The sequence below is a fragment of the Streptosporangium sp. NPDC002607 genome, from assembly GCF_053592655.1.
This window is the reverse complement of the sequence record NZ_JBSFWD010000032.1, coordinates 1-110328: the sequence shown is the minus strand read 5'-3', so window position 1 is coordinate 110328 and position 110328 is coordinate 1. Positions and strand designations below refer to the sequence as shown.

The window sequence follows — 110328 nt, the reverse complement described above, 5'->3', positions numbered from 1 at the left end:
GTCGGGCAGGTAGAGGTCGAGCAGGATCAGATCGACCGGGTGGCGCCGCAGGAAGCGCAACGCCTCCCCGCCGGACCTGGCCACCCCCGCCACCCGGAAGCCGGGCACCCGCTCCACGAAGACCCGGTTCGCCTCGGCGGTGATCTCCTCGTCCTCGACCACCAGTACCGAGATCATCACGTTTCCTTTCCATGCGGCGGCAGCCGTACGGTGAACACCGCGCCCGTCTCGCTCTCCGGGACGGTATGGGCCGTCCCCGTCGCATGGGGTGCCCGCACCGGGTGACCAGCCTCGACGGTCCCGCCGACCTCGATCGTTCCGCCCAGGCGGCGGACCGCCTGGCCGACCATGGCCAGCCCGAGGCCGCGGCCGTCGCCCTTGGTGGTCCATCCCCTGCGGAAGGCCTCGCCCGCCGTCGCGGGGTCGAGCCCCGGGCCGCTGTCGGCCACGCTGATCACGAAGGCCGTCTCGTCGGCGCGCAACCGCACCTCCACCCGGGCGGGCGGGGTTCCCGCCATGGCCGCTTCGACCGCGTTGTCTATCAGGTTGCCGACGATCGTCACCAGATCGCGGGTGTCCAGGCCGAGGTCGTCGAGCTCGCTGTCCGCGGCGATCGCCAGCTCCACCCCCCGTTCCCCGGCCTCGGCGCTCTTGCCCAGCAGCAGCGCGGCGAGCACGGGTTCGCGTACGGCGCCCACCACCCGGTCGGTGAGCTGCTGTGCGGCCCTGATCTCCGCGGTCGCGAACGCCACGGCCTGCTCGGCGCGGCCCAGCTCGACGAGGGTGATGACCGTGTGAAGCCGGTTGGCCGACTCGTGCGCGGCGGCCCGCAGGGAGTCGGCGAAGCCGCGCTCGGCGTCCAGCTGCCCGGCCAGGGACTGCAGCTCGGTGTGGTCGCGGAGGGTGACCACGGTGCCGAGCGAGCGGTTGCCGGAGCGGACCACGGCCGCGTTCACCACCAGCGTCCGCTCCCCGGTCATATGGATCTCGTCGGTGCGGTTCTCGGCAGTCGAGAGCCGCTCGCCCAGTGCGGAGGGAAGGCCCAGCTCGGTGACGTGCCGTCCGTTCACCTCGCCCGCGAGGCCCAGGAGCTCCCTGGCACCGTCGTTGCAGAGCGTCACCCTGCCCGCGTCGTCGACGAGCAGCAGTCCCTCCCGTACGGCGTGCAGGATCGCGTCGTGGTACTCGTACATCCGGCTCAGCTCGGTGGGGCCCATGCCGTGGGTCTGGCGGCGTAGCCGGGCCCCGACCAGGTAGGTGCCCGCCCCGCCGAGGGACAGGCCGAGCAGGCCGATCAGCGCGGAGCCGGCGATCTGGCCGCGGAGCCTGACGCTGATCTTGTTGATCGTGATGCCCGCGCTGACCAGGGCCCTCACCCGGCCGCGGTCGTCGCGGACCGGGGCGACGGCGCGGACCGAGGGACCGAGCGTGCCGGTGTAGGTCTCGGTGAAGGTCTGCCCGGCCAGGGCGGGTGCGGTGTTACCGAGGAAGCGGTGGCCGATCTGGGCCGGGTTGGGATGCGTGTAGCGCACGCCGTCCAGACTCATGATCGTGATGAAGTCGACCCCGGTCTCTCGCCTCACCCGTTCCGCGTACGGCTGCAGGACCGCCGAATCGCCCAGGGAGGCGAGGACGGAGGGGGAGTCGGCCACGCTGATCGTCACCGCCCTGGCGGTGCCGACGGCCTCCTCGACGAGCAGGTCGCGCATCTGCAGGAAGGCGAGCAGCGCGCCACCGGTCACGGTGACGCCCACGACGACGATCTGCAGAGCCAGCATCTGCCTGGCCAGACTCCAGCCGCGCACCTGTTTGGAAAGCTCCCGCAAGTTCACGAACGAAATGTACGCAATGGTGACTTAGATCACAGCGTCGGCGGATAGTCGCTCGACCGGATTTTTCTTCTACCACGGTGGAGACACGCATGAGCGCGGCCCGAGACAGAACACACTACCTGTACATAGCCGTGATCGCCGCAGTGATCGCCGGCGTCACGGTCGGGCTCGTCGCTCCCGATATCGGCAAGGAGCTGAAGCCACTCGGCACCGCCTTCGTCGCCCTGATCAAGATGATGATCAGCCCGATCATCTTCTGCACCATCGTGCTCGGCGTCGGATCCGTCACCAAGGCCGCCAAGGTCGGCAAGGTCGGCGGTCTCGCACTCGGCTACTTCCTCGCCATGTCGACGGTCGCGCTGGGCATCGGCCTGATCGTGGGCAACCTGATCGACCCCGGGCAGGGCCTCGCGCTCACCGACGAGCTCCGCAAGGCCGCCGAGGCCGAGGCGGCCAAGGGCGGCGAGAGCGACACGGTGACGTTCCTGCTCGGGATCATCCCCACCACGCTGGTGTCGGCGTTCACCGAGGGTGAGGTGCTGCAGACCCTGCTCGTCGCGTTGCTCGCCGGGTTCGCCCTGCAGGCGATGGGCGAGCGCGCCAGGCCCGTGCTGAACGGCATCGCGCACATCCAGCGGCTCGTCTTCCGGATCCTCGCCATGATCATGTGGGCCGCCCCCGTCGGTGCCTTCGGCGCGATGGCCGCGGTCGTCGGCGCCACCGGCGTGGACGCGCTCAAGAGCCTCGGCGTCATCATGCTCGCCTTCTACGTGACCTGCCTGCTCTTCGTGTTCGTCATCCTCGGTCCGATGCTCTGGCTGGTGGCGCGGATCGGGCTGCTCTCGCTCCTGCGCTACCTGGGCAGGGAGTTCCTGCTGATCCTGTCGACCTCGTCGTCGGAGTCGGCACTGCCGCGGCTGATCGCCAAGATGGAGCACCTCGGCGTGAGCAGGCCGGTCGCCGGGATCACCGTGCCGACCGGTTACTCCTTCAACCTGGACGGCACCGCCATCTACCTCACCATGGCCACGCTGTTCGTCGCGAGCGCCACCGGCGCGCCGCTCTCCTTCGGCGAGCAGGTCTCCCTGCTGGTCTTCATGATGATCGCGTCGAAGGGCGCCGCCGGGGTCACCGGCGCCGGCCTGGCCACCCTCGCCGGGGGCCTGCAGTCCCACCGCCCCGACCTGGTCGACGGCGTCGGTCTCATCGTCGGCATCGACCGCTTCATGTCCGAGGCACGGGCGCTGACCAACTTCGCGGGCAACGCGGTCGCCACGGTCCTGGTCGGCACCTGGACCGGCGAGTTCGATCGGGAGCGCGCGGCCGAGGTGCTGGCGGGGAGGGTCCCGTTCGACGAGACGACCCTCCTGGACGACGACGATGACGGCGGCGACACCCCGCCGCCCGCCGCGCGCTCGGACGACCCGGTGATGTCACCGGCATAGCGGGAAACCGGGCGGCGGGCGTACGGGCCGGTGCCGGACACTTGTCTCGGGGGAGCGAGTGTCCGGCACCGGCCCGTATCAGTTCGTCTCGCCGCCCAACGAGATCACCGCTGGGCTCGACGCGGGCGGGTTCGCCTGCTACTTCCCCGACCCGGACGAGATCACCCTGGAGTTCGTACAGCCACCGCCACCCTGACGAACTCCCAGGATCCAGCGGCGTTGACACCCCCGTTGGAGCGTCCTAGTTTGTGCAAACTCAAACGATTGATCGAAAAGGAGCGGTGGATGGTCGTCATCGATGCCCACCAGCACTTCTGGAACCTGGAGACGGGTTCCTACTCCTGGTTGACGCCGGAGGCGGGGCCGATCCACCGCACCTTCGCCCCCGAAGAGCTCCTCGGGCAGCTCGCCGCCGCAGGTGTGGAGCGGACCGTGCTGGTCCAGGCCGCCGACACCTACGCCGACACCGACGCGATGCTGGCGCAGGCGGACGCCCACGACTTCATCGCCGCCGTGGTGGGCTGGGTTCCGCTGAACCGGCCGGACGAGGCCGCCGAGGCGCTGGAGCGCTATGGGCGGCACCCGAGGTTCGCCGGGGTCAGGCATCTCATCCACGACGATCCCGACCCCGACTGGGTGATCCAGGACTCGGTGGTCGAGGGGCTGGGCCTCCTCGCGGCGGCGGGGCTGCCGTTCGACGTGGTCGCGGTGCTGCCCAGGCACCTGGAGCACGTGCCGGTCCTCGCCGAGCGTGTCCCCGGGCTGCGGCTGGTCATCGACCACCTGGCCAAGCCGCCGATCAGGGAGAAGGGCTGGGAGCCGTGGGCGTCGCTGATCGCCCGAGCCGCCGAGCATCCCAATGTGCACGCCAAGGTGTCCGGCCTCAACACCGCCGCCGACGCCGAGACCTGGACCGCCGAGGACCTCCGCCCCTACGTCGACCACGCGATCGAGGTGTTCGGCCCCGACCGGCTGATGTTCGGCAGTGACTGGCCGGTGGCCATCCTCGCCGGAGACTACGCCAAGGTGTGGCGGGAGACGGGCGTGCTGCTCGCGGGCCTTGGCGAGAACGACCGCGCGGCCGTACTCGGAGGTACGGCCGCGCGCCTCTACGGGATCGAGGTCTGACCGTGCCGGACCCGCTCAGGCCGACCGGTGCAGGAAGCCGATGCTCGCGGCGAGAGCGCGGAGGTCGACGCCGAGGCGGTGCAGGATGGAGACCGAGGCGTTCGAGCCGTCGGCCAGCAGGCCCTTGAGCAGGTCCTCCCCGGTCACCCCGGGGTGGCCGCCGGTGCTGACGGCGACCTCGACGACCTTCCTCGCCCTCGCGGTGAGGGGCAGGTCTCCGGCCGGGCCGCTGAGCACCACGTTCAGCGGGCGCAGCCGGGAGCGCGACAGCCGCCACGCCAGGGGGTCGTCCCGCCGGGCGGGCAGGCGCCGCCTGATCTCGTCCAGGTCGACGCCGATGGCGGCCAGCAGCTCGCGGTCGTCCGCCAGGCCCCGTGCCGCCTCGCGCTCCCCGATCTTCGCGCGAACCGCCTCCGGGCTGACACCGAAACCCGCCGCCGGCCACGACTCCGCCAGGGCGAGCAGGAGCATGTCCTCGTCGAGCGTGGTGCGGCCGTGGTCGAGTGCCAGCAGCCCGGCCCGGACCGTGGTCCGCCGGGCCTCGGGGGTGAACCTCGCGAACATTGTCAGCTCCCGCCGTCGATGATCCGGTGTGCGTGCTTGCGGTGCGCCGTCTGCCGCCTGACGCCGAGCGCCGCGGCGATGGCCTCCCAGGACGAGCCCCGGGTCCTGGCCTCGATGACGTGCGCCGCCTCCAGCTCCTCCAGGAGCCTGCGCAGTGCCGCCACGGCCGCCAGCGCCGCCACCGGGTCCTCGCCGTCGACGGCCTCGGAGAACTCGCTCAGCGATCCCATGTTGTCAGCATAAGCTGACGGATTCACTTTTGTCAGCTTATGCTGACAACATTCCCGGCCCCCTGCACGCTTCGGGCAGGGACACGCTAGCGTGCAGGGGTGGATGGGACCTTCACCGTCGAGGAGGCGCGGGCGCTCATGCCCGCGCTGCTGGAGCGGGCCGCCGCGTTCGTGACGATGCGGGGAGAACTGGCCGAGCTCGCGTACGAGCTCCGCAGCACCGGCACCTCGGAAGCCGGCGGACTGGCCGAGGCGAAGGCGTACGAGGCCAGGCTGGAGGAGATCCTCGGCTGGTTCGAGGAGCGGGGCGTCGAGGTCAAGGGCGTCGCGCCCTTGCTCGTCGACTTCCCCTCGGTGCTCGACGGGGTTTCGGTTCGGTTGTGCTGGCTCGAAGGAGACCGCGACCTGGCCTGGTACCACCGCGACGAGCTGGGCTTCGCCGGTCGCCGGCCGCTTCCCTGATCGCGGGTCTCCTCCGGGGCGCGATTACTCGATCACCAGGTTGACCGGGATGTTGCCACGGGTCGCGTTGGAGTAGGGGCAGACCTGGTGGGCGGCCTCCACGAGGGCGGTGCCGGTCTCGCCGTGCAGCTCGTCGGGCAGCTCGACGCGCAGCGTCACCCCGAGTGCGAAGCCCTTGCCCTCCGGGTGGAGGCTCACCTCGGCGGTCACCGACGCCTCGGAGACGTCGGCCTTCTCCCTCCGGCCGACCAGCTGGAGCGCGCTGGCGAAGCAGGCGGCGTAACCGGCCGCGAACAGCTGCTCGGGATTGGTGCCCTCGCCGGAGCCGCCCATCTCCCGTGGCGGCGCGAGGGTCACGTCGAGGCGCTTGTCGGACGAGACCGCCCGGCCTTCCCTGCCGTTGGCGGTGGCGATGGCGGTGTAGAGCGTACTCATCGGGATCCCCTTCTCGATTTTGGACAACTTAATTGTGTGCAATTTAATTGGTAGCAGTCAAGTTCGGTATAATCGGGATCGTGAAGATCTCCGTCGAGAACCTCGTCTGTTTCGACGTGCACGCGGCCTCGCGGGCGCTGGACGCGGTCTACCGCAGGGTGCTGCGCGAGCTGGGCCTCACCTACCCGCAGTACCTGGTGATGACGGTGCTCTGGGAGCGCGGGCCGGTGACGGTCAAGGAGCTCGGTCTCACGCTGCGGCTCGACTCGGGCACCCTGTCGCCGCTGCTGAAGAGGCTGGAGGCGGCGGGCCTGGTGGGCCGCGAGCGCAGCGCCTCCGACGAGCGCTCCGTGCTGGTACGGCCCACGCCTGAGGGCGTCGAGCTGGGGGAGCGGGCGTGCGACGTCCCCGGCCGGATCTTCGAGGCCGCCGGGCTCGCGCCCTCGGAGGTCCTCGACCTGCAGCGGACCCTGCGCCGGGTCATCGCCTCCCTCGACGAGTCGTCACGATGATCACGGCCGACGACGTGCGCCGCGTCGCCATGGCGTTGCCCAGGACCGAGGAGAGGCTCGTCAGGGACCGGGTGACGTTCCGGGTGGGCCGGATCGTCTACGCCGCGATCTCGCCCGACGAGACCTCGATGGGATTCGCCTTCCCCAAGGAGGAGCGGGCCGCGCTGATCGCGTCCGCGCCGGAGACGTTCCACATGCCCCGGCCCTCCGACGAGCGTTACAACTGGGTGCGGGTCCGGCTCGCGGCGATCGACGCGACCGAGCTGCGCGAGCTGGTCGAGGACGCCTGGCGGATGGTCGTGCCCAAGCGGGTCGCGGCCGCCCACTTCGGGGAGCCGGTGGTCAGGAGGTCCCGCTGAGATGGACCTCCCGGGCCAGCTTCGTCGTCTGGCCGGTGGAGCGCTGCCAGGTGGCCCCGGCCGGGTGGGCGGTCAGCAGGACCATGATCCAGCGCTCCCCGGGGCCGACCAGGCCGGTGCTGTGCAGTACGGGACGGCCCAGATCGGGCACGGGGCCGGCCCCGGCGGGTGCCGTCGTGGTGACCCCGCTCGGTGCGGTGGCGCCCAGGGCCACCGGAGCCGGAGAGGCGGAGGTGAAGGCGGCGGGGGCGGTGCGGGCGGCGGGAGAGGTCGCCGGGCGGCAGCGGACCGGGGGGGTGGAGCCATACCCCGACCAGCCCTGCTTGACCGCCCACGGCCCGCGCACCCCGCGGGGGATGCCGAAGTACTGGTCGAAGCCGTCGGAGCCGCACTGTCCGGCCCTGCGCAGGTGGCCCAGGATCAGAGCGCTGACCTTGGGGTCGGCCCGGTCGAGCAGGTAGCGGTAGGTCTTGACGACGTCCATCGCGCTGAGCGAGGTGTAGCCCCAGAAGCCTGGTTTGTCGGCCGGTGGGGGAGTGGTGTCGGTGAGTTGTAGCTTGCGTGCCATCCGCTGGATGATTCTTCCCTGACCGCCTCTGCTCCAGAAGGAGGTCGCGGCGGCGTCGTCGCTGACCCGCAGCATGACCTTGAGCAGCGCCAGGTCCTTCTTGGAGACGCCGCTGTGCGACTCCAGATGGTCGATCGCGATGAGGATCTTCACCACCGACGCCGACCGGAACCTCCGATGCGCGTTGCGGTACTCGGTCACCTTCGCGGTCTGCCGGTCGAAGACCACGTAACCGGCGGTCACCCCGGCCGGGACATGCGGCTTGCCGCGGGCGGTGGCCGAGGCCGGAGTGGGGGCCGCCAGGAGGGGGAGGGCGGTCGCGAGGACCGTCAGCAAACGCATCACGGGACAAATGCCTACCAGATCCCGGCATCGGCGGCAGGAGGACGGCCTCTGGGAGGGATCGCTCCGGGGCGTTCCGTGATGGTCCGTGCCATGGAGATTCCGCCGGAACCCGCTCCTGGAGATCTACTCCGAGCCGCGGCTCCCGGAAGCGTGCCTCGGGGCACGTCGGGCCTGTCGGTCGATCTCTCACGATATAACCAACTAAACATGTAGAGATTACGGGTTTTAATGTTACTGTCGTTGTATGTCGGCAGTTCCCCTGCATCTCGCCGTCGCTCTCGACGGCGCCGGATGGCACCCCGCGGCCTGGCGCGATCCCGCCGCCTCCCCGAAAGCCCTGTTCACCGCCGCCTACTGGGCCCAACTGGTGGCCGAAGCCGAGCACGGCCTGCTCGACTTCGTCACCATCGAGGACTCCCTCGCCCTGCAGACCACTCTTCTGGACGGCCACGACGGCCGTGTCGACCAGGTGCGCGGCCGGTTCGACGCCGTCCTGGTGGCCTCCAGGATCGCCCCCCTGACCAGCCGGATCGGGCTGGTGCCCACGGCGACCACCACGCACACCGAGCCCTTCCACGTCGCGAGCTCCATCGCCACCCTCGACTACGTCAGCACCGGGCGGGCCGGATGGCGCGCCCAGATCTCCGGGCGCCACACCGAGGCGGCCCACTTCGGCCGCCGGGAGGTTCCCGAGCTCCGCCCCGAGAACCTCGGCGACCTCGACAAGGCGGGCGTCGTGCGGGAGCTGTTCGCCGACGCCGCCGACACCGTCGAGGCCGTGCGGCGCCTCTGGGACAGCTGGGAGGACGACGCGGTCATCCGCGACGTGGCCACCGGCCGGTTCGTCGACCGGGACAGACTCCACTACGTCGACTTCGAGGGGACGAGCTTCACGGTCAAGGGGCCCTCCATCGTGCCGAGGCCGCCCCAGGGGCAGCCGCTGGTCACCGCGCTGGCCCACTCCCGGCTCCCGTACGAGTTCGCCGCGCGCGGCGCCGACGTCGTCTACGTCACGCCACACGACAGTGAGCAGGCGCGGGCCATCGTGCGCGAGGTACGTGAGATCTCCGGGCAGGTGCGCGATCCGGCCGCGGAGGAGCTGAGGATATTCGCGGACCTCGTCGTCCTCCTCGACGACGACGCGAAGGGCGCCCGCGAACGCAGGGCACGGCTCGACGAGCTCGACGGCGCCACGTACACCTCCGACGCCGCGATCTTCACGGGTACCCCGGGAGAGCTCGCCGACCTGCTCCTGGAGTGGCGCGCGGCCGGGCTGCAAGGGTTCCGGCTCCGGCCCGCCGTGCTGCCGACCGACCTGACCGCGATCACCCGCGGCCTGGTGCCCGAGCTGCGCGGACGCGGCGCCTTCCGCCACGCGTACGAGGCCGGCACGCTCCGCGGCCACCTCCACCTGCCCCGACCCGCCAGCCGCTACGCAGGGAGCCGACGATGAAGCAGGTCATCCTCGCCGCCCACTTCCCGGGCGTGAACAACCACACGGTCTGGAGCGATCCGGCCTCGGGCAGCCAGATCGACTTCGCCTCCTTCGTCCACCTGGCGCGGACCGCCGAGCGTGGCAGGTTCGACTTCTTCTTCCTGGCCGACGGGCAGCGGCTGCGCGAGCAGCGCGGCAGGATCCACGACCTCGACGTGGTCGGCCGCCCCGACTCGCTCACCGTGCTCTCGGCGCTGGCCGCGGTCACCGACCACCTGGGCCTGGCCGGGACCATCAACGCCACCTTCAACGAGCCGTACGAGCTCGCCCGCAAGCTCGCCACCCTCGACCACCTGTCCGGCGGCCGGGCCGGGTGGAACGTCGTCACCTCCTCCGACGCGTTCACCGGCGAGAACTTCCGCAGGGGCGGCTTCCTGGAGCACTCGCAACGCTACGAGCGGGCCGAGGAGTTCGTCCGGACGGTCCGCGAGCTCTGGGACTCCTGGGCCGCCGGCGACCTCGTCGCGGACCCGGCGACGGCCACGTTCGCCAGGCGGGAGGCCGGGGAGTTCGCCCACCGGGGCACCCACTTCGACATCGGCGGCCACTTCACCGTGCCGCGCGGACCGCAGGGCCGCCCGCTGACCATCCAGGCCGGAGACTCCGAGGGCGGCAGGGCCTTCGCGGCGGCCACCGCCGACGCCGTCTTCTCCCGGCACAGCAGGCTCGAAGAGGGGCAGGCCTTCTACCGCGACATCAAGTCGAGGCTGGCCGCGCACGGCAGGTCCCCCGACTCGCTGAAGATCCTCCCCGGTGTCACGTTCGCGCTCGGTGACACCGACGCCGAGGCCCAGGAGAACGCCGACCACATCCGCCGCCAGCAGGTCAGCCCGCAGACCGCGATCCTGCTGCTCGAGCAGCTGTGGAACCGCGACCTGTCGGCCTACGACCCCGAGGGCCCGCTGCCCGAGATCGACCCGGACGTCTCGGAAGACTCGATCATCAAGGGCCGGACCCGGATGTCCAGGGACCCGCTCGCCACGGCGGCGGAGTGGCGGGCCCTGGCCGAGTCCAAACGGCTCGGCATCCGCGACCTGGTCATCGAGGTGACCGGCAGGCAGTCCTTCATCGGCTCGCCCTCGCGCGTCGCCGAGGAGATCAACGAGTTCGTGCAGAGCGACGCCGCCGACGGCTTCATCCTGGTGCCGCACCTCACCCCCGGCGGCCTGGACGACTTCGTCGACAAGGTCGTCCCGCTGCTGCAGGAGCGCGGAGTCCTCCGCGCGGAGTATGAGACCACCACGCTACGCGGCCACCTGGGGCTGGAGGAGCACCGTTGAAATTCCTCGCCATCACCCTCATCGTCCACGGCCCCAACCCCGTCACCGGTGAGCTCAAGTCGACCAACGCGCGCCTGCGCGAGGTGGTCGAGAACGCCGTGCTGGCCGAGGAGCTCGGTTTTGACGGCTTCGGCGTCGGGGAGCGGCACGAGCGCCCGTTCATCTCCTCCTCCCCGCCGGTCGTGCTCAGCCACATCGCGGCGAAGACGTCGACGATCAAACTGTTCACCGCGGTCACCACGCTGAGCCTGCTGGATCCGGTACGGGCCTACGAGGACTACGCCACCCTCGACCACCTCTCCGACGGCCGCCTGGAGCTCATCATCGGCAAGGGCAACGGAGCCGCGCAGGCCCAGCTCTTCCACGTGACCGGCGAGGACCAGTGGGAGCGCAACCGGGAGGGCTACGAGCTGTTCCGCCGCCTGTGGCGGGAGGACAGGGTGACCTGGTCCGGTAAGTTCAGGCCGTCCCTGACCGACGCCGAGACCTGGCCGCGCCCGCTGCAGCGGCCCATCCGCGTCTGGCACGGCAGCGCCACCAGCAAGGAGTCGGTGGACCTCGCCGCCCAGTACGGAGACCCGCTGTTCTCCGCCAACGTCAGCAACCCGGTCGAGCCGTACGCCGAGCTGATCCGTTACTACCGGGAACGCTGGGAGTTCCACGGTCACGACCCCGCCGACGCCCTGGTGGGAGCGGGCACCGCCGGGTACTACGCGGCCAGGAACTCCCAGGACGCGATCGAGGCCTACCGGCCGATCTTCAACGCCAGGCTGGAGCTGTTCAAGAAGGTCGGAGTGGATCCGGTCTTCCACACCCTGGAGGACGCGATCGAGCGCAGCTCGATCCTGGTCGGCAGCCCGCAGCAGATCATCGACAAGGTGCACCGCTACCACGAGCGGCTCGGGCACGAGGTCATGCACCTGCACGCGGACGCGGACGGCCTCACCGACAAGCAGCACCGGACGGCACTGGAGCTCTTCCAGAGCGACATCGCCCCGGTGCTGCGCGCGGAGATCCCCAGCAGACCGTTCCCCCGGTACGAGAGCGCGCGGGACGGGGGGCGCTCATGACCTCCCTGTCCGTCCTCGACCTGGCCCCCGTCCCGTCCGGTGGCACGCCGGGCGACGCGCTGCGCAACACCCTGGACCTGGCCAGGCGGGCCGAGGAGTTCGGCTACCTCCGCTACTGGGTGGCCGAGCACCACTTCGCGTCCGGCGTCGCCAGCGCAGCCCCGGCCGTGCTCATCGCCCTGGTGGCCGCCGCGACCAGCACGATCAGGGTCGGCTCGGGAGCCGTACAGCTCGGGCACCAGACCGCGCTGTCGGTGGTCGAGCAGTTCGGTCTCATCGACGCGCTCCACCCCGGCCGGGTCGACCTCGGCCTGGGCCGGTCGGGCCAGCGCAAGGCCGAGTTCGCCGAGCTGGCGAAGAAGGCCCCGCCCGCGCCGAGGCCCGCCAGGGTCGTGGACGGCCTGCTCATCCCCGAACCCTTCTCCTTCACCGCGCTCGCGAGGTCGCCGCTGCTCTCCCTGTACGGCTCGCTGCTCCAGCAGCCCGGCGCGGAAAGCCCTGACTTCGCCGACCAGGTGGACGACATCGCGGCGCTGATCGCCGGCACCTACCGCTCCCCGGAGGGGGTGGCCGCGCACGCGGTGCCCGGCGAGGGCGCGGACCTGCGGCTGTGGATCCTGGGCAGCAGCGGCGGGCAGAGCGCGCAGGTGGCGGGGGAGCGGGGGCTGCCGTTCGCGGCGAACTACCACGTCAGCCCGTCCGGCGTGCTGGAGGCCGCGGAGGCGTACCGGGAGGCGTTCAAGCCCTCGGAGACCCTGGCGGAACCCCACCTGATCGTCTCGGCGGACGTCGTGGTGGCCGAGGACGACGAGAGGGCCCGCGAGCTCGCCTCCCCGTACGGGCTCTGGGTCCGCAGCATCCGCAGCGGTGCCGGGGCGATCCCGTTCCCGACACCGGCGGAGGCCGCGGCCCACGAGTGGAGCCAGGAGGACCGCGCGCTGGTCGCCGACCGGCTGGACACCCAGTTCGTCGGCTCCCCGCGTACCGTCGCCGAGAGGCTGCGCGTCCTGCGTGACGTCACCGGCGCCCACGAACTGCTCGTCACCACCATCACCCACGACCACGCCGACCGGGTCCGCTCCTACGAGCTGCTCGCCGAGGAGTGGTCGAGGCTCGTCGCCTGAGCCCGAGACGGCCTGCCGGGCGGACACCGTCCCGGCGCGCCCAAGGCCGGGGAGGCCGCCCGTACTCGGCCTCCCCGGCTTCCTGCACCCGGTGGCGGCCGAAGATATTTCCGGCGTGATGTCGAGAACGCGTCGTCGACTCCGACGTCCCAGGTGAGACGCCCCCGACGAGGGCGTCCTGAGATTCGCCGCCGAAAGAGAACCGCCCCGTGCCGGGTGCGGGAAAGGACAAGACATGAAGAGCTCTGCCCTCGGCAGCATCCTGCTCGGCAGCGTCGACCCCGTCAGGCTCCACGCCTGGTACCTCGCCGCGCTGGCACCCGAGCACTTCGGAGACGGCTTCATCGACTTCGGCGGTGTCCGGGTCCTCTTCGAAAACCGCACCGACATCGCTCCGGCGACCGCCGAGCCCGGTCGGGTGATCTTCAATTTCCATGTGGAGGACGCCCGTGCCACAGCCGCGCACCTCGACGGCCTGGGGGCGACCTGGCTGGTCGAGGTCGAGCGGCGGGACGCCGGGCTGTTCGGCACGCTGGTGGACCCGGACGGCAACTACATCCAGATCATCGAGCTCAGCGAGGAGTATCTCGCCGCGGCGGGGCGATGACCTGTCCGGCGGGCGGACGACATCGACGCCGCCGTTGACGAACTGGCCGGACGGGGTGTGACCTTCGAGCGCTACGACGGCTTCACGCAGGACGACAGGGGCGTCATGCGGGAAGGCGGCCCCTGCATCGCGTGGTTCAGGGACCCCGCCGGCAACGTCCTGTCCGTGCTCCAGGACAGGTAGGAGTGCCCGTGGGCCCGGCCGCGTCCGTCGCCGCGGCCGGGCCCACGTATCAGGTCGGGCGCGTCAGGCGCGTTTGGCGATGGCGGTGATGAAGGGCTGCATGATCCGGGCGGCCAGCGGGCCGAACGCGGCGAGGATGAGCACGTAGGCGGCGGCCAGCGGGCCCAGGTCGGGATGGACCCCGGCGGCCACCGCGAGACCGGCGATCACGATGTTGAACTCGCCCCGGGGGATGAGCGCGATTCCGGCCCGAGCCTGTCCGGCTCTGGCGATACCCGCCCGGTGGGCGGCGTAGGCGCCGGTGAGCAGCTTCGTGATCATGCTGATCACGGCGAGGAGCACGGCCAGCCCGGCAACCGGGAGAATCTTGGTCGGATCGGTCTGAAGGCCGAAGAAGACGAAGAACACCGCGGCGAACAGGTCGCGGATCGGGGTGAGCAGTTCCTGGGCGTCCTCGGCCAGCTCGCCGGAGAGGGCGATGCCGACCAGGAAGGCGCCGACCGCGGCCGAGACCTGGAGCTGCTGGGCCACCCCGGCGACCAGCAGCGCGAGACCGATGACCTTCAGCAGCAGCACCTCGGAGTTGGGGCTGGAGACGAACGCCTCGATGAACCTGCCGTAGCGGAGCGCGACCAGCAGCACGACGCTGACCGTGCCCAGTGCGATCGCCACGGCGATCGCACCGCTGGCGAAGCTCAGCCCGGCCAGCACCGCGGTGAGGATCGGCAGGTAGACGGCCATCGTCAGGTCCTCGAAGACCAGCAGCGACAGCACCACCGGTGTCTCGCGGTTACCGATCCACCCCAGGTCGGACAGGACCTTGGCGGTGATGCCGGAGGAGGTGGCGTAGGTGACACCGGCCATGGCGATGGCGGCCACCGGCCCCCAGCCCAGCAGCAGTGCGGTGATCGCGCCCGGCGCGGCGTTGAGCACCAGGTCGACCACGCCCGCGCGGGCGTTGCCCTTCAGGCTCGTCACCAGCTCGGAGGCGTTGTACTCCAGGCCGAGGGTGAGCAGCAGCAGGATGACGCCGAGCTCGGCGCCGACGGAGGTGAACTCCTCGCTGGTGGCCAGGGGCAGGATGCCGCCGGTGCCGAAGGCCAGTCCGGCGATGAGGTACAGGGGGATGGGCGAGATGCCGACTTTAAGGGCCAGTGCGCCGAGGATGCCGAGCCCGAGAAGGACAGCACCGAGCTCAAGAAAAAGAATAGCCGTGTGCACCAGGTTTCCTACCCGCCGGACAGGATGTCGGAGACGGCGGAGGTGCTCTCCGGGCTGCCCACCACGACCACCACGTCGTTTCCGAGCAGCCCGAAATCAGGGGCGGGGCTGGCGAACACCTGGCCCTCGCGAACCACGGCCACGATGGAGGCGCCGGTGCGGGTGCGGACGCGCGCGTCACCCATCGGCCGGCCGGCGTACGGCGAACCGGGCACGATCGGCAGTTGCAGGCTGACGAGCCCCTCGACCTCGCTGTGCAGGGCGTTGAGGCGCTGCACGATGCGCGGGGCGCCGAGCAGTTCGGCGAGCGCGTCGGCCTCCTCGTCGTTCAGTTTTATGGTCTCGCATGCGCGGTCGGGATCATCCGGGTCGTACAGCACCAGGTCACGACGGCCCGTGCGGTGAGAGACGATTCCTATTCGCCTGCCTGACCGCGTTGTGAACTCGTGCCGCAGCCCTATACCTGGCAGTGCCGTCTGCTCGACCTCCACCGTGCCAGCTCCTTGCGTGTGTATGACTGATTCTCTTGCCAGGAGAACCTACCAACTCGGGCTTTGTCGAGTGATGCCGAGCATAACCGGTATTACCGATTGACTTTGTGGGTTATTTGGCCGACGATGGGCGGGAACCGAGCCCCCAGCCACGAATGAGGTCTTCCGTGCCGGCTCCCGTCGTCGACGTGGGGGCGCCGCAGCGGGCCGCGCGAACGCGGTCACGTGCGCCCCTGCCCTCCGCCGCCGTCTGGCAGCGCCTTGTCAGCCCCCTGGTCATCGTCGTCGTCTGGCAGGTCGCCAGCGCCGCCGGACTTCTCCCGGGACAACTCCTCGCCTCGCCCGTCAAGGTCCTCACCACCGCCGCCGGGCTCGTCGGAGAGGGAGTCCTGCCCGAGGCGATCGCCGTCTCGCTCCGGCGGGCCGCGATCGGCTTCACCCTCGGCGCGGTCGCCGGGATCGGCCTGGCCCTCGTGGCGGGGCTCAGCCGCATCGGCGAGAACGCCGTCGACCCGCCGCTGCAGATGCTGCGGGCGCTTCCGCTGTTCGGCCTGATCCCGCTGTTCATCCTCTGGTTCGGGATCGGCGAGACGCCCAAGGTGGCGCTGGTCGCCCTCGGTGTGGCCTTCCCGCTCTACCTCAACACCTTCTCCGGGATCCGCGGCGTCGACGGCAGGCTCGCCGAGGTGGCCCGGGTGCTGCGGCTGAGCCGTACGGAGACCATCACCCACATCGTCCTGCCCGGCGCGCTGGCGCAGACCCTCGTCGGCCTGCGGCAGAGCCTGGGCGTGGCCTGGCTGGCGCTGATCGTGGCCGAGCAGATCAACGCGGACGCCGGCCTGGGACACATGATCAACGATGCCCGGGAGTTCCTGCGCACCGACGTGATCGTCGTCGGCCTGATCGTCTACGCGGTCCTCGGCCTGCTGACCGACGCGCTGGTACGCCTGCTGGAGAGGAGGGCCCTGTCATGGCGGCAGAGCTTCCTGTCACGTTGACCTCGTCGCGTGCGGTGCTCTCGCTCCCCGCGGCGGCCCCGCCCCGTGCGGCGGCCCCGGTGGCCGCGGTCAGGGGACTCACCCGGGCCTTCGGGGAGCGGCGGGTTCTCGACGGGGTCGACCTGGAGATCGGCCGTGGCGAGTTCGTCGCCCTGCTCGGCCGGAGCGGCTCGGGCAAGTCCACGCTGCTGAGGGTGCTCGCGGGACTCGACCCCGGTGCCGAGGGCGAGGTCGAGGTCTGCGGCACCGCCGCCGTGGCCTTCCAGGAGCCCCGGCTCGTGCCGTGGAAACGGGTCCTGGCCAACGTCGCGCTCGGGCTGCGCGCCCCCGACCCGCGCGCCGCCGCGCTGGCCGCGCTGGAGGAGGTCGGTCTCGGCGCCCTGCGCGACGCCTGGCCGCTCACCCTGTCCGGCGGCGAGGCACAGCGGGCCTCCCTGGCCAGGGCGCTGGTCCGCGAGCCCGGCCTGCTCCTGCTCGACGAGCCGTTCAGCGCCCTGGACGCGTTGACCCGCATCACCATCCACCGGCTCGTGCTCGACCTGTGGGCGCGGCACCGCCCCGGCATCCTGCTCGTCACCCACGACGTGGACGAGGCCATGCTGCTGGCCGACCGCGTCCTGGTGCTCGACGGGGGCGCCATCGCCCACGAGTCCGGGATCGAACTGCCCCGCCCCCGCCACCGCGACCACCCCGATCTCATCGCACTGCGCTCCACCCTGCTCAACCGGCTGGGCGTCACCCCGGAGGGAACCGTATGAAACGTCGTGTCACCGCGGCGATCGCCGTGGCTCTGCTGCTGTCCTTCACCGCGGCCTGCGGAGCCGGGGAGGAACAGGGCGTCCGTGCGGACGGCTCGGTCGACCTGTCACAGGTGACGCTCCGCGTCGGCGACCAGAAGGGCACGGGCCTGCAGGCGCTGTTGACCGCGGCCGGCCAGCTCGACGACGTCAAGTACAAGGTCACCTGGTCACAGTTCACCTCGGGGCCACCGATCCTGGAGGCCATCAACGCCGGTTCGGTGGACTTCGGCGCGGTCGGCAACGCGCCGCCGGTCTTCGCGGCCGCCGCCGGGGCGAAGATCTCCGTCATCGCGGTCGCCGAGAAGGGCCTCGGCGGTCAGGCGGTCGTCGTTCCCGCGGACTCGCCCATCAAGACCCCGGCGGACCTGCGCGGCAAGCGCGTCGCCGTGGCCAAGGGCAGCTCCGCCAACTTCCACCTGCTGGCGGTACTGAAGAAGGAGGGACTGGGCTTCACCGACATCCAGCCCCAGTACCTCCAGCCGCCGGACGCCCTGGCCGCGCTCTCCTCCGGCAGGATCGACGCCTGGGCCATCTGGGATCCCTACACCGCCCAGGCCGAGTCCCAGACCGGGGCGCGCGTCCTGGTCGACGGCGAGGGCTACGCCAACGGCTTCGAGTTCCAGATCGCCGGGAAGGAGGCCCTCGCCGACCCGGCCCGCACGGCCGCGCTGAGCGACTGGGTGGCGCGCATCCGCAAGGCACATCAGTGGGCCAACGACCACCAGGACGAGTGGTCCAAGGTCTTCTCCGAGCTCACCGGGCTGGACCAGGCGATCATCAGTACGGCGGTCAGGCGCAGCTCGTACCGGGACCTCAAGCTCGCCGGCGATGTCGTCGACCGCGAGCAGCTCGTCGCCGACGCGTTCAGCGAGGCCAAGCTCATCCCCTCCCCCGTCACGTTCGCGGACTTCGTCGACACCAGGTTCGACGCCACCCTGGACAACCCCTCGTGACGCCCGCCCCGAGGTCCGTGCCCGGGAGATCCACGCCTGGAGGCATCCGATGAAGTTCCACTGGTTCCTGCCCACCGCCGGTGACAGCCGGGTCCTCACCGGGGGCGGCCACGGCCTCAGCAGGGGGCACGGCCGCTCCGAGGCGGCCACGTTCCGCCCGCCGGACATCGAGTACCTGGCGCAGGTCGCCCGCTCCGCCGAGCAGCTCGGCTTCGAGGCGGTCCTGACCCCGACCGGCACCTGGTGCGAGGACGCCTGGCTGGTCACCGCCGCGCTGACCCGCGAGACCGAGCGGCTGAAGTTCCTCGTCGCCTTCCGGCCAGGCTTCATGTCACCGACGCTGGCCGCGCAGATGGCCGCCACCTACCAGCGGCTCTCGCGAGGCAGGCTCCTGCTCAACGTGGTGACCGGCGGGGAGAGCGCCGAGCAGGCCAGGTTCGGCGACCATCTGTCCAAGGACGAACGCTACGCGCGCACCGACGAGTTCCTGTCGGTCGTGCGCGGCGCCTGGAGCGGTACCCCCTACGACTTCGACGGCGGCCACTACCGCGTCGAGGGCGCGATGGTCGCCGAGACGCCCGATCCCGTCCCGGAGATCTACTTCGGCGGCTCCTCGCGGGCTGCCGGACCGGTCGCGGCCAGGCACGTGGACGTCTACCTCACCTGGGGCGAGCCCCCCGAGCAGGTGGCGAAGAAGATCGAGTGGATCCGGGAGCTGGCGGAGGAGCAGGGCCGTAAGCTCCGCTTCGGCATCCGGCTACACGTGATCACCCGCGACAGCGAGCGCGACGCCTGGGCGGAGGCCGAGCGGCTGCTGGCCGCCATCGACCCGGCCGACATCGTCTCGGCCAGGAAGCTGCTCGGCCGTAGCGAGTCGGTCGGCCAGCGGCGCATGCTGGAGCTGCACGAGGGCTTCACCGGGGGCACCGCCCGCGACCTGGAGATCCATCCGAACCTCTGGGCCGGGGTCGGCCTCGTGCGGGGCGGTGCGGGCACCGCGCTGGTCGGCAGCCACTCCCAGGTCGCCGAGCGGATCGAGGAGTACGCCTCGCTCGGCGTCGAGGAGTTCGTCCTGTCCGGCTATCCCCACCTGGAGGAGGCGTACTGGTTCGGCGAGAACGTGCTTCCCCGCGTCGCCGCGCCCGTCCAGGGGTGATCACGGCCACATCCGGCGAGCCCGTCTTGCGCGTGATCTCCGCGGGGAGGAATCTCGGTGCATGCCTGACGACCGCCCGTACGACATCGTGCTGTTCGGCGCCACCGGGTTCACCGGGGCGCTCACCGCGGAATACCTCGCGCGCAACGCCGGTCCCGCCCTCCGCTGGGCACTGGCCGGGCGCAACCGGGCCAAGCTCGAAGCGGTCAGGGACCGGATCGGCCTGCCCGAGCTGCCGCTGCTGCACGCCGACGTGACCGACCCGGCCTCCCTGGTGGAGATCGCCAGGCAGGCCAGGGTCGTGGCGACCACCGTGGGCCCCTACGTCTCCTACGGCGAGCCGCTGGTGGCCGCCTGCGCCGACGCGGGCACCCACTACGCCGACATCACCGGCGAGCCCGAGTTCGTCGACCGCATGTTCATCCGCCATCACGAGCGGGCCAGGAAGACCGGGGCCAAGCTCGTGCACGCCTGCGGGTTCGACTCCGTCCCGCACGACCTCGGCGCCTACTTCACGGTCAGGCGGCTGCCCGAGGGAGTGCCGCTGGAGGTCAGCGGCTTCGTCCGGGCCTCCGGTGCCGCCTCCGGCGGCACCGCGCACTCCGCCGTCATGGCGATCTCCCGCTTCCGGCAGACGGCCGAGGCCGCGCACGTCCGGCGCGAGCTGGAAATCGTGCCCGGGGCCGCCGCGGCCTCCAGGACCAGGAAGACGCGTGGCATGCCCGGCCCGGTCCGCCACGTCGGAGGGTGGGCACTGCCGTTGCCCACGCTCGACCCGCAGATCGTCGCCCGCTCGGCCCGCGCGCTGGACCGCTACGGCCCCGACTTCACCTACCGCCACCACTTCGCGGTCAGGCGACTGCCCGTCGCGCTCGGCCTCGCCGCCGGGGTGGGCGCCCTCGCGCTGCTCGCCCAGATCCCACCGGCGCGCTCCCTGCTGCTGCGCCGCTTCGCACCCGGTGAGGGGCCCGGCGTCGAGCAGCGGGCCAGGAGCTGGTTCAAGGTCACCTTCCTCGGCCTGGGCGGCGGGGCGCGCGTCGTCACCGAGGTCGCGGGTGGCGACCCCGGCTACGGCGAGACCGCCAAGATGCTCGGCGAGTCGGCGCTCTGCCTGGCGACGGACGACCTTCCGGAGGTCTCCGGTCAGCTGACCACCGCCGTGGCGATGGGCGACGCGCTGATCGGCCGTCTGGTGCGGGCGGGCATCACCTTCACGGTGCTGAGCGACTCGCGCAAGTAGGCGTCCGCTCGGGACGAGCGGCTCCCGGGTTCCGGTGTGACGATCGTGGACGGGATCGGCCGGAACCCGCTCGATCCGGGGTGTCACCCGGTCACGATGTGGACCGGCGGCGCCTGCGGTAGGCGCGCTGCTGGCAGGCCCGCGAGCAGTAGGCGCGCGGGCGACCCGTCTCCGCCCGGTCCATGCCCGTGCCGCAGATCGCACACGAGGCGCTTTCATCACGCTTTTCATCACGCTCACGGACCAGTACCTCGATGCCGTCCAGCACGCGCCGCAGGCCGAACTCGAAGGAGTCCTCCGGCTCGTCGTAGCCGCCCGCCTCCCAGACGTGGGTCAGCGTGGGATAGAGGTGGAGCTTCTCGTACAGCGACTCCCGGGCACCCCACCACTCCTCCTCGGAGACCCCCGTGTGCCGCTCGGCCCTGGCGACCTCCGCCGCCCTGGCCGCCTCGCTGTCCACGAACCGGCCGACGAGGCCCACCACCGCGACCATCTCGGCGGGCTTCAGGCCGATTCCCGCCACGGTGCCGAGCGCGTACTCGAACTGGGCGACGGAGTTCGGGCCGGGAACGTGCCGGGTGCCGCGCACCTCGGCCAGCCAGGGGTGACGGCGGCACAGGGCCCAGCACCGTCTCGCCCACCCCTCGAGCGCCTCGCGCCAGCCGTGCGGCGTGCCGGCCGCGCCGCCGCCGTCCGTCCCGCTCGTCACCACGTCGCCCATCACCGTGTCGCACATCAGGTCGATGAGCTGTGCCTTGCCCGGTACGTGCCGGTAGAGCGACATGCTGGTGAAGCCGAGACGTTCGCCGACCCGTCGCATCGACAGCCCCTCGACGCCGTCGGCGTCGGCGATCTCGACGGCGGCGCGCACGATCGCGCCGACGCTCAGTCCCTGCCTGGGCGCGGCGTCCCGGGACTCCCGCCACAGCAGTTCGACGGTCCGGTCCGGATCCTCCTCGAAGGCCACCCGTTCTCCTTCCGCTTGACGCTCGACCCGAGTATCTGTTTATGCTGTATACGTTATTTACATTATAAATGAGGAGCACCCGTTGAACGATTTCTACGTGTCCCCCTCCGGTGACGACACCTGGCCCGGCACCCTGGAACGACCCTTCGCCACCCTCGCCCATGCCCGGGACCTGGCCCGCGGCGCGGACGCCGCTGTCCACCTGCTGGCAGGCACCCACCGGCTCGCCGAGACGTTCGAGCTCACCGAGGCCGACTCCGGCGTGACCTACCGGGCACTGGGGGAGGCCGTCGTCAGCGGTGGCCGCCGGGTCACCGGCTGGCGCGAGCGGGACGGAGTCTGGCTGGCCGAGGTCGGCGACCTCGACACCCGCCAGCTCTACGTGGAAGGACGCAGGGCCGAACGGGCCGCGATCGACGCGATTCCCGGGAAGGCCACCAGAACCGACACGGGTTACGTCACCGACAGTACGGCCCCGCAAAGCTGGGGCAATCCCGCCGACGTCGAGTTTGTCTTCCGCGGCGTCTACCCGTGGACCGAGGCCCGCTTCGGCGTCGCCGCCGTCGAAGGCGACGAGTACTCGACCACCATCACCATGGCCCAACCCGCCTTCGGCTGGGCGATCGAGCTCTACAACTCGGTGGTCCCTTGGGAGGGCGGAGGGGAGTCCTACGGCCCTGGCCTGCCGACCCGGGTGGAGAACGGCGCGGGTTTCCTAACGGAGCCGGGTACCTTCGCCCTCGACAGGTCCCGCCCTGGTCACCACGTCCTGAGCTACCGGCCGCGCCCCGGCGAGGACCCCGAGCGGACGGAGGTCGTCGCCCCCGTACTGGAGACGCTGGTCAAGGTCACGGGCGCTCGCGACGTCGCCTTCCTCGGCGTCACCTTCGCAGACGCCACCTGGCTGCGGCCGAGCCGCCCAGAAGGCTTCCTGCACTACCACGGCACCGGCTACTACGAGGGCGGCCCCATCGAGAAGGTGTCGTTCGGCGAAGGGGCGTGGGTGACGGTGCCGGGGGCGTCGTCGGAGATTCCGGCGAACGTCGTGTTCGAAGGCGCCGCGCGCGTCGCGATCGAGGGCTGCCGCTTCACCAGGCTGGGGGCCACGGCCCTGCGGTTCTCCGGCGACAGCGCCGACATCCTGGTGCGGGGCAACGTGTTCGAGAGCCTCTGCGGCGGCGGGATCTCGATCGGCGGGAGCCGCGGCGCCAGGGTCGAGAACAACTGGGTCCACGACGTCGGCCTGGAGTACTCCGGCTCGCCCGGTATCGCGGTGACCGGGAGCGAGGACTCCACGCTCGCGCACAACCAGGTGAACGACGTCCCGCACTGCGGCATCGTGGTCGGCGCGGGCAAGAGCACCCGGGTCCTGCGCAACCTCACCTTCAACACGTTGAAGGTGCTGGCCGACGGCGGTGGCATCTACCTGTCGGGCCCGCAGGGCGACTCCCACGACAACGGCGCGGTCGTCCGCGGCAACGTCGTGCGCGACACGCTCACGCCGTACAACTTCGCGCTCTACACCGACTACGGCGCCGCCTGGGTCACCGTCGAGGGCAATGCCGTCCAGCGCGCCGACAACACGGCCGTCCTGCGGGTCTGGCCACCACTGGAAAACGTCGTCTTCCGCGGCAACTTCTGGGATGCCCACCCGGTGGGCTGGGACGACCCGCCGGAGGGCGTCACCATGGAGGGCAACGTGACGTCGGCCGACGAGAAGGACTTCGAGGTCCGTACGGCGAGCATCGTCGTGCGGGCGGGTCTGGAGCCCGGCTACGCCCACCTGCTCGGACGGTGACCACCGCGCCTCGCTCTTGGAGAAGCCTTGGGGTACGGATGAGCGTGGCGGTGATCCGGGCACGGTACTAAACCGGGTAGTCCGCGTGCGGGAACGGGGGCCGTGTCATGTCCGACTCGTGAGCGCGAAAGAGCGTGATGAGGACCTGACGGCCCGAGTGCCGGCCGGACGCGCCGGCACCGCCGCGCGGTGATACCGAACAGAGCGTCGGGGGACCGGCCCCGACGACGGCTGGTCGCGTCCGGGGCCGGCCCGAGTCCTAGGAGACGTCAGCCATGAAAATGCCCACAGTCAACGAGTGCCAGGTCGATGCGTGCGCCTACAACGCGGACCACGTCTGCCACGCGCTGGCCATCACGGTCGGCAACAGTCATCACGCGGAGTGCGAGACCTTCTTCAAGGTCGACCTGAAGGGTGGCGACCCCGCCGCCACCGGCCGCGTCGGCGCCTGCAAGATGTCCGACTGCCAGCACAACGTCCAGTACGAATGCCAGGCCTCCGGCATCGTCGTCGGTTACGCGCAGAAGGACATCGACTGCCTCACGTACGCGCCGGCCTGACGGCGGATGAGCCGTACGGCGACGGAGCGGTGGCCCCGGCCTCTTGGCATCCAAGCGCTTGTTTGGTAACACTGGCCCATGGCAGAAACCGCCGCCGACGTCTTCGCGCCCGCGAAGCTCGGGCCGATCACCCTGCGCAACCGCCTGATCAAGGCGGCCACCTTCGAGGGCATGACCCCCGAGGCGCTGGTCTCCGACGAGCTGATCGACTTTCACCGGCGGGTGGCCGCCGGAGGCGTCGGCATGACCACGGTGGCCTACTGCACGGTGGCACCGGAAGGCCGCACGCAGTGGCGGCAGATCTGGATGCGCCCGGAGGCCGTGCCCGGCCTGCGCCGCCTCGCCGAGGCGGTACACGCCGAGGGCGCCGCCATCTCCGCGCAGATCGGCCACGCCGGCCCGGTGGCCAACCCCGCCTCCAACAGGCTCCCCGCGCTGGGCCCGTCCCGGCGGTTCAACTGGCTGGGCATGAGCATGACCCAGGCGACGACCGTCGCGGACATCGAGCGCATCGTCCGCGCGCACGCCGACGCGGCGCTCCTGGCGGAGGAGTCGGGCTTTGACGCCGTCGAGATCCACCTGGGGCACAACTACCTGGTCAGCTCCTTCCTCAGCCCCCGGCTCAACAACAGGACCGACGGCTACGGCGGCAGCCTGGCCAACCGGGCCCGGCTGGCGCGCGAGGTCGCCCTGGCCGTAAGGGAGGCCGTCGGCGGCCGGATCGCGATCCTGGCCAAGCTCAACATGGACGACGGGGTCAGCGGCGGCCTGACACCCGACGAGAGCCTCCAGGTCGCGACCTGGCTGGAGGCGGACGGCGGACTCGACGCCATCGAGCTGACGGTGGGCAGCTCGCTGCTCAACCCGATGTACCTGTTCAAGGGCGACGCCCCGATCCGTGACTTCGCCGCGGCCCTGCGGCAGCCGCAGCGGCTGGGGGTGCGGCTGCTGGGCGGCCGGTTCCTGCGCTCCTACCCCTACCGGGACGGCTACCTGCTCGACGACGCCCGCGCCTTCCGCGCCGCCCTGAGGATGCCGCTGGTGCTCCTCGGCGGCGTCACCAACCTGGCGACCATGGAACTGGCCCTGCGCGAGGGCTTCCAGTTCGCCGCCATGGGCCGGGCCCTGCTCATGGAGCCGGACCTGCCCAACCGGATCATGAAGAACCGGGCCGTCGAATCCCGGTGCATCCACTGCAACCGGTGCATGTCGACGATCTACTCCGGCACCCGCTGCGTGCTCACGGAGTGACCGCCCTCGCTCTCAGCGGAGCCCGGCACGCCGGGCGGTGACCACGTCGACGACGGCCACGACCAGCGAGACCAGCACGAAGGCGATGGCGACCAGCAGCGAGTGCCGGAACGCCGTCGCGTAGTCGCCGCGGGAGGAGGCGACCTCGGCGAAGAACACCGAGCCGATCGCCGCGATGCCGACGGCCGTGCCGAGCCGCTGTCCCGTCTGGAGCACCCCGCCGGCGGTGCCGGCCATCGCGACCGGCACCTCCGACAGGGTCAGCGTCTGGTTGGGGGAGATCACCAGGCCGCTGCCCAGGCCGGCGAGGAGCAGCGGCAGCGCGATGGCCCAGGCCACGTGCTCGCCGGGGACCAGCCGCACGGCGAGCGCCGTGACGCCCAGCGCGGCCGCGACCAGCAGCAGCCCCGCCACCACCAGCGGCCGGCCCAGCCGGGTGACGGTCCGGCCGCCCAGCGTGGCGGCCACGGCGGACCCCGCCGCGAAGGGGGTGGTCGCCAGCCCTGCCTCCAGTGCCGAGTAGCCCAGGCCGTTCTGCAGGTAGAGGGTGAGAATGAAGAAGATCGCGCTGAAGCCGGCGAAGTAGAGCGTGCCGAGCAGGGCGCCGAGCGCGTACGAGCGTCTGCGGAACAGGAACAGGTCGACGACCGGCTGGCGCCGCCGCCCGTACCGGCGTTCCCAGGCCACGAAGGCGGCGAGCACGACGAGCCCGGTGAACAGCGTCGGCCACCTTTCCGCGCCCTGCCACTGCTGCCCCTCGACGAACGGCAGGAGCACCAGCACGACGCCGAGGGCGAGCAGCAGCACGCCCACCGGATCGATGCTCTCCCGGGGGCGCCTTTCGCGCGCCGGAGGCCGGATGTAGCAGTACGCCAGGACCACGGCCAGGATGCCGATCGGCACGTTGACGTAGAAGACGAGGCGCCAGGCGTCGGGGCCGCCGCCGAGTTGGATGAGCGCCCCGCCGAGCAGCGGGCCGATCGCGGTCGAGAAGCCGATGACGGTGCCCAGCAACCCGAACGCCCGGCCCCGCTCCGCTCCCCGGAAGAGTTGCTGGATCAATCCGCTGACCTGCGGATTCAACACCCCGCCGGCCATTCCCTGGATGAGTCTCGCGATGACCAGCAACGTCGGGTCCCCGGCCATCCCGGCCGCCGCGCTGGACAGGGTGAACAGGACGACACCGAGGACGAACACGTTGCGCCGGCCGTGCATGTCGCCGAACCGCCCCGCGGGGATCAGCGCCAGCCCGAAGGTGAGCGCGTACCCCGACACCACCCACTGCAGGTCGCTCTGCGGGGCGTTCAGCCCGTTGCGGATGGCCGGCAGCGCCACGTTGACGATGCTGACGTCCAGCAGGGTCATGAAGCCGGCGACGAGGCAGACGGTCAGCGCCTTCCAGCGGCGTGGGTCGGCTCCCTCCTGGTCTCTCAGAGCCGTCGTCTCGTCGCTCATCCGGTCGCGCGGTGCGGGGGCCCGGCCTCCCGGTCCGCCGGTCTTCTCCTCCCGCCGCGTTCCAGATCTTCGGGCGGTACGGGTGACCGGCTGAGGACCAGCATGCCGCCCCCGTTCTCCGCCTTCGGCTTTCAGCAGCCGATACGTACCCCTTTCGGATGTTCAAATCACCGTTCGGGCCCCGGCGAGTCGCCGGGACCCGAACGGTGGCTCATCTGCGGAGCGGGGAGTCGCCCGGTGCTACGGGCACGTCGCCTCGCCGCTCTGCACCGGGACGTTCACCGCGGTCCAGGCGGCCTTGACCGCGTTGACCTCGACGCAGCCGCTCGGGAAGAGCGCCTTGGCGGCGGCCACGGTGGCCTTCCGTGCCTTGGGGTGCGTCCACGGCGCGGTCTTGCTGTTCAGCCCGGCCTGGAAGATCTGGCCGGCCTTCTGGATGCCGATGCCGGTCAGCGTGGCCGGACCCGAGCAGACGGAGCTGGCCGGCTTGCCCACCGGGTTGGTGCCCTCGGCGAGCAGGTAGAACCAGTGGTTCTGCGGGCCCGCTCCCGCATGCACCTCGAAGTTGAAGGGGGAGCTGTAGCAGTTCGGGTGTCCCTCGGCCGACGGGTTGTACATGTTGCGGATCTCGCCCGAGCCGACCAGGTTGACCTCCTCGCCCACCAGGTAGTCCGGCGGATCGAGGCTGGCGGGCTGGTTGGCGTAGTGCTCGGTCAGCGCGCCGAAGATGTCGCCGGTCGACTCGTTCAGGCCGCCGGTCTCGGTGCTGCTGCCCCCGGGACCCCCGGAGTACTGGAAGACGGCGTGGCCGTACTCGTGGCCGACCACGTCCATCGGGGTGGCCTGCCGGGTGTTGGCCTGGTTATGCCCGAAGTTGGTGTAGCTGCCGTTCCAGTAGGCGTTGACGGCGTTCAGGCCGACCCGGGCCGGGAACGCGCCGCCGGAGCCGTTGAACCCGTTGCGGCCCAGCCAGTTGCGGAGCATGTCCCATTCCTTCTGCGCCGCGTACAGGGCGTCGACGCAGGCGGTCTCCAGGTTGGTGCCCGAGCCGGTGCCCCAGGCGTCGTCGGTCCCGGTGTAGGCGGTGCCGCCCTGCCCGCCGCAGCGCAGGCCGGGACGGGTGGTGTCGGTCATCGAGTACGAACTGCCGGAACCTGAGGTCTGGATGGTCACCGGGTTGCCGTTGTAGTAGCTGTTGCCGGTCCCGGCGTGGACGTCGTCGTAGGAGTCGACGATCGACCCGTCGACGGCGTCCACGAAGACGTGCAGGACGCTCGGGGTCTCGCCGTTGGTACCGGTGACGACCACCTCCCAGGCCAGCCTGGGCGTGGTGGTGGCGGCGTGCACGAGCAACCGAGGGGTGCTCACGCTCTCCACGACGGGCACCTGCGCGCGGGCGGTGGCGGTCGCCGCGGCGGCGTCCACCTTGCTCGTGACGTCGACCGTGATCCTGGACTGCTGGCCCGAGCTCACCGACCCGACCAGCTCGCCGGCCCGGTCGGTGGACACGATCACGTCACCGCCGAACACCGGCAGCCCCCGGTAGGTGCGCGCGTAGGTCAGGTACTGCAGACCCTGGGCGCCGGAGACGTTGGCGGTGAGGGTGAACTTCTCGTTCTGCCCCTTGAGGAGGGCTTCCGACCTCATCGCGATGGTGGCGTTGGCCGTGGTCACGGCGCGGTTGCGCGCCTCCGCGTCCGGCGGTGAGTACGGCGGAGGGTCGGCGGAGACGGTGCGGGCGGTGATGTCCGCCGGTGCTGACGCGGCGCTCACCGCGGTGGGGGTGAGCAGGGCGGTGACGGCCAGTACGGCCACGGCGCCCAGTTTGGTCTTCGGATTCACGGGGGGTGACTCCTCTCGGTGTCCCTGGGGGGGAAGAGGGATACAAGGAGCCCTAAGGGTCGGGGCTACCCCAAAGCTGACACCGAGCGAGGCGGACGAATACCTCACAAAATCCCATAACGCCGTGGTATGGGCGGCTATCCGTACCGGGGGAGCCCCTGCCGTCACGGCTCACCGGTGCGGGTAAGGACGTCATGTTTTGGGGGTTCATAGGCTGAATTGCCCTGATGTACGGCGTTTTTTTCGCCGGGCCGATCGGAGATCATCTAAGGTGGGCTTCGATCGTGTTGTTACGGGGTGTGCTTGTGAGGAGGCTCTGATGAGCGAGGAAATCACAGAGGTCGACACCGAGGTGTTGGCGCGAATCGACACCTCGATCCCACATTCGGCGCGGGTGTGGGACTACTGGCTTGGCGGTAAGGACAACTACGGTCCCGACCGCGCGGTCGGCGACGAGATCGTGAAGGTCATGCCGGACCTGCCGGTCAACGCGCGGGCCGAGCGGGAGTTCATCGGCCGGGTCGTGAGCCATCTGGCCGGTGAGGCGGGCATCGACCAGTTCCTGGACGTGGGCACCGGCATTCCGGCCGCGGACAACACCCACCAGGTCGCCCAGCGGGTCAATCCCAAGGCGCGGATCGTCTACGTCGACAACGACCCGATCGTGCTGGCCCACGCCAGGGCGTTGCTGCGCGGCACCCCCGATGGGGAGACCGCCTACATCGACGCCGACCTGCGCGATCCCGAGCCCATCCTGCGACAGGCCGCGCGGACGCTGGACTTCTCCCGGCCGGTCGCGCTGATGCTGATGGGCGTCCTGGAGTTCGTCCCCGACGGGGACCAGGCCCAAAGCGCGGTGCGCACGCTGCTGGACGCGCTCCCCTCGGGCAGCTACCTGGCCATCGCGCACAGCGTGCACAGCCCGTCGATGGACGAGGCCGCCGCCAAGTGGAACGCCAGCGCCGCCACCCCGCTCACCCTCCGCACCCGGCAGCAGCTGGAGGAGTTCCTCGACGGGCTGGAGTTCCTGGAGCCCGGCGTGGTGTCGCTGCCCAAGTGGCGGCCCGAACCGCAGACCAGCTTCCGCGACCGCGACGTCTTCCAGTACGGCGGCGTGGGCCGCAAGCCGTAGGGCGCCTCGCCGTCCGCACGTCCTGACCCCACGTTCTGACCCGGAGCCCCGGATCGGCCCTGCCCGGTCCGGGGGGCTCGATGACCCCCGGCCACGCCGGCACAGGCCGACGCCCCGGACGTGCGCCGCCGCGTCGAGAATACGCTCGCGCGTTCGAGCGGCCTTGGAACTCTCCTCCGCGGCTGAGGCGGTGGCTTTCACGGGCACGGAGCCACGGTCCCGTACTTCTGGTCGGATTGGTACGGCGCGCGCATCCAGTTCGTCGGGGTCCCCGCGGCCGACGAGGTCCGCGTCGTCGACGGTGATCCCGCGGGGGAGCGCTTCGTCGTCCTCTACCGTCGAAAGGCGACGGGCGCCTTGGGCCTGCCGGGTGGCAGGCCCTAGCATCCAGATGTGCAGAATGATGTTCTAAGGGCCGGGGTGGTCCCACGCACCCTGCTGGCCGCCTTCTGGCTCTGTTCCGCGGTCCATCTGGTGCTGGTCGCCGCCGGCGAAGGCCCGATGAACTCGGTGACCAAGGCGCTGCTGATGCCGCTGCTCGCGGCCTGGGTGCTGGCGCGGCGGGGACCGCGCCTGCTGGTGGCGGCGCTCCTGCTCTCCTGGGGCGGTGACGTGGCCCTGGAGATCGACGGTCTCTTCCTCGCGGGCATGGCCCTGTTCGCCGGGGCGCACGTCTGTTACGTGACCTGTCTCGTCCGCGAGGGGGCACTTCGGGCGCTGCGCCGCCGTCCGGCGATCCCGGTGGTCTACGGCGTCCTGTGGGCGGGCATGATCTTCGTCCTCTGGCCCGGTCTGGGCGACCTGCGCCTGCCGGTGGCCGTCTACTCGCTGCTGCTGACCGCCACCGCGGTGACCGCCGCCGGTCTCGGCCCGCGCATCGGGGCCGGGGGCGCCCTGTTCCTGCTCTCCGACGCGCTGATCGCGTTCGGCCTGGCGGACCTTCCCCGCCCGCCGATGACCGGCCTGGTGATCATGGCGACCTACGTCGCGGCCCAGTACCTCCTGGCCTCGGGCATCGTCGATCGCCTCCGTAGCTGAGGCGGTCACACCGCCGGCGGCGGATGTCCCCCTCCGCCGGAGGGGGACATCCGATCGGCCTGCTCCGGGGAGATCGTCACCAGCGGGGTGGCGAGCAGGTGCCGGGGCTCTCCGTGATCACCTTTTCATCTCCGACTCGGTGGCGAGCCTGATGTCGAACGTGACGTCCAGGTAGGGCCCGTCCATCCCGTACCGCTCGATCGAGGCCTGGTCCTCGCGCGGCTCGAAGTCGACGATGATCTCCGGCTTGACCGCGAAGGCGGCGTCGGAGTCCAGGTAGGGGTCGTCGTTGACGAACACGTGGGTGGTCAGCGTGTGATGCCCGGCTGCCTCGACGCGGATGTGAAGATGGCCGGGGCGCATGGGATGACGTCCCATGGCGCGGAGCATGTCGCCTGCCGGGCCGTCCATCGGTACGGGGTAGCTGGCGGGCTTCACGGTGCGGAACCAGTACTCGCCGTTCTCGTCGGCGGTGAACAGACCGCGCAGGTTGCCTTCGGGCTGCTCGGCGTCCTGGGTGTCGTAGTGGCCCTTGTCGTCGGCCTGCCACACGTCGAGGATCGCACCCGGCAGGCGGTTCCCGTGGCAGTCCTGCACGGTGCCGTGGATCACGGCACTCTCGGCCCGGCCCCATTCGGGGCCCGCGGCGATGAGGTCACCCAGCTCGCGCGGCGGGGCCACGGAGTGGAAGGGGCCCTCCACCGAGCTCGGCGTCATGTCGGCCGGTCCCTGGTTGTTCACGTCATCGACGAGCGTGGTCAGTCCCAGCATGTCCGAGAGCAGGACGAACTCCTGCCGGGTGGGCGTGCAGAACGAGCCGGTACGCGCGAGGAAGTCGAGTCCCGCCTCCCATTCGGCCGCCGTCGGCCTCACGTCCTCGACGAAGCCGTGCAGGTGACGGATGAGGCTCTCCATGACGGTCATCAATCGGGTGTCCGCCCCCTGGAGCTGGCCGACGACCTGCTCGGTCACGGGGTGGCTGCCGGCCGGGCCGTGCCCGGAGCTCACGGTCTCACTCATGCCCAGTCCTCTGCGCTCGCTGTGTTGATCACTGGAGTACGGACGCCGCTCGACTTCCCGACCTCCACCTCGACCACGTCGCCGTCGTGCAGCAGCCACGGGGGTGTACGCGCGTGGCCGATCCCGGACGGCGTTCCGGTGGCGATGATGTCGCCGGGCCGGAGCGTGAACACGCGGCTGTTGAACGAGAGAGTCGTCCCTGCCGAGAAGATCATCTTATTGGTCGAGGAGACCGAGGGTATCCGGCTCGTCAAGGAGCCGGGGAGGCGGGTCACTCCGCGGAGTTCTTCGGCCTGGACGGCACCGGTGAGCAGGGCTGGACCGCGCCGGCCGGGCGGCTCGACGTCCTGGTCAACGATGCCGGCACCGGCCTGGGGGAGAGCGAACCCGGGGTGCTGCTCGCCCTGGCCGGGGTGAACGAGATCTCGTGCGTGATCGCGGGGCACGACCGCCGCGCCCGGACCTCCCGCCCGAGGGGGACCGGCGTGCCGCACGAGGCACGCAGGGGGATGCGGCTCGCCGAGGACCTCGGCCTGCCAGTGGTCATGGTGATCGGCACGCCGGGCGCGGCCGGCTCGGCACGTGCTGTCAGGCGCGCTCGGGCCGATCCGTGGCCCGAGGATGTGCCGGGCTCAGGTCACCGATGGCATCAGGTCGTTTCAATCGCCTCCATGACCGCCCCCTCCTCGGTGCGGACCTGAAGGGTGATCTCCGGCGGCAGCCGCAGCGAGTTGTGCACGGCGCTGTGCTCGATGACGGTGGTGAACGATTCCCGAAGACCTTCGGGAAGGCCGGGAGCGTCGACGACCAGATCGATTCGGCCGACCCGTGCCGGACGCAGTCCCAGATCGTAGTGGGCGGTCACGGTGACGCCGGCGGGCAGCTCACATCGGTGAAGGTAGCGTTCGGCGCGATGGGCGACGCAGGCCGCGAGACTCCCGACGAACAGCTCGACCGGGACGGGACCGGTGTCGCCTCCGCCGAAGTCCGTGGGCTGGTCGACACGGATGGTGTGGCGGCGTATCTGCACGTCAAAGCGGCCGCCGCCGTGCCAGGTGATCTTCATCGTGCCGTTCCGGTTCTGCTTCATGGGTGACTCCACGGGTGTGTTCAGGTTCTGTAGGTGGAGCACGTGGATCTCATCGCCATGGGATGGCCCCTGCGCGTCGACAGGGGAAGGGCGCGCACCGGCCGCGGATCGTGGCCGAGGCGGACGGTGCGGTCATGCCGATCCCGGTGGCCCGGGGCGAGGGGCCGTCACCATGAGGTGGGCCCGCCGACATGGGCGATGTCCTCCGCGGTGACGGTGCGCAACCTTTCCGCCAGGTCGGCCAGCGCGCGGGCGACCGCGAGCTCGTCGCCGATCTCGGGGACCGACTGGTCGACCGGATTGCGACGCGCGTGACCGATCCCGGTCAGGTGGGTGTCGTTCTTGGTGGTCAGGAGTGCCCGGGCGGAGGTGTCATCGCCCTCTTCGGTGATGTAGATCTGCACGGTCCATTGCTTGGCTTCCATGGAAGGAACCTCCGATCGAACGGGTGTTCGTGGTGTCGTGCTTCCGAGTGTGCGGTGAGCCCGATCAGGTGCCGATCGCCCGGGATGGCCGGGCGGTCGCGCGGGTCATCCGACGGGTGTCGCGATCTCGGTGGTCATCGGGGTCCAGCGGTTCGCGAGCCGCTGGGCGAGAGCGGGCATGGTGGTGTACTCCAGCTCCGACAGTGGCAGCCGGTGCGGTTCGAACGGGCCGTGGCGGCGGAGGTAGTCCATGATCTCGCCGGCCTGGGCCCGTGCGCCGTCGAAGGCCGGATCGTCGAACATGTCGCGCGGGCCGATCAGCTTCCCGTCGTGGATCTGGAATCCCAGCGCGACCACGCGCGGCGGGCCGTCGAACCGGGACGGGTGCGCCTGCTGGACCGGGACCGGCAGGAACGGTGCGTGGTGCGAGCCGCGCATGCACCCGGCGACCGTGTACGGAAAGGCGAAAGGCTCCAGTGCCTCGCCGACCGCGGGCAATCCGGACTGGCAGCGGACGATCATCACCGGGTCGTCCTTGCCGACGTACTTGCCGGCGATCAGGGACAGCCGCTGGGTGCTGGTCGCGGCCGCGGTCTCGCCCAGGGTCTTGGAACGGACGCTGTGGATCACGTAACGGGCCGGGGCGCCGATGTACATCAGCATGTCGTACAGGTCGGCCGGGCAGTCGAAGACGATGCGCTTCTCCTCGTACAGGTCGTAGACCTCGAAGCCGAAGCCGGCGTGCATCTTTCCATCGATGACCAGGCCCGCGGTGTTGAACGGGTCGGCGAACATCTTGTACAGCGGCAGGTTCCACGCGCCCGGCTCGGTCTTGTCGGCCAGGAAGCACAGCACCGGCTCCGACGGGCGCTCCTCGAACTCCAGTTCGGCATATCCGGGACCCATGCCCCGCAGATTGCCGGAGAAGGCGTCCGACAGCAGGTCCTGGCCGGCGCCGTACAGGCCGAGTCCCTTGGCGATGTGGGTGGTGGCCTGGAAGGTGTCCCAGGCGAAGGAGTGGATGAGCCCCGCGTCGGCGCCGTAGGTGTGGGTCATGATGAGCGAGATGTCGTCGCCGCAGCTGGCGACCTGACCGTCGATGAGCAGTCCCGAGGCGGTCGCCCGGTCGATCTCGCGGCGGGCCTCGGCCATCATGTTCGGGTGCACCGCGGAGTGGCCGACGAACCCCCCGGTGTCGGCCTTGATGACACTCAAAGTGATCATGATGATCCCCCCGTGGGTTGTCCTGCTTCCACGCTGGTCAGGGGCCTTGTATATGGATAGGGCAGAAGGCCCCGGCCGGGCGGGACTTCCGTACCTGCTTGTGAGTGTGCTCTGGCGGCCCACGTCTTACGACATGGGCGCTCGCCTCGACGCCGGCCACCCGGCCTGGGTCCACGCCGGCTCCACGAGTGTCCAAGGTCTCCTCGCGGCTCCGGGTGACGTGACCGTGGGCACGATCAACACTCCAGGAAAGCAAAGCCCTTGCCGACTATGACAAATCTACGGATTAACCGCATCACTACCCTGAGTATATCAAATTATGACAGAAAGTACTCACGGCCGACCGGTGGGCGGAGGATCGCTGCGATCCGCGGGTCATGAGCGGACCCGCGTCATGTCGAGCGGGTCCGCCCGATCCGTCAGGACTTTTTCCGGGGCGTGGACTCGATCTGGATGTGCTTTTCCTGCTGTTTGGTGTCAGCGAGTTTGACGCTGACCTCCAGAACCCCCTTGTCGTAGGAAGCCTTGACGTCGTTCTCGTCCACGTCACTGGGCAGCGTGATCGACCGGGTGAAGGAGCCGTAGCGGAACTCCGTCCGCTGCTGGTCCCGCTGCTCGTCACGCCGCTCGGCGTGGATGGTCAGGAGGCCGTTGGACAGGGTGATGTCGACATCCTTGTCGGGGTCGATTCCCGGCAACTCGGCCCGCAGCACGTAGCGACCGTCCTTGACGTAGTCCTCGAACTTGATGGGCTGCATCGCCGTCGACTGCATGGCGGAGAGGGGCATGTCCAACCAGTTGAACAGCTCGGGGACGAGGCCTCGCCGCTCGCGGATCATCGGCATGCTCATGGTGTCCTCCTTGTCTACTGGGGTCTTCCCGTACCTCCATCACACCACCGGGCAGGACTCGGAGGTAACAGCCAGAGGTCCCTAACACGTAGGTCTTTTGGCCGCCGTGCCCGACGCCGGAAAGCCGCCGACGTCGTTCGAACCGTGCATGGCCCTGTTCGGACTCACCGGCGCCGCGCTGTCCTCGCTGCGAGCCGGGCTGATCGACCGCTACGGACCTCGCCGGGCGCTGCCGCCGAAGTCCCCGGCCCTGCTGTCGACGGCCACGGCGCTGGGACGGTCGCGGCGGCCCGTGGAGCTACCGGCCGGAGGTCTCCTCTCCGAGACGGGCGTAGTGCCCGAGGGGTCAGGCCGGCCCTGACCGGAAACCTCGGCCGGCATCGCCGGTGGGCGGTCAGGGGCGGGGCCAGGGACGGCCGGTGAGACGTTCGATATCGGTGTTGAACCGTTTGAGGCAGGCGGCGAAGGTGGCGACCTCCTCGGGCGTCCAGTCGTCCAGTAACTTCTCCATGCTGCGGACGGTCTCGTCGCGCTGGTGCTGGAGGCGGCGCTCGCCTTCGGCGCTGATGCGGAACTTGCGGGCGATGCCCCCGTCGGGGTCGGGGATACGTTCGACCAGCCCGGCGCGGAGCATGGCCGAGGTCTGCCGGTTGAGGGTGGAGGGGTCCAGGCCGAACGCCTCGCTGAGCTGCCCGATGGACATCGGGCCGACGATCTGGATGCGACTGAGCAGGACGTAGGCGCTGCGGTCCAGATGGTCGCCCTCGCGTTCGGCGCTGGACAGGGTCAGGTGGTAGTACCGCCCGAGCAGCATGGTCTCGTACTCGATCGAGTGTGTGGGCTTCTCCATGCTGGTCCCTCTCCAGACTTCCCCGCGTCCTGCTTCGCCGTACGGGTGCGCATCGGCAATCACTGTGTATCACCCCCATGTTATGCATTAAGCACATTATGTGTATCGTACACATCGCCTTATTCGTCCAGACAAGGGAGATCCACGTGGACGACTCCACGTCCACCACCCGCCCCGGCGGGATCGTCGGTGTGCTGGCGGTGGCCGGTATCGTCGCCTCACTCATGCAGACCCTGGTGGTGCCGCTGATCGGCGAGCTGCCACGCATGTTGCACACCAACGCGGCCAACGCCTCCTGGGTGATCACCATCACGCTGCTGGTGGGGGCGGTGGCCGTCCCGGTGATCGGGCGGCTCGGCGACCTGTACGGCAAGCGCCGCATGATGCTGGCCTGCTCGGTGCCGATCATCGTGGGCTGCGTGACCTGCGCGCTGGCCGACTCGGTGACCCAGATGATCATCGGGCGAGGTCTGCAGGGCATGGGCATGGGCATGATCCCGCTGGGCATCAGCGCGCTGCGGGACCTGCTGCCGTCCGAGCGGGTGGGCCCCGCGATCGCGCTGATGAGCTCGTCCATGGGCATCGGCGGAGCGCTCGGGATGCCGGTCGCGGCGGCGGTCGCCGAGTACGCGAGCTGGCGCGTACTGTTCTGGGGCGCGGCCGCGCTGAGCGTGCTGGTCGCCGGCCTGATCTGGCTGCTGGTGCCCGCCACGCCCGCCCGGACCACGGGACGCCTCGACGTCGTCGGCGCGCTCGGCCTGGGCATTGGCCTGGTCTGCCTGCTGCTGGGGGTTTCCAAGGGCGCGGACTGGGGCTGGGCGAGCGGAACCACCCTCGGGCTGTTCGCCGTCGCGCTGGTCGTCTTCGTGGTGTGGGGCTGGTGGGAACTGCGAGCCGGTGATCCACTGGTCGACCTGCGCGTCACCGCCCGGCGCCCGGTACTGCTGACCAACGTGGCCTCGATCGTGGTCGGATTCGCGATGTACGCCCAGGCGCTGATCGTGATCCAGATCCTGCAACTGCCCGAGGCCACCGGGTACGGCCTGGGCCAGTCGATGCTGGCCGCCGGCCTGTGGGCGGCCCCGTCGGGCCTGATGATGATGGTGGTCTCGCCGCTGGGTGCGCGGCTGTCGGCCGCTCGCGGCCCCAAGGTCACCCTGGTCACCGGCAGCCTGGTCATGGCGCTCGGGTACGGCTCCTCGATGGCCCTGCTCGGGACGACGTGGGGCCTGCTGGTCGTCACCTGCCTCTGCAGCATAGGCGTCGGGCTGGCCTACGGCGCGATGCCCGCCCTGATCATGGGCGCGGTTCCCCGGTCGGAAACCGCCGCGGCCAACAGCTTCAACTCACTGATGCGCTCCATCGGCACCTCGGTGTCAGCCGCGGTGATCGGTGTCGTCCTCACCCAGATGACCATGCGAGTGGGCGGGCACACCCTGCCGTCCGAGAGCGGCTTCCGCACCGGTCTGCTGATCGGCTGCGGTGTCGCACTCGTCGCCGCGGCGATCGCCTCCGCGATCCCGGCGCGCCGGGCCGACTCCTCGGCCGAGGACGCCGTCACCGCCGAACCGGCGACCGTATCCTGACGCCTCCACCGAGGATTCCGCCGTTCCGGCCTCGAACGCGCGGGTCGCCTTGAACGCCCGGATTCGCCGGCCGGCGGCGCCCGGGGTCCGGCCGGATGAGCCGACGTGCCTGGTCAGGACGTTCTTGTCAGCGGTGAGAAAAGCCTGTTGCGAACATGGTCAAGAAACTGCGAAGATCATCGCGATTTGTCATGCCTTTTGTAAGGACTACGGGTGCCCAAAAAGCCATCGAGCGAATCGGGAGTCCGAGGCCACACCTTGGCGCTCTCGACCCTGCTCGCCTTCGTCATGCTCCTCACGTTCGCGCCGCCGGCGAGCGCCAACGCGTTCGGATGGTCGTATCTGCATCCGTCAGGGTGCTGCGCGCAGGCCGACAACAAGGACCATTACTACAACTACTCGTCGTTGACCTCGTACATGAAGGTCGCGGGCAACTACGCCATGATCAAGTTGGACTCCCAGACCGACATGGCCACGCACTACGACTCCACCCCCGACAAGCACACCGATGTGGAGATGTTCGACCAGTACTACAACGACTACTGGGGCCTCGACTGGGACGGGTCGAGCACCGGAAAGAACATCTACGCCCACGCCAAGTGCGTGCGGATAATCAGCCCGGGGCTCATCAACGGCTGGTGGAAGTGCGACCAGTACGAGATCCGCTTCGATCTGGCCGACATGAGCCGCTTCTCGGAGAACGAGCGTAAGAAGACGACCTGCCACGAGGTCGGGCACACCACCGGGCTCGACCACTCCTCCCAGAGCGACTCTTGCATGAAGTCAGGCCGCTCCACCGTGCGCACCTACACCTCGCACGACGTCGCGCACATCAACGGCCGATTCTGAGGACGGAACACATGCCGAAGACGCTCCGATCCCGCACCGCGGGAGTGAGCCTCACCCTGGTCACCGCCCTGGGCCTGCTGGCCGCCGTCGGTGTGGCCGCGGCCCGGTCCAACGACCCCGCTCCTCCGTTCTGGTCCCTGATGCGCTCCAACGTGGGAGAGTCGACGGGCGAGTACCTTTACGACTCGCTGGACGACCTGACGCCGGGTGCGCCGGCCTCCGGTGCCTTCGCCCCCGCGGCGGCAATGCTGGAGGGCACCATCGTCGGCATCGAGCCGGGGATCGCCTTCGGCTCCGACGACGGCGCGGGCACCGCGCCCATCGTCGGCTACGACGATCCCGACGCGGCGGTCCGCTACGCCAGCCTCGTCGTCAGGGTGGACCGTACGCTGTCCGGACAGCTCGGCCTCGGAGTGCAGAACGGTCAGATCCGGCTGCAGGTCGAGCAGCCCAATCACACCCCCCTGGACATCCTGCGTGCTTCCATCGGCAGTGCGGGGCACGGGCTGTTCTACGTGCACAACGCCCTGGAGCGCAGCCAGGCCGAGGGACGGACCGTGCCTCAGGCGCTGGCCGGCTACCTGGCCTCGGTGCACCTACCGATCGGCGAGGGCGTGTTCGTCGAGCAGGCGCCGGGTGAGCCGGTCATCGCGCCGCTCATGGACAACCCGGAGCGGGTGGACCAGATCCTCAACGGCGGTCCGCCGCCCGTGGAGGAGGAGCCCGAGCTGGAGACCCCCAGGCCGCCCAAGCCCTCGGACTTCCCGCACGGGGAGGACCCCGGCCAGACGCCGACGACCACTCCAGTCCCGGATCCCACGGACGACCCCGACGCCTCGGTGGTGGACGTCCCCGACCCGGTCACGACGGACACCCCCGGCCACACGGAGAGCGAGCCCGAGGTCGACACACCGACCCTGGGCCGGCTGCTGAACCGTGCGATGAGCGCGGCCTGAGAGACCGGCACCAACACCGCGTCGGCCACCTGCCGACCCGGCCACTCCGATGAGGTACGGCCCCGCCCCGGTGAACCGGGGCGGGGTCTCATCTCGATCCTTGACCTGTGTCCTCGGATCGCCGCGGCGGTTCAACAGCGTGATGGTCCGGCCTGCAACGAGGTCTGATTCCCGCCAGCGCACCGACCGGTCAGGGCCGAGCATTGATCCATGAGCACCTTCCGTACTTTCGCCATCGATGCCGAGGTCGTCGCCGAGTTGCGGGTCCGTGACGACGCCGGGCGCTTGCCCCGCCCGGTCACCGACGCGGAGGGAGGCTCCCCGCTGCGCTGCTGCCTGCGCCACAGTCTCCCCGGTGAGGAGCTCGCCCTGCTCTCGTACGCGCCGCTGCGCCGGTGGGCGGCGCGGACCGGTGGCGACCCCGGCCCGTACGAGGAGGTGGGTCCGGTCTTCGTGCACGCCGAGTCGTGCGAGGGGCCCGAGGGGACGGGCTTCCCGGCCGGTATGGGTGGTGAGCGGCGGGTCTTCCGCGCCTACGACGCCAAGGGCGGCATCCTGGGCGGACGGCTGGTGGAGCATCACATCAGCGGTGACGCCATCGCGTCGGAGGCCATCCTGGCCGAACAGTTCGCCGACCCTGAGGTGGAGCTGGTACATGTACGGGCCGTGGAGTACGGCTGCTTCATGTTCGAGGCGCGCCGCGCCTGACCCCGGCCCCCTGGGATCGCGCGCCCTTCGGCATGACCGGCAGGCCGGCCGGGCGGAGGACCGCCCCGCTCGGCCGGTCAGCGGAAGGCGGAGTGGCCGGTGACCGCCCGGCCGAGGGTGAGGGCGTGGATCTCCTCGGTGCCCTCGTAGGTGGCGACGCTCTCCAGGTTGACCATGTGGCGCATCACCGGGTATTCGAGGGTGATCCCGTTGGCCCCGTGCACGCCGCGCGCGACGGCGGCCACCCGCTGGGCGGCGCGCACGTTGGCGAGCTTGCCGAAGCTGATGTGGGAGTGGTGGGCCCGCCCCTCGTCCTTGAGGCGGCCGATCCGCAGGGCCGTCAGGTTCGCCTGGTTGACGTCCACCAGCATGTCGGCGATCTTCCGCTGGGTGAGCTGGAAGGCGGTGATCGGCCGGCCGAACTGGGTGCGGGTCCGCGCGTAGTCGAGCGCCGCCTCGAAGCAGTCGCGGGCCGCTCCCGCGGCTCCCCACACGATGCCGAAGCGCGCCTCGGACAGGCACGACAGCGGAGCCTTGACGCTCTCGGCGAGGGGGAGCGCCGCCTCGTGCGGGAGCCGTACGCCGTCGAGGACGAGCTCGGAGGTGATCGAGGCGCGCAGCGAGATCTTCCCGTGCAGTGTGGTGGCGGAGAAACCCGCGGTGTCGCGGGGGACGAGGAAGCCGCGGATGCCGTCCTCGGCCCGCGCCCACACGACGGCGACGTCGGCGACCGACCCGTTGGTGATCCACATTTTGGTGCCGTCGAGGACCCAGTCCGTCCCGTCCCTGCGGGCCCGGGTACGCATCGAGCCCGGGTCGCTGCCCGAGTCGGGCTCGGTCAGGCCGAAGCAGCCGATGGCCTCACCGGCCGCCAGGCGCGGCAGCCACTCCCGCTTCTGCTCCTCGGAGCCGAACCGGTGGATCGCCGTCATCGCCAGCGAGCCCTGGACGGACACCAGGCTGCGCAGCCCGCTGTCAACGGCCTCCAGCTCGCGGCAGGCCAGCCCGTAGCTCACCGCGTTGGTGCCCGCGCAACCGTAGCCCTCCAGGTGCATGCCCAGCACGCCCAGCGTGCCCAGGCCCCTGGCCACCGCGTGCGGGTCGGGGATGGTGCCCGCCTCGAACCAGCCGGCGACGTGCGGCCGGAGTTCGGCGCGGCAGTAGTCGCGCACGGCGTCGCGGATCGCTCGCTCCTCGTCGTTCAGGTCGCGGTCGACTTCCAGGAAATCATGCGGGTTCAACAGGGGGCCTCGCTGACTGGACGGCTTGATGGATGACGCCCGCCTGCCGGAGGAAGGCGATGCGGTCGTCGGTGATGCCGAGTTCGGCCAGCAGTTCGCGGGTGTGCTGGCCAAGAAGCGGCGGGGGAGCGATGTCGCGGTCGGCGGAGACGCTCTCCAGGGTGAATCCGGTGCGGATGAGCTCCAGCGGTCCGGCGGTCGGGTGCTGGAGCCGCAGGGTCACGTCGCCGGCCGTGCGGATCGCGTCCAGGACGCCCCGGATCTTGCCGCAGGGAACTCCGGCCACCTCGAGCCGCGCGATCCACTCGTCCACCGGGCGGGTCGCGAAGACGGCGCCGAGTTCGGCGACCAGCGCGTCGCGGTCGCGGACGCGGCCGTCGTTGGTGCGGAACCGGGCATCGCCCCTCAGGTCGTCGCGTCCGATCGCCGTGCACAGCGCGCGGAACAGCCGGTCGTTGCCCGCGGCGACCACGAAGCGGCCGTCGGCCGCCTCGAACGTCTGGTAAGGCACCACCGTCGGGTGCGCGTTGCCGTAGGCGAGCGCCTCCTCACCTGAGACCAGCGCGCTCTGCGCCACGTTGACCAGACCGGACAGCGCCGATCCCAGGAGCGACACCTCAACCCGCTCGCCCTGTCCCCGGGTCGCCTGGCGGTGCAGGGCGCCCAGGATCGCGACGGCCGCGTTGAGCCCGGCGAGCACGTCGGTGATCGCGATCCCGACCTTGCTCGGGGGCTCGCCGGTGATGTGCATGTAGCCGCTCTCGGCCTGGATCGTCGCGTCGAACCCCGGCCGGTCGCCGCCGGGGAACCCGATGATCGAGCAGTACACGACGCCCGGGTTCGTCTGCCGTACCGCCTCGTATCCGATGCCCAGGCGCTCGGCGACCCCGGGGCGGAAGTTCTCGATGACCACGTCCGCCTCGGCGCACAGCCGCTGGGCGACCTCACGGCCGGCGGGATGCTTGATGTCGAGCGCGAGACTCCGCTTGCCGCGGTTCACCGCGAGATAGTAGGCGGCCTCGCCGCCCGCGTACGGCGGGCCCCAGGCCCGGGTGTCGTCGCCGTGCTCCGGATGCTCAACCTTGATCACCTCCGCGCCGAGCTCGGCGAGGATCATGGTGGCGTACGGTCCGGCCAGGACCCGGGAGAAGTCGGCGATCCGGATCCCATCGAGCGGACCCGTCATCGTCCCTCCCTCCGGGGGCGGGACGGGGGCGGCTGGACTCATGACCCGAACCGCCGGGCCGCGTCCACCGCGTCGAGCCAGCGGCGGTACCCCTCCGGAGAGATCTCGCGGGGCTCGAAGACCCGGCCGCCGCCTCTCACCTCGGAGATCTCGGCCGGGTCGCGCCACACCCCGCTCGCCAGGCCGGCCAGGAAGGCGGCGCCCAGGCCGGTGGCCTCGGTCGTGTCCGGCCGTACCACCGGCCGCCCCAGGAGATCGGCCTGGATCTGGCAGAGCAGGTCGTTGGACGCGGCTCCGCCGTCCACCGCCAGGTGGGAGACGGGGATGCCCGCCGCGCCGCTGACGGCCTCCACGACGTCGCGGATCTGGTAGGCGATGCCGTCGAGGACGGCACGGGCGAGATGGGCTCCGGTGGTGCCCCGGGTGATGCCCAGCAGGGCGCCCCTGGCCCGCGGATCCCAGTGCGGCGTGCCGATGCCGGTGAGCGCGGGGACGAAGATCAGTCCGTCGCTGTCGGGCACGGACCCGGCCAGCCGCTCGCTCTCGGCGGAGTCACTGATCACGCCCAGCCCGTCACGCAGCCACTGCACCGCGGCTCCGGTGACGAACACCGATCCCTCCACGGCGTACTGGACCGGCTCGCCGGCGAGTTGCCAGGCGACGGTGGACAGCAGTCCCGCGTCGGCGGGGGCGATCCGGTCACCGGTGTTGACCAGCAGGAAGCTGCCCGTGCCGTAGGTGCACTTCATCGCGCCGGGAGTGAACGCGGCGTGACCGAACAGCGCGGCCTGCTGGTCTCCCGCCACTCCGCTGATCGGCAGGTCCAGCCCGAGAAAGTGGTCGGGCGCGGTGCGGCCGACGGGCGCGCTCGAAGGGACGATCTCCGGCAGTGCGGCCGGTGGCACGTCGAAGAGCTCGGCCAGCTCCGCGGACCAGCCGGCCGTGGCGAGATCGAACAGCAGGGTACGGGAGGCGTTGGACGGATCCGTGGCGTGCAGCCGGCCACCGGTGAGCCGGGCCAGCAGATAGGAGTCGACGGTGCCGATCGCGGTGCGGCCCTCCCGCACACCGGCCCAGACCTCCGGGAGGTTCCCGCGCAGCCAGGCCAGTTTGGTGGCGGAGAAGTAGGGGTCCAGCGGGAGCCCGGTGAGTTCGCGGATCCGCGGCTCGTGCTCCCTGAGCCGGTCGCACTCCCCGGCGGAGCGGCGATCCTGCCAGACGATCGCCCGGGTCGCCGGCCGCAGGGTCGCGCGATCCCACAGCACGACGGTCTCGCGCTGGTTGGTCAGTCCGACACAGGAGACCGGCACGGCCGCCGAGGCGAGCGCGTCCGAGCAGGCCCGCAGCGTGGCGGCCCAGATCTCGTCGGGATCGTGCTCGACGAGGCCGGGCGCGGGGAAGTGCTGCGGGAACTCCTGGTGGCCGCGGCCCAGGACACGCCCGTCCTGCGCGATCACGAGTGAGGTGACACCGGTGGTCCCGGCGTCGATGGCCAGAACGCTCATGCGGCACCGCTCCATCGGCCGGCGAGGTCAGCGAGCAGGGGGACGAGCTCGGCGTCGGCGGAGGTGTCCAGCGCCGAGCGCGTCACCTCGGCCGCGTGCGTGTAGTTCCCGGCCTGCTCGACGGCCCAGCTCGCGCTACGGCCCAGCGCGCCGGCCAGCAGACGGGCCACGTGGGGTGCGGCGCCCACGCCTCCGTCGGCGGTCTCCAGCCCGGCCCGGCTGCGGCGGCGCAGGACGTCGTCCACGGTCATCGCGGCCTCGTGCCGTGCGGCGTACAGGACCTCGGCCGCCAGCAGTGAGGGCGTGCCCGGTACGGGTTCCAGCAGCTCCGGGTCTCGGCGGCCCATGACCAGCAGGGCCGGATAGTCGGCGCCGTAACGGCGCGCCAGCCGTTCCACCACCGCCACGGGGAGCCCCGCGGCCACGGCGGCGGAGTCGCGGCGCGCCCAGGCCTGGGCGTAGCCGTTGGAGCCGACCAGCCCGAGGTGCTCGGTCACCGACGGGCGGACCTTCGGCAGGCCGCGCACCACCGCGTCGACCGCGTCCTTGGCCATGATCCGGTAGGTGGTCAGCTTGCCGCCGACGACGACCACGACGCCGGGCGCGACCTCCTTCACCACGTGCTCGCGGCTGATGGCCGTGGTGGAGTTCCGGTCGGGCTGGTCCACCAGGGGACGCAGACCGGCGTACACGCCGAGCACGTCGTCCTTGGTCAGCGGATCGCTCAGCCACTGGTTGACCTGGTCGAGCAGGTAGCGAACGTCGGCGCCGGTGGGGAGCACCGGCCCGGGGCCGATCTCCCACGGGGTGTCCGTGGTGCCGACGAGCACCACGTCCCCGGTCGGGATGAGGAACAGCACGGAGTGGGGTGTGCGGGCGATCAGCGCGCTGTCGAGCCTCAGCCGCTCGCGTGACACGACCAGGTGCACCCCCTTGGAGGCGCGGACCCCCACCTGCTGGTCGCCGAGCATCTGCTGGGTGAGCCCCGACCAGGGGCCGGTGGCCAGCACCACGCGGCGTGCGCGGACGGTGAACTCCGTACCGGTGAGCAGGTCCTCGCAGGTGGCCACCGTGTGGCCGGAGCGGGAGGCCAGGGCGTTGACCCGGACCCGGGTCAGCACGGTGGCCCCCTCCCGCGCGGCCGTACGGGCGAGCGTGGTGACCAGGCGGGCGTCGTCCACGTGGCCGTCGTCGTAGGCCAGCGCGCCCACGGCGGCGTCACGGCGCAACTGCGGCGCCTCGCGGAGCAGGGCGCGGTGGGTCAGGTGCCGGTGCCGGCGGAATCCGTGCCGGTCGCCGATCCCGGCGAGCGCGTCGTAGAGGGTCAGCCCGGCGCCCACGTAGCCGCGTTCCCACACCCGGTGGGTCAGCGGATAGAGAAAGGACATCCGCTGGACGAGGTGTGGCGCCAGGTCCTGCAGCAGGCCGCGCTCGTGCAGCGCCTCCCGGACCAGCCCGAACTCCATCTGCTCCAGGTAGCGTACGCCGCCGTGGAGCAGGCGGCTGGAGTTGCTCGAGGTTCCCGACGCGAGGTCGCCGCCCTCCAGCAGGGCCGTGGTCAGCCCGCGCGAGGCCGCGTCCAGTGCCGCGCCCGCGCCGGTCGCGCCGCCGCCGACCACCAGGACGTCCAGCAGGCCGCCGGTCACCTCGGCCAGGTCACAGTCACGGCGCAGCGGGTCGAGGCGGTCGCCCGCTCCGAAGGGCAGACCGGCCGCGAACGGTTCACACTCTCGCTCAGAGATCATCATGTTCTGCTCCATTACCAGCGTCGCTGTACTTCCTCGGCCCAGCCGTACAGGTCGTCGACCTTGACCACGGTCCCGTCGTCGGCGACGACGGTGCCGCGGTAGTGACCGAAGGCCTGGTCCTCCCGGCTGCGCATGTAGCGGAGCCGGGTGACATCGGAGGACCGGACGTACTCGGGGACGAACTCCAGGTCGACCCGCTCGCCGGTGATCCGCCAGGGAGCCATCCAGTCGGCGGTGTCGTAGCGCCAGACCAGCTCCTCGCTGATCTTGTGCAGTCTTCCGTCCAGGAGGATCCCGTTCTCGACGCTGCCGGTGCCGTCGGTCCACTTACCGCCGATCTGCACGCCGATCTCGTGGCCGCCGGAGCGCCCGGACGCCGCGCCCCAGTTCCACAGCACGTTGCCGGGCCACCGGCCACGCCCGTGGTCCAGGGTGGCGAGGGTGTCCTCGGCGGACAGGTTGATGCGGCGGCCGTTCACGACCAGCGTGCCCTCGGCGGGGCGTCCGAGATCCTTGACGGTGTACTGGAAGCGGCGGGAGGACCACGGCACGACCACGCCCAGGCTGTCACGGCCCTCGACGCGGTGCACGAGCAGGTCGGCGTCGAACTCGGGGGACCTCACCCGTAGCCGGGTGCCCACGGCCGCCTCGTCCACGGCGATCTTGACCGGGCCCTTCGCGATCCTGACGCTGCCCTCGCCGCTCCGCTCGGAGAATCCGGTGCCCTGGCTCGGTACGAGCAGGCTCCGGCTGAACACGTCCTTCTTCGTGGTGCGGTCCAGGTACCAGACGGACTCACCGGCCAGATAGTCCAGGCTGGAGGCGCTGAAGGAGAAGATGTGCTCGGGACTGGTCAGGCACCAGTAGTCCCAGCGCATCGTACGGCCCCAGCCCCGGATGTTGGACCGGTGCAGCGGGGTACGGCTCCAGCCGACCGCCTCCGGGTTGAGGCGCCCATCCGGACGGCAGAGGTCGACCCGCTTGGTGATCTCGCGCTCGACGATCCGGCGGGAGGTCTCCTTGGTCATCGGCCCAGTCCCACGTTGACGTACTTGTACTCCACGAAATCCTCCACTCCGTGACGGCCGCCCTCGCGGCCGTATCCACTGCCCTTGACCCCGCCGAACGGCCCCTGCGGCGGGGCGAGCGGGGCTCCGTTGACCGAGACGATGCCGAACTGAAGTTCCTCGCAGACGCGCACGATCCGGCCCAGGTCCCGCGTCCACAGGTAGGCGGCCAGGCCGTACGGCGTGGCGTTGGCCCTGGCCACCACGTCGGCGTCCTCGTCGGCGTCCTCGCCGGCGCCGAAGGTCAGGACCGGGGCGACCGGGCCGAAGGTCTCCTGCCGGCACACGAGCATCTCGTCGGTGACGCCGGTCAGGACGGTGGGCGGGTGCAGCCTTCCGGTTCCCTCCCGGCGGGTCGTCGCCAGCCGGGCGCCGTGCGTGAGCGCGTCCTCGACGTGCCGCCTGACCTTGGCGAACGCCCGGTCGTCGATCAGCGGGCCCATCGTGACGCCCGGGTCCATGCCGTTGCCCACGGTGATCGCCTCGGCCAGCCTGACGAGCTCGTCGGTGAACTCCGCGGCGACGGACTCGTGGACGTAGATCCGGTTCGGGGAGGTGCAGGCCTGGCCGGCGTTCATGAACTTGGCCCGGGCCACGCCCGTGGCGGCGGCGGTCACGTCGGCGTCGGGGAAGACGAGCACCGGGGCATGGCCGCCGAGCTCGACGCTGAGCCGTTTGACGTCGTCGGCGCTCTGCCGGATCAGCTGCCTGCCGACGGCCGTCGAGCCGGTGAACGAGACCTTCCTGACCCGCGAGTCGGCCATGATCGCCTCGGCGAACTCCCGTGGCCGGGCCGTGGTGACCAGGTTGAAGACCCCCGGCGGGAAACCGGCCTCGGTCAGGCACTCGGCGACCGCGATCGCCGACAGCGGGGTGAGCTCGGAGGGCTTGAGGACCACGGTGCACCCCGCGGCCAGCGCCGGGCCCAGCTTGCGGGTGATCATCGAGACCGGGAAGTTCCAGGGGGTGATCGCCGCGACGACGCCCACCGGTTCCGGCAGCAGCCAGATGCGGGTGTCGGTGCTGGTGGAGGGGATGGTCTCGCCGTACACGCGGCGGGTCTCCTCGGCGGACCACAGGAGGTGGTCGGCTCCCGCGACCACCTCGCCGATCGCCTCCGCCAGCGGTTTGCCCTGCTCGGCGGTCATCACCGCGCCGATCGCCTCGGCCCGGCCGGTCAGCAGCCCGGCGGCCCGGCGCATGATCACGGCGCGCTCGTGCGCGGGCATGGCGCGCCAGCCGGGGAGCGCGGCGGCCGCCGCGTCGACGGCTTCGGTGGTCAGCCTCCCGTCGCAGTCGGCCACCTCGGCGACGGTCTCGCCGGTCGCCGGATCGGTGACCGCGAAGCGTTCCGCCGCGTCCCGCCAGCGCCCTCCGACGAGGGCCTGTCCCGTTCTCATCTCTCCTCCTCCATCACTTCGATCAGCGCGGCCAGCGCGGCCATCTCGTGGGCGTACTGCAACTCGCTCGCGCGGCCGATGTCCCCCTCGACGAGCGCGTCCCTTATCGCCACGTGCTCGGCGTGGGATTTCGGCAGCCGCCAGGGGACCAACCGGAAGCCGCGCTGGGCGGTCTCCGTCTTCGACCACAGGCCCACCAGCATCCGGTGCACCAGGCGGGACTTCTCGGTGTCGCAGATCAGCGAGTGGAACCGGCGGTTCAGGGTGGCGAAGGCGGCGACGTCGCCGCCGTCGATGGCGACGAGCGAGGCCTCCAGGACGGCGTCCACCTCCAGCAACCTCGCGCCGCTGAGCGGAGCCGGGTGGAGCTGGAGGGCCAGGGAGGTGAGCGCGGCGCGGATGCCGTACAGCTCTCGCACGTTGTCCACGGTGAACTCGGCGACCACCGCGCCGATGTGCGGGCGCTCGACGAGCCACTCCTCGGACACGAGCTGCTTGATGGCCTCACGTACCGGTGTGTCGCTGACGCCGACGGCCTCGGCCACCACCCTGGTGATGATCTTCGTGCCGGGCTGGGCCTGGCCCGACATGATCATTTGCTTGATGTGGTCGGCCGCGAGATCCGCCTTGGTACGGAACGGCTTCGGCCGGCCGGACGGGGGGAACACCTCTGTCATCGCTGTTGGACACCCCTCAAACCCGTTGGACGGTCAGCGGCTCGATCGCCGCGTGGTCCAGCTCTACACCGAGACCGGGGCGGTCCGGAACGGCTACAACCCCGTTGGAATCGGGCAGCAGTGGTTCGGTGAGCATGACGTGGAAAACCTCCGGAACGATCACCGGAGGATCGTAGGGGTATTCCAGCCAGTCGCAGTTGGGCAGTGAGGCGCAGAGCTGCAGGTTGCCCGCCACCCCGAGTCCGGTGGCCCAGGCGTGCGGGACGACCCGGCGGTGCCTGGCCGCGGCCATCGCGCCGAAGTCGCGCAGCGCCGCGATGTCCTCGCTCTCGTTGGCATCCGGCTGGTAGATGCTGAAGCAGTCATCCTCCAGCAGCCGGACGAGCTGGCCGATGCCCCGGTTGTGCTCGCCGCCGGCGATCGGGATCGGCGAGGCCGCGGTGAGCTCGCACAGCGCGCGGTAGTCGTGGCGGGGGAGTGGCTCCTCCAGCCAGGCGACGCCGAGATCGGCCAGTTCCCTGGCGGTGGTCAGGGCCCGGTCGAAGTCCCACATCATGCGGCTGCCGTCGGGCCGGTAGCGCCAGCGCGCCGCCGCCTGGTTGGCGTCCACCATGATGGCGATCTTCGGGCCCACGGCCTCGCGGACCGCGGCCACCTGGGCGATGTCCTCGGCGATCGTGTCGGCGTGGACGCGCAGTTTCACCCCGGTGAAGCCCTCGGACACCACGCGCAGCGCGTCCTCGGCCCGCTGCTCGGGGGCGCGGACCTCGCCGAAGCTGGCGTAGGCGCGGACCTGGCCGGCATGCCCGCCCCAGAGCTGGTACAGCGGGCGCCCGCAGGCCTTGCCGACGGCGTCCCAGACGGCCACGCTCACCACCCACGGGCGCGGGAAGACGTACTCGGCCACGTAGCGCAGGTGGTTGGCGATGTGGCCGGTGGCGAACAGGTCCATCCCGACCAGCCGGGGGCGGATCCATCCCCTGATGGTCTCCAGCAGCAACGGGCCGGTGGCGTGGCCCATGTCGCCGCCCGCCACGCCGACCACGCCCTCGTCGGTCTCGACCTCGACGATCACGGCGGACATGCTGTGGTGGGCACCCTCGGGGGCCCACGACGGGGCGAAGGGGCGTGGATAGGGCAGTTCAATGAGGCGTGCCCGGACATCTCTGATCCTCATTGCCGCCTCATCCCTTGGTCGCGCCGTCGGCGAGACCCTTGATCAGATACTTCTGCACGGCCAGTGCGAAGATCACCACAGGCAGCACGGTGAGCGTGCCCACGGCGGCCAGCGGGCCCCAGAGCCCGCCCTTCTCGGTGTCGGCCGCGATCCCGGCGATGGCCACCGGGATGGTGACGGCCTTGTCGTTGGTGAGGATCAGGGCGAACAGCAGCTCCTCCCAGGCCAGGATGATGCAGAAGATCAACGTGGAGACCATGCCGGTGAGGCTGCACGGCACGATGATCCGGAAGAACGCCCCGATCCGGGAGCAGCCGTCGATCATCGCGGCTTCCTCCAGTTCCTTGGGCAGGCTCTTGAAGAACGCGCGCATCAGCCAGACGACGTACGGAACCAGGAAGGTCACGTAGGCGAGGATCACGGTGATGTACTGGTCGGTCAGCCCCAGCTTGCGGGCCACCAGGAACATCGGCACGACCAGCGCGATCGGTGGTACCGCGCGCGAGGCCAGGATGAGGCCGCCCATGACACCCGCGCCGCGCATCCTCATCCTGGACAGCGCGTAGCCGGCCATCGAGCCGGCGACCATCGAGATGATCGCCGCCCCCGTCGCCACGATGATCGTGTTGATCATGCGGGGCAGGATGCGGGCCTGATGGAAGTAGCTGACGTAGTTGTCGAAGGTGATCTCGCTGATCCACTTCGGCGGGATGGTGAAGATGTCCTTGGGCAGCTTGAACGAGATGCTGATCATGAAGATCACGGGGTACAGGAAGGCCAGCGTGACCAGGATCGCGGCAGTGATCGTCGCGATCCGTCCCAGGCGGGCCCGGCCGGTCTTCCGGCTCCCGAAGGCGGGGGCGGCGGTGCTCACCATCGGTTCTCCAGACGACGGCTGATGCTGAACAGGAAGTAGGTGAGAACGATCGTGATGATCAGCACTATCGTCGCCATCGAGGAGGCCGAGCCGAACTCCAGGCTGCGGAAGCCCTTCTCGTAGATGTAGAGGTTCACCACGTTGGTGGCGTTGCCCGGGCCCCCCTTGGTCGCGGCGAGCGCGATGTCGAACATCTTCACCGCACCGAGCCACCGGACCACGAAGGCCGCGGCCATCACCGGTACCAGCAGCGGCAGCGTGATATGCCACAACGTCTGCCAGCGGCCGGCGCCGTCGGACTTGGCCGCCTCGTACACGTCACCCGGCAGGGCCATGATCCCGGCCGCGGCGATGAGGACCACGAACGGCGTCCACCGCCAGGTGTCGATCAGGATCATGCTCACCATGGCGAGGGTCGGGTCGCCGATCCACTCCACCGGGCCGATGCCGACCAGGCCGAGCGTGTAGTTGACCACGCCCCAGAGCGGGTCGAGCAGCATCCGCCAGACACCGCCGGCCACGACCGGGGCGACCACCATGGGGATGAGGAACAGCGCGCGCAGCACGCCGCGGCCCCGCCACTCCACGTTGAGCAGGAAGGCGATGGCGAACCCGAGGATCATCTGCAGCGGCAGCGCGATCACCAGGTAGATCCCGGTGACCTTGAGCGACTCCAGGAAGCCCGGGTCCTTCAGGACCATCTCGTAGTTCTTCCAGCCCACCCAGCCGACGGGTTCGAAGAGCGCCAGGTCGAAGTCGGAGAAGCTCACCCAGAGCGTGTAGAAGATCGGATAGAGCAGCATGCCCGCCAGCAGGACGAGCGCCGGGGTCATGAACAACCACGCGGTACCCGGCTCGCCGAGCCGGAACCGCTGGGCGGTCTTGGGACCGGCCCCCCGGGCAGGGGCCTGGCCGGCCCCTGCCCGGTGTGTGCGGGTGGAGACACTCACTGCGGGTAACCCTTGGACTTCAGCAGCTCGGTGATCTCCTTGGCCGCCTCGTCGATCGCCTGCTCGGCGGTCGCCTGACCGGACATCGCCCGGCTCGTCTGCAGGGCGAGGATCTGCTGGACCGCGTCGGCCTCGGGGAGCCGCGGCCGCCACATCTTGTTCTTCTCCACCGCGGCGTAGCCGGCCTTCAGCGCCTCATAGACCGGGGCGGCCCACTCGGCCGGCGGAGTGCCGTTCAGCGTGGAGTTGCGCGCCGGGAACGTTCCGAACGCGCTGCCGGTGAACTGCTCGCCCTCCTTGGAGGTGACCCACTGCAGCCACGTCCACGCGGCGGCCGGGTGCTGCGTCTTCTTGGCGATGCCCGCCGACCAGATGCCGCGGTGCGCGCCCGGACCGGCCGAACCCGCCGGGAGGGTGGTGAGGCCGACCTCCTCCGGCTTCAGCGTGGTGGACGCCTCGTCCACGGCCGTGCCCTTGTAGACGCTGCCCCACATGAACATGGTGGCGGTCCGGCCCTGGCGGAAGGCCTCGAGCGGCTCGTTGAACTGGTAGGTGCTCGCTCCCGGCGGGGCGTACTTCAGCAGGTCGACGTGGGTCTGCAGGGCCTTCACGCCGGTCTCGTTGTTGAAGGCGACCTTGAGGTCGTCGTCCAGCAGCGCCACGCCGTCGGAGTTCAGGACGGTCTGCCAGACGGTCGGGGTGAGCGGGTCCTTGGTGAAGTAGGTACCGGCCGCCCAGGCGTCGACCTTGCCGTCGCCGTCGGTGTCCTGGACCAGTTTCTTGGCGTCGGCGAAGTACTGCTCCCACGTCGTCTCCGCCGTGGGCTCCTGGACACCGGCCTTCTTGTACAGCTTCTTGTTGTAGAACATCAGCAGCAGGTTGGAGCGGACCGGGACGGCGTACTGCTTGCCGTCCCACTGACCCGCGGCGAGCGGGGTGGGGTTGAAGTCGGCCCAGTCGTAGCCCGGGTCGGTCCACTTGCTCACGTCGGCCTTGAGGTCCATCAGGCCGCCGGTCTTGGCCAGCTGCGGGATCCACGAGTCGTCGCCGAGCACCACGTCGTAGGTCGGGGTGGGCCCGGTCAGCTCCAGCATGGTCTTGGGGAGCTGGTCGTTGTACGGCACGCCGTCCACCGTGACCTTGATGTTCGGGTACTTCTTGTTGAACTCGGGGACCAGCTGGTCCTGCCACTGCTTGGCGAAGGCGTCGTTGGCGATGACCCTGATGGACACGGGGCTCTCCGCCGTGCCGAGTCCGCCGCCGTCGGCGGAGACCTCGGACGCCGTCGAGCCGCACGCTGTGATGGTCAGGCCGAGCGCGGCTGCTGCTGCGGTCAACCGGAGGGAACGGCGCATGGCCGGTCCTCCTCTCGGGGGTTGTACGGGGTGGGGAAAGGGGTGGTGCGGAGAAGAAATCAGCGGGTGGGGTCGATCGCGAGCTTGACGATGTCCCGGCCGTCGAGGGGGGAGCCGTCGCCGAGGGCGGCAAGAGCCTCGCCCACCCGTTCCAGCGGCACCCGGTGGCTGACCACGCGGTCGTACGGCCGGCCACCGCGTTCCAGGATGAGCAGCGCCTGACGGTAGTGGCGCAGCATGTCGGGGCCCGCGCCGTAGACGCCGGCGATGGTGATGTCCCGTTTCAGCAGGTCGCTGAAGGGATTGAAGGGGACCGTCCCCCGATCGGTGAAGTTGCCCAGCTCGGCGAGCACGCCACCGTCGGTTACCAGGCCGATGGCCTCCATGAAGGCGGCCGGCGAGCCGCTGGCGCCTATCACGCAGTCGGCTCCGGGCGCGCCGAGCGCGTCGAACACCGCATCGCGGCGTTCGGTCACGCCGGTCAGCTCCTGGATGCTCACCGTCGCGTCCGCCCCGAGCGCCGCCGCCAGTTCCAGCCGCGCGGCCGGGGCACCCACCGCGACGACCCGGTGCGCTCCCGCCACGCGGGCCGCGACCACGGCCATCAGCCCGATCGCGCCCACTCCCTGGACGACCACGGTGGAGCCGACGCCGACCGAGCCCCGGGCGATCCCGTGCAGTGCCACCGACATCGGCTCCTGCAGGACCGCCACCTCGGCGGGCAGGGACGTCCGGTAGAACACCGTGCCCGCGTTGGCGGCGTGCAGGTAGTCGGCGTATCCGCCCGTCAGATGCGGTGGAGCCGTCACCGGTGAGGTGAACCCGTAGGACGGGCGCCGGTCAGGACAGTTGGCGGGACGGTGCCGCACCTGGCACTGGTAGCAGCGCCCGCAGCTCAGCGCGGGGAAGACGCCGACACGGTCGCCCACGGCCACGGGCTGCCCGCTGTGATCGGCGCTCACTCCCTCGCCGAGAGCGGCCAGGGTGCCGACGATCTCGTGCCCCAGCAGGGCGGGAAAGGTGATCCTGTCGAGGCGTCCCTGGTAGATGTGCGCGTCGGTGCCGCAGACGCCGCACAGTTCCAGCTTGACGACGAACTCACCCGGGCCGGGGTCGGGGACGGGGTAGGAGCGGACCTCCACCGCCCCTGCGGCGTCCATGACGACTGCTGCTCGCGCCGCTGCCCTCATCCATCCCCTCCATATTCTGGATTCTATAGAATATGGAGGGAACCATAGGAGGCTCCTGCAAGAGGGGTCAATAGCCTGATTGCATCTGTTACCGGGACGTTTCATACTTTGGTCGCCCAGGTGTCCGGTTTTCCGCTGGTCCGCCCCCGGTAGGACACCCCTCGCCACCCGCGCCGGAGCGGTGGCGTCTCCGCACGCCGCCGTAGGTGTCAGTCGCCGCCGATGCGGACGCCGTTGTCATCGGGCGCACCCGTGTCATCTGGGGGCTCCGGTGGGGCGTCGTCGTATCTCAGCGGAAGACCCCTGTGTGGCCGAGTGAGTAGCGTCCGGGCTGGGGGTAGATGGCCAGGCCGTGCGGGCCGGCGTCGACGGCGATCTTGCGGATGAGGCTGCCGTTCTCGGTGTCGAACACGTAGACCACCCCGTCATAGCGTCCGGACAGCCACAGGCGGCGGCCGTCGGCCGACACGCCGCCCATGTCCGGTGAACCGCCGCCGGGGATGTGCCAGGTGTCGATCGGCTGGCGAAGGGCGAAGGAGACGACCGAGACCGATCCGGCGCCCCGGTTGGAGACGTACAGCACCTTCGAGTCCCGGCTGACGTAGAGCCCGTGAGCGCCCGCGCCGGTTTTGACGAAACCCGTGACCCGGAACTCCCCGGCGTCGACGAGCCACACGCCGTCCTTGGCCATGTCGGCGACATAGAAGGTGGTGCCGTCCGGGGAGAGCTTCACGTCCTGCGGCATGTTGGGGTACGGCATGTGTCCGTGCCGCATGGCGTCGTGCGCCATGTCGTGTTCCAGTTCGTACGACGCGTTGTCGCCCTGCGGGGCTGTGCGCCGGATGCCCTTGCGGCGCGTGGTGCCGTCCGCCAGGTCGATGACGGCGCGGACCTTACGGGCGGCTGTGTCGACGACCACCAGCTGGCCGGAGAACTCGCAGCTGCCGAGGAGGAGGGTCCCGTCGGCGGTGAAGTCCGCGTGGTTGATCCCCCGGCAGGGCATGTGCAGCGAGTGCCGGAGCCGCATGGTGCGCGGGTTGAGGAAGTCGAGCCGGTTCTCCCGCTCGGCCATCACCAGGGCGGTGTGGCCGTCCGGGGTGAAGTACAGGTTGTAGGGGTCGTCGACGAACACCGGCTTGCCGACCTTGCCGGTCATGGGGTTGATCGGGGTCAGGGAGTTGCCGTCGTTGTTGTTGACCCAGAGCGTCTTCAGGTCCCACGAGGGGACGACGTGCTGCGGCCGCCCGTCCACCCTGAAGGTGCGGAGCACCCGGTAGGTACGCGGGTCGATCACGCTGACGGTGTTGCTCTCGCTGTTGGGCACGTAGACCCGCTCGGGGAACCTCGCCACGACCGGACTGAGCATGCCGGGCCGGTCGTGGGCGTAGACGTCCACCGGATCGGCCGATGCAGTGGCCGATCCAGTGGCCGATCCGGTGGCCGGGGCGCTCGCCGCACCGCCCGGCGATGTGGCGGTCGGCGTCCCACCGGCGGCCCCGGCGTGGTGAAGCGGGCCCGGCGCCGACGCCGGTCGCTCGCCCGCACAGGCGGACAGGACGCACGCCGCCAGCCCGATCAGGGGGGTGATCACACCGGGCCTTCGCCGCTCACTTCTCAGCCGCCGCATGACCCACCCCTTCGGTCCGACGCCGACTTTTGTCGACTATGGAAACGTTAGGAGCGGGTAGGTCGGCAGACGTTCAACCCGTGGTTAGCGTGGTGCTCGCTTTTTCCCGCAACTCGCCCTGGTGGCGGCGTTTCTCGTGCGGTGACACCGTCGGAGTGCGGCCGGTCTCCCGATTCCACTGAAGCTTACGTGAATTGAGTACACGATTATTTCTTCTTGTATTGATGATCGAGTCGGCGGCGGCGGAGTATGGTCACGGCAAATCGGGGTGATTAACGCCCTGCCGCAAAGGGTGGTGGCTGGTGATATAGGCGTTTGGGGGAGATGTGTATAACTCGACAGATTGCGTACCGTGACGTAACGTCCGAATGTCGTGAAAGCCCGCAAGGCAAAGGGAGAATGCATGAAGTACGAATGGGTGCAAAATGAGGCGTACGGTCAGGGCGTGTACACGTCGGCGGCGGCCAGGCTCCGCATGGGCGGGGGAGTCACACCCGGCCAGAACATTGCAACGTTCCATTTCACCCGACGCGAAAAAAATCCGACCCTGTGTTCGCCGGATGTATTCCCCGACCTGGTGCTCACCGCGACCAGCACGGGCGTTGGGGTGATGGTGGAGTACGGCATTCACGGGAAGAAGGCCAGAGTCAACGACAGTCACTCGGAGTATCAGTTCTTTCATTTCAATGAGAGGCTCGTCGAACTCAAGAGGACGGAAGACTGGCCCAGGATATACGTTCTCGACTGGGTCTTCACTGAACGTCCGGCGTGTGGTGGAGCCTGGGCGGGCGCGAAACGTGTCCAGGCCGGGTGCGCCACCCTCATCGGACACTACGATGAGTACCAGCGAGAGCGCCGGTGGGATAGTGACGGTGGCGGCGACGAGCCTTTCGGCGAGTCCGCGGAGCATGAGATCACCGTCTACAGCATGTTCGGAAAGGACAGCGCCACCGCCGACATCCGTACCGCTCTCGCTGAATACAAGAGAACACTTAAAGAAAGAAAGTAATCGCGTCGCCCGAGTGGGGAGTGACCTCGGCTCGGGACTCCCTAAGCCTCCGGCACGGCCGCCTTGATTTCCTCGGGGCCGTCATTGCCGCCACCCCCGTGCTCCGCGGTGGCGTAGGCAGGCCCGTCTTCAAGGGCGCTGACATTGTCGGGTGAGGCCTGCCGCCGAGACAGGATCACTTACTGTGTCGAGGTTCTCCCGGCGACTTTCAGGTGATCCTGCCCTGTGGAGGTCGCCGTGGCGCGGTAGCGCGAAGGGGGGATTCCGTAGCGGTCGGCGAATGCCTGGCGCAGTGTCTCCGTGGTTCCGAAGCCGCAGCGGGCCGCCACCCTGGCCATCGGCAGGGAGGTGGAGACCAGCAGGTGCGCGGCGGCCTCGGTGCGGGCCTGGCGGACGAACCGGCCCGGGGTCCGCCCGAGGTGCCTGAGGAACAGGCGGGTCAGGTGCCGCTCGCTCACGCCCGCGCCGCTCGCCAGCGTGGCCGTGGTCAGGTCGGTGTCCAGGTGTCCCGTGATGTGCTCGACGACCTGCTTGACCAGGCCGTTCTCCGGAGATCCGACGGCGGTGAACATGCTCATCTGCGCCTGGTTGCCGGGGCGTTGTAGGTAGGTCACCAGGCTCCGCGCCACCCGCCGTGCCAGCTCGGCGCCGTGGTCCTCCTCGATGAGGGCGAGGGTGAGGTCCAGCGCGCTGGTGATGCCGGCGGAGGTGTAGGTGTCCCCGTCCCGGATGAAGATCGGGCCGGGATCGATGTCGACCTTCGGGTAGCGGGCGGCGATCTCGTGCGCAGACTGCCAGTGGGTGGTGGCGCGCCGACCGTCGAGCAGGCCCGCGGCGGCCAGGATGTCGGCTCCGGTGCACACCGACGCGACGCGGCGGCTCTCGCGTGCCAGGCGGCGGACGTGAGCGACGATCAATCGGTTGCCGGCCGCGGCCTCGTGGCCCATGCCTCCCGACACGATGAGCGTGTCGAGCGGCCCGGTGACCCGTTCGAGGGCCTCCTGGGCCTGGAGCGTCAGGCCGGTGCCGCAGGTGATGGGACGGCCTCCGGGGGTGGCCAGGCGAAGGAGGTAGAAGGGATCGGCGCCGTGCCAGTTCGCGCTCTCCAGAGTCGTGGTCACGCAGGCGATGTCGAGCAACTCCGCCGCGTCGTATCCGATGACGGCGATCCGGCGTTCGATCACGGGGCGAGCGTATGTCAGAAAGGACAGGAATCCCAGGTTTCCGGACCTCTGCGACGGCCTTTTCTTGGCACGTGGCCGGTACGGCGGCACGGTGGAGGCATGACTCAGACAGCACCCGTCACCCGCCGCCGGCGCAGGTTCGCCCGGCACTACGTCGAGATGGTCATCGCGATGTTCGCCGGCATGTTCGTCCTGGGAATGCTCCTGTCCGTCGTCGGGCTCGGCTTCTCCCACGAGCGGCAGCCCGAGCTCGCCTACCTGCTGATGGCGTTCGACATGTCCGTCGGCATGGCGATCTGGATGCGCTACCGGGGCCACGGCTGGGCGGCCACCCTGGAGATGTGCGCGGCCATGTTCGTCCCCGTCGTGCCACTCTTCCCGCTGCTCTGGCTGGGTCTCGTCGACGGCGGGGCCATGATGGCGCTCGCCCACGTGGCGATGTTCCCGCTGATGCTGGTCGCCATGCTCCGGCGCCGCGACGAGTACGCCGGCTGCGCGGCCTGACGACCGAGCCTCCGAGGGCATCGGGCGTGACCCGTACTCGTTGGCACACGGTGGCGGTCAACGCGTACGGGGCACCGTCGGGAGTGTCGTCAGGAGTGCCGTCAGGAGTGGGTTTCCGAGGTCGTCCGGGTCCCGCGGGGCGGCTCGGTGCCGGGGCCGGTCGGGGTGAGCGGCCCGTCGTCCTCGCGCAGCACGTCGTCGGCCATCTGGTCGTACTCGGCCACCCGGCTCCTGCCCGCCTCGCCGAGCTGCTCGACCACCGCGGCGACCAGCGTTTCGAGCAGCGCGACCGCCGGGGTCAGCGAGTCGAACGGGGAAGGCGAGCGGACCTGGGCGGGCAGCACGACATCCGCCACCGTGGCGGCGGGCGACAGCCACGGGTCGGTCAGCAGCACGATCTTCACGTTGCGCGCCGCGGCGGCGCGGGCGAAGGCGATCGTCTCGCGCTGGTAGCGCCGGTAGTCGAAGAGCACCAGCACGTCGCGGCGGCCCATGTCGAGCAGGTGGGCGGCGTGGTCGGCGGTGGACCCGGCGATGTACGTCGCGTTGGGACGCAACTGGTGCAGGTGGGCGATGAGGTACTGGGCCAGGATGGTGCTGAACCGGCCACCGGCCGCCGAGACGCGGCGGCCGGGGTCGGCCAGCAGTTCCGCGGCCTTGACCAGCTCCCCCTCGGGAAGCTGGTCGAAGGTCATGGCGGTGGCGTCCAGCAGCACCCGGCGGGACCGGCTCAGCACCCTGCCGGTGTCCTCCTCGGCACTGCCGTACTGGGCCAGGGGAGAGGAGTAGCGCTGCTGGGTCTCGCGCTTGAGCGCCTGCTGCAACTCCGGGTAGCCCTCGAAGCCCAGCCGGTAGGCCAGCCGCAGCACGGTGGCCGGGCTGGTCTGGGCCTGGCTCGCGACGGTCGCCAGCGGCTCCAGACCGGCGGTCGGGTAGCCCGCGAGCAGGGTGCGGGCGACCCGCTGCTCCGCACGGGGCAGCTTGGGCAGCACGTCGCGGAGCTGGGCCGCGACGGTGCGCGGCTCAGGGGTGCCGAGCATGTTGCCTCCTCATGGACGACCGCCGGATCGTGCGGCGCGTCGCAAGGAAGGGATCATGCCACGAACCGTACGAAAAGAGAACGCCGTCCTCGGATCGAGCGCCGCCCGGCGGACGTCCACCGCTCACTCGCCGCTCGCGGCCCATCGCCCACCGCCCATCGGCGGTTCCCAGCCTCGCGGCCGTCCGGTGCTCACCGCTCGTCCGCGAGCCCGCACCAGTCGATCGCGGTCAGCGCGTAGGTCTTCGCCGACTGCACCAGCTGGGCGATCTCCACGTACTCGTTCTCCGCGTGCGCGGTGTAGCCGACGCCCGGGCCGTACACCAGGCCGCCGATGCCCTTGCGGTCCATCCAGGTCAGGTCGCACACGCCCATGAAACCGGTCGTCAGCGGCGGCTGCCCGCCGGCCGCCGTGGTGTGCGCGCCGACCAGCGTCGCGCTCAGCGGGGCGTCGTCGGGCAGCGAGTACGGCGGCCAGAGCAGCTTCCACTCGAACACCGGCGGGTGCTCGCGCAGCCACGGGTCGGTGCGGCAGGCGTCCATGACCCGGGACTCGATCTCGGCCATGACCTCCTCGTTGGACCGGTCGGGGTGGTGGTAGACGCAGTACTCCACGACCAGCTCGTCGGCGAGGAAGAAGGGCACCAGGATGCCCGAGGGGTTGGCCCGCAGCACGCCGGGCAGCAGGTTGAAGTAGCCGGGCGGGAAGAGCGGGTGCCGGTTGTGCCGGGCCCAGTCGTCCTCCAGCGCGCGCAGCGCCTGGTAGACGACCCAGAACTTGTCGACGGTGTTGACGCCGAGCGCGTCGCCCTCCAGGGTCGGGTGCACGGTCATGCCCCGCAGCCCGGAGTGCGCGGTCTTGCCCTCCAGGGAGACGCTGAACCAGAGCAGGCCCGGCGTCACCGGCACCGACGCCGGCAGGGTGCCCGCCTGCCCGGACGGCTCGCAGACGATGGCCGCGTCCGCGCCGAACCCGGCCTCCAGCACCGCGGTGGTGCCCGCCTCGTGGTCGCCGACCTCCTCGCCGACGACGCCCTGCAGGACCAGGTCACCGGCCAGGCGCACGCCGGCCCCGCGCAGCGCGAGGGCCGCGTAGGCCGCGGCGACCAGGCCGCCCTTCATGTCCGTCGCGCCGCGCCCGATCACCGCGTCGTCGGTGACCTGGGCGCGGAACGGGTCGCCGCGCCACCGGTCGAGGCGGCCCGGCGGTACGACGTCGACGTGCCCGTTGAGCAGCAGCGACCGGCCGCCGCCGGCGCCGGACACGACGCCGCAGGCGTTGTCGCGGCCCCGCTCCACGGTGACCTTGGTGACCTCGGCCCCGGCCTCGGCGTACAGGTCGCCGAGCAGCGCGCTGACGTCGCCCTCCGCCCCGACGATCTTGTCGTACTCCTGGCCGGGGTAGCGCGGGTTCACGCTGGGGATGGCGATCGCGTCGGCCAGGCTGGAGACCATCCGCTCGGCGAGCAGGTCGACCTGCTCCAGCACCCGGCGGGTCACGTCGTGTTCGGTGGTCATACGGTCTCCTTCGAGGTGGTGGGAAGGGGCTCCGGAGCGGGGGTGCGAGGCCGCCGGAGCGAGGTGAGGACGGAGTTCGCGATGCCGGCCAGGCCCTTGGGGGCGATCCAGAGCACCACGAGGATCAGCATGGCGATCACCATGTCGCGCCAGGCCCCGGCGTCCTGCAGCACGTCGGAGACCAGGGTGACGACCACGGCGCCGACGATCGGCCCGTAGACGCTGCCGCTGCCGCCCAGGAAGATCATGCTGAGCAGCAGGGTCAGGTAGCCGAAGCCGAAGACGTCGGTGCTGACCACGCCGTTGAGGAAGGCGTTGAAGCTGCCGGCCACCCCGGCCACGGCCGCGCCGATCATGAAGACGATCAGGTGCTGGCGCACCCTGGAGACGCCCCGGCTGGTGGCCAGCGCCTCGTTGTCGCGCAGTGCCAGCAGCGACATGCCCAGGGTCGAGCGGGTCAGTATCCGTACCAGCACGGTGACCGCGAACAGCAGCGCGGCGCCGAGGAAGTAGTAGCCGATCCGGCCGTCGGCCCGCAGGTTGACGTCGCCCAGGCTGAGCCGGGGGATGCCGACGATGCCGTTGGATCCGCCGGTCAGGCCCGCCTGCCCGAGCACCAGGTAGATGCAGAGCTGGGAGAAGACGTACGTGGCCAGGCCCACGTAGATGCCGCGCAGCCGCAGCACCGGCAGGAACGCCACCAGCGAGGCCAGCAGGGCCGACAGCCCCGAGATCGGCAGGGCCAGCCACGGGTCGATGCCGGTGCGGGTGGCCAGGATGCCCGTGGTGTAGGCGCCGATGCCGAAGAACCCGATCTGGGCGAAGTTGAAGATGCCGGCGAAACCGAGGGTGAGGTTCCAGCTCATGGCGAGCACGCCGTACATCGTGAAGAGGATCAGCAGCAGCCGGGCGTGCGGGTCGGTGAAGACCAGTGGCAGGGCCACCAGGACTATCGCGTAGACCGGCCAGCCGGCCCAGGAGCGCAGGTTGGTCATGACGTTCACGCGCTCCTCACCCTGGTCCGCAGCAGTCCCTCGGGTTTGACCAGCATGATCACGATCATTGCGAGGAAGACCAGGACCGGGCTCCAGGAGAGCCCGAAGTAGTAGGTGGTGACGGCCTCGAGCAGGCCGATGGCGTACGCGCCGGCGATGGTGCCCGCCAGGCTGCCGGCTCCGCCGAAGGCGAGCACCACGAAGGCCCGCAGCAGCGGGTCGCCGCCCATGCCCGGGGAGATGAACTGCATGCTGCCGAGCAGCGCCCCGGCCACGGTGGCCAGGCCGATCGCGACCACGACCACGAAGACGTAGACCCGGCGCGGTGCGATGCCGAGCAGCTGGGCGTGCTCGCGGTTCTGTTCCAGCGCCCGTACGGTCAGCCCGATGCCGGTGCGTTTGAGGACCAGGGCCAGCAGGCCCACCAGCAGCGGGGCCAGCAGGATCGTGACGAGCTGGCTGCCCTGGGCGACCGCCCCGGCGACCTCGACGCGCGCGCCACCGAACGGCGGGAGCTGCTTGATCTCCGGCCCCCAGATCAGCTGGGCGCCGCTCTGCAGCAGCATCGTGGCCGCCAGCGTGGCGACCATCACCAGCATGTCGCCTCCTGGGCGCCGGATGAACGGGCTGACCAGCAGGAACTCATAGGCCAACCCGATCAGCGCCATCGCCGCCACGGCGCCGAGCAGCGCGACCGCCACCGGCAGCCCGCCGGCGTCGAGCAGCGTCCAGGTCAGGTAGGCGCCGAACATCATCAGCGCGCCGTGCCCGAAGTTGAAGACCCGCAGCGTGGACCAGATCAGCGTCAGCCCCGCCGCCATGAGCATGTAGAGGCCGCCGAGGACGAGCGTGCTCGTCACGATGACACTAATGCCGTCCATCGGCGGTCCCTCCCAGGAAGAGCGACATCATCTCGTCGCGGCTGCGGCTGCCGTCCGACGCGCCGCTGTCCACCACGTCGCCGTGCAGGATGACGTGGTAGCGGTCGGTCAGGTCGAGCACCAGGTCCATGTCGCCGTCGATCAGGATGACCGACGAGACCTCGGCGCGGACCCGCACGATGCACTCGCTCAGCTCGTGCTTGACCTTCGGTGACAGGCCCAGCGTGGGCTCGTCGAGGATCAGCAGCGTGGGCCGGGCCATCAGGCCCATGCCGAGGCTGGCCATCTGGCGCTCCCCGCCGCTGAGCGTGCCGGTGAGTTGCCGGCGCCGTTCCTTGAGCTTGGGGAAGACCGAGAACACCTGGTCGATCCCGTCCCGCCAGGTCGAGGAGTGCCCGCTGGAGGACGCGGAGAGCCGCAGTGCCTCCTCCACGGTCAGTTGCGGGAACAGCCGCGAGCCCTGCGGCACGTGGATGAGCCCGCGCCTGACCAGGCTGCCGGGGGACTCGCCCCTGGTGTCCCGTCCGGCGAAGGCGATCGTGCCGGAGGCGGCCCGGTGCAGGTTGGAGACGCAGCGCAGCAGCGTGGTCTTGCCGTGGCCGTTCGGCCCCAGCAGCCCGATCGCCTCGTGCTGTCCGACGCGCAGCGAGATGCCGCGCAACACCTTCGCCTGGCCGTAGCCGGCGGTGAGGTTCTCCACGGTCAGCAGATCGCTCATCGCGCGGCCCCCGGTCCCAGGTAGGCTTCGACGACCCTCGGGTCGGACAGGACCTCGGCCGGCCGGCCGGTCACGATGATCCGGCCGCTGTCGAGGACCGCCATCCGGTCGGCGAGCGCCTCCAGCACCGACAGCACGTGCTCGATGATCACCATGGTGACGCCCGTGCCGTGCACACCGGCCAGCAACCGGATCAGCGCGTCCTGGTCGGCCGGGTCGAGGCCGGCCGCGGGCTCGTCGAGCAGCAGTACCGAAGGGCCGCTGACCAGCGCGCCGGCGATCATCAGGCGTTTGCGGTCGATCAGCGAAAGCCCGTCGGCCGGGCGGTTCAGGTCGCCGCCGAGCTCCACCGCGTCCAGCGCCTCCCGGCACCGGGCGGGGTTCCAGCGCCCGGCCCTGCCCGCGCCGCCGTACGCCGATCCGATGCGGACGTTCTCCAGCACGCTCAGCGACTCGAAGACGGCCTCGGTCTGGAAGGTGCGCTTGAGGCCGGCCTTGGCGATCCAGCGCGGCGAGCGGTTCTGGATCTCGTGACCGTCGAAGATCACCTTTCCGGAGTCGGGCCGGATCGGGATACCGGTGAGCAGGTTGAACAGCGTGCTCTTGCCCGCGCCGTTGGGGCCGGCCAGGCCGAAGACCTCGTCGCGCGTCACCGACATCGAGACGCCGTCGACGGCCCTGAGGCTGCCGAACGACTTGCCGACCTCGTGCGCGGCGAGGATGACCTGCGAGTTCCCGTTCACGACGCGGCCTGCCCCGGCCCGCGCCAGTCGCCCTGGGCGAGGAAACCGCCGTCGACCGGGAGCAGCACGCCGTTGACGAACGAGGCGTCCGGGGCGACCAGGAACGCGACCGCCGCGGCGATCTCGTCCGGTGAGCACTGCCGCCCGGCCGGCTGGCGGGCCGCCGCCGCCTCGCGCTGCCGCAGGGACTCCGCGGCGGCCTCGGCGTCGAGCAGGCTCCGCGAGTCGCCCATGTCGTTGTCGACGTAGCCGGGCAGCACGGCGTTGACCCGGATTCCCCGCGGGCCGCCCTCGACGGCGAGCTGCCGGGTCAGGTTGGCGATGGCGCCCTTGGCCGCGGAGTAGGCGGGGAAGGCCGGCAGGCCGGTGACCCCGAAGATGGACGACAGGTTGACCATGGCGCCCGCCCCACCCGCGGCCAGCAGCGGGAACGCCGCCCTGGCACACAGGAACGTCCCGGTGACGTTGACGTCCATGACCCTGCGCCACTCGGAGATCGGTACGCCGGTGACGCCGCCGCCGCTCTCCGCGATGCCGGCGTTGTTGACCAGGATGTCCAGGCCGCCGAACTCGTCCGTGACCCGAGCGAACAGCGCCTCGACGCTGCCCTCGTCGGACACGTCCGCCGCCTGGAACACGCATGCGGGGCCGTCCCCCGACAACTCCAGAGCGGTACGTGTCCCGCGTTCCACGTCGACGTCGGCGATCATGACCCGCGCCCCCTCCGCGCGCAGGCGGTGCGCGATGGCCGCGCCGATCCCGCCCGCCGCGCCTGTGACCAGGGCGCGTTGCCCGGTCAGAGTGCTCGCCATCGCGATATCTCCCTCAATCTGCTGGTACTCGTGGTGTTGGTCGGCTGTGGTGGGCCGCGACCGGGTGGCCGTCTCGGCCGGCCTGTCTCATCCGCCGGGCAGGCCCACCCCGTACGGCTTCATCCGGTCGACGCCGGGGGACCACGCTCCGCCACCGCGCCGCGCGATGCCGTTGGGCCGGGCGAAGTGCCAGGTGGTGGGCTCCTCGGTGACGACCTGGACGTCGAACCCGGCGGCGGAGAGGTCGGCTGAGGCCCCCGCGTCGCGCGTGTCCAGCCAGACGCGGTCGCCCTCGGCGTGGATCCTCGGCGCCGAGATCGCCTCCTGGAGGTCCGCGCCGTCACGCCAGCGGGCGGCGATCTGGGCGACGGCGGAGATGATCCGCCGCCCGCCCGAGGCGCCGAGCGTCGCCTCGGCGTCCCCTGGGCCGGTCAGCACGACGGGGCTGACCGCGCTGAGCCCGGCCGCGCCGGGAGCGACGCTGGTCACCCGGCCGGGGCGGGGGTCGAAGTACATCATTCCGTCGTTCAGCACGATGCCGGTCTCCGGTTCCACCATGCGGGAGCCGAACAGGTCGAGCACCGTCTGGGTGAGCGAGACCGTCATGCCCTCGTCGTCGACCGCCGACATGTGCGAGGTGCACCCCGCCCTGGCGGAGCCGCCGGGAGGCGCGGGAGGGCTGTTCCCGCCCGCGATCCAGCGGGCCACCATCTCGTCGGCGTACTCGGGGGAGGCCAGCCGGGCCCAGCTCGCCGGACCCTCCTGGGAGGTGGTGACCTCGCGCAGCCGGTCCTCGAAGGCGTGAGACAGCACCCGCGCCCACAGGCGAGCCCCCGGATCCAGTCCACGCCGCCGGGCGGCCTCGACCAGTTGCAGTGCCTCGATCACCGAGATCACCCCGGTGGCGTGCGGGCCGTACAGCCGCATCGGGCCGATCTCGACGGGCAGGACCTCGGACTCGTCGGCGACATACCCGGCGAAGTCCTTCTCCGACAGCAGGCCACCGGCCCCGGTGACGGCCGTCGCGATCGCGCGGGCGGCCCGGCCCAGGTAGAACGCGTCAGGGCCGCCGGCGCCGATCTCGCGGAGCACCCGGGCCAGCCGGGGTTGGACGAGCCTGTCGCCGGGGCCCTGGGACGGGCCGCGCAGCGGCAGGCCGTCGGGCAGGAAGAGTTCCGCGGAGGAGGGGAAGGCCCGCAGCGTCCGGGCCTCGGCGCAGATCGCCGAGGAGGCGAACCAGTTGGTCTCGTGCCCCGCCTCGGCCAGCTCGATCGCCGGGGCGAGCACCTGGGCCAGTGGCAGGCGGCCGAACCTGGCGTGCGCCCGGCACAACGCGGCGACCGCTCCGGGGACGCCCACCGACAGCGGGCCGACGATGTTCGCGTCGTCGCGCACGGCCGGCCAGTTGTACAGGCCGGTGCCGGTCGCGGACGCCGCCGGGGCGAACATCCGCGGGTGCGCCAGGCCCGGAGCCAGGATCGGGCCGCACACGACGGTCGCGGCCGGGGCGCCCGGCTCGCGCACCACCAGCCAGGCGCCGCCGCCGAGCCCGCTCATGTAGGGCTCGACCACTCCGGTGGCGAAGGCCGTGGCGACCGCCGCGTCCACGGCGCTGCCGCCGGCGCGCAGCATCGAGGCCCCCGCGCGCGCCGCCCTCGGGTCGGGCGCGGTGACCATCCCGCCGGCTCCCCGGGGAGCGCCCGGCTCAGCCCTGCCAGACATCGGCGATCTCGCTCAGCGTCGCGAACCAGACGTCGCCCGCCGCCAGCATCCGCTCGATCAACGCCTCCAGGACGAGCAGGTGGTGGGCTCGGCCGATGGTCTGCGGGTGCATGGTGAGCACATAGACCGCGCCGGGCACCCGCTGGTGGGCGTAGTCGAAGATGGTGTTCCAGCGGTCTTCCATGTCGCGGTGGGAACCCAGCGGGGAGACCCCGGCGACGTACTCCACCGAGGGCCAGTCGTCGAGATACCACGACACGGGGATCTCCACGATCCGGCTCTCCGGGCCGAACTCGCTGGCCGACTCGTAGTTCACCGTGACCCGCCGGGGCCGGTACGGCTCGAACTCCCGGCCCATCAGCGAGCTGTCCCAGTCGAAGCCGAACTCCTCGAGCAGGCCCAGCGTGCTCTCGGAGAAGTCCCAGGCGGGCGAGCGGTAGCCGCGAGGGCGGCGCCCGACGACCTGCTCGTGCTGGCGCAGCGCGACCTCCATGAGCCGGCGCTCCTCGTCGGGCCCCAGGTCGGGCACGACCTCGTGGTAGCAGCCGTGCGCGGCGATCTCGTGCCCGGCCGCCAGGATCTGCTCGATGCGGTGCGGGAAGGTCACCAGGTCGTGGCCGGGGGTGGCCCAGGTCGCGGGCAGGTGGTTGCGGCCGAGCAGCTCCAGCAGCCGGGGCACCCCCTGCTCGGCGCCGAAGTCACCACGCGACAGGTAGGACGGCGAGGTGCGGCCCATGGTGCCCATCCAGGGGGAGTGGGCGTCGAAGTCAAAGGTCAGCGCCACGGCCATCCGCTTGCCCGGCGGCAGCGCGAGGGGAGCCGAGGTCACTTCTTCATCCACGGCGGGAGCTGGAAGGAACCCGACTTGTACTTCTCAGGGGCGATCAGCACCCGCTTCTCGTCCTGGAACTGGAAGGACTGCAGCGGCACGTAGTCGTCACCCTGCTTGGCCAGGTGTGTGGCCTGGTCGAACGCGATCCGGCCGGAGGCCCGCTCGCTGTCGCTCTTGCCGATGGCGGCACCGATCGCCAGCGCGTCGTCGGGGTCGCCGACCTCGCGCAGCGCATCGGCGTAGATCATGGTCTCCACGTACGTCATCACGCCCTGCGGGTCGACGTTGTCGGTCCCGTACGCGGCCTGCCAGTCCTTCTGCAGCTGCGCGGCCGGCGGGTAGCTGGGCGAGGGCACCATGCCCGCGAGGTTGTTGAACAGCACGCCCTCGGCCTGCTGCTTGGTCAGCTCGAAGAACTGGGGCTGGTTGGGGCCGTACTGCATGAAGACCAGGGACTCGGTGGGCTTCTGCAGGAACTGCTGCAGGAAGCTGGCCTCGTTGGAGACCTGGTAGTCGGTGTTGACGATGAAGTCGGGGTCGGCCGAGCGGATCTTCCCGAGGACCGTGCCCCAGTCGTTGACCGTGCCGAACGGCACCTTCTCCTGGCCGGCGATGCTCCAGCCCTTGGCCTTGAAGTGCTTGACCAGGCCGTCGGCGATGTTCTCGCTGTAGGGATTGTCGGAGCGGACGATGAACGCCGACTTGTTGCGCGGCTTCCACAGCCCCTGCTCGGCCCAGGACTCCGCCAGGTCGACCGGCTCGGTGCCGTAGGCGTCGTAGTCGGGGGTGATCGACCAGACCGTGGGGTACTTCGCCGGGTCCTTCTCGATGATGGCCTGGGTCTGCGCGGTGTTGCCGCCGATGAGGTAGACCTTCTCCGCCGCGGCGAACTCGTCGATCTCGAAGTTGGACGTGGAGGCGTAGCCGGTGACGACCGCCTTCACCGACTCGTCGTCGGTCAGGGTCTGCACGCCCTTGGTCACCGCGTCGTTGGACTGGCTCTGCACGTCCACGACCTTGAGCTTGAACGTGTATCCGTTGACGCCACCGGCCTCGTTGAGCTGCTTGATGGCCAGCTCGGCCCCCTGCTTCATGCCCAGGCCGTCGGATGCCAGGCCCCCGGTCAGCGGGGCGAGCAGGCCGATCTGGATCTCCTTCGCGCCGGCCGCGCCGCCGGTCTCCGCGGCGGAGGTGTCGGGGGAGGTGGAGGAGGAGCACGCGGTGAGCGCCGCCAGGGCGCCGGTCACCGCGACGGCGGTGATCGCCCGGACGGGCGTCCGGGGACGGAGGAAGGGGGAACGGGCCACGGTGAAGCCTCTCTGCGTCTGTGGGACGAGGGGACGAACGCATGCGGGACATGCCGGAGGGCGTCACATGCCTGCTTTGCAACGTTCTGTCACTGTCGACAATTGAAACGTACGTTGCATCTTGCGGCAAAGGCTAGACCTGTAAAAGGTTTGTTACTTAAACTCGATCCGTCGTACCGCTCTGATCTCGTAAAACATGGATCAGCTCGGCGGCAGGGCCGTTCCGGCCAGGAAGCCTCCGTCCACGTCGAGAACACTCCCCGTGATGAAGGAGGAGTCCGGATCGGCGAGGAACACGCACGCCCGCGCGATCTCTGCCGGCGTGCCCATGCGGTGCACCGGCTGCCCGGCGACCAGTGCCGCCAGGTACTCGGCCGAGAGCGCCACGGTGGCCGGGACCTCGATCAGCCCGGGGGCGACGGCGTTGACGGTGATCCCCGACGGGGCGAACTCCAGCGCCAGGACCCTGGTGAGCATCTCCACCGCCGCCTTGGACGAGCAGTAGTGGGCGGCGCCCACCCGGGCCGAGCGGGCCGCACCGGAGGAGACGTTGACGATCCGGCGCCCGCCCCCGAGGGAGCCGGAGGTACGGGCGAAGGCCTGCGAGGCCAGCATCACGCCGCGGACGTTGACGGCGAACACCTCGTCCCACTCCGCGGCGGTCATGTCGAGGACCGGGGTGTTCGGATAGACCCCGGCGCAGTTGACCAGCACGTCCACTCCGCCGTGCAGGGCGGTCGCCTGCTCGAAGGCGGCGGTCACCGACCCCGGGTCACGCACGTCCAGGCGCACCGCCGAGGCCGCCGCCGGTGAGCCGCCCTGGACGGCGGCGAGTTCCGCGGTGACCCTCGCCATGCGCGTCTCGTCGAGGTCGGCGACGACGACCGTCGCCCCCGCCTCGTGGAACGCCCCGGTGATGCCCCGGCCGATGCCCTGGGCTCCGCCGGTGACCAGGACGACCGTCCCGTTGAGCCTGCCGGGAGAGAAGCTGTCCGTCATGGGATGCCTTCCGGTGATGCCGGGCGGGAGCGGCCTCCTGCCGGCTCGACACATATGACCTGGGCGTTTCTGTCAGGGCTACCAGGTAACACGCATGCTAAGTTTCATTCCGCCGCCTTGACCATACATGTGAATCATATGTTTCACTTAGGGCGGCCGGGACGCGAGGTGCGGACCGGACTGGGAGGAGAGAGCCGATGACGACAGGGACCGCCTTCGTGGCGACCTGTGACCTCGCGGCCCAGGTGCGGGGCCGGGCTACCCCGGTGGCCCGGCTGGACCAGACGTTGCGTACCGGAGTGGGATGGGTCCCCGCCGATCTGGCGCTGACCTGTTTCGGCCACCTGGCCGACGACAACGTCTTCGGCTCGGTGGGCGACCTGAGGCTGCTCCCCGACCCCGCGACGGCCGTCGACCTGCCCGCCGACGGCCCGGTGCCGGGCACCCGGCTCTACCTCGCCGACCAGACCGGCCTGGACGGCAGCCCCTGGCCCGGCTGCCCGCGCGGCTTCCTCGCCCGCGCGCTGGCGGACCTGAGGGAGATCGCGGGCCTTGAGGTGAACGTCTCCTTCGAGCACGAGTTCATGCTCGGCGGCCAGGCCGAGGCGCCGCCCTTCTCCTTCCAGCGCCTGCGCGGCGCCGAGCCGTTCGGCACCGACCTGGTCGCGCTGCTGGAGACGGCCGGGCTGGAGCCGGAGAGCTGGCTCCCCGAGTACGGGGACGGCCAGTTCGAGATCACCCTGCGGCCCGCCCCCGGAATGGTCGCCGCCGACCGGGCGGTCCTGCTGCGCGAGCTCGTCCGCGACCTCGCCCGCCGCCGGGGGCACTCGGTCACCTTCGTCCCGCTGGCCGACCCCGCAGGCGTCGGCAACGGTGTCCACGTGCACTTCTCGCTCCGCGAGGTCGGTGGCGGCCCGGTGATGTTCGACGCCGGAGCACCCGGCAGGCTCTCCTCGACCGCGGCCAGGTTCGCGGCCGGAATCCTGCGGCACGCCGGTGCGGTGGTGGCCGTCACCGCGCCCAGCGTCGGCTCCTACCTGCGGCTCACCCCGCACCGGTGGAGTGCCGGCGGGGTCTTCCTCGCCGAGCGCAACCGCGAGGCGCTGCTGCGCATCGCGCCGACCGTCGAGATCGGCGGCGCCGACCCCGCGGGCCAGCTCCACCTGGAGTACCGGGCGGCGGACGCCACGGCCAACCCGTGGCTGGTGCTCGGCGTCCTGATCCGCGCCGGCCTCGCGGGACTGGCCGGGGCCGAGCCCGCCCGGGTGTGGCCGGAGACCGCGACCGAGGCCGACCTGGCCGAAGAGCCCGCGCTCCCCGGCTCCCTGCCTGAGGCCCTCGCCGCGCTGGAGGCCGACGAGGTCGCCCGAGGCTGGTTCCCCCACGAACTGCTCCACACGTTCCTCGCCGTGCGACGGGCCGAGCTGGCCTGCGTCAAAGGACTGCCCGACCACGAGCTCTGCCGGAAGGTCGCCGATGTCTACTGAGAACTTCTCCGGGGACGCGGCCGGCGACCTGGAGAGCGTGCTCGCCACCCTGCCCCTGGTCGACCACCATGTACACGGTGCCTCCTCGGGAGACCTGGGCCGCGGTGAGTTCGAGACGCTGGTGACCGAGTCCGACCGGCCGATCCCGGCGTTCATGACCCAGTTCGACTCCCAGCTCGGCTTCGCGATCCGCCGCTGGTGCGCGCCGGTCCTCGGCCTGCCCGCCCACGCCGCACCGGAGGAATACCTGGCGCGCCGCACCGAACTGGGCGCCGCCGAGGTGAACCGGCTGCTACTGGCCGCCAGCGGCATCGGCCGCTTCCTGCTGGAGACCGGTTATCGGGGCGACGACGTCCTGGACCCGGCCGGGATGGCGGAGGCGTCGGGGCGGCCCGCGCACGAGGTGGTCCGCATCGAGCGGGTGCTGGAGCAGGTGGCCGCCTCGGGGGTCTCGGCCGCGGAGCTGCCGGGCCGCTTCCGCGAGGAGTTGGAGCGCCGCACCGCCGACGCCGTCGGCCTCAAGAGCATCGTCGCCTACCGGCACGGCTTCGCCTTCGACCCGGCACCACCCGGCGACCGGGAGGTCGCCCTGGCGGCGGGCCGCTGGCTGTCCGCCGGTGAGGCGAGCGGCCAGTGGCGGGTGGACGACCCGGTGCTGCTCCGCCTCGGACTCTGGGCCGGGGTGGAACGCGGGCTGCCGCTGCAACTGCACGCCGGTTACGGGGACCCCGATGTGGAACTGCACATGTGTGACCCGCTGCTGCTCACCCGCTGGCTGAAGCTCATCGAGCCGCACGGCGTGGACATCCTGCTGCTGCACTGCTACCCCTACCACCGCAACGCCGGTTATCTCGCGCAGGTCTTCCCGCACGTCTACTTCGACGTCGGTCTCGGCGTCAACTACACCGGCAGCCGGTCGGACGCGCTGATCGCCGAGTCGCTGGAACTCGCGCCGTTCGCCAAGATCCTGTTCTCCTCGGACGCCTGGGGCCCGGCGGAGCTGCACATGCTGGGGGCGCACCTGTTCCGCCGCGGGCTCGGCCGGGCACTGCGCGGGTGGGTCGACGCCGGCGAGTGGGCCGAGGAGGAGGCCGTCCGGGTGGCCACCATGATCGGTGTGGACAACGCCCTGCGCGTCTACGGTCTGGACCCGGCCAAATGATCGAGCCTCTTGCCTTCGGCTCGGCCGTCGACTCCGTCGAGGCCAGGCTCCGGGCGGCACTGGAGCGGCGGCTGCCCGCCGCGACGGAGCTGCGCCGCCGGCTGCACGCCCGCCCCGACCTGTCGGGGGAGGAGGGGCCGACCCGCGACCTGATCCTGGCCGAGCTGCCCGGACGCCCGGTGGACGCGGTGGCCGGTACGGGCGCGCTGGTGCGTGTCGGCGGCCCCGGGCCCGCGGTCGCGGTACGGGCCGAACTCGACGCGCTGGCGGTGACCGAGCGGACCGGCGTCGACTGGGCGTCCGGGAGGCCGGGCCGCATGCACGCCTGCGGGCACGACGTGCACCTCGCCGCCCTGGTGACGCTCTGCCACGCGGTCGGTGACACCCCCGGCGCGCCCCCGCTGGTCGCGATGCTCCAGCCGCGCGAGGAGACCTACCCCTCCGGCGCCCACGACATCGCCCGGTCGCCGTCGCTGGCGGAGCACCAGATCACCGCCATCATCGGTGCGCACGTCCAGCCCACCCTGCCGCGAGGCGAGGTCGCGGCCACCCCCGGCACGGTGAACGCCGCCGCCGACGAGTTCACGGTCGTGGTCAGGGGTCGCGGCGGGCACGCCGCCTACCCTCATCTGACCAGCGATCCGGTACTCGCGCTCGCGCACGTCGTCGTCGCCCTGCAGCGGGTGGTCAGCCGTGACGTCGACCCGACCAGCTCGGCGGTCCTCGGCGTCTCCACGCTGGCGGCCGGCAGCGCGGCCAACGTCGTGCCCGACGAGGCCACGGCCGGCGGTACGGTCAGGGCGCTGAGCGAGCGCATCCGCGACCAGGTGCACGCCCGGCTGGAGGAGGTCGCGGACCTGGTCGCGCGGGCCCACGGCTGCGAGGCGAAGGTGAGCATCACCCGGGGGGAGCCGGTCCTGTACAACGACTCCGGGCTCGCCACCCGAGCCGGTGCCCATCTGACCCACCTGGGCCTCACGCTCTCGCGGCCGCTGCTCTCCTTCGGCGCCGACGACTTCTCCTATCTCTCCGCGGTGCTGCCCGGCCTGATGATGTTCGTCGGGGTCGGTGACGGCACGGACGTACGTATGCACAGCGCCGATTTCCTGCCCGGCGACGACGCGGTACGCGATGTCGCGCTGGCCATGCTGGCGGGTTACCTCGCGGCGGCGGAGAAGATGTAGCCGCGAAGGACGCTCAGCCGGTGGCGTGTTCCCAGTAGGGGTCGCGGTAGAGCATGACCGAGGTGCCGCGCAGGAGTTCGTCGGGGGCGGAGAGCAGCACGAGTTCGCCCCTCGCCTCCAGGGTGCGCAGGACGTCGCGGACCCGCGGGCCGACCGGCAGCCGGCCCACCGGGAGGTTGAGGGTGTCGCGGACCAGGTCGGCCACCTCGGAGAGCCGGAACGGCTCGGTGAAGCCGGCGATGAGTCCGCGGACGAACTCGACGGTGATCATCGTCTCGGCCTCGGCGTGGGCGAGCTGCCAGGTCAGCTGTGCCCTGCGCCGGCCGGTTCCGGCGCAGGCCGTGCACTGCTGGGAGAAGTCGGGCACGATGTTCTCGACGGTGCTGCCCAGGCAGGTGGTGCACTGGTTGGTCTCCGACGCGTGCAGCTCGGCCGCGGCCCTGTCGGCCAGTGGCCTGCCGCACAGGCAGAGGTAGACCCGGAACCCGCCGCGTACCAGGACGAGGTCGTCGGCATCGTCGGGTATGTCTTCCCAGAGCGCGGTGATCGTGTGGATTCTCATCGTTGTGCGACTCTACCCATTTCACCGCAGTGTGACAGGGACCAGTCTCATCGGAGCGCTCCACAGCCACTCCTCGGTGATGTAGGTGGAGGTCAGCAGCGTCATCAGGCCCAGGGTGCGCTCGGTCGCGGTGGAGGGGTGGGCGCCGCAGTCGCCGAAACGGCACATCCACAGTTCGACCATGCTGCTGTCGGAGAGCTGCTCGTGCACCGAGGGCCGTCCGGCGGAGAGCCCGTCCCGCCAGATGTCGACGGACGCGCTGGCGAACGGGAAGGCCCCGGCCAGCACCCCGCCGCCCGAGGTGACGGCACGGCCGACCCCGTCGTGCACCGGCAGGATGCCGTCGGACTGGAAGAGCACCACCCCACCCCCCGGCGGGCTGGCCACCCGCAGGACCTCCACGGGGGAGGCGTGCTCGGCGCTCCACAGCTCGCCGGTCGAAAGCGGCGGGCACGACTCCGGTACGGCGCCCAGGCGGCGGATGACCTCCTCCTCGGTCACCTCGCCGACGAAGGCGACGCACAGTCCCTCGTTGTAGTCCTCGTACGAGAACATCATCGCGTCGACGGTGTCCTGGAGTTCGCGGAGCCTGGGGCTGACGGTGGGAGCCCCAGGCAGCTGGGCGAACAGGTCGGCCAGTTCGGTGAAGAGCGCCTGGGAGCCGGGGGAGCGGCCTGCGATGCACGGCCGCCAGGGGTCCGCGCCCGCGGCGAGCAGGGCCCGCACGGCGTCGTCCCAGCCGTGGCGCACGGCCTCCCAGAGCGGGGTGGCGCCGTCGGCGTCGACGGGGTCGACCTCCGCGCCCGAGGCCAGCAGCAGCTCTATCACCTGGACGGCACCCTCCTGGGCGGCCCGGTGCAGGGGCGTCGTGCGCAGCCACGGTAGCCACTGCCCGGGATCGAACCCGCTCGCCAGTCGCCGGCGGATCCGCGCCAGGTTGGTGTCACACCACGCGTCGACGTCCTCGGCCCACTCGTTGTCGCTCACTTCATCCCATTTCGTGGTATTGAGCGGATTCAACCAGGTCCGGACGACAGTTTTCGATCAGTGCCTCGCGGGAGAGCCGGTCGGCGGCGCGGGTCGTCTCGGGAAGGCGGTAGCGGGGTGTCAGGTTCAGCACGTTGTGGCAGGCCGTGGCGAGGTCGACGCGGTGCCCCACGGAGACGAAGACGGGCTTGACCCCGTGCCGGGTGCGCAGCACGCGGCCGACGACGTCGCCGTCCAGCGTCAGGTCGGCCCACGAGCCCCGCTCGGGCGCGGGCGTGGGATAGGTGCCGACGAAGGCGGTCTTGCCGACCCCGATCGTGGGCAGTCCGGTGAGCACGCCGAGGTGGCAGGCCAGACCGAAGCGGCGCGGGTGCGCCAGGCCGTATCCGTCGCAGACGACCAGGTCGGGGGTCACGGAGAGCCGCTCAAGGGCGTCCAGCAGGGCGGGAACCTCCCGGAAGGCGAGCAGCCCGGGGACGTAGTCGAAGGCCACCCTCCCGCTGACGGCGACCTCTTCGACGATCTCCAGCGTCGTCCCGTCCAGCACGGTCACCGCCGCCGCCAGCCGGTCCCTGTCGTAGGCGACGTCCACTCCCGCGACCCTGGCCGGACTGCGGGGACCGGGACCGGTCAGGTCGAGCAGTGCTCTGAGCTCGTCCTGGATGGCCTCGGCCTCCATGACAGTGCGCGGCATTTGTACCTTCATAACTACATGATCGCTACTTTTACAGTATGACGTTATATTTTGGGACTGTTCGTCTTCTTTGGTGACCGGTGCAGTCGCCGCGCGGCGTCCAGCTCCCAGCGGTGCCCTCCGGTCAGGGGTTCTCATGCTGCCGGGCGGGTCCTGCCCATGGTGTGACGGGAGCGGCGGCGGAGCCGGGATCGTTCCTCATGACGCCTTCCGGTCCCCGTTCGTCGCGACGCTGGGCGGGTCCCGCCCAAGGCGACGGGAACAGCCGTGGAGCCGAGATCGTTCTGCAGGCACTGGCGACTTCAGGAGCGTGGGCCGCATGGCGGGCAGCAGATCGATCGGGCGTCTCCTCATGGGCGGGCTGGCACTGGCCGCCGCCGGGTGGGCGTTGAAGGACATCCCCGCGGAACTCGGGGGCAGGGCCAGGGGGGAGCGGCTGGAGCGGATGCGCCGCTCGCCGCAGTTCCACGACGGCCTCTTTCGCAACTCCACGCCCGGCGTCTTCGTACCCTCGCCGCAGAGCGCGCGGGAGATCGCCTGGAACATGCTGCACAACCGCGAGGAGCGCCGCCCGGCCACGCCGGTCCCGGTGGTGACCGCACCGGTGGGCGGGCCGTCCCCGACCGGGCTGAGCGTCATCTGGTACGGTCACGCCACCGCGCTGCTGGAGATCGAGGGCCGCCGCGTGCTCGTCGACCCGGTGTGGAGCAGGCGTGCCTCGCCCTCCCAGCTGGTCGGCCCGCGGCGCCTGCACCCGCTGCCGGGGCCGCTGGCAGGCCTCCCGCCGCTCGACGCGATCGTGATCTCGCACGATCACTACGACCACCTCGACCGTGCGACGGTACGCGGCCTGCTCACGCTGCAGACCGCGCCGTTCCTGGTGCCGCTGGGGATCGGCGCCCACCTGGAGCGCTGGGGCGTGCCCGCCTCGCGGATCGTCGAGCTCGACTGGGACGAGGAGGCGAGCGTCGCGGGCCTGCGGTTCGTCGCGACCGCCGCCCGTCACTTCTCCGGTCGCACCCTCAACCGCAACGTCACCCTGTGGGGCTCCTGGGTCATCGCCGGCCGGGAGAGGAAGGTCTTCTACGCCGGCGACTCCGGGTACTTCGACGGCTACGCCGGGATCGGCGCCGCGCACGGCCCGTTCGACCTCACGCTCATGCCGATCGGCGCCTACAACGCCGCCTGGCCCGACATCCACATGAACCCGGAGGAGGCGGTCAACGCCCACCTCGACCTGGGCGGCAGGCTGCTCCTCCCGGTCCACTGGGCGACCTTCACCCTGGCCACGCACCCCTGGGCCGAACCGGTCGACCGCCTCTGGCGCGAGGCCAAGGCCCGTGACGTCCGCCTCGCCGTCCCCCGCCCTGGCGAGCGCGTCGACACCGCCGACGTCCCGCTGCTGGAGAGCTGGTGGGAACTGCTGCGCGGCGGCGAGACGGGCCGCCGGCCGCGACCGGTGCCGCTTCCTCCCTCCCCGAGACTCTGAGCGACGAGCTCACCCACCGCTGCTCCGGCGGCCGGGTGCGCCTGACGGCCGCGACGGAGGTTCAGGCCATCGCGGTTCTCGTTGACAGGCGAGTGCGGACGACGAGATCGTGCACCGCGTCCGCCGACGGCGCGATGTCGGGAAGGCGGGAGGCGTCCCGCGCCTCCTCCAGTTCCCCGGTCAGCCGGGTGACGTCGTCCGCCAGTCGTTCCGGTTCCGGCGCATCCGTCGGCAGCGGGCCGTGCTCGGCGGAGCGCTTGGCGGCGATCAGGTCACCGAGATACGACGGCCCGCCGGAGAGCCGGGTGAGGTCGGCCTCCAGCTCTCCGGTGCGCATCAGATGGACGCCGGTGAGCAGCACACGGAAGGTGTAGAGCAGCGGCTTGAGCTCGCCGGAGCGCTCGAACAGCCGCCACTGGGTGCGGGCGAATCCCAGATAGTGGTGGGCGTGGTGGCGGGTGACGCAGCCGGGGGCGGCGGCGATCATCTCCCGATGGACCGGCGAGGTGGCCACCACCAGCGGGGAGAGCAACTGCTCCAGCACATAGCCGTTGCGGCGCAGCAGCAGGCGGCAGAACTTGGCCAGGTCGTGGGTGACCAGGTCCACCTCGACACCGTCGCGCACCCAGGAGCGGGTTAGGGTCTCACTCCCCGTCCGCAGGCCGACCACCTCCTCCAGCGGCAGCAGGTGAACGCCGCGCAGGTCGACATCGGAGTCGGCGGAAGGGAAACCGTACAGGTGCGCCCCGCTGATCGTGGCGAAAGCGGTCGGATGCGCCTGCCCGGCGGGAATCTCGGCCAGCCAGGACGGCAGGGGCACAGTCACAGCGCCGCCTCTCTCGTACTCGCCAGATATTCCTCCACGCGCCGCCGGTCGGGTTCGGCGGGCAGCGTGCCCGTGCCGTCGAACCTCGCGGTCAGCTCGGAGCGCCAGCGGTTGACCTCATCCCAGGAGAGCTCTCCCCGCCGTACGGCGAGCAGCCGGTCGCGGTGGGCGTCCATTCGGACCAGGGGCTCGCCGTGGCGGACCAGGTGCAGACCGCTGAGCAGCAGGCGGACCATGTGCATGGCCTGCTTCCATCTGGGGCGCTCGGGATCCAGCCGGCGGAACTGGGCGTTGGCGTATCCGACGAAGGTCTGTCCGGCCCGCCCGGAGACGAAGGCGCCCCGGATGGAGAGCAGTTCCTCGCCTGCGGCGGTGGCGTGCTCGACGATCGGCGACCACAGGCATTCCAGCACCGTCGGGTTGGCCTCCAACGCGAGCGCGCAGAACCGCTCGACCTCCCACGAGAACTGCTCGGGCAGCGGCCCCTCGACATGCGTGGGCGGCTTGGCCAGCCGCCAGAACAGCCGGGTCGGTGCCACGAAGACCCCGCGCCTGTCGATGTCGGAGTCCTCGCTCTCCAGCCCGTATGCCCGCGAGCCGACCACCACCGACAGCACCGAGTGATCCGGGACGTACCGTACCTCCATCCGCACAGCCTGCCAGCCCCGTGCCCGGCATCGGTACGGGTTTTCCCGGACACTCATCCACCGCGCGTGGAGCGTGCGTGAGCGCCTCCCGAACGGATCCGGTGGTCGGTGCGCGCCGTCAGTACAGGTTCTCGCGGGCGTCGATGCTCAGGTCGTCGTCGATGAGCTTGGCCGACCACTCCAGGTCCAGCTGCTCCTTGAAGATCCGGCCTAGCGTGGGCCGCGCCCCGCGGTCCGGCCACCGCTCCGGCTGCCAGAGCGCCGAGCGCCGGAAGGCCTTGGCGCAGTGGAAGAAGCACTCCCGCACCTCGACGCTGACCGCCAGTGTGGGAACCTTCCCCTTCACCCGCAGGCCTTCCATGTACGGGGCCTGGCTGACCACCCGCGCCCGCCCGTTGACGCGCAGGGTCTCCTCGGTGCCCGGCACCACGAACAACAGGCCGACCTGCGGGTTGGTGACGATGTTGCGCAGGCTGTCGAGCCGGCGGTTGCCGGGCCGCTCGGGGATCACCAGCGTGTGGTCGTCGAGGACCAGCACGCCGCCGGGTTCCTCGCCGCGCGGGGAGACGTCGCAGGTGCCGTCGGATCCCGAGGTCGCCAGCAGCAGGAAGGGCGAGGTGGCGATGAAGTCCCGGGCGTGCTCGTCGAGGTGGCCGATGTCCTTGCGCAGGACGACCTCGCCGACCTCGCCGACGATCCGGCGGAGTTCTTCTTCCGAGTTGACCGTGACGATCGGGCCGGTCTCACCGGTATCGAGGGAAGGCATGAAGTAAGGCTAACCTTCCTTGATCCTTGCCTCAACGGCCCCCTTCCCGCCCGATGCGCGCGTGGGGGTTCCGCAGGCGGGGAGGGGGAGAGTCCAGGCGCGGCGACCGGGTTGCTTTACACCTCCCATCCGAAGGGCGCACGGCGTCCCGCGGGCGGCCGGGAGTGGGACGTGAGAGGCCCGGCGGCGGCCGATTCCCCCGAATACACCCCGGAACTCTCGCTTAACGCGAGATAGCCGCCTATTCGTTATATCTTTGATCTTGCAGGTCAAGATTGCTTCGCAGGAGATTGACCGGAGTTGTCAGGTTTATGCGACCCTCTGGGAGCTTTCCTCGATGAACAGATGGAAGACGATCATCGTCGCGCTGGCGGTCATCCTGCCGGCCGGTGTCCTGCCGGCCGCCGCGTCACCCGCGGTGGCCGCCCGATCCGTGGCCCCCCTGATAGAGAACGGTGAGACCCAGCCGGTCTACTCGCGCGCCGACGCGCTGACCGAGACCGTGTTCGTCGAGGTCGCCGGGGTCGACAGTGACGCCGACGGGCTCCCCGACCGGGTCGCCGTCGACATCATGCGGCCCAAGGAGACCGACTCCGGGATGAAGGTCCCGGTCATCATGGAGGCCAGCCCCTACTACGCGGGCGGCAACGACGTGCCCAACCACGTCGTCGACCTCGACGGCTCCGACCCCGCGGGCATGGAGTACCGGCGCAACAAGTTCAACGATCTGCACGACGAGATGTTCGGCGACGGCTCCGACGTGACCCGCGCGGTCGCTCCGCCCTTCCGCGGCTACTACGACAACTACTTCGTGCCGCGCGGCTACGCGATCGCGCTGGTGGAGAACCTCGGCTCGGGCCGGGCGACCGGCTGTCCCACCACCGGCCTGGACAACGAGACCGCGGGTCCCAAGGCCGCGATCGACTGGCTCAACGGCCGCGCCCGCGGATTCGACGCGGCCGGCAACGAGGTCAAAGCCGGCTGGTCCACCGGGAACGTCGGCATGATCGGCGTCTCCTACAACGGCACGCTGCCCAACGCCGTCGCCGCGACCGGGGTCAAGGGCCTCAAGGCGATCGTGCCGATCGCGGCCATCTCCTCCTGGTACGACTACTACCGGGCCAACGGCGGGGTGCTGGCCCCCGGCGGCTACCAGGGTGAGGACGCCGACGTGCTCGCCCGCTACGTGCTGACCCGTCAGAACGCCCAGCAGGCCTGCGGCGCGCTGATGGACCGGATAGAGAAGGACCAGGACCGGGTCACCGGCGACTACTCCGACTTCTGGGACCGGCGCAACTACCTCAACGACGTGCGCAAGGTCCGCGCGGCGGTCTTCCTGGTGCACGGTCTCAACGACTGGAACGTCAAGACCAAGCAGGCCGTCCAGTGGTGGGACGCCCTCGCGAAGCGGAACGTGCCCCGCAAGATCTGGCTCCACCAGGGCGCGCACTTCAACCCGTTCTCCTTCGCCGGGCGCAACGCCGAGTGGCTGCGCCAGCTCCACCGCTGGTTCGACTTCCACCTGTACGGCCTGCGCAACGGCATCATGGACGAGCCGCAGGCGGACGTGGAGTCGGGGCCGGGGCAGTGGGCGCAGCACGCCTCGTGGCCGCTGCCGGGCACCCGCGACGTACGGCTCCAGCTGGCCGCCGGGCAGGACGGCCGCAACGGCACCCTGGGCGCCGACCGCCCCCGAGGCCGCGCCGTCGTCGAGTCCTTCGTCGACCAGAGCACCCGCGGTGCCGAGCAGCTCGTCGAGAACACCGAGAGCACCGACCCCAACCGCCTGGCCTACCTGTCGAGTCCGCTGGCCCGCGACGCGCGCCTGTCCGGCACCCCGGAGGTCTCGGTGCGGGCCGCGTTCAAGGGCGGGCGCTCGCCATACCTGACGGCGCTGCTCGTCGACTACGGCACCGACGCCCGCGCCTACGGCGACGTCGCCTACGGTGCCACCCAGGTCTGCTACGGCCAGGGCGTGCCCGGCGACACCGGTTGCGCCCGGCTGGCCGAGCACGTCACGGTGACCGCCCCCTACAAGATCATCACAAGGGGCTGGCTGGACGTCCGTAACCGCGACTCCGCGGCCAGGACCGAACTGCTGCGCGAGGACCGCTTCTACGACTTCCGCTTCGACCTCCAGCCCGGCGACTACGTCGTCAAGGCCGGTCACCGGATCGGCGTCGTGCTCATCTCCACGGACCGCGACTTCACGCTGCGCCTGCCCCCGGGCACCGCCGTCTCGGTCGACCCCCGCGCCAGCTCGGTCACCCTTCCCCTCGTCGGCGGCCGCTCCGCCCTCTAGGGTCACGACCTCGATCCGGATGAGCGGGCACGTTCCCGGCGTACCTGCTCACCGGATCGGGGGAGCCGTCGCTCCTGGCGGGCCGTCGTGTCCATCGAGTGTCCCGGGTGGGGACGGGGCCGGGGCCCGTCTGAGGGATAACCCTGGCCTGTCCCTGACATCGGCTCGCGGGTCTGCCGCCGGGCCCGGCCAGGGCCTAGCGTTGAGGGCATGGGACGAATTCTTCTGATCGTGGCGGCCGTGGTGATCGCCTTCATCTTGCTGGGCTCGGTTCTGGGCTTCCTGTTCACGCTCCTCAAGTGGGCTCTGATCATCGGCCTGGTGGGCGTGGTGGTCATGTTCGCGAGCAGGCTCTTCCGCTCCTCGAACGTGCGCGACTGACCGACGCCCGGTAAGCCCGGCGGCCGCCCACCGGCACCCCCGTGTCGCCGGTGGGCGGGCAGACGTCTCCGGTCAGTCCTGGGACACCTGCTTCAGCTGGAGCTCGTCGAGCAGGGCCCGGGTCGCGGCGGTCACCGCGTCCACGGCCCTTTCGAAGGCCTCGGCGTTGCGCGCCGAGGGGGAGCGGAAACCCGACACCTTGCGGACGTACTGGAGCGCGGCGGCTCGTACGTCGTCGTCGGTCACGTCGCTGGCGTAGGGCTCACGGAGGGTCTTGATGCTGCGGCACATGACAGGACGGTACTCCGTCCCGTGGTTCTCCCGGCCCCGCCCGGCCATCCCGGCCGCGGGCCGCACCGTCACCGGGCCGGGCTGAGCCGGGCCGAGTCAGGTCGCCGGCAGACCGTCACGCTCCCGCTGGACCGCGTCGGCGGTCAGCACGGCGTCGAGGAGTCCGGGAAAGAGCGTGTCGAGGTCGTGGCGGCGCAGCGCGTTCATCAAATACCTCCAGCGTGGAGACCCCGTCCTTCAGGGCGGGGAGGAAACACAGCCTGGGGCCGCAGGTTTGGGAGTCGAACACCTGCGCGAGGCCTAACCGAGCGTGCAGGATTTGAGGCATGGCGCAGACAGCGAAGCGGGCCTTCAAGTTCCGCTTCTACCCGACCCCCGAGCACGCCGCGGAACTTGCCCGGACATTCGGCTGCGTCCGCCTGGTCTACAACAAGGCGTTGCAAGAGCGGAGCCGCGCTCACACCCTTGAAGGGCGCCGTGTCTCCTATGTGGTCGACTTGGTGATCCCCGGTTCGATCGCCGGGCAGGGGTCTCCTCGCCTTCCCCGGATACCAGGTGCCGTTCGCGGCGAAGGTGAAGGCCGAGACCGACCTGCCGGTGAGCGCGGTCGGAGAGATCACCCGGCCCCGGCAGGCTGAGGAGATCATCGCCTCCGGTCAGGCCGACGCCGTCATGCTCGGCCGCGAGCTGCTCCGCAACCCGTACTGGCCGAACCACGCCGCCCGCGAGCTCGGCGCAGCCGAAGGCCGCTGGCCCGACCAGTACCATCGCGCGGTCTGAGGCTCCGCCCGCCTTCACCTCGCGGGTCTCTCCCGAAGGAAGGGACGCGCGGGTGGAGACGGTCGGGGAAGGATTCAGCGGACCGGCCCGCCAGGGGGCGCACCCCCGGGGGTCGAGCGGGCCGGTCCGGGATCATGGGATGGCGCGGCGCAGGGCCAGTGCGTCCTGGCGGACCTTCGCGGGGGTCTGGCCGTCGATGAGCAGGCGGCGCATCAGGGCCGCGACCTCGCCCATGGTCTCCGGGCCGAAGCCGCGGCGGGTCACCTCCTGGGTGCCGATCCGCAGGCCCCGCCTGGGCTCCTCGGCAGGCCGGCCGGGCAGGCCGATGCCGCTGAGGTAGACGCCCCCCTCGGCCAGCAGCCGGGCGGCCTCGTCCCCGCCGCCGAACGCGCCCGCGTCCACCGCCACATGGTGCGAGACGGTCCAGCCCCGATGGGCGGCGATCACGGTGAAGCCCTCGCGGTCCAGCGCGGCGGCCAGCGCCCCGGCGTTGGCGATGCAGCGGTCGGCGTACCCGGAACCGCCCTCGGCGTGCTCCGCGGCGACGACGGCCAGCGGGGCCAGGCGGGAGGCGTCGTAGTTCGCGGTCAGGCCGGGGTAGGCCGCCGCCGCCACCTGTCGGGCGAGATCCTCGTCGCGGGTCACGACGGCCGCGCCAGGTGGCCCGCCGAAGGACTTGTAGGTGGACATGGTCATCAGGTGCGCGCCCTCGTCCAGCGGTCGCTGGAACCGGCCGCCCGCGATCAGTCCCGCCACGTGCGAGGCATCATAGAGCAGCAGGGCGCCCACCTCGTCGCACGCCGTCCGCACCCGCGCCACGTCGTGGGGGAACAGCATCAGGCTCGCCCCGAGCACCACCAGCGCGGGCCGCCTCTCGCGCAGGAACGCCGGGAGGGCCGCGTGGTCGACGTCGAGCCGTCCGGCGTCGTAGGGCAGGTCGACGACCCGCAGGCCACGGATCCCGGCGGCGCCCTGGGCGTGGTGGCTGGTGTGGCCCCCGGCGGCCCGAGGCAGCACCGCGATCGTGTCGCCGGGGCCGGCGAACGCGCTGTAGCAGGCGAGGTTGGCCAGTGTGGCGCTCTGCAGCCGCACCTCGGCGAACTCACCGCCCATCAGCGCCGCGATCTGGAGCGGGACCAGCACCTCCAGCACGTCCAGCTCCTCCAGGCCGGTCTGGCGTTTGTCCCCCGGCCAGCCCATCGAAGGCCGGCAGCCCAGGGAGATCTCATGGGCGGCCCTGGCGCGCTCGCTCATCGTGTTGGTGCCCGCGTACAGGACCACACCGTCCTCGTCGAGGCGGCCGCGGTGCTCGGCCAGCACCGCGTCGACCAGCCTGGTCACCGCCTCCAGGCTCAGCCCCGACACCTCGGCCTCGAGCTCGGCCAGGCGCGGCTGTGCCCGGGGCGGTGCCCACGGGGCGACACGGCTGCGCTCCTGCACGAAGCTCCTTTCACAGGGCTGTCAGGCGGCTCTCACGAGGTGGACCCCTCCAAAACGAATACTGTGACGCTACGGCCAGTGCCGGGGGGAGTCATCGTTCCGCCAGCGGAGATCCTTCCTACATCTGTAGGATTAGAACGTGATCGCGGATGATGTTCAGGATCTGCTGGAGGCGCTGGCCGCGAGCGTGGGCAGGGGTATGTCCGTCGACGACCTGGAGGGTCGGGTCGTCGCGCACAGCGCCCATCACGGGGAGGTCGACCAGGTCAGGGCCCGCGCCATTCTGTCACGGTCGGTTCCCGCGGCGGTGGGGGCCTGGCAGGAGAAGCACGGGGTGGCCTCGACCCGAGAGCCGGTCAGGGTTCCGGAGAATCCCTCGCTGGGCATGGCGGCCCGGCTCTGCGTGCCCCTGCTCCACCAGGACCGCCGGGTCGGCTACCTGTGGATCATCGAGGGCCCGGGTCCGTTGAACCCGCAGGAGCAGGGCAGGGCCGTGCGCGACGCCGCCGCGATCGCGGCCCTGCTCGACGACGGCGGCAGCTCCCACACCCTGAGTCTCCTGCTCACCGGCGAGATCGGTGTGCGGCGTGCGGCCGGTGTGCTCGGGGAGGGGCCGCTGCGCGTCCTGGCGCTGCGGGGCGACCCGGCCTCCCTGCGTGAGGCGGTCGGCGCGGAGCTGGCCAGGACGCGCCGGCCGCCGGCCTTCACGATCCTGGACCGGCACGCCGTGCTGCTGCTCAACCGTGGCGAGGACGCGACGGCGCTGGGGGAGCGGCTGGCCGCGCGGGCCCGCACGGGCGCCGGGGTCAGCGCACCGCACCCGGGGCTTGAGTCAGCCGTACGGGCACATGAGGAGGCGCTCACCGCGGCCAGGGCGGCGGCGGCGGAACCGGCGCTGCGGCCGGTCGCCCACTGGCCGGACCTGGGCGTCTACCGGCTGCTCGCCGAGCCGGTCGCCGGTACTCCCGGTACTCCCGGCACGCTCGGCGGTCCGCTTGACGCTCTGCGGGAGCATCCGGCACTCCTGGTCACCCTGGAGACCTACCTGGACAGCGGGGGAGACGCCCAGGAGACCGCCCGGCTGCTCCACCTGCACCGCACCAGCCTCTATTACCGCCTCACCAGAATCGAGCAGCTGGCCGCCCGCAACCTCAAGAACGGAACCCACAGGTTAGAACTTCATCTCGCGCTGAAGCTCGGTCGCTGGAATGCGGTGTAACGGCCGGACAATCCGGGCACAGCTCTGCGATGCCGCAGTTGATCAGCGAGATCATGACCGTCGTCATCGTGCTCATGCTCATCCCGCTGTCGTTGGTCATCGTGTCGGTGGTCGTCCTCGTCGCACTCGCGGCGTTGGCTCTGACGACACCACGGGAGCAGGATGGAGGAACGACTTCCCGGAGGTAGACGATGCGGCAGCTCAGCGCGGTGGACACGCAGTTCCTGAATTTCGAGACCCCGACGAACGTCGCGAACATCGGAGGGCTCGCGATCCTGTCGGGCAGGCTGTCGCGGAGCGACCTGGTGTCGCTGCTGGCCCGGCGGCTCCACCTGGCCGCGCCCTTCCGCATGCGACTCGTCTCCGTCCCGTTCGGCCTGGACCATCCGTACTGGACCGAGGACTCCAGGATCGACCTCGACTACCACGTGCGCGAGATCGCGCTGCCCGGCCCGGGCAGCGACGAGCAGCTGGGTGAGCAGGTGGCCAGGCTGCACGCCCGCTGCCTCGACCGGCGGCGGCCGCTCTGGGAGATGTATCTGATCCACGGTCTGGCCGGTGACCGTACGGCCCTCTACACGAAGGTCCACCACGCCGCGGTCGACGGCGTCACCGGCGCCGACGTGCTGGCCAGCCTGCTGGACACCTCCCCCGAGCCCGCCGAGGTCGAGATGGCGCCCGCGGCCGAGCCCGAGGAGCGGATCGACACGCGGGAGATGGTCACCAGGGGGATCGTCAAGGCGGTGGTCAACCCGGCCAACACGGTACGGTTCCTGATCAACGCCGTCCCGCATCTGGACGAGATCCCCCTGATCTCCCAGGTGCCCGGGGCCGGGCTGGTCTCGCGGCTCACCCGGCAACTGGCCAACCGCCTGTCGGGTACCGCGGAGGTACCCGACATGCCGCGGATGACCGTCCCACGTACCCCCTTCAGTGGCAGGATCAGCGCGCACCGCAGGTTCGCCTACGCCGCCCTGCCGCTGGAGGACGTCAAGCTGGTCAAGAACGCCCTCGGCGTCACGGTGAACGACGTGGTGATGGCCCTGTGCGCCGGGGCGTTGCGCCAGTGGCTGATCAAGCACGACGCGCTGCCCGAGCAGCCTCTCGTCGCGGGGGTGCCGTTCTCGCTCCGCGTCCCCGGTGACCGGCGCGTGGGCAACCAGGTCACCATCATGATCACCACACTGGCGACGCAGGTGGCCGACCCACTGGAACGGCTGCTTGCGGTACGTGACGCGATGCGGCTGATCAAGGATCGCTCGTCGCTGGCACCGGTCAGCTGGATTCAGGAGCTCAGCGACATAATGCCCTCCGCGCTGACCGGCCTGGCCTCCCGGGCGGCTTTCAACCTCTTCGCTGACAGCGCGGGCCCGATCAACGTGATGATCTCCAACGTGCCCGGCCCGCAACTCCCCCTCTATGTGAGCGGTGCCCGGCTGCTGTCGTACTACCCCGTCTCGGTGGTGACCGACGCCAGTGGCGGCCTCAACATCACGGTCTTCTCCTACGACGGCTCACTTGACGTCGGCCTGATCGCCTGCCGTGAGATGGTTCCCGATGTCTGGGCCGTCACCGACTATCTCAGGGACGCCCTGCTGGAACTGAAGCTCCTCGCTGAGCAGCAGTGACAGGCCGGGCGCGCCCTTGACGAAGCGCAGGGTCTTCTCCAGGCAGACGATCGAGCCCCGCTCGTGCCTGTTGACGAAACGGATGTCGTCGGCCAGGGCGCGCATGATCAGCAGGCCCCGGCCGTGTTCGGAGGTGGGGGCGGGGAAGGCGGGGCCCGAGAAGTCGAAGCCGTCGCCGGCGTCCACCACCTTGATCACGCAACGGTCCCTGGACAGCTCGGTGCTGACCATGTAGTCGTCACTGGGGGTGGCGTGCTTGACGGCGTTGGAACACGCCTCCGAGAGCATGAGCTGGATGTCCTCGCGGATCTGGGACACCACGCCAAGGGCGCGGAGCGAGGCGTCGAGAAGTTGCCTGATCACGGGAACGCTGGCGGCGTCACGCGGCAGACGCAACGCGATAGTGGCCTCCACGGTGTCCTCCTTTCGCAGCCGGTCACCTAAAGGCTTGCCCGGCACGCTCCGTCCTAACCGGAGATGGTTGATCGTGACTCCGGATATCGGAAAGGCGCGGCAAAGTTCGGTGAATGAAAAAATGTGGCATGGCGGCAGGACGGCCGGTCCGCCTCAGGCGGACCGGCCGTCCTGCGACTCTTCGCCTCAGCCCGAGAACGCGTCGATCGCGGCCTGGCAGAAGGCCTTGAGGTCGTCGGGCCTGCGGCTGGTGATCAGCGTGTTCGGGCCCGAGGTGCAGATCACCACCTCGTGGTCCTCCCAGTTCGCGCCGGCGTTGCGCAGGTCGGTCGCGAGGCTCGGCCAGGACGTGACCTTGCGCCCGCGTACCACGTCCGCCTCGATCAGCGTCCAGGGCGCGTGGCAGATGGCCGCGACGGGCTTGCCCGCGTCGAAGAAGCCCTTCGCGAAGCCGACCGCCTCGGGCACGGTACGCAGCAGGTCGGGATTGGCGACGCCGCCCGGCAGCACCAGCCCGTCGAAGTCGGCGGCGGAGACCTCCTCGACCGTCGCGTCCACGGGGAACCGGTCGGCCCTGTCGAGGTGGTTGAACGCCTGGACCTGACCCCGCTCGGTGGAGATGAGCCTTGGGGTGGCCCCAGCCCGCTTGACAGCGTTCCACGGCTCGGTGAGCTCGACCTGCTCGATGCCCTCCGGGGCCACGAGGAAGGCGATCGTCTTGGCGTTCGGCATGTCATCCCCTTTGTGACGTGCGGTGATGTCTTCAGGGGGGCGTCATGCCCGGGGTTCCGGAATCTATGCGAGAGCTACTGATTCCAGGACGAACCTTGCGACGGCGGAGGCCGGAGCCGATGAGCCGGGTGATGAGCTCGCGCGAGGAGACGGCCTCCGCGCCCAGCGCGACGGCCCGCTCGTAGAAGGTCTCGGGAACGTCGTAGTGGTCGCGGTCGAACGCCTGGGGCGGCACGCCCAGCAGCTCCGCGAAGGCGTGCAGCTCCCCGGTCGAGCTGTCGCTGACCAGGTGCGACCAGAACAGAGCGTGTGGACCCGGCCAGTTGGGCGGGTCGATGAGCACGCTCACCGCCGGGCGAGGTCGAGCGCGACCTCCAGGGCGGCGGCCCGACGCTCCTCGTCGGAGATCGTCTCGTCCCTGAGGATGATCCACGCGGCGTGCAGCGCGAACAGGGCCATCGAGTTTTTCAGCCGGGTGGCGGTGGGATCGTCCGGCTCGACGAGGAAGGTGAGCAGGTCCAGCATCCGATGGCGGGTCTTCTCCATCGTCGGATGGTTCTTGAGCGAGGTCTGGTTGCGCTCGAAGAACCGCATGATCTCGTGGTGCCGGCCCCGGTGCAGGTCGTCGGAGTAACGGCGGAGCAGTTCGCGGCGCGTCTCCTCGGTGCGCGGCTGGGACGAGGCCCAGGCGATCAGCTCCTCGACCGCGCGCACCCGGTCCTCGGCCAGGCTGGCGACGATGTCGTCCTTGTTTTTGAAGTGGTAGTAGAGAGCCGCCTTGGTCACGCCGAGGGCCTCGGCTATCTCGCGGAGCGAGGTGGCCTCGTAGCCCTGCTCGACGAAAAGAGTCAGGGCGACGTCCTGAATGCGCGTCCGGGTATCGGCGTGTTCCCTCATGGTTCCCTTACCGAGAAATCAGCTTGACGGCCGGCAAGTAAGCGGCCTACATTTCCAGCATATCCGACACTAACCGGTCGGCAAGTAAGCAAGATCTCTTCTAGGGGGCGAAGTGAAGGAGACCGCGGCCTTACCGGCGCGGCGCCGTGAGGTCATGGTAGTGCTACCGGGCCTGATGCTCGCGATGGTGCTGGCCATGCTCGACAACATGATCGTCGGCACCGCCATGCCCCGCATCGTCGGCGAGCTCGGCGGGCTGACGCACCTGTCCTGGGTGGTGACCGCCTACGTGCTCGGCGCCACCGTCTCGACCCCCATCTGGGGCAAGATCGGTGACCTGTACGGCAGGAAGAACATCTTCCTCGCCTCCATCGTCATCTTCATGATCGGCTCCGTGCTCTGCGGCATGGCGGGCTCGGAGATGCTCGGCGGCCCGTCCGACGGGATGATGCAGCTCATCGCGTTCCGCGCGTTCCAGGGCCTCGGCGCGGGCGGCCTGATGGTCAACGCCATGGCCATCATCGGCGATCTCGTCCCGCCCCGCGAGCGCGGCCAGTACCAGGGCATCATGGCCGCCGTGATGTCACTGGCCATGATCGCCGGCCCGCTCGTCGGCGGATTCATCACCGACCACCTCGACTGGCGCTGGGCCTTCTACGTGAACCTGCCCATCGGGTTCGTCGCGCTGGCCCTGCTGGCGATCAAGCTGAAGCTGCCCAGGTACCGCACCGAGCACCGCATCGACTGGCTCGGTGCCGCCCTGCTCTCGGTCGGCATCACCGCGCTGGTCCTCATCACCACCTGGGGCGGCAACGACTACGGGTGGAACTCACCGCAGATCCTCGGTCTGGTGGCCCTCGCCGTCGTCACGCTGGCGCTGTTCATCCCGGTGGAGCGCCGCGCCGCCGAGCCCATCATGCCGCTCAACGTCTTCCGCGACCGCAACTTCAGCCTGATCTCGGGTGTGGGCTTCCTGCTCGGCTTCGCCATGTTCGGTGCCATCAACTTCCTGCCGCTGTTCCAGCAGACGGTCCAGGGGGCCACGGCCACCAACTCCGGCCTGCTGCTGCTCCCGATGATGGCCGCCTCCATGGTGGTCTCGCTCTTCGTCGGCCGCGCCATCACCCAGACGGGCAAGTACAAGATCTACCCGGTCCTCGGCGGCGCGATCATGGCGATCGGCATGTGGCTGCTCTCCCTGATGGACGTCCACACACCCGCCTGGCAGACCGGCGTGTTCATCGCGGTGCTCGGCCTCGGCATGGGCTTCCTGATGCAGACCACCATGCTGATCGCCCAGAACAGCGTCGAGCAGAAGGACCTCGGTGTCGCCAGCAGTGCCTCGACCTTCTTCCGCTCCATCGGCGGCTCGTTCGGCGTCTCGCTGTTCGGCGCGATCTTCAACAACCGCCTCACCTCCAACCTGGAGAGCAAGCTGGGCGCCGCGGGCGAGCAGCTCGCCTCCGGCGGCGCCCAGTTCAACCCGGCAGCCCTGCACGAGCTGCCCTCGGGAGTACGGATCGGCTTCCTGGAGTCGCTGGCCGACTCCATCTCCGGCGTCTTCTGGTGGGCGATCCTGTTCGCCGTCCTGGTTCCGCTGCTGGCGGCCTTCATCAAGGAGGTCCCGCTGCGCGGCGGCACCGAGAGCGCCAAGGAGGCCGAGGCCCAGGTGCCGGTGCTCGACTGATCAGGGATCTTGGGTGCGGACCCCCGGCTTCGGTCGCGAGGTCAACCCGTCCTTCGCTGGAACCACAGCGTGGCGGGCGTCAACAACCGATCCCAAGTTCCGACCCAGCGATTCCCAACCCGCCCCCGCCACGATGAGGGGCATGAAGACGACCATCCCCGCCGCCGGGTACCTCACCCGGCGGCCTTCCGCCGCCGACGCGCCCGAGATCCACGAGCTGATCTCGCTCTGCGACACCCAGGTGATCGGCAAGGCCGACATGACCCTCGACGACGTCGCCGACCAGCTGAACGACTCGTCCTTCGACGTGGAGTCCGACGGCTGGCTCGTCCACGACGAGAGCGGGCGCCTGGTGGCCTGGGCCTGGGCCTGCCGCAAGGGCGCCAGTGACAACGTCGACGTCGACGTGGTCGTGCACCCCGGCGCGCCGGAGCTGACCGGCCCGCTCTGGGACACCGTGACCGAGCGGGCCGGGCAGATCGCCGCCGAGCTGGGCCACGGCCGGGCCGTGGTGGACATCGGTCTCTACCGCGAGGACGGCGGCAAGCGCGCCGTCGCCGCCGCCCGGGGTTTCAGCGCCGCCACCAGCTTCATCCGGCTCCGCGCCGACCACACCGGGCCGGTCGGCCGCCCCGGCCCGCCGGCCGGGATGACCGTGCACGACGGGCTCACCGAGGAGGTGCGCCGCCAGGGCCACGCCGTGGAGCAGGCCGGCTTCGCCGACCACTTCGGGTTCGCCCCGAAGGACTACGACGAGTGGTACGACGAGCTGAACTCCTCGGTCAACACCGACTGGTCGCAACTGGCGGTCGCCCGCCTCGACGGCGAGCCCGTGGCGATGCTGCTGGGGACCAACGCCTTCCTCGGGGACGAGAACTGCGGCTACGTACGCCGGCTGGCGGTGCTCCCCGCCTTCAGGGGCCGCGGCCTGGGCCGGTTCATGCTGCGCGGGGCGTTCGCCGACGACGCTCGTCGCGGGCGGGTCGGCACCTACCTGCACGTCGACGCCAACAACAGCACGCCCGCCCTCGACCTCTACCTCTCGGTGGGCATGCGCCAGGTGCTGGCCATCGACGTCTGGCGGCGCACGATCTGACCCGCACCGTACGGCGCCATCGAGCGGGGAAGGCGCTCTCAGCCGGTGGGAGGTCAGTCGTCAGGAGTCACCCGGTGCTTGGAGAGGTGGGCCAGGACCGCCTGGTTGGCCTCCCAGCCGTCGGGGAACTTCACCGGCACGCCGAGCTGGACCGGCTCGGCCGACGGGTGGGCGTCCAGCAGCTCGGGAATGCCCGCCCTGGCCACCACGACGCAGGCGTGGCGGTGCCGGGAGGCGAGCACGCACAGCCGCCCCGACTCCAGGTGGAACGCGGTGGCGTCGCGGCGCCCGGAGAGGGGATGGAGCACGATCGTCACATCGTACTCCCGGCCCTGCAGGCGGTTGGCGGTGTCCACCGTGATCTCCGGCGGCACCCCGGCGGCCCTGATCGCGGCCACCTGGTCGCGGTGCGCGGCGCCGATGGCGATCCGGTCGGCCGTGACGGGATGGCTGCCGCGCTCGGAGTGTGCGACCGGACTCCGCTGGAGCAGCCGCGTCGCCAGGCTCGCGGTCGCCAGCACGGCCTCCGCGTCGGTGCGCACCGTGTGGCGGCTGGGCAGCTCGTACAGTGCCCAGCCAGACCCGGCCGCCTCCTCCAGCGCCAGGTCGAAGGGGGTGCGCATGCCGTTCACCGTGAACTCCAGCGACCGGTCGGCGGGGCCCGTCCCCGCGCGGAACCCGGTGAAGGGGTAGAACGCCTCGGAGACCACGGGCGCGGCCGAGGCGGGCAGCCGCCAGGAGACCGGCAGCCGGTGCACCGGCAGGTCGGGGTTGTGCCGCAGCAGCACCGAGACCGCGCTCTGCACCGGGTCCCACGACAGGCCCGCCCAGCGGTCGCCGTCCACGATCGAGAACGGGTCGAGCTGGCCGGGGTCGCCCACGAACAACGACCGCTCGAACAGCGAGGCGATGCGCAGCAGCTTGTCCGAACGCATCTGGTAGGCCTCGTCGACGATGGCCCAGGGCCAGGTGCGGTCGCCGATCCATGCCCACTTGTCGGCGGTGGCGATCACCACGGCCGGGTCCCCCAGATCGGGCAGCTTGCCCGCGACCGAGACGTTGGGCAGGGCGAGGATGCGGCCGGGCGTGATGTAGCCGCTCGCCGAGAGCCGGCCGACCCCCAGATCGGGATGCTCGGCCGCGAGCCGTTCCACCAGGTCGTCCACCTGCTCGTTGGTCTGCGCGACGATCATCAGCGGCTCGCCGGTCTCGGCGATGTGCCCCGCGGCCTTGACCACCAGCGTGGACTTGCCCGCGCCCGGCGGCGAGTCCACGACCACGCCGCGGTGACGGGGCAGGTCGGCCAGGACGGCGTCCACCACGGCCGCCGCCTCCTGCTGCGGCGTCATGCCACGCCTCCGCCACTGCCCGCCGGGTCCGTGTCGCGGCCCGTCACCCGGGCACGGTGCCAGGGTGACGGGCCCGCCGTTCCGGCACCGGCGGCCTGGTCCTCCGGTGCCGCCGCCGAGCGGGGAGCACGCACGGCCGGGAGAGACACCGGCCGGCCGTGCGGGGTCCGGTGAACGCTCAAAGCCATTCCTCCTGCGCGTCGTCGTCGCCGGGCTCGTACTCCTCCGGCGGCCCGCCATGGGTCCACGGCGTCTGCTCGGGGTCCGGCAGCGCCGCCGACGACTGGAAGTCGTCCGTCAGTGAGGTGTACGAGACCCGCTCGCCCGGTTCGGGCACCGAACCCGGAGCCGGGGTCCTGCCCCGCCCCATCCCCTTGGTGATCTTAAGGGTGATCTCCCCGTCGACGACCTCGACGATCTCGGCCGCGTGGCCACGCCGGTCGGGGCTGCCGACGGTGGTGCCGGGCGTGAGCCGCACCGGGTCGCCGGTCCTCACCGTGATCAGGGGCCGGAGCTTGCGCGAGCGGCCCTCGCCCTCGCTGTGCTCGGGGTCGGCGGCGATCACCGTCCCGGCGAAGGCCTCACCGGTCAGCCGGTACTCGGCCATGAGCAGCGGGTCGTCGTGGGCCCGCTGCACGTCGTAGCTCGCCCGTGCCCGCTCCAGCCCCGCCAGCCTCGCGGCGGCGCTCACCGCTCCGTCCCTGCGGGCCTGCGGCGGGCTCCCCTCGGCGATCCGCTCGACGAACCGGGTGAACGACCCGCGGTCGATCTCCCAGCGGTCCTTCACCCGCGAGCCCTCCGGCAGCGACCGCAGCAGGTCGACGGCCCGCCACATCAGCCGCCAGGTGGGGTCGAGCTGGGTGCGCAGCGCCTGGCTGACCCGGTCGACGGCACGGTCGGTCGGCGCCTCCTCGTAGGCGCGGATCGCGGGAGCGAGCACCTCGTTGTCGAAGCCCGGGTCGGTGGTGGGGCCCGCCGGCGGCCAGAGCAGCGGGTCCTCGGCCTCCTCGGCCGCCCGGTGCCCGGACATTCCCGGCGGCGGGTCGATCCATCCCAGCAGCGCCGCCAGGTTGGCGTCCTCCAGGCTGCTCTGCCCGGTCGCCCAGTGCAGGCTCAGTGCCTCGGTCGCCGCGAGCAGCACCGAGGAGCCCGGCTGCTGGGACCGGTCGGCGAAGTAGGTCAGCCACCGGCCGAGCAGCGGCACCGACGGGTGCACCGGGTAGGGGCCCTCGGCCCTGCGGAACCTGGTGGAACGGCCGAGCAGCCCGGTGAACGAGGCGGCGGACCGGTTCGGCACGAGGATCTGCGGCGCGTCCAGGCACCGCTCGTACGGCTCGCCGCCCTTGCGCTCGACCGTCTCGGTGCTTTTCTCGAACCCCTCGATGTAGGGCAGCAGCACCTCGGCCAGCCCGGCGGCGAAGGCGAACCGCAGGTCCCGGTTGCGGGGCTGGGGGACGACGAGCAGCCGGGGGTGACCCGGGTCGGTGCCCACCATGGCGGCCAGCGGCGCGGCGGCCTCGCCCGCGAGCTTGAGCGGGATGAGCACCAGCGGCTGGGCGGAGATGTGGCAGTGCCTGACCGTGGTGACCCGCTGCGCGACACCGTCCCTGACGGCCCGCAGTCGCGCCAGCGCCGTCAGCGCGCTCACCTGTCGTCCGCTCTCGCCGCGGTGACCCCCGGCGCGACCGGCCCGGTGGCCTCGACGATCCTCACCGCAGCGACTCCTCGCGCAGCCGGTCCGCCAGCCGGAGCAGGCGGGCGATCTCCTCCTGGCCCTCGGCCACCTCGCGGGTGCCCTCGGCCAGGCCGAGCGCTTCGTGCATGCCGGAGACGCCGCCCAGCTGGTCGCGGATCTGACGCCCGAGCAGGTCGGTGGATCCGCAGGCGCGGGCCTCGTGACGGCAGAACATGCACATGTCGCAGGTGGACAGGCAGTCGGGCGCGTAGCGGGCGGGTACCTGGAGCAGCGCCTGGGTCAGCTCGTCCGCCGAGCGGGTCGGCACCCCGTCCTCGCCGGGGGCCAGGTCGAAGGTGAGGTCGTCCGGCAGGCCCTCCAGCAGGTACTCGACCCTGGTCATCCTGGTGAGCTGGCGGCCCAGCACCGACAGCTGCCTGCGCACGTCGACCAGCGCCGCGGTCGGGCGGTTGGCGAAGTTCTCCGGGCAGACGAGCACCACGTCGTGGGAGACGCGCTCCGGGTCGTGTCCGAGGTCGGCCATGAGCGTGCGCAACGCCAGGACGTAGACCGCCGCCTGCCGTGCCGCCGCCGCGACCTTGTCAGGCTCGGCCTGGCCGTCGATCATGCCGAACGACTTGATCTCCACGATGTGGAATCGCCCGCCGACCTGGAAGGCCACCACGTCCGGTTCGAGGTAGGAGGTGTGCCCGGCGATCTCCAGGCTGAACAGCGGGTGGTCGTAGAACACCGCGGTCCCGTCGTCCTCGCGCGCCGCGCGGTCGATCAGCGCCCGGGTGTGCGAGTGGCGCAGGTGGGAGCCGACGCTCTCCACGTCCCGGTAGCCGACCTGGGCGACGGACAGGCCGAGCAGTTCGCGCAGCAGCCGCAGCAGCTCGGCGCAGCCGTTCTCCTTGACCAGCGACTCGAAGACGTTCCCGCGGGTGATCGCGAACTGGGACTGGCCGAACGGGGCGGGGAAACCGACGTGCCGGGCCGTGCGGTCCTTGTCCACGCCCGCGGCGTCCATCACCGCCCGGCGCGCGCAGCCGGGGTTGGCGGCCAGCGCCGAGATGGCCCGTGCGTCGTGCGGGCGGGCGGGCATCGTCCCGCGCAGCTCGTCAAGCCTGTTCAGGAAGGCCCTCTCCCGAAGGCTGTTCATGCGCGGGTCCCCCCGTCCAGCCTGGTCTTCAACAGGCCCCCCTCAAGGTGTTCATCGCGGTGACGCCGAACAGGCGCTCGACGTCCGGTAGTTGCCTCGTCGCCCGCGCCGCCACCTCGGCCCGCTGCGCGGTGTCGGCGGCCCGGTGCACCTCCAGCTCGGCTCGCGCCGCGCGGATCGCGGTCGCGGGGTCGGCCGGGGCGAAGCCCTCGACGGCGCCCGGGATGTTCTGCGCCATCCGCGACAGCAGCCGCACCGCCCCCGCCGGCGGCTCGGCCAGCCGCGCCAGGTGCTCGGCGATGCGCATGGTCGAGGTGAGGAAGTCGACGCGCGGGCTCAGCGGTCCCAGCACCCGCGACTCGGCCGACCAGGTGCTGTCGGCGAGCAGCCCCCGGGCGGGGGAGAGCCGGTCGGTCAGCGCGGCGCACAGGTAGTACGGCCTGGCGTAGGGGTCGCCGCGGAACGAGCGCTCCTCGTCTCGGCGCAGGCTGGTCAGCTGTGAGCCGCGGAGCTCGCGGGAGAAGAACGCGTCGTTCACCGCCACGATGAGCTTGGCCGAGGTCGGCACGCCCAGCATGGCCAGCGCCTGGTGCACCTGCTCCCTGATGGGCAGCAGCGAGGTCTCGGGCTCGCGCGCGGGCGTCGGCGCCTCGGAGGTTATCGCCGCGTCCCATGCCTGTTCGGCTCTGCGCAACTCCCCGCGCAGCGACCGGGCGAGCGAGTTCTCCTTCGCCTTGACCGCCCGTCGCACCTCGGCGCGGAGGTCGGCTATTCGCCGTTCCAGCGCGTCCAGTGAATCACTCACGGCCCGGAGCGTAACAGGAGTTCCACTGGTCTCCCTTCAATTCCAGTGAATTCCAGCATTAAAGAGCAACCCATCGCATCGCGATAACGGGATGAAAAGGGCATTTGATACGTAACCCACGGCTAGAGGTGAAGAACCTGACAGGTGTCGCGCGCCCCGCCACCCGAGACGTCCGGACCAAGATGAGTCACCACCACGAAACCGGCGGCGACCATTACACCGCCGCGGTGAATCACCGCGCCATGGTCACGGACGGCCTGCACAGCACTCCCGGCGACCGTGTCTCGTCGGACTGCGCCGGCACTCCTTGACGCGTACGTTGCCGGCGGTCACGCTGTCACTGCTCATTCACGGCGAACTCGGATCGTATTGCCGAGGCACCGTGTCGTACGTATTCACCGGCGAAGTCCCGGTCGGCCCCGGCACGTCCGCCTTGAGACGCCGGGGGCCGTTCCGGCGGGCAGGCGAAAGGACGGTGTCGTGGCCGTGCGGTTCTTCACTGCGAGAGCGCTGGTTCTCGTCGCATCCGGCGTGTTCCTCGCCGGATGCGGGTCACAGGCCGCGTCCGGTGAATCCCCCGACGGTCAGGCGCAGCCGTCGGGCGGCTGCCCGCTCACTCCGGAAGCCCTTTCCAAGGCCACATCCCTGAGCTGGGAGTTGCAGGAGAGGAAAGACGACCACCCGTTGGAGACCGCCGAATCGATCAAAGTGACGGCCTGCCTCTACACGGCCGCGGACGCTCCCCAGGACGGCTCGGATCCGCTGGTCCTGCGAGCCGACGTCGCCACCGGAGCGGATGCGGCCACGATCAGGAAGGACTTCACCGACACGTGCACCGAGTACGGCGGCAAGGTCGGCGACTCAGCCGCGGCTGACGGTGCGATCGTGTGCGACCGGAACGGTTCCATCGTGGAGGGCCTGGTGGGGGGTGCCGATCGAGTGGTGAACGTCTATCTGGTCAACGCGGAGGCGGCCACCGCCGGCAGGCTCACCCCGGCCTTCGACAGGATCCTCGCCGCCGTCGGCTAGCGTCCCGGCGGAGGGCGCCTCCGCTCAGTCCGGGGTAGGGCGTCTTCGAGGGCGGCCGTGAACCAGCGAGCGATGCCGGCCGGATGCGTGACGGCGGTGCCGACCACGACCGTGTGCGCCCCCAGGCGGGGAAGGGCTTCGGTGGTCTGCTCGGTGGTGTGGACGCGGCCGTTCCGGCGCCCCGGTGGCCGGGTGCTCCCGATCACCCCTGAACGCCGGCCGGTGGCGCGAGCCAGGCGGGTAACGGGCGGGTGTGCAGTACGTCCAGTCGCGAGACGGCCCGGGTCAGCACGACGTAGAGCCGGTTGAGTCCTCGGGTCTCGGCTTCGGCGATCTCGGCGGGCTCGGCCACCACCACGTGGTCGTATTCGAGACCCTTGGCCATTGCCGCGGGGACGGCGGTGACGCGGGCCGCGGAGGCGATGTCGTCGAGCGTGGCGACCTCGATGCCTTCGGCCCTCAGCGCCGTCACCAGCTCGCCGAGGGCCGCGTCGGCGGCGATCACCGCGATCGAGCCCTCATGGCCGAGCGCGTCGCGCACCGCGCGGACCGCGGTGCCGGCGAGCTCGGGTGTCCGGTGGACCCCGAGACGGCCGTCCGTACGGAACGAGCGAGTCCTGGGCACGTCCACGGCCAGTTCCTCCAGCAGGCGGTTGGCGATCGCGACGACGGCGGCGGGCACCCGGAAACCCGTGGTCAGGGCGGTCAGCTTCGCGTCCGGCTTGCCCAGGTGGGCCAGGTGCTCGCGCCAGCCGCGGGCCGCCCACCGCGTGGTGCCCTGCGCCAGGTCGCCGAGCACGGTGATCGAGCCGTGCTCGCTCCTGCGGGCGACGGCCCGGCACTGCATCGGCGAGAGGTCCTGCGCCTCGTCGACGATGACGTGACCGTATCCGCGAGGGCGCTCCAGCAGGCCCGAGATCTCGTCGAGAAGTACGGCGTCGGCCGCCGACCACCTGGCGCTCCTGAACGAGCGCGGCGGCCTGGTCCACAGGATGGCCGCCTGCTCGCCGGGGGTGAGGACCCCGTCCGCGGCCCCGGCCAGCACCGCGGGGTCGCCGAGCAGTTCCGCCAGCACCTCCTCCGGCCGGACGGCGGGCCACACCGCGTCGACGTGCGCGGTGAGGGCCCTGGTCATCCCGCGCGTCCAGGCGGCACTCGTGTTCCGGCCGCGTGCCTCCGCCTGCCGAAGCAGGACGGCCACGGTACGCGAGAGTACGCGCTCGCGGCCCACACCGTACGGGGTCGCCTCCCGCAGGACGGCGTCCACGATGGCACCGAACTTCTCCTGTCCCACCCGCCAGCGGTGGGAGCCGTCGGGGACGGTGATCGGACCCGCCGGGGCCGTCACCCGCCGGTACAGCGCCTGACGCAGCACCTCCGCCATGCGGACGTCGTGCTTGACGGCCGCGGCCTCCTCGCCGTCGGCTCCCCTGAGCGGCCCTCTCGCCAGCAGCCCCGCCATGGTCGTCTGCTCGACGTCGACCTCGCCGAGCGCCGGGAGCACGGCCGCGATGTACCTCAGGAACGCCCGGTTGGGGCCGAGGATCAGCACGCCCGTGCGCGAGAGCCGCTGCCGATGGGTGTAGAGCAGGTAGGCGGCCCGGTGCAGTCCAACGGCGGTCTTACCGGTGCCCGGCGCCCCCTGGATGCAGATCGACTCCTCAAGCCCGGCACGGACCAGCTCGTCCTGCTCGGGCTGGATGGTGGCCACGATGTCGCGCATCGGCCCGACGCGGGGGCGCTCGATCTCGGCGGCCACGATCCGGCTCGCCATGCCCAGGTCCTGACCGGCCCCAAGGTGCTCGTCCTCGAAGCCGGTCAGTGTGACCGGCTTCGAGGACCAGCCGAAACGGCGCCGTACGGACACTCCTTGCGGGTCGCGGGCGCTCGCCCGGTAGAACGTCGTGGAGACGGGCGCACGCCAGTCGATCACCATCGGCGCTCGCCCGGTGCCACCGGAGACATGGCGCCGGCCGATGTAGTAGCGCTGCCCGTGGTGCTCGGCCAGGCCGGTACCGATGCCCGGGCCCGGAGCGAAGTCGAGGCGGCCGAAGAACGGCGGCCCGTCCGGCTGCTCGTCCAGCTCCTTGGCAAGGCTCCTCAGGTCGTAACCCAGCCGCTCCGCGCTGTAGCGGTCACCCGCCACCCGCTCGCCGATGACGACGTTCAGCCGCGCGCTCTCGGCCATCCGGCGGATGGCCGCCCTGCACTCCGCCAGATAGGCCCGCTCGTCGTCGAGTCCGGCACCTGTCATCGCCCATCACCTCCAAAAAAACTTAACTCGGTCAAGATATTAACCGGGTTGTGCTTCTGTTAGGTTGGAACACGTGACAGGACTCCGTGAACGCAAGAGGCGGCAGGTCCACGAGACGATCTCGGCGGAGGCGATCTCGCTCTTCCTGGAGAGGGGATTCGACGAGGTGTCGGTCGCCGAGGTGGCGGCGGCGGCGGGGGTTTCCAAACCGACGCTCTTCAAGTACTTCCCGACCAAGGAGGACCTTGTCCTGCACCGCATCTCCGACCATCAGGGCGAGGCCGCCCGGGTCGTGCGCGAGCGCGGGGCGGGCGAGGCGCCGCTGGAGGCGCTGCGCCGCCACTTCCTGGCCGGGCTGGAGCGGCGCGATCCCGTGACGGGGCTCAACGACCACCCCGAGGTGCTCGAATACCATCGGATGGTCTTCTCCACGCCCAGCCTCGCGGCCCGGGTGCTCCACCACATGGCCTCGGACGAGGAGGCCCTCGCCGCCGCGCTCGCCGAGATCACCGACGAGCTCACCGCACGACTCGTCGCGGGCCAGGTCCTGGCCGTCCAGCGGGTGCTGGCCCGGCGCAACTGGCTGAGGCTGGTGGAGGGGGAGACCGCCGAGCGGACCCACCTCTCGGCCGTCGCCGCCGCCGACCACGCGTTCGCCCTGCTCCCGAAACTGGGCTGAACGCCGCACCGGAGACCTCGCGCGGCGTGACCTTCCGAGCCGGCCGTGACACGCCCGCAGGCGTCGCGAGGTGATCATGACGATGCGGCCGCAGGGTTCCTGCCCCGCCGGAGGGTGGGCCCGGCGCGGTTCCGTCATTGACAGACATCTCCACGTGTTCCTACTTTGGAAACAGTGTTTCCTCTAGGGAATCGGATGGTAGTGCCGTGGAATACCCCCTCTCTCTGGCGCTTGTGGACTTCTTGCCGGTTCTCGCCATGGCGACCGGTGTCACCCTGCTCGTTGCCCGCGTCGGCGCCCTCGCCGGACCGAAGGTGACGCGTGTCGCACTGGCCGGGGGGACGCTCGTCGTGATCGGCGGCGCCCTCAAGGCCACCTGGAAGACCATCGTGGCCCTGGGCGGGCCGGACATCGTCTGGATGGCCAAGGCCCAGTTCTTCCTGCTCGGGCCGGGCTTCACCCTTCTCGCCTGGGCGCTGCTGAGCGTCCGTCCAGGTGAGGCGGGCAGGAGGATCGCTCCGCTGTGGGCGTTCGTGGCTTTCGCCCTGATCGGAGTCGTCGCCGCGGCCGGCGTCGGAGCGACCTGGCCGCTGCTCGTCGTGACCACGGCGTCGGCGACGCTGCTCGCCGTGCGAATGATCCTGCTGGCCCAGAAGTCGGGTGACACCGTGGCGATGGCCCTGCTGGGGTTCAACATCCTCGGTACCTACAGCATGGGGATGCTCGCCGGGCAGCCGGAGCAGACCATCACCCTGCAGTGGTTTGAGGAATCGCTCAACACCTGCGTCTGGACGGCCTTCGCGGTGGCGGTGTGGCGGCTGACCCGGGCCGGGCGAGCACTCACTCACGTCCGGGCGGTTTCGGCGTCGTAACCGGAGCGTGCCCGTAGCACGACCAGGCCACTGATCGCTGCGGGCACCAGCAGGGCGGCGAAGGCGTAGAGCAGCGAGCCGAACACGTCGGACACCGTGCCCACCAGGAGCGGTCCGAGCGCTCCGCTGAGGGCAAGGGTGAACTGGAGTACGGCGAAGCCGACACCGCGCCGCTCCGCCGGCAGCAGATCGGCCAGGCCGGCGGTCAGGTTGGCGATCGCCGCGCCGAAGAAGGCGTTGGTGAGCGCGAACATCGTGATGCGCGCCCCGAGGAACGGCAAGCTGACCGCGGCCGCGAAGCACAGCGCGCCGGCGATCAGGCTGCCACCGCTGAGCGTGATACGCCAGGCCCGAACCTGCACCTGTCCAGGTGACTTCACAGTGAAACAACGTTCCCTTAGAGGAAACAAGGGTTGGAGGGGTCCATAGATGGACGCGCTGCCGGCGGAGCAGGGCGCCTCGCCCGCGCCGCCGAAACCGGAGTCGCTGATGGGCACGATCCGGGGTCGTGTGCTGTGGTCCGTGCTGGGCACCTGGTTGCAGGCGCTCGCCACCACGGCGCTTCTCCTGCTCGTGGGCGGCGATCGGAGAGATCGCGGCGGGGCGAACGCCCGGTGGCGGGCTGATCATCGGCCTGGTGACGGCCGCCGTGCTGCGAGCCCTGTTCGCGGCGCTGATCCCGGCCGTCACCATCCGAGCCGGCGGTCTCCTGGAGGTGAGTCTGCGAGCGCGGATCTACCGCCACCTGCTCCGGCTGGGCGCGCCCCTGCGCTCACGTGAGCAGACCGGTCACCTGGTCTCCACCGCCACCGAGGCGGGAACTGGTCGCCACCTACTACGCGACCTTCCTCGGCCCGATCCTGGCTTCGATGACGGTGCCGGTCCTGGTCCTTGCCGCGATCGCACTGTTCGTCGACCCGTGGGCGGCGCTCATCATCGCCATCGCCGTACCGGCGATCCCGCTCACGGTCGGGATCTTCGAACGGAGCTTCGCCAAGGTCAGCGCGGGCTACCGGGACACCGCCAACCGGCTGGCCGCCCGCTTCCTGTGTACGCCCGCCAGGTCGACGACCTCGACCAGCCGGCGGGCCGGGCGTCCACCTGAAACGCGGCCGCGGGGAAGCCGCGTTCTTCCCCGCGGCTCGCCCCCTCCCGGTTCTCCGAGTTCGACGAGCCCGCGGCGGCGGTACCTACCAGTTCGTGTCAGGTGGATCCCGGTGGCCGGGAGAGCGACCCGGAACTGTCCGGACCCGCACGGCCCCGGCACCGCAGCGGCCGTGGCTGAACGGCCCGCCGCGGGAGGGGCGGCGAGACCTTCCGCCGCCCGCCGAGGATGTCAGCTCTCGATCTCCGTGCGGTCGCCCGACCACAGGGTGTGGAAGGAGCCCTCGCGGTCCACCCGCTGGTAGGTGTGCGCACCGAAGAAGTCACGCTGGCCCTGGATCAGGGCCGCGGGCAGGCGCTCGGCCCGCAGCCCGTCGTAGTAGGCCAGCGCGGTGGAGAAGCCCGGTGCCGGAATGCCCAGCTCGGCGGCCTTCGCCACCACCCGCCGCCACGAGTCCTGCGCCAGGGTCAGCGCTTCGGCGAAATAGGGGGCGGCGAGCAGGGTGACCGGCTTGTCCGGCGCCGCGTACGCCTCACGGATGCGGTTCAGGAAGACGGCGCGGATGATGCAGCCGCCCCGCCAGATCGTGGCCAGCACGCCGGGGTCGACGTTCCAGCCGTACTCGGCGCTGCCCGCCCTGATCATGTCGAACCCCTGGGAGTAGGCGACGATCTTCGAGGCGTACAGCGCCCGCCGTACATCCTCGGCGAAGTCCTCGCCGACGGCGCCGGCCGGTACGCCCGAGGGGCCCGGCAGGCCGCGCGCGGCCGCGCGCAGGTCGGCGTGGCCGGACAGGGAGCGGGCGAACACCGCCTCGGCGATGCCGCTCACCGGAACCCCCAGGTCCAGGGCGATCTGTACGGTCCACCGGCCGGTGCCCTTCTGCTCCGCCCGGTCGGCGATCACGTCGACGAGCGGCCTGCCGGTGGCCGCGTCGACCTGGCGGAGCACCTCGGCGGTGATCTCGATCAGGTACGAGGACAGCTCACCTGAGTTCCACTCCGCGAAGATGTCCGCGAGCTCCGCCGGGGTCCGGCCGAGCCCCTGCCTGAGCAGGTCGTACGCCTCGGCGATGAGCTGCATGTCGGCGTACTCGATGCCGTTGTGCACCATCTTCACGAAGTGCCCGGCGCCGTCGGGGCCGATGTGCGCGCAGCAGGGCACGCCGTCGACCTTCGCCGCGATGTCCTCCAGCAACGGCCCCAGCGTCTCGTACGACTCCTTCGAGCCGCCAGGCATGATGCTCGGCCCGAGCAGCGCGCCCTCCTCCCCGCCGGAGATGCCCGCGCCGACGAAGTGCAGGCCGCGCTCGCGCAGCGCGGCCTCGCGCCTGCGTGTGTCGAGGAAGTGCGCGTTCCCGCCGTCCACCAGCATGTCGCCCGGCTCCAGCAGGGGGGCGAACTCCTCGATCACCGCGTCGGTCGCCGCCCCGGCCTTGACCATGATCAGGATGCGCCGGGGGCGCTGCAGCGCCGCGACGAACTCCTCGGGAGTCTCGCAGGGAACGAAGGTCCCCTCGTCCCCGTGCTCCTCGACCAGTGCCTTGGTCCTGTGGTGTGACCTGTTGTGCACCGCTACCGAATGCCCGTGCCTGGCCAGGTTACGGGCGAGGTTCGCCCCCATGACGGCCAGCCCTGTCACACCGATCTGTGCCTGAGTCATCAAATACCTCCAGCTCGGAGACCTCGGTCCTCATGACCGGGAAAGAAAACACGACAGGATGCCACGTAGTGGGTTTCTCGAAAGCATGAGCGAACCCGGTCCGTGCACCATCACCGTTTGTGACGTACGCAGATCGTGAAGCGAGCGTTCACATTTCGCTTCCATCCAATTCTTCACGCCAAGAATGCCAGTCCGCACCCGCCCTGACTAAAGGGGCGAAGAGAGTGTCGGCGCCGTGCCGACCGGCGGACCGTCCGCTTCCGGGCGGCTCCGGCCCCGCTGGGAGCGGGGGCGACGTGACCGGACCCCACCCCGAGAGGGCTCACCGGCCGAAGCGGATTCCCGGGGTCTCCAAGCCGATGAGGCCGCCCAGGCACCGGTAGGTCCGCGCCCCACCCTGGAACTGCTCCTGGGAGGGGGGCAGGACCGTGCCCTGCCACCTGCTCCGCCGATCGCTGCGGGTGTCGTGCATGGAGGCGAACATGACCTGTTCCGAGCACACCTTCCGCACCGTCGGATGCTTCTCCAGGGCTGCCAGGTCGTAGGTGAGCGAGTCCTGCGGAAGCGGGGCGATCGCGTACGTCTCCCACACGTGTGACTCCTCGCAGCCGATCCGCTTGGCCGTGGTGTCGCCCGCGATCGAGACGAGGCCGCCCCAGCACTCGGGCTTCACCACGCACGCGGCCCCCGCACCCGCGACTGCCGAGGCGGGACAGGCCGCCGTGACCGTGGGAACCTCCGGGACCTTGGGGGCCGCGGACACGCCGGACGCCGAGGTCGTGCCGTCCCCGGCGTTCTCGCCGCCCAGGAGCGCCTGCCGGCCCGACTGCTGCGAGGTGGTCGGGGTCTGGTCGCGATTCTCGACGTACATGAGCCCGGCCCCGGCCAGTAGCAGGATCACGAAGGCTACCGCCACCGCGACGAAGACCCGCGTGTTCGACGAGGCGGGATGCTCGGGCGGTTTGGTACCGCTCACCCCCGGAGACGTCAGATGCGACCGTACCGGCTCCCTGCCGGGCCCGCCCTGGAGCGGCGGTGTGCCGTACGGCGGTGGCACTGTGGCGTACGGCGGCGAGGGGGAGGGGGTGGGAATAGGGGGGACGGGCCGCGGGGCATGAGGCGGGGAGGCCGGGGCGTCACCCCCCGGGCGCAGGCTCGCGAGGGCGTCGCGCAGCGCGGCCACCGAGGGGGTGCGCCGCGCGGGGTCGGCGGCCATGGCATCCCTGAGCACGGCGGTCAGTTCCGGCGGCACCCCTGGGATCTCGGGGACGGGCAGGCGGTGCAGGGCCATGATGACCGCGATGTTGACCACACCGCTCTCCGGGAAGCGCGGAGGGCGCCCGGAGAGCAGCGCGTACAGCGTGGCGGCGAGGGAGTAGACGTCGCCCGCGGGGGCGGGTTCGGTCAGCTCGAACGCCTCGGGCGGAGCATAGGCAGGGGTGAGGGACTCCCTGGTCACCGACGCCTCGCTGCCCGACGAGGGCATGGTGGCCAGGCCGAAGTCGGAGAGCACCGCATTGCCGTACCGGTTGATCAGGATGTTGGCAGGCTTGATGTCGCGGTGCAGCACTCCGGCGGCGTGCGCCGCCGACAGCGCGTCGGCGATCTTGATGCCGATGTCGGTGACCTCGGCCGGCGGCAGCCGCCCCTCCGCACGCATCCGGTCCAGCAGCGACCCGCCAGGGCACAGCTCCAGGACCATGTACGGCCGCCCATCGGGCAGGACCCCGGCGTCGTAGACATGGGCGACGTGCGGATGGCCGGAGAGGGCGCCCGCCGAGGTCACCTCGCGCATGAAACGGCGCCGGTCCCGTTCCGAGACCAGCACCCGGTTGTCCACCTTGAGCGCGACCTCACGCTCCACCGCCAGCTGCCTGGCCCGGTAGACGATTCCGAAACCACCCTGGCCGAGCACCCCGGACACCTCGTAGCCCGGTACGGCGACGGCACCCGCTCCGGCCACCTGCCACCTCCTGAAGACGAGCGGCAGATTACCGGAGTTTCACCCACGAACCACGCGTTATACCGGCAGGCGCCGCTTCTGGTCGCTGGGATGTCCGTCACCGAGCTCCGCCAGAAGCGCGTCCCAGCGGGCCCCGATGGCGTCGAGGCTGTAGTCGGCTGCCGTCAGCACCGCGTTGTCGCCGAGCCTGCCACGCAGCTCCCGGTCCTCGATCAGCCGGCAGAGCGCCTCGGCGAGCGCCGCGGGCTTTTTCGGCGGAACGAGCAGCCCGTTGTGCTCGTGTGCGATGACCTCCCCGGGGCCGTGCGGGCAGTCGAAGCTCACCACCGGCACGCCCTTGCTCATCGCCTCCAGGATCGTCATGCTGAATCCCTCGTAGCGCGAGCTGACGGCGTAGATCGATGACTTGGCCAGCTCCATGCCGATCTCCGACGAGCTGCCCATGAGCAGCATCGTGTCCGACAGCCCGGCCTCCTCGATCCTGGCGCGGAGCTTCCGCTCGGCCTCGGGCCTGCCGCGCCCGTAGAGGCGCAACACCCAGTCGGGGTGCGCCGCGGCAACGGGCTTCCACGCCTTCACCAGCAGGTCGAAGCCCTTGGCGTGAACCATCCTGCCGATGGCGACCACGACTTTCTCGTCCAGCTTCGAGACGCCACCGGACAGCGCGGTCACGGCGTTCGGGATGCGCAGCAGCCGTCCGGGCGGCGTCTTCAGAGCTCTGTGGTAGTGCTCCAGGTCCACCTGCGTCAACGTGACGAAGGCGTCCAGCCTGCCGTAGCGCCGCTTGATGAGCCGGACGACCTCGGGGGAGTGCACGTCGAGTGCCACGTGCTCCTGGCCGATGGTGATGACGCCCGGTGGCGTGAACAGGGCGGTGATCAGGTTGAATCCCGGCCGGGTGGAGATCAGCACGCCGGTGCGCATGGATCGCAGGTAGCGGACCATGCGCAGGTCCGTCAGCAGTGAGACCGCCCGGTAGACGTTCTCCTGCCTCGGGATCAGCATGCTCGGCAGGCGCGACAGCAGCCACCCCACCGGGCCTCGCCGCCGGGTCCTGTCATCCAGGAACGACACCCGCACGCCCGGCGGGATGGGAAAGAACGGCTCCCTGGCCGTCCGGACCACACTGACGATCTCCACATCGCGCTCGCGCGCCAGGTGACCCGCCAGGTTGAGCACGGTCCTGATGGTGCCGCCCATTCCGTACGCGTGCTGCAGCAGGATGCGGACGGTTCTCGTGTCGGGCGCCGGAGCGCGCCTCGCCCGCCTCGCGTTGAGCGCCCGCAGCACCCCGAACGCCGCCCGCCTGACAGCCATCCGTGCTCGCCGCGTCTTCACGCTCTTCCCCGACATGCCGAGAGCCCCCCGCCCATCCCGCATTCCCTGTCGTTCCCCTTCCCGGAGCCACTTCCGCTAAAGCACACACGTCGGACAATCCAGCTCACTGCCCGATAGATCGCCGTACGGACCACAGCGGTCCTGGACCGCCGGTGAATCAGTCCCTTCCGTCCTTCGCGAAGTGGGTTACGTCCCTTACTCCACCGGAGTCGCTGTTCGCGTTCATGGCGCTTTCGGCCGGGGCTCCCGGCCTATGCTGTTCCTCTCCGTGTGAGGGGAGCATCGGTGGGCGGACGGGATCCGGATCGGCGTCGAGCGCTGCTCGACGCCGCGGACCGGGTGATCCGGCGTGAGGGACCCGAGGCGTCCATGGCGTCGATCGCCGCCGAGGCGGGGGTCACCAAGCCCATCCTCTACCGGCACTTCGGTGACAAGAGCGGGCTCTATCAGGCCCTGGCGAACCGGCATGTCCGCACCGTGGTCGGCCTGCTGCGCCCGGAGTTCGACCGGGCCAGGGCCGACCTGCGCAGTCGCGCCCGGGCGACGATCGACGCCTATCTGGAGATGATCGCGGCCAACCTGAACCTCTACCGGTTCCTCTTCTACCGGGCCGGTGCGGAGGACAGCCGGACCCACTCCCAGATGACCGCCATCGTGCGCAGCCTCGGTGAGGAACTCGGCACGGTGATCGCCGCCGAGACGGCGGTGCCCGATCCGGTTCGCGCCCAGGTACTGGGTCACGCCTTCGTCGGTATGGTTCAGGCCACCGGTGACTGGTGGCTGGAGCATCCCGAGGTGGACCGGGCCGAAGTCGTCGAGGGGCTGGTCAGCGTCATCGTGGCGACGATGTCGGCCACGCTCTCCCGCTGACGTCGCCTGTCACCGGCTACCCGCTGCTCACCGAACCGTGAAAGCCGGTCTTCTGGAGCACCTGCCAGAGCAGGACCGCGCCGAGCAGGAAGACGGCGCGGTCGATTTGACGATGTGGGACGAGGTTCGTACAGTTCACCAGACCCGAGGGAGACGGCGGTGGCGCCAGGGCCTCGGGAACCTCTCTAACGATCTTCGCCCCAAGGGGATATCTGTCCCCAAAAGGGGTCTGATTCGACATGAATCAGACGGTCGAGTAGGTTAGAAGGGTTGCTCTGGAAACAGAGTCGCCGAATTCCAGAAAGACCTGCAAGATCAAGTCAATCGCTTCAAAACGAGCCGGTTTGACACGAAAAAGCGGGCCTGAAAGAATAACGGCACAACGAAAGAACAGAACAAAACGAACCGCCCCTGGTTCTCCGGCCGAAACTGGTCGGGACGACGGTGTACGCGTCCGTTTCTTGAGAACTCAACAGTGTGTTAAAAGCCAGTGCATGAAGCACAACCCTGTCCAACCTGCCCTTTCATCGG

110 protein-coding genes and 3 pseudogenes (1 of these 113 only partly in view) are annotated in these 110328 nt (G+C 70.7%); 47 read left to right on the top strand and 66 right to left on the bottom strand.

Going from position 1 to position 110328, the window contains the following annotated elements; genetic code table 11:
- Positions 1-177: the beginning of a response regulator gene (locus ACWD3H_RS30875; RefSeq protein ID WP_355568479.1), read on the bottom strand. The gene continues 495 nt to the left of window position 1, outside the view; 177 of the gene's 672 nt are visible here — the first part of the coding sequence; the start codon lies at positions 175-177; the stop codon falls past the left edge of the window.
- A complete protein-coding gene (locus ACWD3H_RS30870) occupies positions 177-1832 on the bottom strand; it encodes a sensor histidine kinase (protein ID WP_451957480.1) in 1656 nt (551 codons plus the stop codon). The genes ACWD3H_RS30875 and ACWD3H_RS30870 overlap by 1 nt, the downstream gene beginning before the upstream one ends.
- An 89-nt stretch (positions 1833-1921) precedes the next feature.
- On the opposite strand from ACWD3H_RS30870, the gene ACWD3H_RS30865 reads away from it, so the two are divergent.
- The 3 genes from ACWD3H_RS30865 (at position 1922) to ACWD3H_RS30855 (ending at position 4405) form a co-directional block, all read left to right on the top strand.
- Positions 1922-3277, top strand: coding sequence for a cation:dicarboxylate symporter family transporter (locus ACWD3H_RS30865; RefSeq protein WP_451957479.1), 1356 nt, complete (start codon positions 1922-1924; stop codon positions 3275-3277).
- A 58-nt stretch (positions 3278-3335) separates the two neighbouring features.
- The gene (locus tag ACWD3H_RS30860) at positions 3336-3473 is read left to right on the top strand and encodes a hypothetical protein (RefSeq protein WP_451957478.1); all 138 of its coding nucleotides are present in this window, start codon (positions 3336-3338) and stop codon (positions 3471-3473) included.
- Between the two features lie 89 nt (positions 3474-3562).
- On the top strand, positions 3563-4405 hold the full coding sequence (locus ACWD3H_RS30855) for an amidohydrolase family protein (protein ID WP_451957477.1): 843 nt from the start codon (positions 3563-3565) through the stop codon (positions 4403-4405).
- Positions 4406-4420: 15 nt separating this feature from the next.
- Here ACWD3H_RS30855 and ACWD3H_RS30850 read toward each other — a convergent pair whose 3' ends face one another.
- Both ACWD3H_RS30850 and ACWD3H_RS30845 read right to left on the bottom strand, forming a co-directional pair.
- Entirely contained in the window at positions 4421-4969 is a 549-nt protein-coding gene (locus tag ACWD3H_RS30850; protein ID WP_451957476.1) for a Clp protease N-terminal domain-containing protein, read from the bottom strand.
- Positions 4970-4971: 2 nt separating this feature from the next.
- Positions 4972-5199, bottom strand: a complete 228-nt coding sequence (locus tag ACWD3H_RS30845; protein WP_355617015.1) for a helix-turn-helix domain-containing protein — start codon at positions 5197-5199, stop codon at positions 4972-4974.
- Positions 5200-5298: 99 nt separating this feature from the next.
- On the opposite strand from ACWD3H_RS30845, the gene ACWD3H_RS30840 reads away from it, so the two are divergent.
- A complete protein-coding gene (locus tag ACWD3H_RS30840; RefSeq protein WP_355551652.1) occupies positions 5299-5661 on the top strand; it encodes a DUF2203 domain-containing protein in 363 nt (120 codons plus the stop codon).
- A 24-nt stretch (positions 5662-5685) separates the two neighbouring features.
- On the opposite strand, the gene ACWD3H_RS30835 is transcribed toward ACWD3H_RS30840, so the two are convergent.
- Positions 5686-6096: an organic hydroperoxide resistance protein gene (locus ACWD3H_RS30835; RefSeq protein ID WP_350957725.1), complete on the bottom strand. Its 411-nt coding sequence runs from the start codon at positions 6094-6096 to the stop codon at positions 5686-5688.
- A gap of 86 nt (positions 6097-6182) precedes the next feature.
- Between ACWD3H_RS30835 and ACWD3H_RS30830 the strand changes: the two genes are divergently transcribed.
- Positions 6183-6608, top strand: a complete 426-nt coding sequence (locus ACWD3H_RS30830) for a MarR family winged helix-turn-helix transcriptional regulator (RefSeq protein WP_350957749.1) — start codon at positions 6183-6185, stop codon at positions 6606-6608.
- The gene (locus tag ACWD3H_RS30825; protein ID WP_350927393.1) at positions 6605-6967 is read left to right on the top strand and encodes an MmcQ/YjbR family DNA-binding protein; all 363 of its coding nucleotides are present in this window, start codon (positions 6605-6607) and stop codon (positions 6965-6967) included. Before ACWD3H_RS30830 ends, ACWD3H_RS30825 begins: the two co-directional genes overlap by 4 nt.
- Here the strand turns inward: ACWD3H_RS30825 and ACWD3H_RS30820 are convergent.
- Positions 6951-7877 carry a hypothetical protein gene (locus tag ACWD3H_RS30820; RefSeq protein WP_451957484.1) on the bottom strand — a complete coding sequence of 309 codons (927 nt, stop codon included), beginning with the start codon at positions 7875-7877 and terminating at the stop codon, positions 6951-6953. The genes ACWD3H_RS30825 and ACWD3H_RS30820 overlap by 17 nt on opposite strands.
- Before the next feature lie 247 nt (positions 7878-8124).
- Here ACWD3H_RS30820 and ACWD3H_RS30815 point away from each other — a divergent pair, with 247 nt between their 5' ends.
- The 6 genes from ACWD3H_RS30815 (at position 8125) to ACWD3H_RS30790 (ending at position 13639) form a co-directional block, all read left to right on the top strand.
- Positions 8125-9333, top strand: coding sequence for an LLM class flavin-dependent oxidoreductase (locus ACWD3H_RS30815; protein ID WP_451957475.1), 1209 nt, complete (start codon positions 8125-8127; stop codon positions 9331-9333).
- Positions 9330-10655, top strand: coding sequence for an NtaA/DmoA family FMN-dependent monooxygenase (locus tag ACWD3H_RS30810; protein ID WP_451957474.1), 1326 nt, complete (start codon positions 9330-9332; stop codon positions 10653-10655). Before ACWD3H_RS30815 ends, ACWD3H_RS30810 begins: the two co-directional genes overlap by 4 nt.
- On the top strand, positions 10652-11725 hold the full coding sequence (locus ACWD3H_RS30805) for an LLM class flavin-dependent oxidoreductase (protein ID WP_451957473.1): 1074 nt from the start codon (positions 10652-10654) through the stop codon (positions 11723-11725). Before ACWD3H_RS30810 ends, ACWD3H_RS30805 begins: the two co-directional genes overlap by 4 nt.
- Entirely contained in the window at positions 11722-12849 is a 1128-nt protein-coding gene (locus tag ACWD3H_RS30800; RefSeq protein ID WP_355551671.1) for an LLM class flavin-dependent oxidoreductase, read from the top strand. The genes ACWD3H_RS30805 and ACWD3H_RS30800 overlap by 4 nt, the downstream gene beginning before the upstream one ends.
- 235 nt (positions 12850-13084) lie before the next feature.
- The gene (locus ACWD3H_RS30795) at positions 13085-13456 is read left to right on the top strand and encodes a VOC family protein (protein WP_355551674.1); all 372 of its coding nucleotides are present in this window, start codon (positions 13085-13087) and stop codon (positions 13454-13456) included.
- Positions 13457-13513: 57 nt separating this feature from the next.
- The gene (locus ACWD3H_RS30790) at positions 13514-13639 is read left to right on the top strand and encodes a hypothetical protein (protein WP_355551677.1); all 126 of its coding nucleotides are present in this window, start codon (positions 13514-13516) and stop codon (positions 13637-13639) included.
- A gap of 63 nt (positions 13640-13702) precedes the next feature.
- Here the strand turns inward: ACWD3H_RS30790 and ACWD3H_RS30785 are convergent, their stop codons facing one another.
- Positions 13703-14860, bottom strand: a complete 1158-nt coding sequence (locus ACWD3H_RS30785) for a cation:proton antiporter (protein ID WP_350927405.1) — start codon at positions 14858-14860, stop codon at positions 13703-13705.
- 8 nt (positions 14861-14868) lie between these two features.
- Positions 14869-15351 carry a cation:proton antiporter regulatory subunit gene (locus tag ACWD3H_RS30780; protein ID WP_355551681.1) on the bottom strand — a complete coding sequence of 161 codons (483 nt, stop codon included), beginning with the start codon at positions 15349-15351 and terminating at the stop codon, positions 14869-14871.
- A 167-nt stretch (positions 15352-15518) separates the two neighbouring features.
- Between ACWD3H_RS30780 and ACWD3H_RS30775 the strand changes: the two genes are divergently transcribed.
- From ACWD3H_RS30775 to ACWD3H_RS30755, 5 genes are all read left to right on the top strand, one after another.
- Positions 15519-16349, top strand: coding sequence for an ABC transporter permease (locus ACWD3H_RS30775; RefSeq protein WP_451957472.1), 831 nt, complete (start codon positions 15519-15521; stop codon positions 16347-16349).
- Positions 16322-17107 carry an ABC transporter ATP-binding protein gene (locus tag ACWD3H_RS30770; protein ID WP_451957471.1) on the top strand — a complete coding sequence of 262 codons (786 nt, stop codon included), beginning with the start codon at positions 16322-16324 and terminating at the stop codon, positions 17105-17107. Before ACWD3H_RS30775 ends, ACWD3H_RS30770 begins: the two co-directional genes overlap by 28 nt.
- Positions 17104-18102: an ABC transporter substrate-binding protein gene (locus ACWD3H_RS30765; RefSeq protein WP_451957470.1), complete on the top strand. Its 999-nt coding sequence runs from the start codon at positions 17104-17106 to the stop codon at positions 18100-18102. Before ACWD3H_RS30770 ends, ACWD3H_RS30765 begins: the two co-directional genes overlap by 4 nt.
- Before the next feature lie 49 nt (positions 18103-18151).
- On the top strand, positions 18152-19258 hold the full coding sequence (locus tag ACWD3H_RS30760) for an LLM class flavin-dependent oxidoreductase (RefSeq protein ID WP_451957469.1): 1107 nt from the start codon (positions 18152-18154) through the stop codon (positions 19256-19258).
- A gap of 61 nt (positions 19259-19319) precedes the next feature.
- Complete coding sequence (locus ACWD3H_RS30755) at positions 19320-20498, top strand: saccharopine dehydrogenase family protein (protein WP_451957468.1); 1179 nt, start codon at positions 19320-19322, stop codon at positions 20496-20498.
- A gap of 91 nt (positions 20499-20589) precedes the next feature.
- Here the strand turns inward: ACWD3H_RS30755 and ACWD3H_RS30750 are convergent, their stop codons facing one another.
- Positions 20590-21465 carry a TetR/AcrR family transcriptional regulator gene (locus ACWD3H_RS30750; RefSeq protein WP_451957467.1) on the bottom strand — a complete coding sequence of 292 codons (876 nt, stop codon included), beginning with the start codon at positions 21463-21465 and terminating at the stop codon, positions 20590-20592.
- Positions 21466-21547: 82 nt separating this feature from the next.
- Between ACWD3H_RS30750 and ACWD3H_RS30745 the strand changes: the two genes are divergently transcribed.
- The 3 genes from ACWD3H_RS30745 (at position 21548) to ACWD3H_RS30735 (ending at position 25074) form a co-directional block, all read left to right on the top strand.
- On the top strand, positions 21548-23263 hold the full coding sequence (locus tag ACWD3H_RS30745) for a right-handed parallel beta-helix repeat-containing protein (RefSeq protein WP_451957466.1): 1716 nt from the start codon (positions 21548-21550) through the stop codon (positions 23261-23263).
- Positions 23264-23538: 275 nt separating this feature from the next.
- Complete coding sequence (locus ACWD3H_RS30740; RefSeq protein WP_350957686.1) at positions 23539-23823, top strand: DUF1540 domain-containing protein; 285 nt, start codon at positions 23539-23541, stop codon at positions 23821-23823.
- A gap of 78 nt (positions 23824-23901) precedes the next feature.
- Positions 23902-25074, top strand: a complete 1173-nt coding sequence (locus ACWD3H_RS30735; RefSeq protein ID WP_350957683.1) for an NADH:flavin oxidoreductase — start codon at positions 23902-23904, stop codon at positions 25072-25074.
- A gap of 12 nt (positions 25075-25086) precedes the next feature.
- Here ACWD3H_RS30735 and ACWD3H_RS30730 read toward each other — a convergent pair whose 3' ends face one another.
- Both ACWD3H_RS30730 and ACWD3H_RS30725 read right to left on the bottom strand, forming a co-directional pair.
- A complete protein-coding gene (locus ACWD3H_RS30730; RefSeq protein WP_451957465.1) occupies positions 25087-26529 on the bottom strand; it encodes an MFS transporter in 1443 nt (480 codons plus the stop codon).
- A gap of 240 nt (positions 26530-26769) precedes the next feature.
- The gene (locus ACWD3H_RS30725; protein ID WP_451957464.1) at positions 26770-28371 is read right to left on the bottom strand and encodes a M4 family metallopeptidase; all 1602 of its coding nucleotides are present in this window, start codon (positions 28369-28371) and stop codon (positions 26770-26772) included.
- 319 nt (positions 28372-28690) lie between these two features.
- Between ACWD3H_RS30725 and ACWD3H_RS30720 the strand changes: the two genes are divergently transcribed.
- From ACWD3H_RS30720 to ACWD3H_RS30710, 3 genes and pseudogenes are all read left to right on the top strand, one after another.
- Positions 28691-29503 carry an SAM-dependent methyltransferase gene (locus ACWD3H_RS30720; protein WP_355551714.1) on the top strand — a complete coding sequence of 271 codons (813 nt, stop codon included), beginning with the start codon at positions 28691-28693 and terminating at the stop codon, positions 29501-29503.
- 234 nt (positions 29504-29737) lie between these two features.
- A pseudogene (locus tag ACWD3H_RS30715) lies at positions 29738-29887 on the top strand (oxidoreductase C-terminal domain-containing protein); the annotation flags it as partial.
- Positions 29888-29896: 9 nt separating this feature from the next.
- Positions 29897-30541, top strand: a complete 645-nt coding sequence (locus tag ACWD3H_RS30710; RefSeq protein WP_451957463.1) for a lysoplasmalogenase — start codon at positions 29897-29899, stop codon at positions 30539-30541.
- A 117-nt stretch (positions 30542-30658) separates the two neighbouring features.
- On the opposite strand, the gene ACWD3H_RS30705 is transcribed toward ACWD3H_RS30710, so the two are convergent.
- The 6 genes from ACWD3H_RS30705 to ACWD3H_RS30680 all read right to left on the bottom strand — a co-directional run bounded on the left by ACWD3H_RS30705 (position 30659) and on the right by ACWD3H_RS30680 (position 35151).
- On the bottom strand, positions 30659-31561 hold the full coding sequence (locus ACWD3H_RS30705; RefSeq protein ID WP_451957462.1) for a dioxygenase family protein: 903 nt from the start codon (positions 31559-31561) through the stop codon (positions 30659-30661).
- On the bottom strand, positions 31558-32007 hold the full coding sequence (locus ACWD3H_RS30700) for a fumarylacetoacetate hydrolase family protein (RefSeq protein WP_451957461.1): 450 nt from the start codon (positions 32005-32007) through the stop codon (positions 31558-31560). Before ACWD3H_RS30700 ends, ACWD3H_RS30705 begins: the two co-directional genes overlap by 4 nt.
- Positions 32008-32210: 203 nt before the next feature.
- Entirely contained in the window at positions 32211-32651 is a 441-nt protein-coding gene (locus ACWD3H_RS30695) for an OsmC family protein (RefSeq protein WP_355551729.1), read from the bottom strand.
- A 167-nt stretch (positions 32652-32818) separates the two neighbouring features.
- Complete coding sequence (locus ACWD3H_RS30690; RefSeq protein WP_355551732.1) at positions 32819-33076, bottom strand: DUF1876 domain-containing protein; 258 nt, start codon at positions 33074-33076, stop codon at positions 32819-32821.
- A gap of 105 nt (positions 33077-33181) precedes the next feature.
- Complete coding sequence (gene fbp / locus ACWD3H_RS30685; protein WP_451957460.1) at positions 33182-34291, bottom strand: fructose-1,6-bisphosphate aldolase/phosphatase; 1110 nt, start codon at positions 34289-34291, stop codon at positions 33182-33184.
- Between the two features lie 428 nt (positions 34292-34719).
- Entirely contained in the window at positions 34720-35151 is a 432-nt protein-coding gene (locus ACWD3H_RS30680) for an Hsp20/alpha crystallin family protein (protein WP_451957459.1), read from the bottom strand.
- Between the two features lie 148 nt (positions 35152-35299).
- Between ACWD3H_RS30680 and ACWD3H_RS30675 the strand changes: the two genes are divergently transcribed.
- Entirely contained in the window at positions 35300-35512 is a 213-nt protein-coding gene (locus ACWD3H_RS30675) for a hypothetical protein (protein WP_451957458.1), read from the top strand.
- Between the two features lie 33 nt (positions 35513-35545).
- Here ACWD3H_RS30675 and ACWD3H_RS30670 read toward each other — a convergent pair whose 3' ends face one another.
- Complete coding sequence (locus tag ACWD3H_RS30670; RefSeq protein WP_451957457.1) at positions 35546-36001, bottom strand: MarR family winged helix-turn-helix transcriptional regulator; 456 nt, start codon at positions 35999-36001, stop codon at positions 35546-35548.
- 146 nt (positions 36002-36147) lie between these two features.
- Between ACWD3H_RS30670 and ACWD3H_RS30665 the strand changes: the two genes are divergently transcribed.
- From ACWD3H_RS30665 to ACWD3H_RS30650, 4 genes are all read left to right on the top strand, one after another.
- On the top strand, positions 36148-37587 hold the full coding sequence (locus ACWD3H_RS30665; protein WP_451957456.1) for an MFS transporter: 1440 nt from the start codon (positions 36148-36150) through the stop codon (positions 37585-37587).
- Positions 37588-37845: 258 nt separating this feature from the next.
- Positions 37846-38436, top strand: coding sequence for a matrixin family metalloprotease (locus ACWD3H_RS30660; RefSeq protein WP_350927495.1), 591 nt, complete (start codon positions 37846-37848; stop codon positions 38434-38436).
- An 11-nt stretch (positions 38437-38447) separates the two neighbouring features.
- Entirely contained in the window at positions 38448-39392 is a 945-nt protein-coding gene (locus ACWD3H_RS30655) for a hypothetical protein (RefSeq protein WP_451957455.1), read from the top strand.
- A gap of 210 nt (positions 39393-39602) precedes the next feature.
- Positions 39603-40100 carry a DUF1203 domain-containing protein gene (locus ACWD3H_RS30650; RefSeq protein WP_451957454.1) on the top strand — a complete coding sequence of 166 codons (498 nt, stop codon included), beginning with the start codon at positions 39603-39605 and terminating at the stop codon, positions 40098-40100.
- A gap of 77 nt (positions 40101-40177) precedes the next feature.
- Here the strand turns inward: ACWD3H_RS30650 and ACWD3H_RS30645 are convergent, their stop codons facing one another.
- The 13 genes from ACWD3H_RS30645 to ACWD3H_RS30585 all read right to left on the bottom strand — a co-directional run bounded on the left by ACWD3H_RS30645 (position 40178) and on the right by ACWD3H_RS30585 (position 56064).
- Positions 40178-41341 (bottom strand): acyl-CoA dehydrogenase family protein, encoded by a 1164-nt coding sequence (locus ACWD3H_RS30645; protein ID WP_451957453.1) that lies wholly within the window; start codon positions 41339-41341, stop codon positions 40178-40180.
- Positions 41328-42527, bottom strand: a complete 1200-nt coding sequence (locus ACWD3H_RS30640; protein WP_355551749.1) for a CaiB/BaiF CoA transferase family protein — start codon at positions 42525-42527, stop codon at positions 41328-41330. Before ACWD3H_RS30640 ends, ACWD3H_RS30645 begins: the two co-directional genes overlap by 14 nt.
- 38 nt (positions 42528-42565) lie before the next feature.
- Positions 42566-44032 (bottom strand): FGGY family carbohydrate kinase, encoded by a 1467-nt coding sequence (locus ACWD3H_RS30635; RefSeq protein ID WP_451957452.1) that lies wholly within the window; start codon positions 44030-44032, stop codon positions 42566-42568.
- Positions 44029-45780 carry a glycerol-3-phosphate dehydrogenase/oxidase gene (locus ACWD3H_RS30630; RefSeq protein ID WP_355551756.1) on the bottom strand — a complete coding sequence of 584 codons (1752 nt, stop codon included), beginning with the start codon at positions 45778-45780 and terminating at the stop codon, positions 44029-44031. The genes ACWD3H_RS30635 and ACWD3H_RS30630 overlap by 4 nt, the downstream gene beginning before the upstream one ends.
- Positions 45781-45791: 11 nt before the next feature.
- On the bottom strand, positions 45792-46808 hold the full coding sequence (locus ACWD3H_RS30625; RefSeq protein ID WP_355551759.1) for a DUF2804 domain-containing protein: 1017 nt from the start codon (positions 46806-46808) through the stop codon (positions 45792-45794).
- Complete coding sequence (locus ACWD3H_RS30620; RefSeq protein WP_451957451.1) at positions 46805-48247, bottom strand: NAD-dependent succinate-semialdehyde dehydrogenase; 1443 nt, start codon at positions 48245-48247, stop codon at positions 46805-46807. The genes ACWD3H_RS30625 and ACWD3H_RS30620 overlap by 4 nt, the downstream gene beginning before the upstream one ends.
- Positions 48244-48924 (bottom strand): GntR family transcriptional regulator, encoded by a 681-nt coding sequence (locus ACWD3H_RS30615; RefSeq protein ID WP_355551765.1) that lies wholly within the window; start codon positions 48922-48924, stop codon positions 48244-48246. Before ACWD3H_RS30615 ends, ACWD3H_RS30620 begins: the two co-directional genes overlap by 4 nt.
- 16 nt (positions 48925-48940) lie before the next feature.
- The gene (locus tag ACWD3H_RS30610) at positions 48941-50101 is read right to left on the bottom strand and encodes a mandelate racemase/muconate lactonizing enzyme family protein (RefSeq protein WP_451957450.1); all 1161 of its coding nucleotides are present in this window, start codon (positions 50099-50101) and stop codon (positions 48941-48943) included.
- A 7-nt stretch (positions 50102-50108) separates the two neighbouring features.
- Complete coding sequence (locus ACWD3H_RS30605; RefSeq protein ID WP_355551771.1) at positions 50109-50978, bottom strand: carbohydrate ABC transporter permease; 870 nt, start codon at positions 50976-50978, stop codon at positions 50109-50111.
- A complete protein-coding gene (locus tag ACWD3H_RS30600) occupies positions 50972-51928 on the bottom strand; it encodes a carbohydrate ABC transporter permease (protein ID WP_355551774.1) in 957 nt (318 codons plus the stop codon). The genes ACWD3H_RS30605 and ACWD3H_RS30600 overlap by 7 nt, the downstream gene beginning before the upstream one ends.
- Positions 51925-53283 carry an ABC transporter substrate-binding protein gene (locus ACWD3H_RS30595; protein ID WP_355551777.1) on the bottom strand — a complete coding sequence of 453 codons (1359 nt, stop codon included), beginning with the start codon at positions 53281-53283 and terminating at the stop codon, positions 51925-51927. Before ACWD3H_RS30595 ends, ACWD3H_RS30600 begins: the two co-directional genes overlap by 4 nt.
- A 59-nt stretch (positions 53284-53342) precedes the next feature.
- On the bottom strand, positions 53343-54473 hold the full coding sequence (locus ACWD3H_RS30590) for an alcohol dehydrogenase catalytic domain-containing protein (RefSeq protein ID WP_355551780.1): 1131 nt from the start codon (positions 54471-54473) through the stop codon (positions 53343-53345).
- Between the two features lie 289 nt (positions 54474-54762).
- Entirely contained in the window at positions 54763-56064 is a 1302-nt protein-coding gene (locus ACWD3H_RS30585) for a YVTN family beta-propeller repeat protein (protein WP_451957449.1), read from the bottom strand.
- 439 nt (positions 56065-56503) lie between these two features.
- Here ACWD3H_RS30585 and ACWD3H_RS30580 point away from each other — a divergent pair, with 439 nt between their 5' ends.
- On the top strand, positions 56504-57109 hold the full coding sequence (locus tag ACWD3H_RS30580; protein WP_355551786.1) for a hypothetical protein: 606 nt from the start codon (positions 56504-56506) through the stop codon (positions 57107-57109).
- A 179-nt stretch (positions 57110-57288) separates the two neighbouring features.
- Here the strand turns inward: ACWD3H_RS30580 and ACWD3H_RS30575 are convergent, their stop codons facing one another.
- Complete coding sequence (locus ACWD3H_RS30575) at positions 57289-58293, bottom strand: GlxA family transcriptional regulator (protein WP_355551789.1); 1005 nt, start codon at positions 58291-58293, stop codon at positions 57289-57291.
- Positions 58294-58392: 99 nt separating this feature from the next.
- Here ACWD3H_RS30575 and ACWD3H_RS30570 point away from each other — a divergent pair, with 99 nt between their 5' ends.
- Positions 58393-58797: a hypothetical protein gene (locus ACWD3H_RS30570; protein WP_451957448.1), complete on the top strand. Its 405-nt coding sequence runs from the start codon at positions 58393-58395 to the stop codon at positions 58795-58797.
- Positions 58798-58898: 101 nt separating this feature from the next.
- Here ACWD3H_RS30570 and ACWD3H_RS30565 read toward each other — a convergent pair whose 3' ends face one another.
- The 11 genes from ACWD3H_RS30565 to ACWD3H_RS30515 form a co-directional block, all read right to left on the bottom strand.
- On the bottom strand, positions 58899-59837 hold the full coding sequence (locus tag ACWD3H_RS30565; RefSeq protein WP_451957447.1) for a MurR/RpiR family transcriptional regulator: 939 nt from the start codon (positions 59835-59837) through the stop codon (positions 58899-58901).
- 191 nt (positions 59838-60028) lie between these two features.
- On the bottom strand, positions 60029-61354 hold the full coding sequence (locus ACWD3H_RS30560) for an ArgE/DapE family deacylase (protein WP_355551795.1): 1326 nt from the start codon (positions 61352-61354) through the stop codon (positions 60029-60031).
- Complete coding sequence (locus tag ACWD3H_RS30555) at positions 61351-62349, bottom strand: branched-chain amino acid ABC transporter permease (protein WP_451957483.1); 999 nt, start codon at positions 62347-62349, stop codon at positions 61351-61353. The genes ACWD3H_RS30560 and ACWD3H_RS30555 overlap by 4 nt, the downstream gene beginning before the upstream one ends.
- Before the next feature lie 5 nt (positions 62350-62354).
- Positions 62355-63230 carry a branched-chain amino acid ABC transporter permease gene (locus ACWD3H_RS30550; protein WP_350927510.1) on the bottom strand — a complete coding sequence of 292 codons (876 nt, stop codon included), beginning with the start codon at positions 63228-63230 and terminating at the stop codon, positions 62355-62357.
- Complete coding sequence (locus ACWD3H_RS30545; protein WP_350927512.1) at positions 63217-63948, bottom strand: ABC transporter ATP-binding protein; 732 nt, start codon at positions 63946-63948, stop codon at positions 63217-63219. Before ACWD3H_RS30545 ends, ACWD3H_RS30550 begins: the two co-directional genes overlap by 14 nt.
- On the bottom strand, positions 63945-64691 hold the full coding sequence (locus ACWD3H_RS30540) for an ABC transporter ATP-binding protein (RefSeq protein WP_451957446.1): 747 nt from the start codon (positions 64689-64691) through the stop codon (positions 63945-63947). The genes ACWD3H_RS30545 and ACWD3H_RS30540 overlap by 4 nt, the downstream gene beginning before the upstream one ends.
- Positions 64688-65503: an SDR family NAD(P)-dependent oxidoreductase gene (locus ACWD3H_RS30535; RefSeq protein WP_355551803.1), complete on the bottom strand. Its 816-nt coding sequence runs from the start codon at positions 65501-65503 to the stop codon at positions 64688-64690. The genes ACWD3H_RS30540 and ACWD3H_RS30535 overlap by 4 nt, the downstream gene beginning before the upstream one ends.
- Positions 65504-65590: 87 nt before the next feature.
- Positions 65591-67180, bottom strand: coding sequence for a gamma-glutamyltransferase family protein (locus tag ACWD3H_RS30530; protein WP_451957445.1), 1590 nt, complete (start codon positions 67178-67180; stop codon positions 65591-65593).
- Between the two features lie 28 nt (positions 67181-67208).
- Positions 67209-68054 carry a polysaccharide deacetylase family protein gene (locus ACWD3H_RS30525; RefSeq protein ID WP_451957444.1) on the bottom strand — a complete coding sequence of 282 codons (846 nt, stop codon included), beginning with the start codon at positions 68052-68054 and terminating at the stop codon, positions 67209-67211.
- Positions 68051-69364, bottom strand: coding sequence for an ABC transporter substrate-binding protein (locus tag ACWD3H_RS30520; protein WP_355551810.1), 1314 nt, complete (start codon positions 69362-69364; stop codon positions 68051-68053). The genes ACWD3H_RS30525 and ACWD3H_RS30520 overlap by 4 nt, the downstream gene beginning before the upstream one ends.
- 201 nt (positions 69365-69565) lie before the next feature.
- Positions 69566-70363 carry an SDR family NAD(P)-dependent oxidoreductase gene (locus ACWD3H_RS30515; RefSeq protein WP_451957443.1) on the bottom strand — a complete coding sequence of 266 codons (798 nt, stop codon included), beginning with the start codon at positions 70361-70363 and terminating at the stop codon, positions 69566-69568.
- 197 nt (positions 70364-70560) lie between these two features.
- Between ACWD3H_RS30515 and ACWD3H_RS30510 the strand changes: the two genes are divergently transcribed.
- From ACWD3H_RS30510 to ACWD3H_RS30500, 3 genes are read left to right on the top strand one after another with little or no spacing between them, the layout of a single operon-like run.
- Positions 70561-71850 (top strand): glutamine synthetase family protein, encoded by a 1290-nt coding sequence (locus ACWD3H_RS30510; protein ID WP_451957442.1) that lies wholly within the window; start codon positions 70561-70563, stop codon positions 71848-71850.
- The gene (locus tag ACWD3H_RS30505) at positions 71840-73012 is read left to right on the top strand and encodes an amidohydrolase family protein (RefSeq protein WP_355551819.1); all 1173 of its coding nucleotides are present in this window, start codon (positions 71840-71842) and stop codon (positions 73010-73012) included. Before ACWD3H_RS30510 ends, ACWD3H_RS30505 begins: the two co-directional genes overlap by 11 nt.
- Positions 73009-74196: a M20 metallopeptidase family protein gene (locus tag ACWD3H_RS30500; protein ID WP_355551822.1), complete on the top strand. Its 1188-nt coding sequence runs from the start codon at positions 73009-73011 to the stop codon at positions 74194-74196. The genes ACWD3H_RS30505 and ACWD3H_RS30500 overlap by 4 nt, the downstream gene beginning before the upstream one ends.
- A 13-nt stretch (positions 74197-74209) precedes the next feature.
- Here ACWD3H_RS30500 and ACWD3H_RS30495 read toward each other — a convergent pair whose 3' ends face one another.
- The 3 genes from ACWD3H_RS30495 to ACWD3H_RS30485 are packed head-to-tail and all read right to left on the bottom strand — an operon-like array spanning position 74210 to position 76439.
- On the bottom strand, positions 74210-74758 hold the full coding sequence (locus tag ACWD3H_RS30495; RefSeq protein WP_355551825.1) for a hypothetical protein: 549 nt from the start codon (positions 74756-74758) through the stop codon (positions 74210-74212).
- A 21-nt stretch (positions 74759-74779) separates the two neighbouring features.
- Positions 74780-75745, bottom strand: a complete 966-nt coding sequence (locus tag ACWD3H_RS30490; RefSeq protein WP_451957441.1) for an ankyrin repeat domain-containing protein — start codon at positions 75743-75745, stop codon at positions 74780-74782.
- Between the two features lies 1 nt (position 75746).
- Positions 75747-76439, bottom strand: coding sequence for an endonuclease V (locus ACWD3H_RS30485; RefSeq protein ID WP_451957440.1), 693 nt, complete (start codon positions 76437-76439; stop codon positions 75747-75749).
- A gap of 319 nt (positions 76440-76758) precedes the next feature.
- Here ACWD3H_RS30485 and ACWD3H_RS30480 point away from each other — a divergent pair, with 319 nt between their 5' ends.
- Positions 76759-77928, top strand: a complete 1170-nt coding sequence (locus tag ACWD3H_RS30480) for an MBL fold metallo-hydrolase (protein ID WP_451957439.1) — start codon at positions 76759-76761, stop codon at positions 77926-77928.
- 61 nt (positions 77929-77989) lie between these two features.
- On the opposite strand, the gene ACWD3H_RS30475 is transcribed toward ACWD3H_RS30480, so the two are convergent.
- The 3 genes from ACWD3H_RS30475 to ACWD3H_RS30465 form a co-directional block, all read right to left on the bottom strand.
- Entirely contained in the window at positions 77990-78754 is a 765-nt protein-coding gene (locus tag ACWD3H_RS30475) for a nucleotidyltransferase domain-containing protein (protein WP_451957438.1), read from the bottom strand.
- A complete protein-coding gene (locus ACWD3H_RS30470; protein WP_451957437.1) occupies positions 78751-79401 on the bottom strand; it encodes a nucleotidyltransferase domain-containing protein in 651 nt (216 codons plus the stop codon). The genes ACWD3H_RS30475 and ACWD3H_RS30470 overlap by 4 nt, the downstream gene beginning before the upstream one ends.
- A gap of 118 nt (positions 79402-79519) precedes the next feature.
- Positions 79520-80167 (bottom strand): pyridoxamine 5'-phosphate oxidase family protein, encoded by a 648-nt coding sequence (locus ACWD3H_RS30465; protein ID WP_355551835.1) that lies wholly within the window; start codon positions 80165-80167, stop codon positions 79520-79522.
- A gap of 337 nt (positions 80168-80504) precedes the next feature.
- On the opposite strand from ACWD3H_RS30465, the gene ACWD3H_RS30460 reads away from it, so the two are divergent.
- Positions 80505-82469, top strand: coding sequence for a Xaa-Pro dipeptidyl-peptidase (locus tag ACWD3H_RS30460; RefSeq protein ID WP_451957436.1), 1965 nt, complete (start codon positions 80505-80507; stop codon positions 82467-82469).
- 210 nt (positions 82470-82679) lie between these two features.
- Positions 82680-82850, top strand: a complete 171-nt coding sequence (locus tag ACWD3H_RS30455) for a hypothetical protein (protein WP_169750237.1) — start codon at positions 82680-82682, stop codon at positions 82848-82850.
- A gap of 72 nt (positions 82851-82922) precedes the next feature.
- Here ACWD3H_RS30455 and ACWD3H_RS30450 read toward each other — a convergent pair whose 3' ends face one another.
- Positions 82923-83141, bottom strand: coding sequence for a DUF2277 domain-containing protein (locus ACWD3H_RS30450; protein WP_350927548.1), 219 nt, complete (start codon positions 83139-83141; stop codon positions 82923-82925).
- Between the two features lie 326 nt (positions 83142-83467).
- On the opposite strand from ACWD3H_RS30450, the pseudogene ACWD3H_RS30445 reads away from it, so the two are divergent.
- Positions 83468-83632 (top strand): annotated as a pseudogene (locus ACWD3H_RS30445) (helix-turn-helix domain-containing protein); the annotation flags it as partial.
- Positions 83633-83684: 52 nt separating this feature from the next.
- A pseudogene (locus tag ACWD3H_RS30440) lies at positions 83685-83921 on the top strand (oxidoreductase); the annotation flags it as partial.
- A gap of 132 nt (positions 83922-84053) precedes the next feature.
- Here ACWD3H_RS30440 and ACWD3H_RS30435 read toward each other — a convergent pair.
- Entirely contained in the window at positions 84054-85361 is a 1308-nt protein-coding gene (locus ACWD3H_RS30435; protein ID WP_451957435.1) for an aminotransferase class I/II-fold pyridoxal phosphate-dependent enzyme, read from the bottom strand.
- Between the two features lie 139 nt (positions 85362-85500).
- Here ACWD3H_RS30435 and ACWD3H_RS30430 point away from each other — a divergent pair, with 139 nt between their 5' ends.
- The 3 genes from ACWD3H_RS30430 to ACWD3H_RS30420 are packed head-to-tail and all read left to right on the top strand — an operon-like array spanning position 85501 to position 88208.
- Positions 85501-86580 (top strand): PucR family transcriptional regulator, encoded by a 1080-nt coding sequence (locus ACWD3H_RS30430; RefSeq protein ID WP_355551850.1) that lies wholly within the window; start codon positions 85501-85503, stop codon positions 86578-86580.
- A gap of 29 nt (positions 86581-86609) precedes the next feature.
- Positions 86610-86768: a hypothetical protein gene (locus ACWD3H_RS30425; RefSeq protein ID WP_355551853.1), complete on the top strand. Its 159-nt coding sequence runs from the start codon at positions 86610-86612 to the stop codon at positions 86766-86768.
- Between the two features lie 3 nt (positions 86769-86771).
- Positions 86772-88208 (top strand): WS/DGAT/MGAT family O-acyltransferase, encoded by a 1437-nt coding sequence (locus ACWD3H_RS30420; protein ID WP_451957434.1) that lies wholly within the window; start codon positions 86772-86774, stop codon positions 88206-88208.
- Here ACWD3H_RS30420 and ACWD3H_RS30415 read toward each other — a convergent pair.
- The 4 genes from ACWD3H_RS30415 to ACWD3H_RS30400 form a co-directional block, all read right to left on the bottom strand.
- Complete coding sequence (locus ACWD3H_RS30415; RefSeq protein ID WP_451957433.1) at positions 88095-88622, bottom strand: ATP-binding protein; 528 nt, start codon at positions 88620-88622, stop codon at positions 88095-88097. The genes ACWD3H_RS30420 and ACWD3H_RS30415 overlap by 114 nt on opposite strands.
- Before the next feature lie 186 nt (positions 88623-88808).
- Entirely contained in the window at positions 88809-89354 is a 546-nt protein-coding gene (locus ACWD3H_RS30410) for a type 1 glutamine amidotransferase domain-containing protein (RefSeq protein WP_350963962.1), read from the bottom strand.
- A 31-nt stretch (positions 89355-89385) separates the two neighbouring features.
- Positions 89386-89703: a DUF4031 domain-containing protein gene (locus ACWD3H_RS30405; RefSeq protein WP_350963965.1), complete on the bottom strand. Its 318-nt coding sequence runs from the start codon at positions 89701-89703 to the stop codon at positions 89386-89388.
- Complete coding sequence (locus tag ACWD3H_RS30400; protein ID WP_350927566.1) at positions 89700-90251, bottom strand: TetR/AcrR family transcriptional regulator; 552 nt, start codon at positions 90249-90251, stop codon at positions 89700-89702. The genes ACWD3H_RS30405 and ACWD3H_RS30400 overlap by 4 nt, the downstream gene beginning before the upstream one ends.
- A 154-nt stretch (positions 90252-90405) precedes the next feature.
- Here ACWD3H_RS30400 and ACWD3H_RS30395 point away from each other — a divergent pair, with 154 nt between their 5' ends.
- Both ACWD3H_RS30395 and ACWD3H_RS30390 read left to right on the top strand, forming a co-directional pair.
- Complete coding sequence (locus ACWD3H_RS30395) at positions 90406-91938, top strand: MDR family MFS transporter (RefSeq protein ID WP_451957432.1); 1533 nt, start codon at positions 90406-90408, stop codon at positions 91936-91938.
- Between the two features lie 142 nt (positions 91939-92080).
- Complete coding sequence (locus tag ACWD3H_RS30390; protein ID WP_451957431.1) at positions 92081-93034, top strand: GNAT family N-acetyltransferase; 954 nt, start codon at positions 92081-92083, stop codon at positions 93032-93034.
- A 53-nt stretch (positions 93035-93087) separates the two neighbouring features.
- On the opposite strand, the gene ACWD3H_RS30385 is transcribed toward ACWD3H_RS30390, so the two are convergent.
- From ACWD3H_RS30385 to ACWD3H_RS30370, 4 genes are all read right to left on the bottom strand, one after another.
- A complete protein-coding gene (locus ACWD3H_RS30385; RefSeq protein ID WP_030922360.1) occupies positions 93088-94383 on the bottom strand; it encodes an AAA family ATPase in 1296 nt (431 codons plus the stop codon).
- 178 nt (positions 94384-94561) lie between these two features.
- Complete coding sequence (locus tag ACWD3H_RS30380; RefSeq protein ID WP_355567435.1) at positions 94562-96031, bottom strand: hypothetical protein; 1470 nt, start codon at positions 96029-96031, stop codon at positions 94562-94564.
- 61 nt (positions 96032-96092) lie between these two features.
- Positions 96093-97220, bottom strand: coding sequence for a hypothetical protein (locus ACWD3H_RS30375; protein WP_451957430.1), 1128 nt, complete (start codon positions 97218-97220; stop codon positions 96093-96095).
- Between the two features lie 28 nt (positions 97221-97248).
- Entirely contained in the window at positions 97249-98025 is a 777-nt protein-coding gene (locus tag ACWD3H_RS30370; RefSeq protein WP_451957429.1) for a hypothetical protein, read from the bottom strand.
- 480 nt (positions 98026-98505) lie between these two features.
- Here ACWD3H_RS30370 and ACWD3H_RS30365 point away from each other — a divergent pair, with 480 nt between their 5' ends.
- Entirely contained in the window at positions 98506-99054 is a 549-nt protein-coding gene (locus ACWD3H_RS30365; protein WP_355567441.1) for a hypothetical protein, read from the top strand.
- A 202-nt stretch (positions 99055-99256) separates the two neighbouring features.
- Here ACWD3H_RS30365 and ACWD3H_RS30360 read toward each other — a convergent pair whose 3' ends face one another.
- Complete coding sequence (locus tag ACWD3H_RS30360; RefSeq protein ID WP_451957428.1) at positions 99257-101308, bottom strand: HelD family protein; 2052 nt, start codon at positions 101306-101308, stop codon at positions 99257-99259.
- A 73-nt stretch (positions 101309-101381) separates the two neighbouring features.
- Here ACWD3H_RS30360 and ACWD3H_RS30355 point away from each other — a divergent pair, with 73 nt between their 5' ends.
- On the top strand, positions 101382-101987 hold the full coding sequence (locus ACWD3H_RS30355; protein ID WP_355568342.1) for a TetR family transcriptional regulator: 606 nt from the start codon (positions 101382-101384) through the stop codon (positions 101985-101987).
- A 206-nt stretch (positions 101988-102193) separates the two neighbouring features.
- On the top strand, positions 102194-102859 hold the full coding sequence (locus tag ACWD3H_RS30350; protein WP_451957427.1) for a hypothetical protein: 666 nt from the start codon (positions 102194-102196) through the stop codon (positions 102857-102859).
- On the opposite strand, the gene ACWD3H_RS30345 is transcribed toward ACWD3H_RS30350, so the two are convergent.
- The 5 genes from ACWD3H_RS30345 to ACWD3H_RS30325 all read right to left on the bottom strand — a co-directional run bounded on the left by ACWD3H_RS30345 (position 102832) and on the right by ACWD3H_RS30325 (position 108906).
- A complete protein-coding gene (locus ACWD3H_RS30345; RefSeq protein WP_451957426.1) occupies positions 102832-103221 on the bottom strand; it encodes a hypothetical protein in 390 nt (129 codons plus the stop codon). The two genes, ACWD3H_RS30350 and ACWD3H_RS30345, sit on opposite strands and share 28 nt — an antisense overlap.
- A 473-nt stretch (positions 103222-103694) precedes the next feature.
- Positions 103695-103826, bottom strand: coding sequence for a hypothetical protein (locus ACWD3H_RS30340; RefSeq protein ID WP_451957425.1), 132 nt, complete (start codon positions 103824-103826; stop codon positions 103695-103697).
- A 369-nt stretch (positions 103827-104195) separates the two neighbouring features.
- On the bottom strand, positions 104196-105626 hold the full coding sequence (gndA, locus tag ACWD3H_RS30335) for an NADP-dependent phosphogluconate dehydrogenase (protein ID WP_355568333.1): 1431 nt from the start codon (positions 105624-105626) through the stop codon (positions 104196-104198).
- Between the two features lie 322 nt (positions 105627-105948).
- On the bottom strand, positions 105949-107589 hold the full coding sequence (locus ACWD3H_RS30330; protein ID WP_451957424.1) for a serine/threonine-protein kinase: 1641 nt from the start codon (positions 107587-107589) through the stop codon (positions 105949-105951).
- 57 nt (positions 107590-107646) lie between these two features.
- Positions 107647-108906 (bottom strand): glycosyltransferase family 4 protein, encoded by a 1260-nt coding sequence (locus tag ACWD3H_RS30325; RefSeq protein WP_451957423.1) that lies wholly within the window; start codon positions 108904-108906, stop codon positions 107647-107649.
- Positions 108907-109212: 306 nt separating this feature from the next.
- Here ACWD3H_RS30325 and ACWD3H_RS30320 point away from each other — a divergent pair, with 306 nt between their 5' ends.
- Entirely contained in the window at positions 109213-109797 is a 585-nt protein-coding gene (locus ACWD3H_RS30320; RefSeq protein WP_355568324.1) for a TetR/AcrR family transcriptional regulator, read from the top strand.
- Between the two features lie 16 nt (positions 109798-109813).
- Here the strand turns inward: ACWD3H_RS30320 and ACWD3H_RS30315 are convergent, their stop codons facing one another.
- Positions 109814-109936 (bottom strand): hypothetical protein, encoded by a 123-nt coding sequence (locus ACWD3H_RS30315; RefSeq protein WP_451957422.1) that lies wholly within the window; start codon positions 109934-109936, stop codon positions 109814-109816.
- Positions 109937-110328: the final 392 nt, after the last annotated feature.

Bases quoted from the DNA above. Each gene is read 5' to 3' on its own strand.
- ACWD3H_RS30865 (WP_451957479.1), top strand. From the start codon at position 1,922: ATGAGCGCGGCCCGAGACAGAACACACTACCTGTACATAGCCGTGATC.
- ACWD3H_RS30855 (WP_451957477.1), top strand. From the start codon at position 3,563: ATGGTCGTCATCGATGCCCACCAGCACTTCTGGAACCTGGAGACGGGT.
- ACWD3H_RS30850 (WP_451957476.1), bottom strand. From the start codon at position 4,969: ATGTTCGCGAGGTTCACCCCCGAGGCCCGGCGGACCACGGTCCGGGCC.
- ACWD3H_RS30845 (WP_355617015.1), bottom strand. From the start codon at position 5,199: ATGGGATCGCTGAGCGAGTTCTCCGAGGCCGTCGACGGCGAGGACCCG.
- ACWD3H_RS30835 (WP_350957725.1), bottom strand. From the start codon at position 6,096: ATGAGTACGCTCTACACCGCCATCGCCACCGCCAACGGCAGGGAAGGC.
- ACWD3H_RS30825 (WP_350927393.1), top strand. From the start codon at position 6,605: ATGATCACGGCCGACGACGTGCGCCGCGTCGCCATGGCGTTGCCCAGG.
- ACWD3H_RS30820 (WP_451957484.1), bottom strand. From the start codon at position 7,877: ATGCGTTTGCTGACGGTCCTCGCGACCGCCCTCCCCCTCCTGGCGGCC.
- ACWD3H_RS30815 (WP_451957475.1), top strand. From the start codon at position 8,125: ATGTCGGCAGTTCCCCTGCATCTCGCCGTCGCTCTCGACGGCGCCGGA.
- ACWD3H_RS30810 (WP_451957474.1), top strand. From the start codon at position 9,330: ATGAAGCAGGTCATCCTCGCCGCCCACTTCCCGGGCGTGAACAACCAC.
- ACWD3H_RS30800 (WP_355551671.1), top strand. From the start codon at position 11,722: ATGACCTCCCTGTCCGTCCTCGACCTGGCCCCCGTCCCGTCCGGTGGC.
- ACWD3H_RS30795 (WP_355551674.1), top strand. From the start codon at position 13,085: ATGAAGAGCTCTGCCCTCGGCAGCATCCTGCTCGGCAGCGTCGACCCC.
- ACWD3H_RS30770 (WP_451957471.1), top strand. From the start codon at position 16,322: ATGGCGGCAGAGCTTCCTGTCACGTTGACCTCGTCGCGTGCGGTGCTC.
- ACWD3H_RS30765 (WP_451957470.1), top strand. From the start codon at position 17,104: ATGAAACGTCGTGTCACCGCGGCGATCGCCGTGGCTCTGCTGCTGTCC.
- ACWD3H_RS30760 (WP_451957469.1), top strand. From the start codon at position 18,152: ATGAAGTTCCACTGGTTCCTGCCCACCGCCGGTGACAGCCGGGTCCTC.
- ACWD3H_RS30755 (WP_451957468.1), top strand. From the start codon at position 19,320: ATGCCTGACGACCGCCCGTACGACATCGTGCTGTTCGGCGCCACCGGG.
- ACWD3H_RS30740 (WP_350957686.1), top strand. From the start codon at position 23,539: ATGAAAATGCCCACAGTCAACGAGTGCCAGGTCGATGCGTGCGCCTAC.
- ACWD3H_RS30735 (WP_350957683.1), top strand. From the start codon at position 23,902: ATGGCAGAAACCGCCGCCGACGTCTTCGCGCCCGCGAAGCTCGGGCCG.
- ACWD3H_RS30730 (WP_451957465.1), bottom strand. From the start codon at position 26,529: ATGAGCGACGAGACGACGGCTCTGAGAGACCAGGAGGGAGCCGACCCA.
- ACWD3H_RS30720 (WP_355551714.1), top strand. From the start codon at position 28,691: ATGAGCGAGGAAATCACAGAGGTCGACACCGAGGTGTTGGCGCGAATC.
- ACWD3H_RS30705 (WP_451957462.1), bottom strand. From the start codon at position 31,561: ATGAGTGAGACCGTGAGCTCCGGGCACGGCCCGGCCGGCAGCCACCCC.
- ACWD3H_RS30695 (WP_355551729.1), bottom strand. From the start codon at position 32,651: ATGAAGCAGAACCGGAACGGCACGATGAAGATCACCTGGCACGGCGGC.
- ACWD3H_RS30690 (WP_355551732.1), bottom strand. From the start codon at position 33,076: ATGGAAGCCAAGCAATGGACCGTGCAGATCTACATCACCGAAGAGGGC.
- ACWD3H_RS30680 (WP_451957459.1), bottom strand. From the start codon at position 35,151: ATGAGCATGCCGATGATCCGCGAGCGGCGAGGCCTCGTCCCCGAGCTG.
- ACWD3H_RS30675 (WP_451957458.1), top strand. From the start codon at position 35,300: ATGGCCCTGTTCGGACTCACCGGCGCCGCGCTGTCCTCGCTGCGAGCC.
- ACWD3H_RS30670 (WP_451957457.1), bottom strand. From the start codon at position 36,001: ATGGAGAAGCCCACACACTCGATCGAGTACGAGACCATGCTGCTCGGG.
- ACWD3H_RS30655 (WP_451957455.1), top strand. From the start codon at position 38,448: ATGCCGAAGACGCTCCGATCCCGCACCGCGGGAGTGAGCCTCACCCTG.
- ACWD3H_RS30650 (WP_451957454.1), top strand. From the start codon at position 39,603: ATGAGCACCTTCCGTACTTTCGCCATCGATGCCGAGGTCGTCGCCGAG.
- ACWD3H_RS30640 (WP_355551749.1), bottom strand. From the start codon at position 42,527: ATGACGGGTCCGCTCGATGGGATCCGGATCGCCGACTTCTCCCGGGTC.
- ACWD3H_RS30635 (WP_451957452.1), bottom strand. From the start codon at position 44,032: ATGAGCGTTCTGGCCATCGACGCCGGGACCACCGGTGTCACCTCACTC.
- ACWD3H_RS30630 (WP_355551756.1), bottom strand. From the start codon at position 45,780: ATGATGATCTCTGAGCGAGAGTGTGAACCGTTCGCGGCCGGTCTGCCC.
- ACWD3H_RS30625 (WP_355551759.1), bottom strand. From the start codon at position 46,808: ATGACCAAGGAGACCTCCCGCCGGATCGTCGAGCGCGAGATCACCAAG.
- ACWD3H_RS30620 (WP_451957451.1), bottom strand. From the start codon at position 48,247: ATGAGAACGGGACAGGCCCTCGTCGGAGGGCGCTGGCGGGACGCGGCG.
- ACWD3H_RS30615 (WP_355551765.1), bottom strand. From the start codon at position 48,924: ATGACAGAGGTGTTCCCCCCGTCCGGCCGGCCGAAGCCGTTCCGTACC.
- ACWD3H_RS30610 (WP_451957450.1), bottom strand. From the start codon at position 50,101: ATGAGGATCAGAGATGTCCGGGCACGCCTCATTGAACTGCCCTATCCA.
- ACWD3H_RS30605 (WP_355551771.1), bottom strand. From the start codon at position 50,978: ATGGTGAGCACCGCCGCCCCCGCCTTCGGGAGCCGGAAGACCGGCCGG.
- ACWD3H_RS30595 (WP_355551777.1), bottom strand. From the start codon at position 53,283: ATGCGCCGTTCCCTCCGGTTGACCGCAGCAGCAGCCGCGCTCGGCCTG.
- ACWD3H_RS30590 (WP_355551780.1), bottom strand. From the start codon at position 54,473: ATGAGGGCAGCGGCGCGAGCAGCAGTCGTCATGGACGCCGCAGGGGCG.
- ACWD3H_RS30580 (WP_355551786.1), top strand. From the start codon at position 56,504: ATGAAGTACGAATGGGTGCAAAATGAGGCGTACGGTCAGGGCGTGTAC.
- ACWD3H_RS30570 (WP_451957448.1), top strand. From the start codon at position 58,393: ATGACTCAGACAGCACCCGTCACCCGCCGCCGGCGCAGGTTCGCCCGG.
- ACWD3H_RS30565 (WP_451957447.1), bottom strand. From the start codon at position 59,837: ATGCTCGGCACCCCTGAGCCGCGCACCGTCGCGGCCCAGCTCCGCGAC.
- ACWD3H_RS30560 (WP_355551795.1), bottom strand. From the start codon at position 61,354: ATGACCACCGAACACGACGTGACCCGCCGGGTGCTGGAGCAGGTCGAC.
- ACWD3H_RS30555 (WP_451957483.1), bottom strand. From the start codon at position 62,349: ATGACCAACCTGCGCTCCTGGGCCGGCTGGCCGGTCTACGCGATAGTC.
- ACWD3H_RS30550 (WP_350927510.1), bottom strand. From the start codon at position 63,230: ATGGACGGCATTAGTGTCATCGTGACGAGCACGCTCGTCCTCGGCGGC.
- ACWD3H_RS30545 (WP_350927512.1), bottom strand. From the start codon at position 63,948: ATGAGCGATCTGCTGACCGTGGAGAACCTCACCGCCGGCTACGGCCAG.
- ACWD3H_RS30535 (WP_355551803.1), bottom strand. From the start codon at position 65,503: ATGGCGAGCACTCTGACCGGGCAACGCGCCCTGGTCACAGGCGCGGCG.
- ACWD3H_RS30530 (WP_451957445.1), bottom strand. From the start codon at position 67,180: ATGGTCACCGCGCCCGACCCGAGGGCGGCGCGCGCGGGGGCCTCGATG.
- ACWD3H_RS30515 (WP_451957443.1), bottom strand. From the start codon at position 70,363: ATGACGGACAGCTTCTCTCCCGGCAGGCTCAACGGGACGGTCGTCCTG.
- ACWD3H_RS30510 (WP_451957442.1), top strand. From the start codon at position 70,561: ATGACGACAGGGACCGCCTTCGTGGCGACCTGTGACCTCGCGGCCCAG.
- ACWD3H_RS30505 (WP_355551819.1), top strand. From the start codon at position 71,840: ATGTCTACTGAGAACTTCTCCGGGGACGCGGCCGGCGACCTGGAGAGC.
- ACWD3H_RS30500 (WP_355551822.1), top strand. From the start codon at position 73,009: ATGATCGAGCCTCTTGCCTTCGGCTCGGCCGTCGACTCCGTCGAGGCC.
- ACWD3H_RS30495 (WP_355551825.1), bottom strand. From the start codon at position 74,758: ATGAGAATCCACACGATCACCGCGCTCTGGGAAGACATACCCGACGAT.
- ACWD3H_RS30485 (WP_451957440.1), bottom strand. From the start codon at position 76,439: ATGCCGCGCACTGTCATGGAGGCCGAGGCCATCCAGGACGAGCTCAGA.
- ACWD3H_RS30480 (WP_451957439.1), top strand. From the start codon at position 76,759: ATGGCGGGCAGCAGATCGATCGGGCGTCTCCTCATGGGCGGGCTGGCA.
- ACWD3H_RS30470 (WP_451957437.1), bottom strand. From the start codon at position 79,401: ATGGAGGTACGGTACGTCCCGGATCACTCGGTGCTGTCGGTGGTGGTC.
- ACWD3H_RS30465 (WP_355551835.1), bottom strand. From the start codon at position 80,167: ATGCCTTCCCTCGATACCGGTGAGACCGGCCCGATCGTCACGGTCAAC.
- ACWD3H_RS30460 (WP_451957436.1), top strand. From the start codon at position 80,505: ATGAACAGATGGAAGACGATCATCGTCGCGCTGGCGGTCATCCTGCCG.
- ACWD3H_RS30455 (WP_169750237.1), top strand. From the start codon at position 82,680: ATGGGACGAATTCTTCTGATCGTGGCGGCCGTGGTGATCGCCTTCATC.
- ACWD3H_RS30450 (WP_350927548.1), bottom strand. From the start codon at position 83,141: ATGTGCCGCAGCATCAAGACCCTCCGTGAGCCCTACGCCAGCGACGTG.
- ACWD3H_RS30425 (WP_355551853.1), top strand. From the start codon at position 86,610: ATGCCGCAGTTGATCAGCGAGATCATGACCGTCGTCATCGTGCTCATG.
- ACWD3H_RS30420 (WP_451957434.1), top strand. From the start codon at position 86,772: ATGCGGCAGCTCAGCGCGGTGGACACGCAGTTCCTGAATTTCGAGACC.
- ACWD3H_RS30410 (WP_350963962.1), bottom strand. From the start codon at position 89,354: ATGCCGAACGCCAAGACGATCGCCTTCCTCGTGGCCCCGGAGGGCATC.
- ACWD3H_RS30400 (WP_350927566.1), bottom strand. From the start codon at position 90,251: ATGAGGGAACACGCCGATACCCGGACGCGCATTCAGGACGTCGCCCTG.
- ACWD3H_RS30395 (WP_451957432.1), top strand. From the start codon at position 90,406: ATGGTAGTGCTACCGGGCCTGATGCTCGCGATGGTGCTGGCCATGCTC.
- ACWD3H_RS30390 (WP_451957431.1), top strand. From the start codon at position 92,081: ATGAAGACGACCATCCCCGCCGCCGGGTACCTCACCCGGCGGCCTTCC.
- ACWD3H_RS30385 (WP_030922360.1), bottom strand. From the start codon at position 94,383: ATGACGCCGCAGCAGGAGGCGGCGGCCGTGGTGGACGCCGTCCTGGCC.
- ACWD3H_RS30375 (WP_451957430.1), bottom strand. From the start codon at position 97,220: ATGAACAGCCTTCGGGAGAGGGCCTTCCTGAACAGGCTTGACGAGCTG.
- ACWD3H_RS30360 (WP_451957428.1), bottom strand. From the start codon at position 101,308: ATGACAGGTGCCGGACTCGACGACGAGCGGGCCTATCTGGCGGAGTGC.
- gndA (WP_355568333.1), bottom strand. From the start codon at position 105,626: ATGACTCAGGCACAGATCGGTGTGACAGGGCTGGCCGTCATGGGGGCG.
- ACWD3H_RS30325 (WP_451957423.1), bottom strand. From the start codon at position 108,906: ATGGCTGTCAGGCGGGCGGCGTTCGGGGTGCTGCGGGCGCTCAACGCG.